Source organism: Nocardia sp. XZ_19_369, from assembly GCF_015355715.1.
Lineage (GTDB): Bacteria > Actinomycetota > Actinomycetes > Mycobacteriales > Mycobacteriaceae > Nocardia.
Genome location: NZ_JACVED010000009.1, coordinates 57672 through 171324 on the forward strand (window position 1 = coordinate 57672; position 113653 = coordinate 171324).

General features: G+C 67.3%; 109 protein-coding genes (2 of these 109 only partly in view). 46 read left to right on the top strand and 63 right to left on the bottom strand.

The genetic code is table 11. From position 1 onward, the window contains the following. Window positions 1-349, top strand: the final stretch of a protein-coding gene (locus IBX18_RS30895) for a 1-aminocyclopropane-1-carboxylate deaminase/D-cysteine desulfhydrase (protein WP_194837038.1). It extends 644 nt beyond the left edge of the window; only the last 349 of its 993 coding nucleotides appear in the window; its start codon lies beyond the left edge, outside the window; the stop codon is at window positions 347-349. 51 nt (window positions 350-400) lie between these two features. Here the strand turns inward: IBX18_RS30895 and IBX18_RS30900 are convergent, their stop codons facing one another. After that, window positions 401-985, bottom strand: a complete 585-nt coding sequence (locus IBX18_RS30900; protein ID WP_194837039.1) for an NAD(P)-dependent oxidoreductase — start codon at window positions 983-985, stop codon at window positions 401-403. A gap of 68 nt (window positions 986-1053) precedes the next feature. Here IBX18_RS30900 and IBX18_RS30905 point away from each other — a divergent pair, with 68 nt between their 5' ends. The 3 genes from IBX18_RS30905 (at window position 1054) to IBX18_RS30915 (ending at window position 4132) form a co-directional block, all read left to right on the top strand. Further along, complete coding sequence (locus IBX18_RS30905) at window positions 1054-2520, top strand: carboxylesterase/lipase family protein (protein WP_194837040.1); 1467 nt, start codon at window positions 1054-1056, stop codon at window positions 2518-2520. Window positions 2521-2590: 70 nt separating this feature from the next. After that, on the top strand, window positions 2591-3622 hold the full coding sequence (locus tag IBX18_RS30910; RefSeq protein WP_194837041.1) for a fused (3R)-hydroxyacyl-ACP dehydratase subunits HadA/HadB: 1032 nt from the start codon (window positions 2591-2593) through the stop codon (window positions 3620-3622). Between the two features lie 27 nt (window positions 3623-3649). Continuing rightward, window positions 3650-4132: a diadenosine tetraphosphate hydrolase gene (locus IBX18_RS30915; protein WP_194837042.1), complete on the top strand. Its 483-nt coding sequence runs from the start codon at window positions 3650-3652 to the stop codon at window positions 4130-4132. A gap of 84 nt (window positions 4133-4216) precedes the next feature. On the opposite strand, the gene IBX18_RS30920 is transcribed toward IBX18_RS30915, so the two are convergent. Next, on the bottom strand, window positions 4217-4930 hold the full coding sequence (locus IBX18_RS30920; RefSeq protein WP_194837043.1) for a helix-turn-helix transcriptional regulator: 714 nt from the start codon (window positions 4928-4930) through the stop codon (window positions 4217-4219). A gap of 161 nt (window positions 4931-5091) precedes the next feature. Here IBX18_RS30920 and IBX18_RS30925 point away from each other — a divergent pair, with 161 nt between their 5' ends. Further along, window positions 5092-5754 carry a molybdopterin-dependent oxidoreductase gene (locus IBX18_RS30925; protein WP_194837044.1) on the top strand — a complete coding sequence of 221 codons (663 nt, stop codon included), beginning with the start codon at window positions 5092-5094 and terminating at the stop codon, window positions 5752-5754. Here IBX18_RS30925 and IBX18_RS30930 read toward each other — a convergent pair whose 3' ends face one another. The 5 genes from IBX18_RS30930 to IBX18_RS30950 all read right to left on the bottom strand — a co-directional run bounded on the left by IBX18_RS30930 (window position 5755) and on the right by IBX18_RS30950 (window position 11078). Continuing rightward, window positions 5755-6666, bottom strand: a complete 912-nt coding sequence (locus tag IBX18_RS30930; protein WP_228542085.1) for a DMT family transporter — start codon at window positions 6664-6666, stop codon at window positions 5755-5757. It abuts the gene before it with no gap. After that, window positions 6663-7775 (bottom strand): fatty acid desaturase family protein, encoded by a 1113-nt coding sequence (locus IBX18_RS30935; protein ID WP_194837046.1) that lies wholly within the window; start codon window positions 7773-7775, stop codon window positions 6663-6665. Before IBX18_RS30935 ends, IBX18_RS30930 begins: the two co-directional genes overlap by 4 nt. Before the next feature lie 303 nt (window positions 7776-8078). Beyond that, complete coding sequence (locus tag IBX18_RS30940) at window positions 8079-10472, bottom strand: excinuclease ABC subunit UvrA (protein ID WP_194837047.1); 2394 nt, start codon at window positions 10470-10472, stop codon at window positions 8079-8081. Between the two features lie 26 nt (window positions 10473-10498). Beyond that, window positions 10499-10729: a hypothetical protein gene (locus IBX18_RS30945; protein ID WP_194837048.1), complete on the bottom strand. Its 231-nt coding sequence runs from the start codon at window positions 10727-10729 to the stop codon at window positions 10499-10501. 58 nt (window positions 10730-10787) lie between these two features. After that, on the bottom strand, window positions 10788-11078 hold the full coding sequence (locus IBX18_RS30950; protein ID WP_194837049.1) for a hypothetical protein: 291 nt from the start codon (window positions 11076-11078) through the stop codon (window positions 10788-10790). A gap of 131 nt (window positions 11079-11209) precedes the next feature. Between IBX18_RS30950 and IBX18_RS30955 the strand changes: the two genes are divergently transcribed. Further along, window positions 11210-12139 (top strand): LysR family transcriptional regulator, encoded by a 930-nt coding sequence (locus tag IBX18_RS30955; RefSeq protein WP_306796497.1) that lies wholly within the window; start codon window positions 11210-11212, stop codon window positions 12137-12139. A 5-nt stretch (window positions 12140-12144) separates the two neighbouring features. On the opposite strand, the gene IBX18_RS30960 is transcribed toward IBX18_RS30955, so the two are convergent. Then, a complete protein-coding gene (locus IBX18_RS30960; RefSeq protein ID WP_194837050.1) occupies window positions 12145-12555 on the bottom strand; it encodes a VOC family protein in 411 nt (136 codons plus the stop codon). 5 nt (window positions 12556-12560) lie between these two features. Continuing rightward, window positions 12561-13010: a helix-turn-helix transcriptional regulator gene (locus tag IBX18_RS30965; RefSeq protein ID WP_107656263.1), complete on the bottom strand. Its 450-nt coding sequence runs from the start codon at window positions 13008-13010 to the stop codon at window positions 12561-12563. A gap of 128 nt (window positions 13011-13138) precedes the next feature. Here IBX18_RS30965 and IBX18_RS30970 point away from each other — a divergent pair, with 128 nt between their 5' ends. The 3 genes from IBX18_RS30970 to IBX18_RS30980 all read left to right on the top strand — a co-directional run bounded on the left by IBX18_RS30970 (window position 13139) and on the right by IBX18_RS30980 (window position 15887). Next, complete coding sequence (locus tag IBX18_RS30970) at window positions 13139-13888, top strand: DUF6882 domain-containing protein (protein ID WP_194837051.1); 750 nt, start codon at window positions 13139-13141, stop codon at window positions 13886-13888. A 197-nt stretch (window positions 13889-14085) separates the two neighbouring features. Next, complete coding sequence (gene aspS, locus IBX18_RS30975) at window positions 14086-15378, top strand: aspartate--tRNA(Asn) ligase (RefSeq protein WP_194837052.1); 1293 nt, start codon at window positions 14086-14088, stop codon at window positions 15376-15378. Window positions 15379-15542: 164 nt separating this feature from the next. Beyond that, entirely contained in the window at window positions 15543-15887 is a 345-nt protein-coding gene (locus IBX18_RS30980) for a hypothetical protein (RefSeq protein WP_194837053.1), read from the top strand. A gap of 5 nt (window positions 15888-15892) precedes the next feature. Here the strand turns inward: IBX18_RS30980 and IBX18_RS30985 are convergent, their stop codons facing one another. Both IBX18_RS30985 and IBX18_RS30990 read right to left on the bottom strand, forming a co-directional pair. Continuing rightward, complete coding sequence (locus IBX18_RS30985) at window positions 15893-16246, bottom strand: hypothetical protein (protein ID WP_194837054.1); 354 nt, start codon at window positions 16244-16246, stop codon at window positions 15893-15895. 27 nt (window positions 16247-16273) lie between these two features. Then, window positions 16274-16540: a hypothetical protein gene (locus IBX18_RS30990; protein WP_194837055.1), complete on the bottom strand. Its 267-nt coding sequence runs from the start codon at window positions 16538-16540 to the stop codon at window positions 16274-16276. 55 nt (window positions 16541-16595) lie between these two features. Here IBX18_RS30990 and IBX18_RS30995 point away from each other — a divergent pair, with 55 nt between their 5' ends. After that, window positions 16596-17090, top strand: coding sequence for a phosphoribosyltransferase (locus tag IBX18_RS30995; RefSeq protein WP_107656260.1), 495 nt, complete (start codon window positions 16596-16598; stop codon window positions 17088-17090). Window positions 17091-17099: 9 nt separating this feature from the next. Here IBX18_RS30995 and IBX18_RS31000 read toward each other — a convergent pair whose 3' ends face one another. Further along, complete coding sequence (locus IBX18_RS31000; RefSeq protein ID WP_194837056.1) at window positions 17100-17636, bottom strand: MarR family winged helix-turn-helix transcriptional regulator; 537 nt, start codon at window positions 17634-17636, stop codon at window positions 17100-17102. Between the two features lie 245 nt (window positions 17637-17881). Here IBX18_RS31000 and IBX18_RS31005 point away from each other — a divergent pair, with 245 nt between their 5' ends. Continuing rightward, on the top strand, window positions 17882-18931 hold the full coding sequence (locus tag IBX18_RS31005) for a hypothetical protein (RefSeq protein WP_194837057.1): 1050 nt from the start codon (window positions 17882-17884) through the stop codon (window positions 18929-18931). On the opposite strand, the gene IBX18_RS31010 is transcribed toward IBX18_RS31005, so the two are convergent. After that, entirely contained in the window at window positions 18924-19199 is a 276-nt protein-coding gene (locus tag IBX18_RS31010; protein ID WP_107660396.1) for a hypothetical protein, read from the bottom strand. The genes IBX18_RS31005 and IBX18_RS31010 overlap by 8 nt on opposite strands. 509 nt (window positions 19200-19708) lie before the next feature. Between IBX18_RS31010 and IBX18_RS31015 the strand changes: the two genes are divergently transcribed. Both IBX18_RS31015 and IBX18_RS31020 read left to right on the top strand, forming a co-directional pair. Then, window positions 19709-20536: an SAM-dependent methyltransferase gene (locus IBX18_RS31015; RefSeq protein ID WP_194837058.1), complete on the top strand. Its 828-nt coding sequence runs from the start codon at window positions 19709-19711 to the stop codon at window positions 20534-20536. A gap of 97 nt (window positions 20537-20633) precedes the next feature. After that, window positions 20634-20990, top strand: a complete 357-nt coding sequence (locus IBX18_RS31020) for a hypothetical protein (RefSeq protein ID WP_194837059.1) — start codon at window positions 20634-20636, stop codon at window positions 20988-20990. Here the strand turns inward: IBX18_RS31020 and IBX18_RS31025 are convergent. Further along, window positions 20987-22006 carry an NADP-dependent oxidoreductase gene (locus IBX18_RS31025; protein ID WP_194837060.1) on the bottom strand — a complete coding sequence of 340 codons (1020 nt, stop codon included), beginning with the start codon at window positions 22004-22006 and terminating at the stop codon, window positions 20987-20989. The genes IBX18_RS31020 and IBX18_RS31025 overlap by 4 nt on opposite strands. A 122-nt stretch (window positions 22007-22128) precedes the next feature. On the opposite strand from IBX18_RS31025, the gene IBX18_RS31030 reads away from it, so the two are divergent. The 5 genes from IBX18_RS31030 (at window position 22129) to IBX18_RS31050 (ending at window position 25245) form a co-directional block, all read left to right on the top strand. Next, window positions 22129-22464: a hypothetical protein gene (locus IBX18_RS31030; RefSeq protein WP_107656256.1), complete on the top strand. Its 336-nt coding sequence runs from the start codon at window positions 22129-22131 to the stop codon at window positions 22462-22464. 47 nt (window positions 22465-22511) lie between these two features. Next, window positions 22512-23240: an LGFP repeat-containing protein gene (locus IBX18_RS31035; protein ID WP_228542086.1), complete on the top strand. Its 729-nt coding sequence runs from the start codon at window positions 22512-22514 to the stop codon at window positions 23238-23240. A gap of 110 nt (window positions 23241-23350) precedes the next feature. After that, window positions 23351-24088 (top strand): LGFP repeat-containing protein, encoded by a 738-nt coding sequence (locus IBX18_RS31040; RefSeq protein WP_228542087.1) that lies wholly within the window; start codon window positions 23351-23353, stop codon window positions 24086-24088. Window positions 24089-24226: 138 nt separating this feature from the next. Then, on the top strand, window positions 24227-24547 hold the full coding sequence (locus tag IBX18_RS31045) for a metalloregulator ArsR/SmtB family transcription factor (RefSeq protein ID WP_228542119.1): 321 nt from the start codon (window positions 24227-24229) through the stop codon (window positions 24545-24547). Then, window positions 24547-25245, top strand: a complete 699-nt coding sequence (locus tag IBX18_RS31050; protein WP_194837062.1) for a cation transporter — start codon at window positions 24547-24549, stop codon at window positions 25243-25245. Before IBX18_RS31045 ends, IBX18_RS31050 begins: the two co-directional genes overlap by 1 nt. Before the next feature lie 16 nt (window positions 25246-25261). On the opposite strand, the gene IBX18_RS31055 is transcribed toward IBX18_RS31050, so the two are convergent. Next, window positions 25262-26275 carry a hypothetical protein gene (locus IBX18_RS31055; RefSeq protein ID WP_194837063.1) on the bottom strand — a complete coding sequence of 338 codons (1014 nt, stop codon included), beginning with the start codon at window positions 26273-26275 and terminating at the stop codon, window positions 25262-25264. 46 nt (window positions 26276-26321) lie between these two features. Between IBX18_RS31055 and IBX18_RS43230 the strand changes: the two genes are divergently transcribed. Then, entirely contained in the window at window positions 26322-26969 is a 648-nt protein-coding gene (locus tag IBX18_RS43230) for a TetR/AcrR family transcriptional regulator (protein WP_194837064.1), read from the top strand. A gap of 142 nt (window positions 26970-27111) precedes the next feature. Beyond that, window positions 27112-28440: a cation:proton antiporter gene (locus tag IBX18_RS31065; protein ID WP_194837065.1), complete on the top strand. Its 1329-nt coding sequence runs from the start codon at window positions 27112-27114 to the stop codon at window positions 28438-28440. A gap of 84 nt (window positions 28441-28524) precedes the next feature. Here IBX18_RS31065 and IBX18_RS31070 read toward each other — a convergent pair whose 3' ends face one another. Genes IBX18_RS31070 through IBX18_RS31095 form a run of 6 tightly spaced genes read right to left on the bottom strand, consistent with a single transcriptional unit; the run spans window position 28525 to window position 35382 of the window. After that, on the bottom strand, window positions 28525-29577 hold the full coding sequence (locus IBX18_RS31070; protein WP_194837066.1) for an N-acetylglucosamine kinase: 1053 nt from the start codon (window positions 29575-29577) through the stop codon (window positions 28525-28527). A 44-nt stretch (window positions 29578-29621) separates the two neighbouring features. Next, window positions 29622-30908 (bottom strand): 6-phospho-beta-glucosidase, encoded by a 1287-nt coding sequence (locus IBX18_RS31075; protein WP_228542088.1) that lies wholly within the window; start codon window positions 30906-30908, stop codon window positions 29622-29624. Further along, on the bottom strand, window positions 30908-31795 hold the full coding sequence (locus IBX18_RS31080; protein WP_194837067.1) for a carbohydrate ABC transporter permease: 888 nt from the start codon (window positions 31793-31795) through the stop codon (window positions 30908-30910). Before IBX18_RS31080 ends, IBX18_RS31075 begins: the two co-directional genes overlap by 1 nt. Window positions 31796-31798: 3 nt before the next feature. Beyond that, a complete protein-coding gene (locus IBX18_RS31085) occupies window positions 31799-32815 on the bottom strand; it encodes a carbohydrate ABC transporter permease (RefSeq protein WP_194837068.1) in 1017 nt (338 codons plus the stop codon). A 7-nt stretch (window positions 32816-32822) separates the two neighbouring features. Then, window positions 32823-34163, bottom strand: a complete 1341-nt coding sequence (locus tag IBX18_RS31090) for an ABC transporter substrate-binding protein (protein ID WP_194837069.1) — start codon at window positions 34161-34163, stop codon at window positions 32823-32825. Window positions 34164-34200: 37 nt separating this feature from the next. Further along, window positions 34201-35382: an ROK family transcriptional regulator gene (locus IBX18_RS31095; protein WP_194837070.1), complete on the bottom strand. Its 1182-nt coding sequence runs from the start codon at window positions 35380-35382 to the stop codon at window positions 34201-34203. A 208-nt stretch (window positions 35383-35590) separates the two neighbouring features. Between IBX18_RS31095 and IBX18_RS31100 the strand changes: the two genes are divergently transcribed. Beyond that, window positions 35591-35842, top strand: coding sequence for a VOC family protein (locus IBX18_RS31100; RefSeq protein WP_194837071.1), 252 nt, complete (start codon window positions 35591-35593; stop codon window positions 35840-35842). On the opposite strand, the gene IBX18_RS31105 is transcribed toward IBX18_RS31100, so the two are convergent. Continuing rightward, on the bottom strand, window positions 35843-36859 hold the full coding sequence (locus tag IBX18_RS31105) for an RDD family protein (protein ID WP_194837072.1): 1017 nt from the start codon (window positions 36857-36859) through the stop codon (window positions 35843-35845). Window positions 36860-37258: 399 nt separating this feature from the next. Between IBX18_RS31105 and IBX18_RS31110 the strand changes: the two genes are divergently transcribed. Continuing rightward, entirely contained in the window at window positions 37259-37573 is a 315-nt protein-coding gene (locus IBX18_RS31110) for an NIPSNAP family protein (RefSeq protein ID WP_194837073.1), read from the top strand. Here IBX18_RS31110 and IBX18_RS31115 read toward each other — a convergent pair. From IBX18_RS31115 to IBX18_RS31125, 3 genes are all read right to left on the bottom strand, one after another. Beyond that, a complete protein-coding gene (locus tag IBX18_RS31115) occupies window positions 37570-38472 on the bottom strand; it encodes an aromatic prenyltransferase (RefSeq protein WP_194837074.1) in 903 nt (300 codons plus the stop codon). The two genes, IBX18_RS31110 and IBX18_RS31115, sit on opposite strands and share 4 nt — an antisense overlap. Window positions 38473-38623: 151 nt before the next feature. Continuing rightward, entirely contained in the window at window positions 38624-40354 is a 1731-nt protein-coding gene (locus IBX18_RS31120) for a DUF3556 domain-containing protein (RefSeq protein ID WP_194837075.1), read from the bottom strand. 91 nt (window positions 40355-40445) lie between these two features. Beyond that, window positions 40446-42080 carry an alkaline phosphatase D family protein gene (locus IBX18_RS31125; protein ID WP_194837076.1) on the bottom strand — a complete coding sequence of 545 codons (1635 nt, stop codon included), beginning with the start codon at window positions 42078-42080 and terminating at the stop codon, window positions 40446-40448. 152 nt (window positions 42081-42232) lie between these two features. On the opposite strand from IBX18_RS31125, the gene IBX18_RS31130 reads away from it, so the two are divergent. Continuing rightward, a complete protein-coding gene (locus IBX18_RS31130) occupies window positions 42233-43312 on the top strand; it encodes an ADP-ribosylglycohydrolase family protein (protein ID WP_194837077.1) in 1080 nt (359 codons plus the stop codon). Between the two features lie 58 nt (window positions 43313-43370). On the opposite strand, the gene IBX18_RS31135 is transcribed toward IBX18_RS31130, so the two are convergent. Beyond that, window positions 43371-43769, bottom strand: a complete 399-nt coding sequence (locus IBX18_RS31135; RefSeq protein WP_246181326.1) for an NUDIX domain-containing protein — start codon at window positions 43767-43769, stop codon at window positions 43371-43373. Window positions 43770-43892: 123 nt separating this feature from the next. Between IBX18_RS31135 and IBX18_RS31140 the strand changes: the two genes are divergently transcribed. The 5 genes from IBX18_RS31140 to msrA all read left to right on the top strand — a co-directional run bounded on the left by IBX18_RS31140 (window position 43893) and on the right by msrA (window position 47325). Continuing rightward, window positions 43893-44660, top strand: a complete 768-nt coding sequence (locus IBX18_RS31140) for a thioredoxin domain-containing protein (RefSeq protein WP_306796498.1) — start codon at window positions 43893-43895, stop codon at window positions 44658-44660. Window positions 44661-44737: 77 nt separating this feature from the next. Further along, entirely contained in the window at window positions 44738-45400 is a 663-nt protein-coding gene (locus IBX18_RS31145) for a peptidylprolyl isomerase (protein ID WP_194837078.1), read from the top strand. Between the two features lie 88 nt (window positions 45401-45488). After that, window positions 45489-46277 carry a 2-phosphosulfolactate phosphatase gene (locus tag IBX18_RS31150; RefSeq protein WP_194837079.1) on the top strand — a complete coding sequence of 263 codons (789 nt, stop codon included), beginning with the start codon at window positions 45489-45491 and terminating at the stop codon, window positions 46275-46277. An 80-nt stretch (window positions 46278-46357) separates the two neighbouring features. Next, on the top strand, window positions 46358-46813 hold the full coding sequence (gene msrB, locus IBX18_RS31155) for a peptide-methionine (R)-S-oxide reductase MsrB (protein ID WP_107656227.1): 456 nt from the start codon (window positions 46358-46360) through the stop codon (window positions 46811-46813). Further along, entirely contained in the window at window positions 46810-47325 is a 516-nt protein-coding gene (gene msrA, locus IBX18_RS31160) for a peptide-methionine (S)-S-oxide reductase MsrA (RefSeq protein WP_194837080.1), read from the top strand. The genes msrB and msrA overlap by 4 nt, the downstream gene beginning before the upstream one ends. Window positions 47326-47433: 108 nt before the next feature. Here the strand turns inward: msrA and IBX18_RS31165 are convergent, their stop codons facing one another. After that, on the bottom strand, window positions 47434-48684 hold the full coding sequence (locus IBX18_RS31165; protein ID WP_194837081.1) for an ROK family transcriptional regulator: 1251 nt from the start codon (window positions 48682-48684) through the stop codon (window positions 47434-47436). A 100-nt stretch (window positions 48685-48784) separates the two neighbouring features. Between IBX18_RS31165 and IBX18_RS31170 the strand changes: the two genes are divergently transcribed. Continuing rightward, complete coding sequence (locus IBX18_RS31170) at window positions 48785-50308, top strand: carboxylesterase/lipase family protein (protein WP_194837082.1); 1524 nt, start codon at window positions 48785-48787, stop codon at window positions 50306-50308. A 170-nt stretch (window positions 50309-50478) separates the two neighbouring features. On the opposite strand, the gene IBX18_RS31175 is transcribed toward IBX18_RS31170, so the two are convergent. Together IBX18_RS31175 and IBX18_RS31180 are read right to left on the bottom strand one after the other, a co-directional pair. After that, complete coding sequence (locus IBX18_RS31175; protein WP_194837083.1) at window positions 50479-51045, bottom strand: hemerythrin domain-containing protein; 567 nt, start codon at window positions 51043-51045, stop codon at window positions 50479-50481. A 123-nt stretch (window positions 51046-51168) separates the two neighbouring features. Beyond that, window positions 51169-52443 (bottom strand): sodium:proton antiporter, encoded by a 1275-nt coding sequence (locus tag IBX18_RS31180; RefSeq protein ID WP_194837084.1) that lies wholly within the window; start codon window positions 52441-52443, stop codon window positions 51169-51171. Between the two features lie 313 nt (window positions 52444-52756). On the opposite strand from IBX18_RS31180, the gene IBX18_RS31185 reads away from it, so the two are divergent. After that, a complete protein-coding gene (locus tag IBX18_RS31185; RefSeq protein WP_194837085.1) occupies window positions 52757-53224 on the top strand; it encodes a thioesterase family protein in 468 nt (155 codons plus the stop codon). Window positions 53225-53432: 208 nt separating this feature from the next. Next, window positions 53433-53861 carry an SRPBCC family protein gene (locus IBX18_RS31190; RefSeq protein ID WP_194837086.1) on the top strand — a complete coding sequence of 143 codons (429 nt, stop codon included), beginning with the start codon at window positions 53433-53435 and terminating at the stop codon, window positions 53859-53861. Between the two features lie 72 nt (window positions 53862-53933). On the opposite strand, the gene IBX18_RS31195 is transcribed toward IBX18_RS31190, so the two are convergent. Beyond that, complete coding sequence (locus IBX18_RS31195; RefSeq protein WP_194837087.1) at window positions 53934-55043, bottom strand: NADH:flavin oxidoreductase; 1110 nt, start codon at window positions 55041-55043, stop codon at window positions 53934-53936. Window positions 55044-55268: 225 nt separating this feature from the next. On the opposite strand from IBX18_RS31195, the gene IBX18_RS31200 reads away from it, so the two are divergent. Beyond that, a complete protein-coding gene (locus IBX18_RS31200; protein ID WP_194837088.1) occupies window positions 55269-55715 on the top strand; it encodes a MarR family winged helix-turn-helix transcriptional regulator in 447 nt (148 codons plus the stop codon). Window positions 55716-55933: 218 nt separating this feature from the next. Here the strand turns inward: IBX18_RS31200 and IBX18_RS31205 are convergent, their stop codons facing one another. Continuing rightward, a complete protein-coding gene (locus IBX18_RS31205; protein WP_194837089.1) occupies window positions 55934-56335 on the bottom strand; it encodes a DUF3291 domain-containing protein in 402 nt (133 codons plus the stop codon). A 214-nt stretch (window positions 56336-56549) separates the two neighbouring features. On the opposite strand from IBX18_RS31205, the gene IBX18_RS31210 reads away from it, so the two are divergent. The 4 genes from IBX18_RS31210 to IBX18_RS31225 all read left to right on the top strand — a co-directional run bounded on the left by IBX18_RS31210 (window position 56550) and on the right by IBX18_RS31225 (window position 59652). Then, window positions 56550-56918, top strand: coding sequence for a hypothetical protein (locus IBX18_RS31210; protein WP_228542089.1), 369 nt, complete (start codon window positions 56550-56552; stop codon window positions 56916-56918). 106 nt (window positions 56919-57024) lie between these two features. After that, window positions 57025-58506, top strand: coding sequence for a phospholipase D-like domain-containing protein (locus IBX18_RS31215; protein ID WP_194837090.1), 1482 nt, complete (start codon window positions 57025-57027; stop codon window positions 58504-58506). A 68-nt stretch (window positions 58507-58574) separates the two neighbouring features. Next, window positions 58575-58973, top strand: a complete 399-nt coding sequence (locus IBX18_RS31220; RefSeq protein ID WP_194837091.1) for a GerW family sporulation protein — start codon at window positions 58575-58577, stop codon at window positions 58971-58973. Window positions 58974-59055: 82 nt separating this feature from the next. Further along, on the top strand, window positions 59056-59652 hold the full coding sequence (locus IBX18_RS31225; RefSeq protein ID WP_194837092.1) for a hypothetical protein: 597 nt from the start codon (window positions 59056-59058) through the stop codon (window positions 59650-59652). Window positions 59653-60171: 519 nt separating this feature from the next. Here IBX18_RS31225 and IBX18_RS31230 read toward each other — a convergent pair. Beyond that, window positions 60172-61152 carry an aldo/keto reductase gene (locus IBX18_RS31230; protein WP_194837093.1) on the bottom strand — a complete coding sequence of 327 codons (981 nt, stop codon included), beginning with the start codon at window positions 61150-61152 and terminating at the stop codon, window positions 60172-60174. 2 nt (window positions 61153-61154) lie between these two features. Then, the gene (locus IBX18_RS31235; protein WP_194837094.1) at window positions 61155-62033 is read right to left on the bottom strand and encodes a DMT family transporter; all 879 of its coding nucleotides are present in this window, start codon (window positions 62031-62033) and stop codon (window positions 61155-61157) included. Between the two features lie 63 nt (window positions 62034-62096). Between IBX18_RS31235 and IBX18_RS31240 the strand changes: the two genes are divergently transcribed. After that, on the top strand, window positions 62097-62591 hold the full coding sequence (locus tag IBX18_RS31240; RefSeq protein ID WP_194837095.1) for an Lrp/AsnC family transcriptional regulator: 495 nt from the start codon (window positions 62097-62099) through the stop codon (window positions 62589-62591). A 69-nt stretch (window positions 62592-62660) separates the two neighbouring features. On the opposite strand, the gene IBX18_RS31245 is transcribed toward IBX18_RS31240, so the two are convergent. From IBX18_RS31245 to IBX18_RS31260, 4 genes are read right to left on the bottom strand one after another with little or no spacing between them, the layout of a single operon-like run. Then, a complete protein-coding gene (locus IBX18_RS31245; protein ID WP_228542090.1) occupies window positions 62661-63497 on the bottom strand; it encodes a hypothetical protein in 837 nt (278 codons plus the stop codon). A 6-nt stretch (window positions 63498-63503) separates the two neighbouring features. Next, window positions 63504-63713, bottom strand: coding sequence for a hypothetical protein (locus IBX18_RS31250; protein ID WP_194837096.1), 210 nt, complete (start codon window positions 63711-63713; stop codon window positions 63504-63506). A 59-nt stretch (window positions 63714-63772) separates the two neighbouring features. Then, window positions 63773-64729 (bottom strand): ADP-ribosylglycohydrolase family protein, encoded by a 957-nt coding sequence (locus IBX18_RS31255; RefSeq protein WP_228542091.1) that lies wholly within the window; start codon window positions 64727-64729, stop codon window positions 63773-63775. A 50-nt stretch (window positions 64730-64779) separates the two neighbouring features. Further along, the gene (locus tag IBX18_RS31260) at window positions 64780-65649 is read right to left on the bottom strand and encodes an LLM class flavin-dependent oxidoreductase (protein WP_194837097.1); all 870 of its coding nucleotides are present in this window, start codon (window positions 65647-65649) and stop codon (window positions 64780-64782) included. A gap of 193 nt (window positions 65650-65842) precedes the next feature. Between IBX18_RS31260 and IBX18_RS31265 the strand changes: the two genes are divergently transcribed. The 4 genes from IBX18_RS31265 (at window position 65843) to IBX18_RS31280 (ending at window position 69469) form a co-directional block, all read left to right on the top strand. Then, on the top strand, window positions 65843-66415 hold the full coding sequence (locus IBX18_RS31265) for a MepB family protein (RefSeq protein WP_194837371.1): 573 nt from the start codon (window positions 65843-65845) through the stop codon (window positions 66413-66415). A gap of 169 nt (window positions 66416-66584) precedes the next feature. Further along, on the top strand, window positions 66585-68303 hold the full coding sequence (locus tag IBX18_RS31270) for an FAD-dependent oxidoreductase (RefSeq protein ID WP_194837098.1): 1719 nt from the start codon (window positions 66585-66587) through the stop codon (window positions 68301-68303). Between the two features lie 30 nt (window positions 68304-68333). Next, complete coding sequence (locus tag IBX18_RS31275; RefSeq protein WP_194837099.1) at window positions 68334-68933, top strand: hypothetical protein; 600 nt, start codon at window positions 68334-68336, stop codon at window positions 68931-68933. A gap of 92 nt (window positions 68934-69025) precedes the next feature. Further along, complete coding sequence (locus tag IBX18_RS31280) at window positions 69026-69469, top strand: nuclear transport factor 2 family protein (protein WP_228542092.1); 444 nt, start codon at window positions 69026-69028, stop codon at window positions 69467-69469. 8 nt (window positions 69470-69477) lie between these two features. Here IBX18_RS31280 and IBX18_RS31285 read toward each other — a convergent pair whose 3' ends face one another. After that, on the bottom strand, window positions 69478-70014 hold the full coding sequence (locus tag IBX18_RS31285; RefSeq protein WP_194837101.1) for a DUF6886 family protein: 537 nt from the start codon (window positions 70012-70014) through the stop codon (window positions 69478-69480). A 126-nt stretch (window positions 70015-70140) separates the two neighbouring features. On the opposite strand from IBX18_RS31285, the gene IBX18_RS31290 reads away from it, so the two are divergent. Further along, window positions 70141-70338, top strand: coding sequence for a hypothetical protein (locus IBX18_RS31290; protein ID WP_194837102.1), 198 nt, complete (start codon window positions 70141-70143; stop codon window positions 70336-70338). A gap of 180 nt (window positions 70339-70518) precedes the next feature. Here the strand turns inward: IBX18_RS31290 and IBX18_RS31295 are convergent, their stop codons facing one another. Next, on the bottom strand, window positions 70519-70914 hold the full coding sequence (locus IBX18_RS31295; protein ID WP_194837103.1) for a nuclear transport factor 2 family protein: 396 nt from the start codon (window positions 70912-70914) through the stop codon (window positions 70519-70521). A 263-nt stretch (window positions 70915-71177) separates the two neighbouring features. On the opposite strand from IBX18_RS31295, the gene IBX18_RS31300 reads away from it, so the two are divergent. Next, window positions 71178-71660 carry a hypothetical protein gene (locus IBX18_RS31300; protein WP_194837104.1) on the top strand — a complete coding sequence of 161 codons (483 nt, stop codon included), beginning with the start codon at window positions 71178-71180 and terminating at the stop codon, window positions 71658-71660. A 5-nt stretch (window positions 71661-71665) separates the two neighbouring features. Here the strand turns inward: IBX18_RS31300 and IBX18_RS31305 are convergent, their stop codons facing one another. From IBX18_RS31305 to IBX18_RS31360, 12 genes are read right to left on the bottom strand one after another with little or no spacing between them, the layout of a single operon-like run. After that, complete coding sequence (locus tag IBX18_RS31305) at window positions 71666-72454, bottom strand: ABC transporter permease (protein WP_107656203.1); 789 nt, start codon at window positions 72452-72454, stop codon at window positions 71666-71668. Further along, window positions 72441-73400, bottom strand: coding sequence for an ABC transporter ATP-binding protein (locus IBX18_RS31310; protein WP_194837105.1), 960 nt, complete (start codon window positions 73398-73400; stop codon window positions 72441-72443). Before IBX18_RS31310 ends, IBX18_RS31305 begins: the two co-directional genes overlap by 14 nt. After that, window positions 73363-74910: an SDR family NAD(P)-dependent oxidoreductase gene (locus IBX18_RS31315; protein ID WP_107656201.1), complete on the bottom strand. Its 1548-nt coding sequence runs from the start codon at window positions 74908-74910 to the stop codon at window positions 73363-73365. Before IBX18_RS31315 ends, IBX18_RS31310 begins: the two co-directional genes overlap by 38 nt. Then, complete coding sequence (locus tag IBX18_RS31320) at window positions 74907-75155, bottom strand: acyl carrier protein (protein ID WP_159080353.1); 249 nt, start codon at window positions 75153-75155, stop codon at window positions 74907-74909. Before IBX18_RS31320 ends, IBX18_RS31315 begins: the two co-directional genes overlap by 4 nt. Continuing rightward, a complete protein-coding gene (locus tag IBX18_RS31325; protein WP_194837106.1) occupies window positions 75145-76887 on the bottom strand; it encodes an HAD family hydrolase in 1743 nt (580 codons plus the stop codon). The genes IBX18_RS31320 and IBX18_RS31325 overlap by 11 nt, the downstream gene beginning before the upstream one ends. A gap of 2 nt (window positions 76888-76889) precedes the next feature. Continuing rightward, a complete protein-coding gene (locus tag IBX18_RS31330) occupies window positions 76890-77849 on the bottom strand; it encodes a hypothetical protein (protein ID WP_194837107.1) in 960 nt (319 codons plus the stop codon). After that, the gene (locus tag IBX18_RS31335; RefSeq protein ID WP_194837108.1) at window positions 77846-79612 is read right to left on the bottom strand and encodes a fatty acyl-AMP ligase; all 1767 of its coding nucleotides are present in this window, start codon (window positions 79610-79612) and stop codon (window positions 77846-77848) included. The genes IBX18_RS31330 and IBX18_RS31335 overlap by 4 nt, the downstream gene beginning before the upstream one ends. After that, on the bottom strand, window positions 79609-85248 hold the full coding sequence (locus tag IBX18_RS31340; protein ID WP_194837109.1) for a non-ribosomal peptide synthetase: 5640 nt from the start codon (window positions 85246-85248) through the stop codon (window positions 79609-79611). Before IBX18_RS31340 ends, IBX18_RS31335 begins: the two co-directional genes overlap by 4 nt. Beyond that, window positions 85241-88210 (bottom strand): type I polyketide synthase, encoded by a 2970-nt coding sequence (locus IBX18_RS31345; protein ID WP_194837110.1) that lies wholly within the window; start codon window positions 88208-88210, stop codon window positions 85241-85243. The genes IBX18_RS31340 and IBX18_RS31345 overlap by 8 nt, the downstream gene beginning before the upstream one ends. After that, entirely contained in the window at window positions 88207-93219 is a 5013-nt protein-coding gene (locus tag IBX18_RS31350) for a condensation domain-containing protein (protein WP_194837111.1), read from the bottom strand. Before IBX18_RS31350 ends, IBX18_RS31345 begins: the two co-directional genes overlap by 4 nt. Next, window positions 93203-96505 (bottom strand): type I polyketide synthase, encoded by a 3303-nt coding sequence (locus tag IBX18_RS31355; protein ID WP_194837112.1) that lies wholly within the window; start codon window positions 96503-96505, stop codon window positions 93203-93205. The genes IBX18_RS31350 and IBX18_RS31355 overlap by 17 nt, the downstream gene beginning before the upstream one ends. A 16-nt stretch (window positions 96506-96521) precedes the next feature. Beyond that, entirely contained in the window at window positions 96522-97358 is an 837-nt protein-coding gene (locus IBX18_RS31360; protein ID WP_194837113.1) for a type II CAAX prenyl endopeptidase Rce1 family protein, read from the bottom strand. Window positions 97359-97995: 637 nt separating this feature from the next. Between IBX18_RS31360 and IBX18_RS31365 the strand changes: the two genes are divergently transcribed. Continuing rightward, window positions 97996-99408: an MDR family MFS transporter gene (locus IBX18_RS31365; protein ID WP_194837114.1), complete on the top strand. Its 1413-nt coding sequence runs from the start codon at window positions 97996-97998 to the stop codon at window positions 99406-99408. A gap of 48 nt (window positions 99409-99456) precedes the next feature. Here the strand turns inward: IBX18_RS31365 and IBX18_RS31370 are convergent, their stop codons facing one another. From IBX18_RS31370 to IBX18_RS31395, 6 genes are all read right to left on the bottom strand, one after another. Beyond that, the gene (locus IBX18_RS31370) at window positions 99457-100443 is read right to left on the bottom strand and encodes an endonuclease/exonuclease/phosphatase family protein (protein ID WP_194837115.1); all 987 of its coding nucleotides are present in this window, start codon (window positions 100441-100443) and stop codon (window positions 99457-99459) included. A 971-nt stretch (window positions 100444-101414) separates the two neighbouring features. After that, window positions 101415-102167, bottom strand: a complete 753-nt coding sequence (locus tag IBX18_RS31375; RefSeq protein WP_194837116.1) for a hypothetical protein — start codon at window positions 102165-102167, stop codon at window positions 101415-101417. Further along, window positions 102164-102373 (bottom strand): hypothetical protein, encoded by a 210-nt coding sequence (locus IBX18_RS31380; RefSeq protein WP_194837117.1) that lies wholly within the window; start codon window positions 102371-102373, stop codon window positions 102164-102166. Before IBX18_RS31380 ends, IBX18_RS31375 begins: the two co-directional genes overlap by 4 nt. An 876-nt stretch (window positions 102374-103249) precedes the next feature. Continuing rightward, entirely contained in the window at window positions 103250-103510 is a 261-nt protein-coding gene (locus IBX18_RS31385; protein ID WP_194837118.1) for a 2Fe-2S iron-sulfur cluster binding domain-containing protein, read from the bottom strand. Next, window positions 103507-104850 (bottom strand): oxygenase MpaB family protein, encoded by a 1344-nt coding sequence (locus IBX18_RS31390; protein WP_194837119.1) that lies wholly within the window; start codon window positions 104848-104850, stop codon window positions 103507-103509. The genes IBX18_RS31385 and IBX18_RS31390 overlap by 4 nt, the downstream gene beginning before the upstream one ends. Before the next feature lie 3 nt (window positions 104851-104853). After that, window positions 104854-105873: an oxygenase MpaB family protein gene (locus tag IBX18_RS31395; RefSeq protein WP_194837120.1), complete on the bottom strand. Its 1020-nt coding sequence runs from the start codon at window positions 105871-105873 to the stop codon at window positions 104854-104856. A gap of 47 nt (window positions 105874-105920) precedes the next feature. Between IBX18_RS31395 and IBX18_RS31400 the strand changes: the two genes are divergently transcribed. Beyond that, window positions 105921-106586 carry a TetR/AcrR family transcriptional regulator gene (locus IBX18_RS31400; protein WP_228542093.1) on the top strand — a complete coding sequence of 222 codons (666 nt, stop codon included), beginning with the start codon at window positions 105921-105923 and terminating at the stop codon, window positions 106584-106586. Between the two features lie 101 nt (window positions 106587-106687). Here the strand turns inward: IBX18_RS31400 and IBX18_RS31405 are convergent, their stop codons facing one another. Both IBX18_RS31405 and IBX18_RS31410 read right to left on the bottom strand, forming a co-directional pair. After that, window positions 106688-108133, bottom strand: coding sequence for an amino acid permease (locus IBX18_RS31405; protein WP_194837121.1), 1446 nt, complete (start codon window positions 108131-108133; stop codon window positions 106688-106690). 452 nt (window positions 108134-108585) lie between these two features. After that, complete coding sequence (locus IBX18_RS31410) at window positions 108586-109413, bottom strand: NADPH-dependent oxidoreductase (RefSeq protein ID WP_228542094.1); 828 nt, start codon at window positions 109411-109413, stop codon at window positions 108586-108588. Window positions 109414-109552: 139 nt separating this feature from the next. Between IBX18_RS31410 and IBX18_RS31415 the strand changes: the two genes are divergently transcribed. Then, complete coding sequence (locus tag IBX18_RS31415; RefSeq protein WP_194837123.1) at window positions 109553-110323, top strand: siderophore-interacting protein; 771 nt, start codon at window positions 109553-109555, stop codon at window positions 110321-110323. Between the two features lie 191 nt (window positions 110324-110514). On the opposite strand, the gene IBX18_RS31420 is transcribed toward IBX18_RS31415, so the two are convergent. The 4 genes in view from IBX18_RS31420 to IBX18_RS31435 are tightly spaced (at most 53 nt apart) and all read right to left on the bottom strand, a layout consistent with a single transcriptional unit that may run on beyond the window. Continuing rightward, complete coding sequence (locus IBX18_RS31420) at window positions 110515-111249, bottom strand: HD domain-containing protein (RefSeq protein ID WP_194837124.1); 735 nt, start codon at window positions 111247-111249, stop codon at window positions 110515-110517. A gap of 42 nt (window positions 111250-111291) precedes the next feature. Continuing rightward, window positions 111292-112236 carry a GlxA family transcriptional regulator gene (locus IBX18_RS31425; protein WP_194837125.1) on the bottom strand — a complete coding sequence of 315 codons (945 nt, stop codon included), beginning with the start codon at window positions 112234-112236 and terminating at the stop codon, window positions 111292-111294. A gap of 53 nt (window positions 112237-112289) precedes the next feature. Beyond that, entirely contained in the window at window positions 112290-112925 is a 636-nt protein-coding gene (locus tag IBX18_RS31430; protein WP_194837126.1) for a TetR/AcrR family transcriptional regulator, read from the bottom strand. Window positions 112926-112935: 10 nt separating this feature from the next. Beyond that, window positions 112936-113653, bottom strand: partial view of an aromatic ring-hydroxylating dioxygenase subunit alpha gene (locus IBX18_RS31435; RefSeq protein WP_194837127.1) — the 3' portion only. Its footprint extends 428 nt past the window's final position; only the last 718 of its 1146 coding nucleotides appear in the window; its start codon lies off the right edge, out of view; its stop codon occupies window positions 112936-112938.

Genomic DNA, 113653 nt, shown 5'->3' on the forward strand with positions numbered 1-113653 from the left:
CAGCACCCGGGTCGTCGGCGTCGTAGTGAACGACGCACTCCCCCTCGATGCCCCGCACATCGTCCGCCTGGCCGCGCGTGCGGAGCGGCTGTTGCGGTCGCGCGGTGCACGATTCGAGCCGACCGGCCTACGCCCCGACGACCTGACCATCACCACGGACTGGCTCGGCCCCGGCTACGGTCACCCCACCCCCGCCGCCCACGAGGCGCAGTCCCTCGCGGCGCAGGACGGGCTCCAGCTCGAAACCGTCTACACCGCCAAGGCATTGGCCGCGGCACTACACCTGGATACCGCTAACTTTTTCGGTGCCGGGCCGGTGCTGTTCCTCAACACGTACGGTCCCCGGTAACGCGCACTTCCACTCCGACTGGGCGCGGAGACCACTACATGCCCGATGCGCCTACGCCGCGTCGGCGACGATGATCACTCCTGTCGACGCCTCGAGCAGCGGAATCGTCCGTGCCGCAGCGTCATACACGTGCACGCGGGGGTGCGGTGGATGCTGGTCTTCGTAATAGGTGCCGGGGCCGTAGAACTGGCCGTACTTCACGACGACACCGTCGATGTCGAGGACAGCCGCCTCGTGGTCCTGGATGACCTGGCCGCGGCCGCCCGCCGGTTCCCAGGCGATGCTCTGCGCCAGGAATCGCTTGGCTCCGGCGGCGCGGGCGGCGGCGATGAGGTTGCGGGTGCCCTCGGTGCGGATGCGGGCGTTCGCCTCGGCCCGTTCCGGGAGCAGGGTGGCGTCGTCGGGGAGATCGGTCAGCTGGTGCATCACCAGGTCGGGGCGGAAGTCGACGACGGCCGCGGTCAACGCGTCCAGATCGTAGACGTCGCAGATCACCGGTACCGCTCCGGCGTCGCGTACCTGGCCGGCCTTGGCGGCCGATCGGGTCATGCCCGCGACCTCGTGCCCGGCCTCTACCAGCAGCGGGACCAACCGTGTTCCGATGACGCCGGTCGCGCCGGCCAGAAAGATCCGCATCATTCCACCCTAGTGACCCGGTCGGGTGTGAGACGTTCAAGGTGTCGTCGGCGAGGTGAGGAATCTTGATGCATGCGTCAGTAGTCGCGCTACCCCAGGGCAAAGTCCGCGGCAATGCCACCGGGTCGGTGCGTGCGTTCCTCGGAATACCCTATGCGGCAGCGCCATTGGGTGCGGCGCTGTTTCAGGCGCCAGGCCCGGCGCCCAGTTGGGATGGGGAACGGGATGCGACCAGCTTCGGGCCGACCGCTCCGCAAGTGGGTTATCCGGAGCACTTGCGCTCGATCTTGCACAACCCGATCATCGACGGGCCCGAATTTCTGAACCTCAATGTGTGGACCCCCGATCCGACGGCCACGGGCCTGCCGGTGATGGTGTGGATTCACGGCGGGGGGTTCCGGCTCGGTTCCAGCGCTGTCTCCGTATACGACGGGCACGCGTTCGCTCGTGATGGGGTCGTGCTGGTCAGCATCAACTATCGCCTCGGGGCCATCGGATTCGCGGCGATCGACGGGTGCCCGGCCAATCGTGGTCTACTCGACCAGATCGCCGCGCTCCAGTGGGTTCGCGACAACATCGCGTCGTTCGGCGGGGATCCAGAGCGAGTCACCATCTTCGGCGAATCCGCGGGTGCCATGAGCGTCGCCACCCTGATCGCCTCGCCCTTGGCCACGGGTTTGTTCCAGCGCGCGATCATTCAGAGCGGCCATGGAAACGTCGCCTCGACGCTCGAGGACGCGCGACTCGTAGGCGCCGATTTCGTCGGGCGTCTAGAGACCGCTCCCGAAGACGCCAGTATCCCCGTAGTGCTCGAAGCGGAGCGAAACCTGGTGCTCGATTTCATGGTCCAGCAGCTCCCTCGCCGCTGGGGCGAGTCCTCCATTGCCGCAGGGTTGGGGCAGATGGCTTTCGTGCCCACGATCGACGGCCACAGCCTCACGCAACTCCCCCTCGACGCCATCGCGGGAGGTGCTGCGGACGGCATTCCGCTCATGGTAGGCAGCACCGCCGACGAATTTCGCCTGTTCACGACGCCTGCGGGACTCAGCGCCACGCTGACCCCGGAACTACTCGCCAAAACGCTGACCTCCCGCGGACTCGACCCGGCCGTCGCCGACGTCTATGCGGCCAACCGACCCGGTGCGAGCCCGGGCGACCTGCTGGCCGCCATTTTCACCGACTGGGCGTTCCGGATCCCCGCAGTCCGGTTGGCCGAAGCAGCAGCCACCGCGCATGTCTACGAATTCGCCTGGCCCACTGCTCATCTGGATCTGCGCGCCTGTCATGCCCTCGAAATCGCCTTCGTCTTCGATACCTTGACCGCCGAGGGCACACCGATGCTGGTCGGCACCGACGTGCCGCCCCAAACCCTCGCCTCCGAAATGCACCACGTCTGGGTCGATTTCGCGCACGGACGTAATCCCTGCTGGGCCCCCTACGACGCGGGTACCCGGACCGTCATGACCTTCGACGCTCCACGCTCCCACGCCGTGTCCAATCCGCGTGCCGACGAACTCGCGATCTGGCTCGACTGACCGCCAGTGGGTTCCGTCCTGCGTGGGCCGTTTACGATGTGCGCGGGGATCTGCAGCGAGGAGCGGCTTGATGGAAGCGACGTTCGATGTGGCCGCACTGGTCGGCCATCACTATCGTGCGGACGACTATTACGAGGTCGGCCGGGAGAAGATCCGCGAATACGCGCGTGCGGTGCAGGATTTCCATCCCGCGCACTGGAGCGAGGACGCCGCCGACGAGCTCGGCTACGCCGGCTTGGTCGCGCCGACCACGTTCGTCTCGATCCCCGCGATGCTGGCCAACCGCAAGCTCTTCGAGTCCGTCATCACCGGTTACGACGTGTTCGTGCAGACCGACCAGGTCTTCGAGATGTACCAGCCGGTGGTCACCGGTGATCGGCTGATCAGCGATGTCGAACTCGCGTCGGTGCGCCGCATTGCGGGCAACGATCTGCTCACCATCAAGAACACCTTCACCGACCAGACCGGGCGGGTCGTGCAGGTCATGCACACCACTGTCGCGGGCATCACCGGCAATGACGTCGCCGCCGGGATCGGCGACGCGATCGAGCGGGTGATCATGCACGGCATCGAGCTCCCCTCCCGCGCCGCGCCCGCCTCGAGCACCCCCGGCGAATCGACCCGGACCGCCGCGCCGAGCACGAGCCTGTCCGAGGTCTCCCGAACCCGGCTCCCGCGCACCGCGATCCGCTTCGAGGACCTCACCGTCGGCGACGAACTCCCGCCGCGCACCAACCAACTCACCCGCGGCGACCTCGTGAACTACGCCGGTGTCGCGGGCGATGCCAACCCCATCCACTGGCACGACGCCATCGCCACCCTGACCGGCCTGCCCGACGTGATCGCCCACGGCATGCTCACCATGGGCCTCGGCGCCGGTTTCCTCACCGACTGGCTCGGCGACCCGGGCGCCATGACCCGCTACGGCGTCCGCCTCTCCAACTACACCGTCGTCGACGCCCGCTCCATCGGCACCGTCGAATTCACCGCCCGCGTCAAATCCCTCGACCCCGAAACCCGCTCCGCCGTCCTCGTCCTCGTAGCAAAATCCGCAGGCCGCAAAATCTTCGGCCTCGCCACCGCCGAAGTCCGCCTCGCGTAAGCCACCGAAAGGTTGGGTTCATCCGCGATGAGTGCAGACTTTCGCACTGACCGCATCGGCAGCGCCCTGCGCGGCGAAAACCCTACTGTGCTGCGGAGGTTGGACGCCGGGTTTGCCGTGATAGGCGACGTTCAGTTCCTGCCGGGATACTCGGTATTGCTCACCGACGATCCGGAGGCGCAACGGCTGTCCGATCTGCCGAGGGCCAAACGGATTGCCTTTCTGACCGACATGGACCGGCTGGGCGAGGCCGTCGAGCGGGCCTGCGCGAGTCTGGACCCGGCGTTCCGGCGAGTGAATCTGGAAATTCTAGGCAACGCCGATAGCTTCCTGCATGCGCACGTATGGCCACGATTCGATTGGGAACCAGTCGATTTAGTGCACCTGCCGGTGTGGCTGTACCCCCGCGAAAATTGGAGCGACGAGCGATACGCGCTCGGTCCGCGGCATTCCGCACTGCGGCAGGCCATTGCGGCTGAGCTGGACCAGACCGCGCGGCGGTCTTCCTGACCAGCTGGGCACGCACCTGGTTGCCGGAGACGGGAAACTCGACGGCATCGGCGCATCCCTGGCTCGGCGCGAGAGGTCGAACTGCTACGAATCGGCGCTGAAGGTCATTTCGCTGATCAGAATTGCTGGGGAGAGGCCGAAGGTTTTGGTGCAGACGCGGGTGAAGTGGGCGCCGTCGTAGAAACCTGCGGTGTGGGCGGCGTCGGTCAGGGTGTGGCCGAGGGCGATGTGGTCGATGGCTCGGGACATGCGGAGCCAACGGACGTAGGGGCGGAACGGGAGTCCGGTCTCCGCCGAGAACAGATGGCCGAGCCGGCTTTCGGATACACCGACCGCGGCGGCCACGTCCCGCAATCGGACCGGGCCTGCCGCGACGAGTTCGGGTAATCGGCGCACCGCCGCGGTGAGCGCGGGGTGACGCATGGCTGCGGCGGTCGGCTTGGCGTAGGGCAATCCGTCTGCCCACCAGCGGTTTTCGCCGAGCCCGGCCAGCAGCGTGGCTCCTGCGGCCGCCCATGCCTCGGCGGATTCGGGTTGCGCCACCGTCCGGCTCAATTCGATCCCGTCGGCGGATTCGGCGGCCAGCTGCACCATTTCACCGTCCACCACACCTTGGACCATTTCGTGGGCGGCATCGGCGGGAATCACCGCCGCCGGGCAGGTGACCATTGTCGCATCGGCATCGGCCACGATGAATTCACCGCGGCGGGCAATGAGCACCTGAACCGAATGGTGGGCATGCATCTTCGCCGGCGACAAACCGCCACGATAGGACAGCACACCGGGCCGGATAGTCATCTCTCCGAAACACGACAAAGCCTAGTCCCCCTTCGATGAATCCCTAACTGCTCCACCCACGTTAGGTTTCTCACAGCGCACCGATAGGTGCCTATCGCCCAGAATACTCATAACGCCCAACGCGTCCCGCATATACAACGTCGTATAGAACGAGGATCGACATGACACTTCCCCCGGGCCAACGCGCCGTCGACGGCTTCCCGCGCTTCGGCACCCATCTGCATCACCCACCGCCGCCGGTCCCCGCCGACCCCGCGATCGAGATCAGCGGACCCCTGACCGAGACCCTCACGCTGTCGATGGCCGAACTCGCGAACATGCCCCGGAAACAGCTCGATGCTGACTTCCACTGTGTCGCAGGATGGTCGGCCACCGGCCTGCGCTGGGAGGGAACCGCGTTCGAGCCCCTCTACCGCACACGGATCGAACCGCTGCTCCAGTCCGGCGCGACGATCAGCCACGCGGTCTTCGAAGGCCTCGACGGCCACCGGGCGATCGTGCTGCTCGAGGACGCCCTGGCCGCCGACGTGCTCATCGCCGACCGCCTCGACGGCCAGCCCTTGAACGGCGACCACGGCGCACCCATCCGACTGGTCAGCCCCCACCAGTACGGCTACGTCAACACGAAACACCTGTGCCGCATCGAATTCCACACCACCGCACCCGTGGATCCGGAACGCTGGTCCCCCCTCGCCGCCCACCGCAGAGCCCGCGTCTGGCAGGAGGAACGCCACCGCTACCTCCCCGGCCGCTTCGTCCGCCCCATCTACCGCACACTCATCGGCCCGATCCGCGCCCTGAGCGCGCGAGGCAGTCGCGAATGACTAGGGCGACCCCGCTGTGCTGACCTGCCGAGTCCCTCGGGCGGCGAGCACCACTCCGACGCCGACTATCCCGGCGCCGACGAAACGCAGGGGCGAGCTTTCCGAGACGCCCAGCAGTACGCCGGTCACCAACGCACACACGGGCACAACCCCCGCGAACGCACCGGCCGTTTCCACCGGGATTCGATCCAGCGCCGCGTACCACAGGAGGAAGGCACCGGCCGACGCCACTACGGCGAGATAGAGGATCGCCGCCGATTCCCCCATTGTGGGCAGGCGGGCGGTCGGCACATCGATCAGCACCGCGACGATTCCGCAGAGAACCGCGCCTGCGGTAGCGGCGTAGGTGGCCGTGGCCTTCGCGCCGATCTCCCGCACCAGCGGGATGGCCACGAGCGAGAACGCGCACTCGCCCGCGAGCGCACCCGCGGCGAGGAGCAGTCCGACCGGATCGGCCGCAGCACCGGACCACTGCACGACGACCGCACCCGTGGTCACGATGCCTGCGGCCACCACTGCCCGCATCGTCGGCGAGCGACGAGCCATCAGCGGACCTGCCAAAGCCAGCACCACCGGCACCGCACCGACAACCGCGCCGACCACACCCGCATCGACCCGTTGCAGCGCGAGCACCAGGCAGATATTGAAGCCGGCGAGTCCGGTCGTCCCCAGCACTCCGATCCTGGTGAGCTGCGCCGTGCTCACCCGAGGCAGCCGCCCCCAGAAGAGGGCGAACATCAGCGCGGCGGCGATCCCGTACCGCACGGCTTGCCCGGTCATGATCGGGAACTCGGTCAGCGCCGTCGTCGCGGCGATCGCGGAGCCGACCGCGACACTGGAGCCCAAGGCCAGTAGCGTCCCGAGCCAAGCACCGGATCGTTGCTCAGCGGCTCGGGACACACTGAGGCTCATACGATTTCGCTCGATTCCGCTGGACGCAGCGCCGTCACTGGGCAAGATTGCACGCGTCCCGCCATCATCTCGCGGCGATGTTCGCAGAGCTGCGGATGACGGGCCCGGAGCTCGGCCAGCCGTTCCGGCTGGAGCACGTCCTGCACGACTGCGGGTTGACACCGGTTGCGGGCGAACAGGAAACCGTCGCAGTGGTGAGCGTCCTGGTAGGACGGTGTCGCCTGCAAGGTCTCGTGCAGCTGGCGAATCCGGTAGTGCGGTACCGCTTGGTACAGGTGGTGGGCAAGATGCCAATTGGAATTATGCGGTGCGAGGAATTGCCGAACCAACCACGGCGCATCCCAACTGCGCGTCGCCTGCCACGGATTGTCCGACCGCAATCCGGCGTGATCGGCGATATCGCTCCAGTACCGCAGAATTTGATAGAAGGTCACGTATGGGACTACCCACAGGAGCAGGAATTCCAGACCGGCACCGGCCACCAGGAAGGCTGCGGACACCACACCCAGGAAAAGGAACCGAAGGCGCGTTTCCTTACGATCCTCGTCCCGTCCGATGAGATCCGCCGTCACCTGATACGGCACATGTGTCATCAGGAGCGGCTTCAACAGGTGCCGACGCACGAATTGCTTCATATCGCGCGGATTCACCAGTCCGAGCCGCATATAGCCGAGCAATTTCGGATCACGACGATCGTCCCAGAGGTGACGATGATGTTCGCAATGCGCACACGTGTACGCCGACAACCCGGAGAAGATCGGCCATGCGATGAACACCCGCCCGAGCCACTTGTTGGCAGGCCCGTGACGAGTGAGTTTCAGGTGGCTGGCCTCGTGCATCAGGCTGCGCAGCGCGCGCTGCCTGCCCGCGATGATGATCACCCCGGCCAGGTACACCAACGGTTGAAAATCGAAGTGCACGACGACTACCGCCGAACCGATAATTACCAGCCAGTCGGCTAACAATCCTAGCGGACCGTGCCAATTGTCCCTGCTGTTATGAATATCCTTGACGGCCTCTTTCGTCTCCGGAGAAAGTTCTCGTTTGAAGCCACCACTCGACGGTCGCGAAGCTCGACATCTTTGCTGAACTCTGTCTTCTTGCGGCATTGCCGTATATCCCCACTCGAATCACCACACGGCATCGACCCGGTCGACACCGCGGCCGGATAGTGCAGGTCCAGCGAATTCCAGGCAGCCACGATAACGATGTCCCCCGTGAATTGAACGCATTTCTCCCCGACTCCACCCGGCTGAATTACCAGGGCCCAGACTACGCCCGAGACATGTCATATGTCGAAGAAATAACGACAATTTCCCCAATACCGGCCGGTCGGCATTTACAAGCGACTCGGCGGCTAACGCAACGGACCGGCGGAGCCGATATCGGCTCCGCCGGTCCGCGGTTCTTACTCAGGCGCCGACGTACTCGGCGAGGTGCTCCCCGGTGAGGGTGGAGCGGGCGGCGACCAGATCGGCGGGAGTGCCCTCGAAGACGATCTTGCCGCCGTCGTGCCCGGCACCGGGCCCGAGGTCGATGATCCAGTCGGCGTGCGCCATCACGGCCTGATGGTGCTCGATCACGATGACCGACTTACCGGACTCGACCAGCCGGTCGAGCAGGGCGAGCAGATTCTCCACGTCGGCCAGGTGCAGGCCGGTGGTCGGCTCGTCGAGGACGTAGACGCCGCCCTTGTCGGCCATGTGCGTGGCCAGCTTCAGCCGCTGCCGTTCACCGCCGGACAGCGTGGTGAGCGGCTGGCCGATGGTGAGGTAGCCGAGCCCGACATCGACCAGGCGCTCGAGGATGGCGTGCGCGGCCGGAATACGCGATTCGCCTGCGGCGAAGAACTTTTCGGCGTCGGTCACCGACATGGCGAGCACCTCGCTGATGTCGCGGCCGCCGAGGTGGTACTCGAGCACCGAGGCGTCGAACCGCTTGCCCTCGCACACCTCGCAGGTGGTCTCCATGCTCGCCATGATGCCCAGGTCGGTGTAGATGACCCCGGCGCCGTTGCAGTTCGGGCACGCGCCTTCGGAGTTCGAGCTGAACAGCGCAGGCTTGACGCCGTTGGCCTTCGCGAACGCCTTGCGGATGGGTTCGAGCAGCCCGGTGTAGGTCGCCGGGTTACTACGCCGCGAACCACGAATCGGTGTCTGATCGACCGCCACCACACCCGCCGAGGTCGGAATCGACCCGTGCACGAGCGAGCTCTTCCCGGAGCCCGCGACGCCGGTGATCACACAGAGCACGCCGAGCGGGATGTCGACATCGACGTTCTGCAGGTTGTGCCGGTTGGCACCACGAATCTCCAACGCGCCGGTGGACTTTCGCACCGTCTCCTTCAGCGCGGCCCGGTCGTCGAAGTGCTTGCCCGTAATGGTGCCGCTGGACCGCAGCCCCTCGACCGTGCCCTCGAAACAGATGGTGCCGCCGCCCGAACCGGCGCCGGGGCCGAGATCGACCACATGGTCGGCGATGGCGATCGTCTCCGGTTTGTGCTCCACGACGAGCACCGTGTTGCCCTTGTCGCGCAGTTGCAGCAGTAGGTCGTTCATCCGCTGGATGTCGTGCGGGTGCAGCCCGATGGTCGGCTCGTCGAAAACGTAAGTGACATCGGTGAGTGCGGACCCGAGGTGACGAATCATCTTGACGCGCTGCGCTTCACCGCCCGACAGCGTGCCGGAAGGCCGTTCGAGCGAGAGGTAGCCGAGTCCGATGTCCACGAACGAGTCGAGGGTGTGCACCAGCGAGTCGAGCAACGGTTTCACCGAAGGCTCGTCGAGGGCACGGACCCATTCGGCGAGGTCGCTGATCTGCATCGCGCAGAGGTCGGCGATGTTCTTGCGCTTGATCTTCGACGAGCGGGCCTCCGCGCTGAGCCGGGTGCCGTCGCAGTCGGGGCAGGTGGTGAAGGTGACCGCCCGGTCGACGAAAGCCCGGATGTGCGGCTGCATCGCCTCGCGGTCCTTGGACAGGAACGATTTCTGGATCTTCGGGATCAGGCCCTCATAGGTGAGGTTGACGCCGTCGACCTTGACCTTGACCGGCTCCTTGTAGAGGAAGTCGTTGAGTTCCTTCTTGGTGTACTTGCGAATCGGCTTGTTCGGATCGACGAAGCCCGACTCGGCATAAACCCGCACCGTCCAGAAGCTGTCGGATTTCCACCCCGGAATGGTGAACGCGCCCTCGGCGAGCGATTTGGAATCGTCGTAGAGCTGGGTCAGGTCGATATCGGAGACCGAGCCCCGGCCTTCACACCGCGGGCACATGCCGCCGGTGATGCTGAAGCTGCGCCGCTCCTTCACGGTCCGCCCGGCCTTCTCGATGGTGACCGCGCCCGCGCCGCTGATCGAGGCGACGTTGAACGAAAACGCCTGGGGCGAACCGATATGCGGCTTACCGAGACGGCTGAACAGGATGCGCAGCATCGCGTTGGCGTCGGTCGCGGTACCGACCGTGGAGCGTGGGTCTGCACCCATCCGCTGCTGATCGACGGTGATCACCGTGGTCAGGCCTTCGAGCACGTCGACCTCGGGCCGGGCCAGCGTCGGCATGAAACCCTGCACGAAGGAGCTGTAGGTCTCGTTGATCAGCCGCTGCGACTCCGCCGCGATCGTGCTGAACACCAGCGAGCTCTTCCCCGAGCCGGAGACGCCGGTGAACACCGTCAGCCTGCGCTTGGGGATCTCGATGCTGACATCGCGCAGGTTGTTCACCCGTGCCCCGTGCACCCGGATCAGATCGTGGCTGTCGGCGGCCGGCAGCGCGGGCTTGGTGCTCTTCTTCTTCGTGGCGGTGGTCATGGTGTCTCCATCTAACCTGATCAGAACTACTGGGCGAGGTTCGGGCGCACGCCGCGCCGCTTTGCGCGGTAAGGCTGAGCAAACATGTACAAGCCGGTGCCCATGAGCAAGAAGAGCGGCGGCAACGGCAGGTAGAACAGCCACATCGCGGTTTCGGTGAGGCCGAGGGCGGCGCCGATGAAGGCGACGATGACGGTGGTGGTGAAGATGATGGACAGCTGGCGGTGCAGCTGACGGTTCCGCTTGTTCCAAGCCATGATGTTCTCCTTAGTTTCTGCGCACGATCCGCAGGTTGTGCGGTGAATGCTTCGGGTGTCAGCGCTCGTCGAGGACTTTGCCGTCGACCACGCTGTGGTGGGTGGTCAGTGCCGCGGCCGCCGTGGCGAGTGGGCAGTTCTGCGCGCCCGCTGTCGCGCCGTGCATGCCCTCGGCCGATTCCCAGCGCCAGATGTCGAGGTAGGACCCGTCTTCCTGGCGGATCAAGGTGGCGGCGGTGAAGGCCGCGTTCGCCGACCGAATGGCGCGCAGCACCAGCGTGCGCTGCTCGAGCAGCTGGGCCAGCTTGCCGGTCACGACGGTGTATCGGTGCGTGCGTACGACTGCCATGGTGTCGTGCCCCTCTCGTCTCGGATCGGTTTTCCTTGTGACTCATAGTTTTCCGCCGCGGCCACCTGCGAACAATGAGCAATCACGAAACGACAGTTGCGCTCGGGGTTAACGATCGCAACGATGACGGAGTGGAATTGCGTGACATCGAGATCTTCCTGACCCTCGCCGAAGAGTTGCACTTCGGCCGTACCGCGGAGCGGTTGCATATTTCGACGCCCCGGGTGAGTCAGACGATAGCCAAGCAGGAGCGGCGAATCGGTGCGCCACTGTTCGAACGAACCAGCCGCAAGGTGACCCTGACGCCGCTGGGCGAACAGCTCCGCGACGACCTGCAAGCCGGTTATCGCCGCATTCTCGACGGCGTCGAATCGGCGACGAACCTCGCGCGTGGCGGCCCGGACACGCTGACACTGGGTGTGCTCGGCCCGATGTGGCAGGACCTCGCGCCGATGACCGCGCTGTTCCGGAACCGTTTCCCGCACGTCGAGTTCCGCATGCGCGAAGTGCGCATCGATGACCCGTTCGCACTGATCCGCAGCGACGAGGTCGACGTGGCCCTGCTCGCGCTGCCCGTGCGCGAACCCGACCTGCGCGAAGGGCCCGTCGCGTTCAGCGAGCCCATCGTGCTGGTCGTCGGGCGAACGCACCCGCTGGCCGGGCGCGCCTCGGTGTCACTGGCCGAGCTGTCCGGCTACGACGTCCTGCCGTCCGGGCTGCCGATCCCGGAGTACTGGGAGGAGTCGTTCTCGCCGCTGGCGCCGGACGCCCGCCCGGCCGGTGCGCCCGCGCCGACCCGCGAGGAAGTGCTGTGGTCGGTGACTTCGGGCGGCGCGGTGGCCTTCGCGTGTGGGCAGGCGATCAAGTACTACGACCGTGGCGAGGCCGTGTACCTGCCGATCGACGAGAATCCCACGCTGAGCTGGGGTTTGATCCACCGCGCCGAGACCGTCAGCCGCTGGGGGACGGAGTTCGCGCGCATCGCGACCGAACTCGGGCCGATCGAACTGACCCTCGACCTCGATCCGTCCACCCTGCACCGGCTGCGTTCGGTGAGCTGACCTGCTCAGTTCACCTGCTGGATCCGGACCATGTTGCCCGCGGGATCACGGAAGGCACAGTCGCGGACGCCGTACGGCTGGTCGGTCGGCTCCTGGACCACCTCGGCGTCGCCGGCCTGCAGTCGCTCGAAGGTGCCGTCGACATCCTTGGTTGCCAGCAGGATGCTGCCGTAGGTGCCCTTGGCCATCATCTCCTCGATGGTGCGCCGCTCGTCGTCGGTGATGCCGGGGCTGGCGGCGGGCGGGTACAGGACGATCGAGGTGCCCGGCTGGCCGGCGGGGCCGACCGTGATCCAGCGCATCCCGTTGTATCCGACGTCGTTGCGCACCTCGAAGCCGAGGATGTCGCGGTAGAAGGCGATGGCGGCTTCCGGGTCGTTCTGCGGAAGGAAGCTCGATTGAATGGTGATTGTCATGCTGATCAGGCTAATTCCGGTGCACTCGCCGGCGCTTCTCGATTCCTGATCGGTCTGGTGACCTGTTTGGCCACGCAGGACGGCATCCCCGCGGTCGCCTCGGCCGCCTCGCGCCGGTAGGTGCTCGGCGGCACCCCCACCAGCTCGGTGAAGCGGGTGCTGAAGGTGCCCAACGATGAGCAGCCGACCGCGAAACACACCTCGGTGACGCTGAGGTCGCCGCGGCGCAGCAACGCCATGGCACGCTCGATCCGGCGCGTCATCAGGTAGCTGTACGGCGACTCGCCGTAGGCCAGCCGGAACTGGCGGCTCAGGTGGCCTGCCGACATGTGCGCGTCCCTGGCGAGGGCCTCGACGTCGAGCGGCTGGGCGTATTCGCGATCGATCCGGTCGCGAACACGGCGCAACCGCGCGAGATCGCGCAGGGTCTGCGCTGCGTCGGGTTTGCTGGTCACGCGAATGATCGTGCCATGCCGTATCGGAGTTGCCTAGCGCCCGCTTTCTTACCCAACCGGCCGGGACCTGAAGGACGTCATTTCTATGGGGGTGCACCGCACCCGCCGGTAAGACAGTATCGGGGGTCGTGACCGCTTATCTTCACCACGAATCACCCACGCTCGAACAGTTACTCGACGATGCCGCACTGATGTCTTTCGAACATCAAGAGCACAGTATCGAGGTGCTGGGTGAACATCGGTGGCAGGTGAGTTATGAACCGCCGCGGTTCGAGTTCTTCGGCGATAAGCCGTTGGTGTGCACGCGATTTCATGTGCTCGGCACGGCGGCACCCGGTCCGCGCAGCTGGCTGTGGAGTTGGGCGAACAACGACTGGTATCCGCCTGAGGTGACCGAACTGGCCCGCTCGGTGCGCGATTACGGACTGCGGCACGGCATTTCGGCGCTCTGCACCGACGAGGTGCCGTTCGCGGACCTGCCCGGCACCCCCACCGACCCCAATCGCGCCACCTGGCTGATGGGTGAACTCGCCAAAGCGGTATCCGGCAGTTGGACCTGGTACAGCTGCGATGTCGGCGGCGGAACCCGCCTCGCCGTGCTGATCGAACACCCCGACCTAGCCCTCCCCGCCCCCGACCTCATGCACACCATGCAGGCCCTCACCGGCGTATTCAAACTCGACCTACCCGACCACAAGCGCGCACTGCACAGCTACGCGATGCAACGCGGACTGACCGCCACCTTCGCCACCGACGGCTCGACTATGCGCATCGCCGGCTCGGGCATCGAAGTCGCCATCGCGTTCAACGAACGCGGTCTCGTCACAGCAATGTCGTCATCGACCAGCGCCGACCCCCTGGCCGTCCCGGCCGAATAATCACTGGCGCCGTCGCATCTGCCCGTTAAGCTCGCAGATGCGGCAATGACGAGCGTGACGAACTCCGAGCCGCGTCGGCCGGTCACCGAGAATTCGACCACTAGAGGCAGTGCGCATCGCGCTGCGAAGGTGTGGTGGCACCGCGACGGACCCGATCGCCCACACCTCCCGGGGATAGCAACCAGGAGGTGAAACTGATGTCACGCACGCTTTGTTCGGCACTGCCGGCCACGCCCGCAGGTACCGGATCGGTGACCGTCGAGGGATGGATACATCGGCGCAGGCAACTCGCGACCGTCACATTCGTTGTGCTGCGCGACAGATCCGGCGTTGCCCAGGCGGTGGTGACCGATCCGCAAGTCCGCGAACAGGTTTCGGCGCTGCCGGAGGAAACCGTGATCCGGGTGACCGGGACGCCGATCGCCAACGCCAAAGCACCCGGCGGCATCGAGATCGTCGAACCGGCGATTCTGCCGCTGAGCGCACCGGCCGAGCCACCGCCGATCGAGCTGTGGCGGCCCGGTCTCGGCGTCACCCTGCCGACCATGCTCGACCACGCCGCGATCAGCTGGCGCCACCCCACCCGGCAGGCGGTGTGGCGGATCGCGGCCGCCTCGCTGGCCGGGTTCCGCCGCCACCTGGACGAGGCGGGATTCACCGAGGTCACGACGCCCAAGATCGTCGACCAGTCCACCGAGTCCGGCGCGAATGTGTTCGCGCTGGACTACTTCGGGTCGACCGCCTACCTCACCCAGTCGCCGCAGCTGTACAAGCAGATGCTCACCGGCGTCTTCGAGCGGGTGTACGAGGTGGGGCCGGTCTTTCGCGCCGAACCGCACGACACCGCGCGGCACCTCGCCGAATACGTCTCGCTCGACGTCGAATTCGGCTTCATCCGCGACCATCGCGACGTACTCGACCAGCTGCGAACCACACTCGCCGCGATGATCAAGACCGTTCGCGAAAAGGCCGGTGCCGCAGTGGAAACCGTCGGTGCAGAGTTACCGGTGGTACCCGAGCGGATTCCGATCATCCACTTCCGCGAAGCCCTGGAACTGGTCGGCGCGGCGCCCACCGAACCAGACCTCGCGCCCGAGCACGAGCGTTTTCTCGGCACGTGGGCGAAGGAGCGATTCGACTCGGATTTCCTTGCGGTAGAGGGCTATCCGGCGATCAAACGACCCTTCTACACGCACCCGCAGCCGAGTGATCCGCGATGGACGAACTCCTTCGACCTGTTGTTCCGCGGACTCGAACTGGTGACCGGTGGCCAACGGCTGCACAACCACGCCGACTATCTGTCGGCACTTGCGGCCCGCGCCGGGGACCCCGCGGACTACGCCGCCTATCTCGCGGCCATGTGTCACGGCATGCCGCCACACGGTGGCTTCGCCATCGGCTTGGAACGGTGGGTCGCCCGCTTGATCGGAGCGGACAACATCCGCCACGCAACCCTGTTTCCCCGAGACATTCACCGCCTCCGCCCGTGAACCCGGCGGCAGCTGCCCGTGCCGGGCAGCTGCCGTCGAACGGACGGCGGTGGCGCGGCGCGTTTTTCGTCGCGAACCAGCCCCCTCTCCGCGAATCCGGCGGGTACGGTGGGGCCAGTGGGCCGGGCTTCGATGTCGCGTGGACTGCGGCGAAAGTGGGGAAGATGACGATCATCGGTAGGTCGGTGCGGCGGCTGGAGCCCAGCGGGAAAGGCGTACAGGTTTTCGGTGAGCCTTACGAGACCGCCGATGGGTCGACCGTCATCACGGTCACCAGGGTGGGTGGTGGGCCGTTCGCGGCGTCACCGCAGGGGATCTTCGTTATTCACAACGGCAAGGTGCACTGGGAAGCCGCGGTGGACGTGACCCGGGTGGCGTTGCTCGGTGAGTTCATCGGGTTGGTGGCGACGGTGATCACCACGCTGGCGATTCTGCGGCGACCGCCGTGGCCCGACGTGTCCGCCGCCGGCATGAATGCGATGAAGCGCATGAAGTCCGCCTGGAAGTAGAACTTTCAGCGCATTTCATAGACGTAGCAACCGAATCCATCGACTTTCGCAGGCAGCGCCGCTTCACCGAAGGCGCTTTGGGATTCACCCTCACAGACGGCAACCATCTCGGGTTTCGGTGGCACGCCGCGCTGGTGCAGTTTGAATTTCTGTTTGATCGGACCGGTCGCGGGTGCGCCGTGCTCCGCCTGGCAATTTCCGGTGCCCTCCGCGCCGACGTCTTCGGGCTCCTCGATCTCGTCACAGACGTAGATCCACGTCTCGTCCGCGCTGGCCACCGAGGCGAGGAAGGTCAGACCGGCGGCCGCCGCGACGAAGACGACTGCGAGAGCTGCGATCCGAATCGGACTGATGCGCATGACAATCCCCATTCTCTCTGGATTCGGTCATTCGGCCGCGGTTCGCACGAGCACCGGCATGGTGCGGATCGACGCGGCCAAAAGAACTCCGGGTAACACGCGATAGCGCGAACCGTAGCGGAATCGAGCGGCGGTTCGGCCGATTTGAAACCGGGGTGTCGCGGGCGAATAGTTATCCACCGAAAAGCCGGATAGAAAATTGCCACAAATACGCACCGGTAAAGCCCATAAATCGCCGTCACACACAAAACAATGTTTGCCGATACCGCGGATCGGGTACGTGCCGACGGCCACATCCTGGCTACTCGTATGCTCTGTGCGCAGTCGCATCGAGGGAGACGGAGCATCCATGGCGGATCGGGAAGTGCTGAGCTGGGAGTTGTTCGGTTCGGCGAGCCGGGAGTTGGCGACCATGATCGCGGACGACGGGTTCGAGCCCGACCTGATCCTGTCGATCGCGCGCGGCGGGTTGTTCGTGGCCGGCGCGCTCGGCTACGCGCTGGACGTGAAGAACCTGCACGTGATGAACGTGGAGTTCTACACCGGCATTGACCAGCGCCTCGATATGCCGGTGATGTTGCCGCCGGTACCGCAGGCCGTCGACCTGGCCGGGGCCACCGTGCTGGTGGCCGACGATGTGGCCGACACCGGCGCCACCCTCAAACTGGTGCGCGACTTCTGCGAGCACCACGTCGCGGAGGTCCGCTGCGCGGTGATCTACCAGAAGCCGCGCTCGGAGGTCGATTGCGAATACGTCTGGAAGCACACCGACCGCTGGATCAACTTCCCGTGGTCGACCGAGCCGCCGGTGGTGCAGCGCAAGGTCAAGGTGCTCGACGCGTAACCGGTGCGCTCAGGCTTCTTTTCGCGCCTCGGCGATCGCGTCCAACCGTTCGCCGAGCGCGTTCACCTGATCGCGGAGGGCGATGAGGTGCTCGATCGGGTAGCCGACCCCTTCCATCACCGACTCGATCATCTCCCTGGCCTGATGTTGCAGGGCGACACCCGCTTCGGTGGCGCGGAGCTCTACCGCGCGGCGATCGTGGGCTCTGCGCACGCTTTCCACGAACCCGTGCGCCTGTAGTCGCTGGATCAGCGGCGAGACGGTGCCATAGTCCAGGCTCAGCTGTTCGCCCAGTTCCTTCATCGTCATACCGGGCCGTTCCCACAGCGCGAGCAGCGCCAGGTACTGGGGATAAGTGATGTGCATCTGCTCGAGAAAGGGCCGGTAGGCGGCGGTCATCGAGCGCGACGTGGAATACAGGGCGAAGCACAGTTGATTCGCCAACGACAGCAGATCGGGATCGGAGTCCCTGGCGGTTGCGGTGGTGCCCGGCGCTGCGGCCGGTTCGACACGCACCGCGGAACTTGGATGCGCTACCTCGGGCATACCTGCACTGTACGCATTGCTACCGACGATTTTCGCATCGTCACGCCGGGACGACCGCTCCGTTACCGCGGTGTCGCCCATGGTGATCCGCTATCGGTCGGCATCACGCGATGTTCCGCCGAGGTGAGGGACAGCCACACATGTGGTGTGCACTATCGCGGCGGTGGTCGGTTTGTGACCATCGGCCTCGAAACAAGGGCTCGAAGACCGTGGTGCGGGCGGTGGCCGACGCAAAGACTCGGGTCATGGTCACAGACAGGGACTCCGGTACACCCGATCTCGGGACTATACGGCGGGCACTGACATTGGCTTGCCGAGCGCCGTCGGTGCACAACACTCAGCCGTGGCGATGGGAGTTCGACGGCAAGCAGTTACTGCTGTGCCGCGACCACCACCGGCAACTTCCGGTCGCTGATCCGGCAGGCAGGCAGCTGGCGATCAGTTGCGGTGCGGTGCTCGATCACGCCCGCTCGACCTTCATGTCCTTGGGATGGTTCACCTTCGCCAACCGGATACCCGACGCGGACCGACCGGAACTGCTGGCCGTGCTCGAATTCCGGCCGTGGCACGAGGCAATGAACCAGACCGCCGCCCGCGTCCGCGCCATCACAGTGCGGCATACCGACCGATTGCCGATGGCACCGCCCGACGACTGGCCCGCAGTGCTCGGTGCGCTGCGCGAGTTGGCCCGGCCGCACCACGTGGCAGTCGATGAAATCGGTGAGCAGCACCGCCGCAGACTGATTGCTGCCACCCGGCACGCCGCCGCGCTGGCCCGGCACGATCGGGCACACCAGCAGGAATTGCATTGGTGGAGTGAGGGTTCCGGCCCTTTCGACGGTATTCCCGTCGCCGCCAGAGTTTCCACGATCGAAGCCGACCGCGTCGGCGTCGGGCGGCACTTTCCGTCCCCTCCGTACTCGAACCGCCGCGCCGATCTCGACGACCGCTCACGGTTGGTGGTGCTCAGCACCGACGGCCACTCCCCTGGCGAATGGGTGGATACCGGCGAGGCCTTGTCGCAGGTGCTGCTCGAATGCACCCGCGGTGGCTTGGCCAGCTGCCCACTCACCCATCTCACCGAGTTCGAAGCGACCAGCACGGTGGTCGCCGAGTTACTCCCCCGACCCACAGTTCCGCAGGTGCTGATCCGGATCGGTACCGCCGCGCCGGAAAGTCGCCGCGCCCCGACCCCGAGGCGCGCGCTGTCCGACGTATTCACCCACAGCACAACCGAATCCGGCTCAACGAGAGTGATTCGCCGAGCCGGTGACAGTAGAACTCCGATCAGATGACGGCGTTCATGATGGTGCCCGCGCTGGTCGCTACCGCGCCGCCGGCCATCGCGCTGGCGATCATCTTCGGCGATTGCAAACCGCCGCCGTTCCACTTCTCCCAGGCGAAGCGGCCGCCGCCGTAGGTGATGGCGGTGATGCCGGACAGTTGGACCAACCAGGTGAAGTAGCGACCCATTTGCAGCAATTTGTCCGCCAGTGGCGGCGCCTCCGGTGTCGGATTTCCGACCTCCGCGAGAACGGTGTCGTGTAGCGCGGCCAGAATCATGCTCACGTGCGTGCTCCTTTTCGCAGGCTGGGATGGGTCCGGACACGAGAAATCGCGGTGGGCTCGCCAAGGCTCGGATATCGAAGAAATCGCGCCGCCGAAGAATTCGACGACACCACGGGAACGACGGCGCTAGCTGTCGCTGCGGACTCGTGCCATGTCGTCTCCTGCTTTCCGCTCGTCGCCGGAAAAACTCGTGACCTGCGCAATTCAACCTCATCAAGATCACGGATGCAGTGCGACACACCGGACGGCGACACACCGCACCGGGGAGTCGACCATCCGGATCACCACCGCCACGCAGGCAGCCGGTGAGCTATCTGCGGAAAAGTTCGCCGAAACCGGATGGTCCCCCGAAAACCCTCCCTCATCCGGCCGAAGCACCGCATGCCAGCCATTCGCTGGAATATCCTTAGCGGGCAAGATTCGCAGTAGCAGTCGCCGTCCCCGTCGGCGATCAGGTGGTCACCGGCCCGACTCTCCCGTGACCACCACAGGAGGGAATCCCCATGTCGGACAGTCGTGCACAGACCCCCACCGCATTACCCACCAAGATCGATACCAGCGTCGCGCACGAAGCGCGCGTCTACGATTATTGGCTGGGCGGAAAAGACAATTACCCGGCCGACCGCGCGCTCGGCGACGCCATTGCCGGCTACATCCCCGCCATTCAGACCATGGCGCGCGCCAATCGGGCGTTCCTCGGCCGCGCGGTGCAGTATCTGACCAGCGAGGCGGGCATCAACCAGTTCCTGGATATCGGCACCGGCATCCCGACGGCGGGCAACACCCACGAGGTGGCGCAGCGACTCGATCCGGCGGCCCGGGTGGTCTACGTGGACAACGATCCGATCGTGCTCGCGCACGCCCGCGCCCTGATGTCGAGCAAACCGCAGGGCAAGACGGCCTTCATCTACGCCGACCTGCACGACCCCGGCGCCATCCTGCGCGACGCGACCCTCGGCGCCACCCTCGACCTGGAGCAGCCGGTCGCCATCATGCTGGTGGCGATCATGATGTACTTCCGCGACAGCGACGATCCGCACGGCATCATCCGCAACCTTCTGGACGTGGTGCCGTCCGGCAGCTACCTCGTACTCACCCATCCCACCGCCGATTTCGACGAGCGCGCGATGGCCCGGGTGGCCGCCTCCGCGGAAGACGCGGGCATCACCTTCCACCCGCGCAGCCGCACCGAAACCGAGGCGCTGTTCGCGGGCACCGAACTGATCGAGCCGGGCGTCGTCCCCGTGGTCACCTGGCATCCCACGCCCGGCGAGGGACCGGTCGATCCGGAATCCGCCTGGTACTGGGCAGGCGTCGGCCGCAAGCCCTGACCAGTACGCCTGCCCTGAGCAGGCGATGTTTGGCCTGCGCCAGGTCGGCAATCTCGGGAACAGCCCTAGGCGGACCCGAGACCGGCGAGGTGCAGACATGGTCAACGACGTGCGGAAACGCCAACGCGACCCGAAGACCTATCGGCGTGCCGCGACCTACGTCCTGATAGTCAACGCGGCCGCCGCGCTGGCCTTCGCGCTGGCGGCGATCTGGACGGCGAACCGCAGCGCCTGCGCCGACGCGGACACCCTGCTCTGCGACACCGGCGCGAAAACCGCGATGCTGGTGGTGCCCACCGCGATCCTGCTACTCGGCGGCATCGGCGCGTTCGTCGAGACCTACCGCGAGTGGCGGCGCGGCCAGGCCTGGCCCATCTGGCAGGGCGCGGGCTGGTTCCTGTTCATGGTGATGGTGGTCTACCTGGCGATCGGCGGCAGCACCGTCGCGCGCTAGTCGGCGACCTTCACGACCACCTTGCCGAAATTACGACCCTCCAGCATGCCGATGAACGCCTCGGGAGCGTTCTCGAACCCCTCGGTGATGTCCTCGAGGTAGCGGACGCGACCGTCGCCGACCCATTCGCCCATCTCGCGCAGGAAGTCCGGGTAGAGCTCGCGGACGAACTCGGTCTGGATGAAACCGCGGACGGTGAGACTCTTGACCAGAATGCGGCTGTAGAAGGCGGGCAGGCGATCCGGGCCTTCCTCGTCGCCGGTCGTGTTGTAGTTGGCGATGAGACCGCACACCGGGACGCGCGCGTAGGTGTTCAGCAGCGGATATACCGCGTCGGCGACCGCGCCTGCCACGTTCTCGAAGTAGACATCGATGCCATCGGGCACCGCCGCCTTCAGTTGTTCGGCGAAGTCGGGCGCGCGGTGGTCGATCGCGGCGTCGAAACCCAGCTCGTCCAGCAGGGCCGCGCACTTGCGTGGTCCGCCCGCGATGCCGACCGCGCGGGCCCCCTTGATCTTGGCGATCTGCCCGACCGCCGAGCCGACCGGCCCGGTGGCGGCGGCGACCACGACGGTCTCCCCCGCCTTCGGCTGCCCGATCTTCAGCAGACCGGAGTACGCGGTGAAGCCGGGCATGCCCAGCACGCCGAGCGCCGTCGAGACGGGCGCCGTCTCGGGATCGAGCTTCCGCACGCTCGACGCGGCGGCCACATCGTGCGTCTGCCAGCCCGAATAGGCCAGCACCACATCGCCTTTCGCGAGCTCGGCGGCCCGGGAGTCGACCACCTCGGCCACGGTGCCGCCGACCATCACGCCACCGACCTCGACCGGTTTCGCATACGACTTCGCGGCGCTCATCCGGCCACGCATGTACGGATCCAGAGACAGATACAACGTGCGCAGCAGCACCTGCCCCTCCTCGAGCGGCGGCAGCTCGGCGGTTTCGGTACGGAAGTTCGCCGCGGTAGGCGCACCCTCCGGGCGGGCAGCAAGCACGATTCGCGTCGTCTCGACCATGGAATCGAGCTTAGCCCCGTGCCCCTCCGCACCCGGTCGGGCTAACGGCACTGCCGGTGCGACCGATAGAGCGATTGTCGGACACCACGACACCGGCTCTGCCACGTCGAAGGGAAAAATCCGTGAAATCAGCAATGAAACGCGCGTTCGTCGGTACCGCCGCTGCGAGTTTGCTCACGCTGGCACTCGCGCCCGCCGCCTCCGCCTACCCCGTCGGGCCGTGGGGCGTGGAAGGTCCGTGCAAGGGTCTGCAGCCGAACGAATGTCCGTGGAGCCACTCGGATGACGGCCTGACCTGGTCTTATAAGGGTCACTCTTCGAACTACGACAAGCAGGGGAACTTCGTCTGCGGCACCGGCGACACGCCGCTGGACAACCTGTACTGCGACCCGATCATGCTCGCGGTCCGCGCCCTGCCCTCGCTGCCGATCGGCAAATGGCTGCACCCTGGTAGCTGAGCTCCACCTCTGTCTCGGATCCGACCACCTTGCTCGAGGAGTTTCTTTTGGCACGCCTACGTCGCACCCGCGTCGCATTCACGATGACCACCGCCGCCCTCGCGGTCCTGCTCACCGCGGGCACCGCCGCCGGACGGCCGATCGGGCCCTTCGATGTCGGCGGGGCGATCGAGGTCGAGTACGACCACGCCGGTGGTGGCGCGGTCTTCGGCGATCCGGTCATCCCCGAATCCGATGCGGGCCGCGGCGGCAAGTACCAGGCCTTCGAACGCAACTCCTCCATCTACTGGCACCCGGCCACCGGGGCCCACCAGGTCGGCGGCGCCATTCGCGACAAATGGGGCAACCTCGGCTGGGAGAACGGCTTCCTCGGCTACCCCGTCACCCGGGAAGCGGCGACGCCTTCGAAACCGGGGCGCTACAACCACTTCCAGGGCGGCTCGATCTACTGGTCCGTCGGCACGGCCGCGCACCAGATCGGCGGTGCGATCCGCGACAAGTGGGGCTCCTACGGCTGGGAGAACAGCCCGCTCGGCTTCCCGATCACCGACGAGGCCCCCGCCAAGAACAACGGCCGCTACAACCTGTTCAACGACGGCGCCATCTACTGGTCCGGCGCCACCGGTGCGCACGTCGTCTGGGGCGCCATCCGCACCACCTGGGAAGCCAGGGCGGGCGTGAACGGCGGCTACGGCTACCCCACCAGCGACGAGTACGACTACCAGAACGGCAAAGCCCAGGACTTCCAGGGCGGCCGCATCACCTGGCAGCCCTGACCCACCGCCGAGCTGTTCGGACCGGGGCGCGTGCGCGGGGGACGAGTCGTCGTGCCATCATCGCCTACCGACGCTCCGCCCTGTCTCGGCACACCTGACTAGGAGTTCTCTTGGTTCGCCTTCGTGGTATCCACCGCACGTCCGCACCGCTGGCCGCCGCCACCGTCGCACTGGCGGTGCTCTTGACCGCGGGCACCGCGGCCGCGCGCCCGATCGGGCCCTTCGAGGTCGGTGGCGCGATCGAGGTCGAATACGACCAGGCCGGCGGTGGCAACGTCTTCGGCGACCCGACCTCGCCCGAGTCGGATGCCGCCAACGGCGGCAAGTTCCAGACCTTCGAACGCAACGCCGCCATCTACTGGCACAACGACACCGGCGCCCACCAGATCGGCGGACCGATCCTCGACAAGTGGCGCGCACTCGGTTCGGAGACCGGCGGGCTGCGCTATCCGGTGACCCGCGAAGAGTCGACACCGGTGAAGCCCGGGCGTTTCAGCCACTTCCAGGGCGGCTCGATCTACTGGTCGGTGGGCACCGCGGCGCACCAGGTCAGCGGGGTGATCCGGGACAAGTGGTACGCGCTCGGCGCGGAAAACAGCCCGCTCGGGTTCCCGATCACCGACGAAGCCCCCGCCAAGAACAACGGCCGCTACAACCTCTTCAACGACGGCGCGATCTACTGGTCGCCGCGCACCGGTGCCCACGCCGTTTGGGGTGCGATCCGAACCAGCTGGGAGGCCAGGGCCGGCGCGGACGGCGTCTACGGCTACCCCACCGGTGACGAGTACGACTTCGAGGGTGGTAAAGCCCAGGAGTTCCAGGGCGGCCGAATCACCTGGAAGCCCTGAGTAATTCGATCACTGCCAGGCAGCTGGCTGAGCCACCCGGAGCCGTACGCCGGGTGGCTCAGTTGTTCGAGCACCCCCCTCTGTCGATACATCCTTTTCTGAATACAGCATTTTCTGTATAGTCAGCGCGTGGACACGATGCAGCACAGTGACGCGCTCTCCCGGTTCGGGTACGCGCTGTCGGATACGACTCGAACGCGGATTCTGTTGAGCCTGCGGGCCGCGCCCGGGTATCCATCCGAGCTGGCCGACCAGATCGGGGTGTCGCGGCAGATCCTGTCCAATCATCTGGCCTGCCTGCGCGGCTGCGGGCTGGTGGTCGCGGTGCCGGACGGTCGGCGGAGCCGGTACGAGTTGGCGGATCCGCGCATCGGACGAGCACTCGACGACCTCGTCGGTTTGGTGCTCGCGGTCGATCCCACCTGCTGCCCTGCCGCTGAAACCGAGGACTGCTGCTGATGTCGGAGCTCGGTACTCCCCTGCTCGCACTCGGCCCGAACCCCGCACGGCGGCAAGTATTGTCGCGACGCATCCGATGGTTCGTCGCCGTGACGATCAGCTACAACGTGATCGAGGCGATCATCGCGCTCACCGAAGGCACGCGGGTGTCCTCGACGGCGCTGATCGGGTTCGGCCTCGACTCGGTGATCGAGGTGTCCTCCGCGGCCGCAGTGGCGTGGCAGTTCAGTGGCCGGGATCCCGAAGCGCGCGAGAAGATCACGCTGCGCATCATCGCCTTCTCGTTCTTCGCCCTCGCCGCCTACGTCACAGTCGACGCCGTCCAGTCGCTGCTCGGCGTCGGCGAGTCCGAGCATTCACCGATCGGAATCGGCTTGGCGGCAGCGAGTTTGGCGATCATGCCGGTGTTGTCGTGGGCGCAGCGCCGGGCGGGACGCGAACTCGGATCCGCTTCGGCTGTCGCCGATTCCAAGCAGACACTGCTGTGCACCTACCTCTCGGCAGTGCTACTGATCGGGCTGGTCCTCAACAGCCTCTTCGGGTGGTCCTGGGCCGACCCGATCGCCGCACTCGTCATCGCGGCCATCGCGGTCAAAGAAGGTCGTAACGCCTGGAAAGGTGACACCTGCTGCCCGGCACCATCATTCGCAGACCCCGTGCAAGACCGAACCCAGGCCTGCCACTGCTGCGACGACTAGCGGTGACACCGACCGATCAACCTTCTGCCGTGGCAGGTGAACTCAGTCGTCGCCCCATCCAGATGTACGCCGCGATAAGCGCGATAAGCACGGCGCACTGGAAGGCAATGTTCGCGCGATGTCCGTCCAAGGCAACCAGGAGCAGCCCGAACAGCGTTGCTGACAAGCCCGTACCGAAGCAGACGGCGAGCTGGTGTCGCGGCGACCAGTCGCGCCGGGTCCACCGCCGCAATACCAGCGCCACCGCAGCGGCGAAGGTCAGCGCGCCAATGGTCCACCACACGAACGAGATCGGCCCGCCGATGAAAGCGGCCAGGAACAACACGAACCACACCGTGCCTGCCACCACCCCGAACAGCGCTACCCCTTTAGGTTTCGGCACGCGCCCGGCAACCGCAACACGTCCGTTGCCTCGGCACCGCTTACTCGCCCAGACGAGACCAGCCGCCACGACAATCGTGACAGCGGCATGCCCCAGCGGGAGCCTGAAGTCGGAGCGCAGCAGCGAGATGGCTAGGAACAGGGCGGTGCCGCAGGCAAAGACAACGGCGAGTACACCGGCCGACCGTCGAGACAACCACGGCGAGCGACTGCTGTGCGGAAAGACCAGATGGACCACCGCAATCGGCAGCAGCACACTCCACACGACGTGGTAGCCGCACACGACCACCGCCCAGAACCAGTTGACCCCCAACGCGTTTCCATGAACCGGCTCGCCGTCCATCCCGATGGGGTTGAAGATCGTCTGTAAGGCCAGCCCCTCCTCGATGAGGGCAAAGGCACAGCCGAGCAACACAATTCCCCAGCCGGACAGCCGCCACCGTTGCGCGACCTCGCGGATCAACAACACCCCGGCACCGTAGAAGCAGACGATGGCCACCACCCGCAGCGGCTGCACGAAATAGCTCAACCGCAAGGAAGCGCCGAGCACCTCCCCCAGCACGGGCGCGAGGACGAAGAGAGCAAGCACGGCGTGCCGGCGCTCCCGTGCACTACTGGCGGTGGCAGGAGGACGCGAGGACGAACGCATGCCCCGACATTAACAGAGTAACCACTCTATTAACTATGCTGAACATGTGCCCCGTCCCATCGATCCGCAGCGACACCAGGCCCGACGACTCGAAATCATCGACGCGGGCCTGACCGCCTTCGCCGAGCACGGCTACGCCGGAGCCACGACCGCGATCATCTGCCGCATCGCCGGGATCGGCTCGGGCACCTTCTTCCACTACTTCCCCACCAAGGACGCGCTGCTGGTCGCGATTCTCGAACACAGCACCGTGGAGACCCGCGAGTTCTTCGAGCAGCAGGCCGACGCGGACGATCCCCGTCGGCTGATCCTCGGCTATGTCGAGCACGCCGCCGCCGGGCTGCTGGACTCCCGGGCCGCCGGATTCATCTCCGTCGTCGGCGGCCTCACCCACCGGCCGGAAATCGCCCTGGCCCTGCGCACGGACGACGAAACCGCCCGTACCGCACTGCAAGCCGCCGTGCGCGCCGCTCAGCGGCTTCAGCGCGTCCGCGGCGACGTGCCGGCCGAACGGCTCGCGGAATGGATTCTGCTGCTGCTCGACGGATTCGCCGCCAGGGTCGTCACCAGCGACGGCTTCGTCGCCGAACGCGAGATCGACATGTTGAACGAACAAGTGACGCTCCTGCTCGACGGTCCGCCCGCCTCCGATGAACGTCGCAGTGCCACAGCCGGCCGCGGTGCCGTGCGCTGACCGCCGGATCGGCCGAACAGCTTGTAGGCCATAGCAATCCACCGCTGCGTTCGGTGCCCGGTGCGGGTGATCCGGTCGTGCGCGGCGGGATGCTTTGGGAGACTTCGCTTATCCGATACCGCACGGTCGGCAAGGAGAGCGTATGTCCACGGATACTGTGGGATCACTGACTTTGGCGTTGTTGCTGCTGATCGCCGGCGCCAATCTGTTCGGCCAACTCGCCGCGCTGCTGCGGCAACCCAAGGTCGTCGGCGAGATCGCGGCGGGCATTCTGCTCGGCCCGTCGCTGTTCGGTCTGCTGGCGCCCGATACGGCGGCGCGGATCTTCGGCAACGGCGGCGACGACCCCGCCACGGTGGTGATCGGCTTCCTCTACCACCTGGGTTTGCTGTTGCTGATGTTCGTCTCCGGCGCGAGCGCCCGGAACGTGCTCGGCAAGGAGAACTGGAAGCCGACCGCCTGGATACTGGGCCTCGGTACGCCGCTGCCGTTCTTCCTCGCCCTCGCGGTGGCACCGCTACTGCCGCTGGAGGATTTCATGGGCGACGCGGGCAGCGAGCCCGCCGTGATCCTGGTGTTCGCGGTCGCGACAGCGGTCACCTCGATCCCGGTGATCACCAAGATCTTCTACGACCTGGGCATCCTGCACACCCGGTTCGCCAGCCTCATTCTCGGCGCCGCGGTCGTGGAGGACATCGTGCTCTGGGGCGTGCTGGCGCTGGCCACCGCGATCGCCTCGGCCACGGTCGCGGCGGGCGGCGACGCGCTGGCCGAAACGGTGTCGGTGCATGTGGTGGCCAACGGTTTGTATGTGCTGGTCGCGATGACCATACTGCCGCCGTTGCTGCGCAGGCTCAGCCGCGCCCGGTGGAACGTCCTCGCCGCGCACACCCCGATCGCCTGGATCATGGTGGTCGTCCTCGGTTATGTCAGCGTCGCGGCGGCGCTGGACGTCACGCTGGCCTTCGCCGCGTTCCTCGCCGGCTTCGGCATCGTCGGCGGCATCAAAAGTACCGAGCACCAACGCTTCCGCGCGCCGCTGGCGGCGATCGACCACGTCTCCGCGGCGGTGTTCATCCCCATCTATTTCGCGGTCGTCGGCTACCGGCTCGACTTCACCAAGGGCTTCTCGCCGGTCATGCTGATCGCGTTCCTGCTCGGCTCCTCGGCGGTGGTACTGCTGTCGACCGGGCTGGCCGCCCGGCTGGCAGGCTTTCGCCGCCTCGACATCGTCAACCTCGCCGTGACGTGCAATGCCCGCGGTGGGCCCGGGATCGTCTTGGCCAGTGTCGCGTTCGACGCGGGCATCATCAACGCCCCGTTCTTCACCACGCTCGTCCTCACCGCCGTGCTGACCTCCCAAGCCTGCGGTGCGTGGCTGGATTTCGTGCTGCGCAAAGGCTGGCCGCTGCTGTCCAGCGAAGGGGCCGAGGAGCAACGCAAACCGCCACACCAGTTCGTGCCTGAGTGAGGCAAACCGACTTATGCTGCCGCACAGGGCATTACACCGAACGTATGCTGGGCCACCCGATACACCTGCCTGGCGGCCCAGCACTCAAGCAGGCTGGCCCATTTCGCTGGGGAACTCCGGCCGCCCATCGGACGCGGACAGTGTCGGATAAGCGGAGCGGAGCCGCTGGCGGGCAGCCGCGGACGCACCGAGGTGATCTAGCCCGAGCAGCGCGGCCCCGAGAACTGGTGGGGCAACGACAATTCGAGGCTCGGCCAGCGGTGCGACCTCGGCAAGCCGGGCCTTCACGTTCTCGACCAGTAGCGGCTGGCGCGCCGCGAGCACACCACCACCGAGGATCACCGGGGTCGGCGTATCGAGCAGGTCGAGCTTGCGCAAGGCGACCACAGCGAGCCGGGTGATCTCATCGGCCTGCCGATCGATGAGCCGCAGCGCGGTCGGATCCCCGGCCTCGGCGGTGGCGAACAGCACGCGGACCAGCTCGTGCAGCCGCTGCTCCGCCAACTGGCCGAGATGGATCGCCTCGGCCACCGCATTGGCTCCGGCGAGGCCGAAATACGCACCGATGGCGGCGGATAGCGCGGTCGGTTCACCGCGTCCGTCCTCGGCCCTGGCCGCGTGCCACATCGCCTCGGCCGCCATGCCGCCGCCGCCACCCCAGTCGCCGGTGAGCACACCGAGCGCCGGGAAGCGGGCGGTGCGCCCGTCCGGCAGCAGGCCGGCACAGTTGATGCCGGCACCGCAGACCACCGCGACGCCGCACGGCCCGTCGGTACCCGCGCGGAGCAGACCGAAGGTGTCGTTGACGACGCCCACCGTCAAACCCCAAGGGCGCGCGGCGATCGCGGCATGCAACCGCTGTTCCTCGATGGGCAGATCGACATTGGCCATGCACGCGCTCACCCGGGTGGTGAGAATCCCGCCGCGGGTCAATCCGGCCTGCCTGGCCACCGATTCGACCAGCGGCGTCAGCCCCTCGATCGCCTGGCGTGCTCCGGTGCGGTGCGGTTGGTAGCCGCCGCCACGCGCGGCGCCGAGCACCGACCCGTCGATCCCGACCAGCGCCACATCGGTCTTGCTGTTGCCCGCATCGATGGCGAGGACGCCCGGAATCTGCTCGTTCTGTGGGATTTTCATCAGACGCTTCCCCCGCCAACAGTTCACGGTGTTTTTCGGCATGATCACGCCCAGCCCAGGTAGGCGCGGTTATGCGCGATCAGCCGATCGGTCAGCTGGTCGGCCAGCTCGTTCTGGCCGACCAGCGGGTGCGCTAGTAGTGCGCGGAAAACACGGTCGCGACTGCCTTCCAGCGCGGCCTGCACTGCGAGTTGCTCGTAGGCGGTGACGTGCGCGATCAGGCCCGCGAAGAGCGGTTCGATCGGGCGCTGCGGCAGTAAGCGCACCCCTGCGGCGTCCACCGCCGCAGGCACCTCGATCACGGCATCGTCGGGCAGGAACGGCAGGATGCCGTCGTTGCGGGTGTTGACCACCTGGACACTGCCGCCGCCGGTGCCGAGCAGCGCGGCGAGCAGTTGCACCGCGGCCTCGGAATAGAAAGCGCCGCCGCGCTTTCCGAGCAGTTCGGGCTTGGTGTCGAGGGTGGGATCGGCATACATGTCCAGCAACTCTCGCTCGATCGCCGCCACTTCGGCGGCCCGTGAACCGGTGGTCGCGGACTCCTCGACCACCACGTCGTGCTGATAGAAGTAGCGCAGGTAGTACGACGGGACGACGCCCAGCCGCTCGATCAGCGCCAACGGCAGCCGCACGTCGGCCGCGATGTCCGCGCCGAAGTCGGCGAGCAGCTTGGGCAGCGCCTCGTGCCCCGTGCCCGCGCCGGGGTGGTCGAGCACGGTGACGCCGCGCACCCAGGTGAGGTGATTGAGGCCGACGTGGTCGAGCCGGATCAGCTCCGGGTCGACGCCCAAGTGCGCGGCGAACTTTCGCTGGAATCCGATCGCGACATTGCACAGGCCGACGGCCTTGTGTCCTGCCGATTGCAGTGCGCGGGTGACGATCCCGACCGGATTGGTGAAGTCGATGATCCAGGCCTCCGGGTTGGCCCGGCGCACCTGCTCGGCGATGTCGAGCACCGCCGGGACGGTGCGCAACGCTTTCGCCAGACCACCGGCGCCGGTCGTTTCCTGTCCGACGCAACCACATTCGAGTGGCCAGCGCTCGTCCTCGTTGCGGGCGGCCTGCCCGCCGATGCGCAGCTGCAGCAGCACGGCATCGGCATTGTCCACCCCGTCGGCGACCGAGGTGGCCGTGCTGACCGTGGCCTGGTGTCCCTGTTTGGCGAAGATCCGGCGGGCCAGCCCGGCGATCAGCTCCAGCCGGTCCACGGCGGGATCGATGAGGACGATCTCCCCGATCGGGAGAGTGTCACGGAGCCGGGCGAATCCGTCGATCAACTCCGGCGTGTAGGTGGAACCACCACCGACTATGCAAAGTTTCAGTGCGCGCATCAGCCTTTGACCCCTGTCAGTGTCACGCCTTCGATGAAGGCCTTCTGTGCGAAGAAGAAAAGGAGGATCACCGGCGCCATCACCAGCAGGGTGGCGGCCATGGTGAGGTTCCAGTTGACGTGGTGGGCGCTCTTGAACGACTCCAGGCCGTAGCTCAGCGTCCAGGCGGCCGGGTTCTCGCTGGCATAGATCTGCGGCCCGAAATAGTCGTTCCAGCAATAGAAGAACTGGAACAGCGCGACCGCGGCGACGGCGGGCTTGGCCATCGGCAACACGATCCGCAGCAGGATGCGCACCTCACCGCAGCCGTCGATGCGGGCCGCCTCCAGGTAGTCGTCGGGGATGGTCAGCAGGAACTGCCGCAGCAGGAAGATGGAGAAGGCGTCCCCGAAGGCCAGCGGAATGATCAACGGCCACAGCGAACCGGTGAGATGGAACTGCTTGGACCAGATCATGTACATCGGGATGACCGTCACCTGCGGCGGCAGCATCATCATCGAAACAACGGCCATCAGCGCGAGATTGCGGCCGCGGAAGCGAAACTTGGCCAGCGCGTAGGCCACCGGGATGCTGGAGAGCAGCGTCAGCGCGGTACCGGCCGCCGCGTACAGCAGGGTGTTGCGCCACCAGGTGAGGAATCCTGGCGTCTCCCAGACCTTTACGTAGTTTCCCCAGTGCCACTCGGCGGGCCAGAGGTCGGCGGTGAGCGCCTGCCGGTCCGACATCACCGACGTGAGCAGGACGAAGGCGAACGGCATCAGGAACAGCAGCGCGGCGGCGATGGCGAGCGAGTGCACGGCCACCCAGTGCAGCGCGTCCTTGCGACGGGCGCCCCTGGCTTCGACGGTCGGCATGGTGGGCACCGGGCGGGCGGGAGTCATGGTCATCGCTCAGTCCTCCTGCAGGAAGCCGGATTTGCGCCGCAGCAGCAACGCGGTGAACGCCATCGAGATGGCGAACAGGATCACGGCGACCACGCACGCGGAGCCGATATCGAAGCGCTGGAAACCGAGGTTGTAGACCATCTGCGGCAGCGTCCAGGTGGAACCGTGCGGGTAGCCCGGCACGAACGGCTCACCGGAATTGCCCGCCTTGCCGCTGGCGACCTTGCCCGCCACGATCGCCTGCGTGTAGTACTGCATCGTCTGGATCACGCCGGTGACCACCGCGAACAGCACGATGGGCGTGATGTTCGGCAGCGTGACGTACCGGAACCGCTGCCACGGACCGGCACCGTCGAGCTCGGCCGCCTCGTACTGCTCCTTGGACACATCCAGCAGTGCCGCCGTGAAGATGACCATCAGGTCGCCGATGCCCCACAGCGCGAGCATCGTCAACGCGGGCTTGGACCACTCGGGGTCGGTGAACCAACCCGGCTGCGGCAGACCAATGGTGCCGAGCAGGTGGTTCACCGGGCCGGTTCCCGGGTTCAGCAGGAAGGCGAAGGCCATCGTGGCCGCCACCGGCGGGGCGAGGAAGGGCAGATAGAACACGGTGCGGAAGAAGCCGAGCCCAGTCTTGATCTTGGTGACCAACAGCCCGATACCGAGCCCGAAGATCGCCCGCAGCGTCACCATCACCAACACCAGCCACAGAGTGTTGCCCAGCCCCCGCCAGAAGAACGGGTACTTGTCGAGGACGTAGTCCCAGTTCTTCAGGCCGGTGAAGGTCGGCGCGGCGAACCCGTCGTACTTCATGAAGGAGAAGTAGACGGTGGACAGCAACGGGTAGGCGAAGAAGAAGCCGAATCCGAGCAGCCACGGCGCGAGAAAAGCCAAGGTGCGCAGGGTTCTACGGCGGCGCTTGTGTTTCAGTGCCGCCGGAGCGGGCCGTTTCGGTGCCGCCGGGGTGGGGCGTTCGAGCGTCGGCTCGAGTGCCGCCGGGACGGACGTGCTCGACAGTGCCATCGCTACATCACTTCGCCTGGTCGATCGCCTCGTCGATTTCCTTCGCGGTCGCGGCCAGCCCCGCGGCGAGGTCGACCTTGCCCGCCTCGTATTCGTAGCCGAAGTTGTTCAGCGAAAGCTGGTACGCGCCACCGTTGATGCTGGCCGGCGTGGTCGAGGAGTTGGGGTTCTTCGCGATGTCGATGAAGGTCTTGAAGTTCGGATCGGCGGTCAGCTTCGGCGAATTCAAGGCCTCGTTGGTGCTCGGCACGTTGTGGATGGCGTTGGCGAAGCTGACCAGGGCGTCGGTGTTCGTGGCCAGGTACTTCACCAATTCCCAAGCGGCGGTCTGCTTTTGGCTGGACTTGGCGACGCCGATGATGGTGCCGGTCTGGTAGCCGCGGCCGTAGGTCTCGGCTTGGTCGTCGGGCACGGGGAAGGGCGCGGTGGCCCACTCGAAGCCCACCGGGAACTCGGCCAGCGACGCGGTGCGCCATTCGCCGTCGAGGGACATGGCCACCTGGCCGGTGTGGAAGGGGTTCTTGGCGCTGAACTCCTCGCCGAAGGTGGTGCGGTGCCGCTCCAGCTTGTCGTACCCGCCGAGCTTGCCGATCAGCTCTTTCTGCCAGGAGAACATCGCGGCGATCTTGGGATCGGTGCCGACATTCGACTTCCCGTTCGCGTCGAAGTAGGTCGCGCCGTACTGACCCAGGTAGTGCGTGGGACTGGTCTCGTAGCCGTGGTAGTTCGGCATGAAGCCGAGCTGTTTGTAGCCGTCGCCCTCGGCGATGGTCAGCTTCAGTGCCGCAGCTTCGAACTCGCTAAATGTCTTTGGCGGCGAGGTGATTCCGGCAGCGGCGAAGGCGGTCTTGTTGTAGTACAAGCCATAAGAGTCGCTGAGCAGCGGCAGCGCGCACTGGTTGCCCTGGAACCGGCTGTACTCCAGCATCGCGCGCGGGAAGGTCGCGGCGGGGTCGATGCCCGACTTCTTCAGGAAGGGATCGAGATCGGCCCAGACGTTGGCGGAGCAGAACTTGCCGACCGAGTCGGTGGTGAAGGAGGAGACCGCGTCCGGCGCGTCCCGGCCGCCGGCCCGCAGCGCCTGCTCGAGCTTGTCGTCGGCGATGTTGGCGACCGCCTTGACGTGGATGTTGGGGTGCAGTTTCTCGAAGGCGGCGATGTTGTCGTTGATCGCCTTGACCTCGTGGTCCTGACTCCAGCCGTGCCAGAACGTGATGCTGACTTCTTTGCCTTGGTCGGAGCCGTCGCCGCCGCCGTCGGAGCTCTGCCCGGTACAGGCGGTGACGAACAGCGCGGCGGACGCGCATGCGGTGAGGGCGGCGAGGATGCGGCGTGTCGTTCTGCGCATGTGCGGTTCTCCTGGGTACTGCTCGAGGTGCGGTGGATCAGTGAGTCGAGAACACGGTGTCCCTCGTGGTGGCCAAGGCGCGTTCCAGCGCTCCGTGTAGGACGGGCGACCCGGGTACGGTGCTGGCGCGCACCGCGGGCCGGGCGAAGGTCAGTTCGGTCAGGGCGTCCTCGACCAGCGCGGCCAGCCGTTCGCCGCCGGCCCGTGGCACGTCACCGCCCAGGATCAGCAGCTCCGGGTCCACCACCGAGACGATCGAGGCGATCCCGAGGGCCAGCCTGCTGGCGAACTCGACCAGGAACGCGTCACCGGACCCCGGCGTCTCCAATGCCTCGGCGACCACTCGCGCGGCCGTCGGCGCGGACAGGCCGTGCTTCTTCGCCAACGCCAGAACCGCTGGGGCACCGGCCAATTCCTGGAAGCCGCCGGAATTCTTGCGGCGGACGTCGTGCACGATCGGCGCGCCCGGCAGTGGCATGTAGCCGACTTCGCCTGCGCCGCTGTGGAAACCGCGATGCAGGCGACCGGCGATCACGATCGCGGCGCCGACACCGACGCCGGTCCACAGCAGCACGAAGTCCTCGCTGCCCTGCGCCGCGCCGTGCGCCTGCTCGGCGATGGCGGCGAGGTTGACGTCGTTCTCGACCGATACCGAGCAGCCGATGGCCGCTTCGAGTTCGGCGACCAGTCGCGGGGAATGCCAGCCGGGAAGGTGTGTGGCGTAACGCAATTTGCCGGTGGCCGGGTCGAGCGCGCCGCCGATGCCGATGACCACCTCGCAGCAGACCCCGTCGCCGATCTCGGCGAGGGTGACCGTCTCGGCGACCGCCTCGCCCACCCTGGTGATGGTCTGGGCGGCGGGCCAGCCCTTGGTGGCGACCTCGTGTTCGGCGAGCACCCGGCCGGTGATGTCCGCGACGGCGATGCGAATCCGGAAGGCGGTCACATCGAGCCCGGCCACATAACCTGCCGTCGGATTCACTTGATACAGCTGGGCATTCGGGCCGGGCCCGCCCGGCATGGTGCCGACCGGGACCACCAGTCCGGCCGCCTCCAAGCGTCCGAGCAGCTGGGAGGCGGTCGGCTTGGAAAGGCCGGTGAGCGTGCCGATTTGGGTGCGGGACAGCGGGCCGTTGGCGAGCAGCAGCTCCAGCGCGGCGCGGTCGTTGATCGCGCGCAGCAGGCTGGGCGTGCCTGCGAGGGTTTGGCGCGTGGTCACGTGACGCCCCTTCCCTCACCGCGGCCGGTGAACTATTAGGAAAGTTTCCAATTACTGTGAGGAGGGACACTATGTCCGGTTCGTCCGGCTGTCAATCGCTGTCCGCGTGGCGGATACCCACACGTCATGTGTCGGACGTCGCCGTTGACCTCAACCATCGTCGAGGATCCGGGGTCGTTTCCGAACGAACGACACCGAAGGGACTGCCATGAAAATTCGCGAAGTAGCCATCGACACAACGGATCTCGATGAGGCGGCCGAGTTCTACCGGGACGTGCTACGCCTCCCGGTCGCGGCGGAGCCCGAGCGGGTGACCGTGCAGGTCGGCCTCAGCAAGCTCGTGCTGACCCGCGGCGCGCCCTTCGCCGGGGTGCATCATCTGGCGTTCGGAATTTCCCCAGATGATTTCGAGCTCGCGCAGAACTGGGTACGCGGGCAAGTGGATACCATCGAAGGCTGATCAGCGGCGTCGCCGCGCGTACACCGCCCGCAGACTCGTGCCGACCTTGTTGGCTGTGGCCTGAGCTTGTTGTCCACGTTCGGAATCGAGCAGCTGCCGGGCGGTCTCGCCGGTGTGCCTACCCGCACTCTCACCCAGGCGACGCAGCTGTGTCGCCTGGGTCGACGCGCGCAGCTCGCGGAGGCGTTCGTCCTCGGAAAGGTGTTGGGCATGTTGCTTCATGGCCTGTGAAACGGCTTGCACGCGTTCGAGGCCGATATGCGCGCCCCGTGTGCCGCGTTCGACGATCGCCGCGTCCCTGGCGGCCTGCCATGACTTCTGGTACAGGCCCGCGCGGACGACCGTGGTGCCCGCGATACGGTCGATCACGGTTCGACGGCTCGCGCTCGCCACCGGTGCCGCGTTGACCACGAGCGCGAGGACGGCGATGTGCCAGAGTGCAAGGGACAGTACAAACTTGCCTGCGAGCAGGGCTATGCAGGCGGCGGAGTACAGGCCGACATCCACCACGGTGCTCGCCAGCGCTCTACGGGCCGACTGCCACTTCCCCAGCCTGCCTCGGGGATCGGCGAGTGCGTGAACTCGGATGTCCAGCAAGAACTTTCCGAGCGTGCGGCCCTTCCAAAGCAGGGATGCTAAGTGATACACGAACACGATCAGCACGAGCGCGAGGCACGCCTCGGTGATCAGCAGCAGGACTTCACCGAAGACGTCCCAGCCGAACGCCTTACCCGCTCCGCCCCAATCTCCGTTGGCGCGGAACAGATTCCAGCCGCCCGACTGGGCAAGGCCGGGCCAGCCGGACAGGTAGTCGGCGATCCGGTAGTGCGTGACCGAGCCGAGCAGGACGGCCGCCGCCACGATCACGGCGAAGTCGACCGCCCACGCGACTATTCGCCTGTTCACGGGTGCCGGTTCGGGCGTGGGGATGGGCTCGGCCATGATGTGCACCTCTTCGCAATACCGGCTGCGCGAGTCCGGGAACCCGAGCACCGGCGCGTTCTTCTTGCGTCTCACAGATTCCTCGGGCGAGGCAGGTCGCACAATCGGCCGAACAGCGGACAGGACAGCTGGGCCGAGACCCGGCGCGTGCTTACCCGGACTAGGCGGAGACTCGTGCCGAGGGCACGGCGCGGGCGTCCACGGCAACCCGGCGGCGCGGCGCAGCCCGGCGCTGCGCCAGATGCGCGGCCACCACCATGGCATGCGCTGCGATCACGACGGCTGACGCAGTACCGATTCCCACCAGCAGCAGAACCACGACAGATACCGATCCTTCCGAAGCACTGTTTCGACGGCGCGCACTGTGCGACGCCCGACGGGCTGTATGCCCTGGGTTCGGTAGGCCAAACAACGTGTGACCCACGACACAGTAGTCCGGCAGTTTCGTGGCAGACGCCGTCGTAGCCTGGGGCCATGATCACCTGTGTTGTGGAGTATGTGGTCGATCCCGCGAAGATCGACGCGTTCGAACGCTTCGGCCGCCGGTGGATGGAGTTGGTCGAGCGGCACGGCGGCACGCACCACGGCTATTTCCTGCCCGCGGAAGGCGCCAGCGACAAGGCGATGGCCTTGTTCAGCTTCGCCGGCCTCGGGGCCTATGAGCAGTATCGGGCGCTGTTCGGTGTCGATCCGGACTTCATCGCGGCCGATCGCATCCGCGACGAGAGCGGCTGTGTGCTCCGGTACGAGCGCACCTTCATGCGGCCGTTGCTTCCCGAGGGAACCTAGTCCCGAGTGACCTGCGGTTCGGTGCCGCCGGGGAACGTCGGACGTTGGGCGGCGAGATATTCGGCCTGGATCTTGTAGTAGCGGGAAGTGGCGCCGTACGCGGTGTAGAACACGAAGCCGCGGGTTTCCGGGTCGGCGAAGGGCGCTTCGTCGACGAAGCGGGCCAGTACCGGGTCGAGGCGGGTCGGGAAGGTCGAGGCCGTGCAGCGCAGGGGGAAGCAGATGCGTTCCATGCGCGGCGAAGTCCAGGAGAAGGTGCGGTACAGGTTGAAGGTGCGGCCGAGCAGCGCCAGTTCCTCGTCGGTGGCGGCCACGAAGTCGAGGTCGGCCAGGATGGTGGTGATGTCGGCGGCGGTGAGCTGGCCCGCTTCGAACACCTGGGAGTACAGGTTCATGGTGCGGGCGGCGAAATCCACTCCGAGGATGCCGATTCGGCCGCCGTAGCGCGACAGGTGCGCGGCGTGCGCGCGGGCCGATTCGGGCATGCCGGGGAAAGCGAGCATCCGCTCCACGCTGACGAGTTCAGGGAAGATCAGCCAGATTTTCTCCACGCCGCCGGCGAGCGCGACATCGACGCCCGCGCGCACGGGCATGACCGCGCAGATCTCGGCCAGCAGCTGTTCCATCGGATGGCCGGTGTAGGTGAGCAGCCCGGCGTCACGCAGGGTCTGGATGAGCTCGGTCGGTTCGCCGGGGTACATCACCCGCGCGTTGACCTGACGTTCGGGGATCGGGTGCGTGGTGGTGCGCACGGCGACGACGGAGCCGGTCCACAGTTCGGACAAGGTGTCCAGTACCGGATCCATTACCGACGGGTCGTAGCGCGCCTCGGCAATGCGCGCGTATGCCCGCAGGTCTTGCCGGAAGCGGTCGAGAGTCGGAACGGCGGATGTGCGCATGAGTCACCTCGAATATCCAACCGCCACGGGCGGTTCGCAGCCGCCGATGGCTCAGGTACAAGAATGTCGAACACAATGCCTTGGGCTCAGGATAGTCGGGTGGTGGCGCTGGGTCCGAGTTTCCTGCGGTATTGCCGGGGCCGGTCTCCGGTCAGGCAGGAGCGCTGTGGCGGACGTGGACGGGCACGTCGTCGGCCCACGGCTGGCGGGTCACCATGTCGGCGACGTAGACGACCCCGCGCTCGAATTCGCCGGTGGCGGCATCGACGAGCCGATACTCCTGCGTCCCTTGGTGAATCGGCTGGGCGTCGAGCAGCACGACCCGCACTTCGCCGGGCTCGAACCGGCATCGCTCCTGCATGGCGGCGATGAGTTGCTCGTTGTGCAGGTGGCCGTCGCCGAAGTTCCAGCCGAGCGCGGTGCTGCAGATGCGCTCACCGTCGGTGATGGTGTACTCGTCCTCGCGTCCGGGTGGCATGGCTCGATGCACGAGGGTGAACAGCGCGCGGCCGTGGGTGTTCATGGCGCGGAAGGCATATCCCATGAACATCGGGATCTGCGCCCGGTCCTTGCCGTAGAACCGCTCCAGCTGTGCCTGCGGCATGCCGGCGATCGCGACGATGCCGCGGCTGATCTTCGCGGCGGCCGACGGTGTGATGCACCACAACGTCGTGTCCCAGTTGCCTGCGTAGTAGCGCATGCCGGGCAGGAACGAGATCTTGCGCGGGAACAGGTTTCCGGCGATGACGATGCCGGCGATCACGATGAACAACACCGCCACCGGGATGGGATTGTGCAGGCCGGCGAGGCCGAGATCGGCGTGCGCGACGAACAGCACCAGCACGCCGAAGATCATGAAGACGTTCCACTCCAGTGGCACGCCCATCGGGATGGCGGTCAGGATCGTCAGGTGGAAGCCGATCATTACGATCGCGGCGATCGTGGTCGGCAGACCGCCGTGCGAGAAGAACAGCACCAGCGGGACACACATTTCGACGGCGGTGCCACCGTGGGCGAAGATCCGGGACAAACGCCCTGGCCGTAGGTCGTCGGGGAAGTTCTCGAAGAACTTGCGCTTCAGCGACTTTCGGCGAAAGACCGGACTGTTGGACATCATGGTGGACACCACGAACGGGAAGTGCTTGTTCAGCTTCGAAGTCGCCGCGCCCATCCAGATCACCACGAATACCACCTTCGCGGCGACGATCATGTCGGCGCCGGTGAACAGGAAAGTGACCGCCAGCGTGGCATACACCTCGCCCCGCGCCGCCAGGAAGATCACCTTGTCGCGCAAACCGATGACCGCGAGCAGCCCGAGCACCGCCGCGATCTGCCAGACCGGCAACAGTCCCACCGTCGTACCCAACTCCGGTACCGGACCGGTCCCGTTTGACAGCAACGCGATCGACGTCAGCACCAGCAACGCCGCATACAACGCGACATCCACCGGCGTGCGCGTGGTGCCCCTGGTCAACGGAACCCGCTCAGGCCATGGCGGCAATCGAATCGTTTTGGGCCGCAACCAATACAGGATCGAACCGAGCGGCGGAAAGAACCTGTTGTTCAGCGGCCCGAACCCACACCCGAGCCCGACCACCTCGAACAGCAACGTATACAGCACGACCTTCTGGAAAACAATCGGCTCCGACCACCAGTCCCCCACGCTCGTGAACCCGTCGATGCCCTTGGTGGACAACACGATCAGCCAGCCACCCAGCACATACAGGCCCACCTTGCCCGCATAGAACAGATGCAGCGCGACCGGCGTCCCGAACCCCACCTCGGCCCAATGCCGGGCCATCGGCCGAATCCGCTCGCTCCGAGTCCCTTTGCTCCACTCCGCCATATCGACCACCGGCAGGTCAGGCTCCAGAAACCCCATCGAGCACTCTCCGATTCGACGACACCGAGGCACCCACCCGAATCAGGGACCTCACGGTCCTTCGATACGTTGACAGGTCAGCAATACGGTGTCAACGGCCCGTCCCAAGATCAGCCCTGGCGGCGTGGTTGCCGAGGGGGAGGTCGAGTTCGGCGGCTTTGACGAGGGTGTGGTCGGGGCGGGCGGATTCGAGGGTGAATTTGGCGGAGCGGCCGGTGATGGCGAGGGAGGCGATGGAGTTGCCGAAGTGGGGGCCGGTGACTTTTTGCCAGCGGACCGGGTCGGGTGAGATGCCGCGGCGGGTGGCGTGGCGGCGCAGTGCGGCTGCGACCGGGGTTGCCCAGGAAAGAGTGAAGGCGGGGCGGAAGATTTTGGGTGGGTCGTTGTGGACCGGTGAGCAGACCAGTTGCAGCACTTCGGATTTCGTCGGTTCGGCGTAAGTGGCGCGGGCGGCGTAGCTGTGGTGGACGTCGCCGGACAGCACGCAGATGGTGCTCGGTGCGTCGGGTGCGGTGCCGAGCCGGTGGATCAGCCGCGCCAGCCGTTCGAAGGAGGCGCGGAAGGCGGGCCAGTGCTCCAGATCGGCTGCCTGCCTGACCTTCTCACCGAGGCGGCCGCGCCAACCCGGCTGGCTCGCCGCGCGTTCGTTGAGCGATTGCAGGTAGCTCAGCGCGTGCGGCATCAGCCAGGGCAGTGACGAACCGATGAGCAGGTGGTCGTAGTCGCCCGCGGCGTTCTCCTCGATCCAATCGAACTCGTCGGAGCCGACCATGAGCCGCTGACCGTCGAGGATGCGGCCGCTGCGGGTGTCGATCACCAGCAACCGGATCCGGCCGAAGTCGCGACGGTAGCTCCAGCGGGTCGGTTTGCGGCCGTCGACCTCTTTGTCGGCCTCCTCCGCGAAGTCCTCCAGCAGATCCTGCACGTCGACGCCCGCTTCGGACACCTTGCTGTACAGCAGGTTTCGCGCGAGCTCGTCCGGGCCCAGGTTGCCGATGTGCTGATACACCCAGTACGACGCGAGCCCGGCGCGAATACGCTTGCGCCACCACGGTTTTTGCGCCATCCCTTCCCGCCAGGTCCGCGAGGTGTTCCAGTCGTCGCGCACGTCGTGGTCGTCGAAGATCATCGAGGTCGGCACATTCGACATCAGCCAGCGAATCTCCGGGTCCGACCACGATTCGTGGTACAGCTCGGCGTACTCGCGGAACGACACCACCTCGCCCGCGGGCTCCTGCCCGCCGCGCCGCTGCGCCAGCCAGTCCTTCATCCGAGGTGTCGGCTCGTCGGCGTACACCTGATCCCCGAGCAGCAGTAGCGCATCCGGCCACTCCAGTTCGGGCAGGCTCTGCATCCGCATGGCATACGCGTCCAATGCGTCAGGTCCGAGCTTGTCCGGTGTCAGCTCCTCGGGCGTCGCCTTGGCCGCGCGGCACGAACCGAAGATGATCTTCTCGACTCTGTGCGTGCGAATCCGGCACGGCGGCAACGGGGATTCCGGCTCCGGCCAGGCGACCACGCCGTCCAGCACAACCTGGTAGGGAATGGACGAGTCAGGTTCCAGCCCGTCGACGACGATCAGCGCGAAATGCTGCTCCCCCACCTGAAATGTCCGCGCCCGCCGCCCGAGCACGTCCACTTCGCACGCGCCGTCCGTCTCTACCCAGACCGTCGCCGAGGTCGCATCCACGTGCCGCAAAACCGGGCCCAAAACCAACTCAGCCATACCAGTCGACGTTACTTCGTTCAGCGCCACCGAGGTTGGCAAGTGAGTTCAGCGGATACCAATGCGCTACCGCGTAAGCGTCCCGTGACCGACGCGCCCACTTCTGTGACAGCGCGACACAAACCCGGCTCGGTCGGTAATGATGTTGTCTCATGGTGGATTACGCGATGATTTTCGACCGGGTTCGGGGATCGCTGCTGGGTGGGGCGGTCGGGGACGCGTTGGGGTGGCCCATCGAATTCCAGACGCTGACGCAAATTCGCGACCGATACGGCGCGGACGGAGTGACGGGATTTCTGCCGCAGCACGATGACGGTGCGCCGCAGCAGATTACCGACGACACACAAATGACCTTGTTCACGGCGGAGGGTTTGTTGCGGTCGGTGCCGGGCGCCGACCCCATGCGTGCGCTGCGCCGGGCGTATCTGCGCTGGTTAGAGACTCAGCAGGCGGAGGGTCCGGCAGCAGACAGTGATGGCTGGCTGGTGAGTCTGCCATTTCTGCACGCGGTGCGGGCGCCGGGGAACGCGTGTATGTCCGGACTTCGCAGACAGGCGCTGAGTTATCTTGCGCCGGAACCGTTCGGCGTGCACGGGCCGGTGAATTCGCACTCGAAAGGCTGCGGCACCGTCATGCGGTCCGCGCCGTTCGGGTTGGCCGGGATGGGGCCTGAGCACGCGTTTACTAGCGCGGCGCGGGCTGCGCAATTGACCCACGGACACCCCACGGGTTACCTCGCCGCAGGTGCGTTCGCAGCACTGGTCGACCGGGTGGTGCGCGGGATCGAGTTGCCGTCAGCGGTGCGGGAGACCATTGCTCAACTCACCGACATTCCGGAGAGTGCGGAGACAATCGACGCGTTGACGCGAGCGGTCACGTTGGCCGAGGACGCGCCCGCCGCCGACCAGGTCGAGCAGATAGGCGGCGGGTGGATCGCCGAGGAGTGCCTGGCCATCGCCGTGTACTGCGCCATGCAGGCAGCCCGGACCGGCGACGTGCGCGCGGCACTTCTGCTGTCGGTGAACCACTCCGGTGACTCCGACTCCACCGGCGCGGTGGCCGGGAACCTGATCGGCGCCATGCACGGTGTCTCCGCACTGCCGATGGACTGGGTGTCCACGGTGGAGGGGCGCGACGTGCTGATTCAGGTGGCCGACGACCTCGTCATGAACTTCGGCGTCGGCGATCGGTCCGCGCTCGCCGCGCGATACCCGGTCGACGAGGGGCTGTAACAAGGCCCGCGTACATCAGAGCGGTAAGCGCGACGCCGTCGCGAGCCGAGCTGCCGCACTACCAGTCGACAGCACCGAGCTCGTGCAACTTCCGGAACACCAGCATCGACCCGGGCGCCACATGCTCCATCGCGGCGTACTCACTCACCGTGAAGTACCGCAGCTCCGCAATCTCACTGGTCGGCTGCGGATCACCGTCGAGTTCCGCGGTGAAGCACGTCATGTGCAGCTGCGTGCCGGACGCATGCCCGTACGCCTCGGCCAGAAACACACCGAGCTCGTCACAGGACACGACGCCGACGCCGAGCTCCTCCCTGACCTCACGATGCAATGCCAGTTCGGGCGTCTCGCCGGGATCGATCTTCCCGCCCGCCATGTAGAAGACTTCCTTGCCGATCGATCGCGCCTGCAGCAGACGACGATCCCTGACGTGGGCCAACGCGGCTGTGCGAATCACCGGCCCCACCCTACTTTTCCGGCTCGGGAACGGGTCGACCGGTCGGCGCCCCAAACCCGGTCGGCAACCATTAGGGTGGCGGAGCGAAACTGTTCGAGCGGCGAGAAGCACGGGGGCACATAGGTGAACACCACGCAGGACGACTGGTCGAGTCTCCCGTCGGAGTCGCAGCGCGCCGCGCACAATCGCAAGGTTCTCGTCGGATTGGTGACGGGCGGTGTGCTTTTCACCCTCGTCTCGGCGCTGTGCGTGGGGATCGTGGCGCAAGATCTGACCAAGGATGTCGTCGGTACGCCGAAGCCGGTGCAGAACTCCGTGCAACTGCCGGGCGCTCCCGCGGGCGTCACCGACACCGGCGCGGTCCGGATCGGCGATCCCGGCGCGCAGGTCGTGGTCCGCGTCGTCGCCGACTTGCAGTGTCCCGCATGCCAAATGTTCGACCGCGCCAACGCCAGAGTGCTCCAGGAGGCCGCGGCCAGCGGTTCGGCCGTCATCGAATACAACGTCATCTCGTTCCTGGACCGAGCCTCGACCAATCAGTACTCGTCCCGCGCGGGCAACGCGTCGTTCTGTGCCGCCGAGGCGGACCCGTCGAAGTACCAGGGCTGGCTGGTCGCGATGTTCGACAACCAGCCCGCCGAAGGCGGTGACGGCCTCGCCGACGACCGGCTGATCGAGATCGCCAGGGAGTCCGGGTACGCCGATGCCGCTGTGGCCCAATGCATTACCGAGCGCAAGTACGACTCGTACCTGCGGGTGAAGACCAAAGAGGTCCTCGCGGGCGGGGTCAACTCCACTCCGTCGGTGTTCGTGAACGGTCAGCAGGTCGCCGACGCGGAGCATCTGTTCGCCCCCGATGGTCTCGGCCCGCTGATCGGCGCCACGCGGTAGTAGCCGGTCGAACGAGAACGTGCCCGAATTGCGGCTTTGCCGAACTTGTTTCGGTGAGATCCGCTAGCTTGCTCGCTATGAACTCACGCTGGGGCGCCGCGCTCGCCATCTCCGTCCTATCGTTGTCCGGCCTGGTTGCCGGCGCTGCCCCGGCCTCGGCAGGCCCGCCCGTGGTGACGTGCGCCTTCACGCCGACCCCGGAGAACCCGGCGGCCCGCCAGGTGCTGCCACCGCCGCCGGTCGCGCTGGCCGTGGGCACCATGGATGTGACGTTCCAGTTCAACTACGGCCCGGTGACCGTGCGACTCGACCGCGCGGGCGCCGCCCCGTGTGGCGCGCAGAACATGGCGAGCCTGGTGCTGCAACGCTTCTACGATCAGAGCCAATGCTGGCGGCTGACCGACAGTGCCCGCCTCGGCGTCCTGCAATGCGGTGACATCTACGAGGTGGAAAAGGGCGGTCCCGGTTACCAATTCCCCGACGAGGTCGACGGCACCGAGACCTACCCGCGCGGCACCGTGGCGATGGGTAACCAGGGGCCGGGTACCAACGGCAGCGAATTCTTCATCGTGCACTCCTTCGCCAACATTCCGGCGAACTACTCGGTGCTCGGGCAGGTCGTGCGCGGCATGGACGTGCTGGACCGGATGGTTGCCGCCGGCATCACGCCCACCGAGCGCGGTCCGCGCGACGGGCTGCCAGCCGAGCCGGTGGTGATCACCAGCGCCCACCTGGGCTAACCGGTTCGCGTTGCCCCGCTGCCGAACTGATCAGTTGGTACACGCAGGTTGCGTAAGCCACACTGGTCAGCTGGCAGAGGGGGCGTGAATGTCGGATATTCCGGAGTGGGCGAAGCAACTTCCCTGGGGAGTGCGGATCGAATGGGGTTCGGCAGGCGCGCGAGCGCTCGGGCCCGATAGCGCGGCGCTCGTCGTGATCGATGTGCTGTCGTTCACGACGTCGGTGTCGGTGGCGGTCGAGGCTGGGACGCGGGTGTTTCCCTATCCGTGGCGCGACGAGACGGCTGCGGCGTTCGCGGCGAGCCGGGACGCGCGGCTGGCGGTCGGGCGTAAGAAGGCGTCCGCTCAGCAGCCGTGGTCGCTGTCTCCCGCGGCGTTGCAGCGGGCACCCGCCCCGGCCCGGCTGGTGTTGCCGTCGCCGAACGGGTCGGCTATCTCGGCGTCCGTCAGTGGCGTGCCGGTGATCGCGGCCTGCCTGCGGAACGCATCCTCGGTCGCCAGGTGGATCGTCGATCAAGGTTGGGGCAGCACGGAGCGGCCGATCGCGGTGATCGCCGCGGGCGAGCACTGGCCGGGACAGGACGTGCTGCGGCCGGCGATCGAGGACTGGTTCGGCGCTGCCGCGGTCATCTCGGCCCTCGCCGCGCACGGCGCCGGGCTGCTGTCACCGGAGGCTGCGGCGGCCAAGACTTGCTACGACGCGACCGCCGACGTGCCCCGGCTGATCGCCGAGTGCGCCTCCGGGCGTGAATTGGCGGCGATCGGGTTCGCCGATGATGTCGCCGTCGCCACCGAAATCGACGTGAGCACGACGGTTCCGGTGCTGGTCGACGGCTCATTCGTCGACGCGGCGGCCGTCGGCGCGGCACACTGGTGACGCAAGTGTGACGTCCCGCTGGGCGGGGACTTTCCGAACCGGGTCGCGGGTTATACGTGGGGCCGATATGAGGAGGTCATGTGGCACAGGAATACAACAGGAATCCCGCGGCCGTCGCCGCCCTGTCACCTGAGCAGTACCACGTCACCCAGGAGAACGGGACAGAACGGGCGTTCACCGGCGAGTACTGGGACAATCATGAACCCGGTATCTACGTCGATGTGGTGTCCGGTGAGCCGTTGTTCGCGTCGGTCGACAAGTTCGACAGCGGATCGGGATGGCCGAGTTTCACCAAGCCGATCGACGCCGGGAACGTGGTCGAGAAGCGGGACTTCAGCCATCTGATGATTCGCACCGAGGCGCGTTCGGCGCACGGCGGCAGCCATCTCGGGCACGTGTTCACCGACGGGCCGCGCGAGGCAGGCGGCCTGCGGTATTGCATCAATTCCGCGGCACTGCGTTTCATCCACCTCGATAACCTCGAGGCGGAAGGTTACGGACAGTACCGGACCCTGTTCACGAAGGAGGACGCGTGACCGACACACGCAAGGCGATTCTGGCCGGCGGATGCTTCTGGGGCATGGAGGACCTGATCCGCAAGCAGCCGGGGGTGGTGTCGACTCGGGTCGGCTACACCGGTGGGAAGAACGACAACCCCACCTATCGCAACCACCCGGGTCATGCGGAAGCCGTGGAGATCATCTACGACCCGGCCCAGACCGACTACCGGGCGCTGCTGGAGTTCCTGTTCCAGATCCACGATCCGACCACGAAGGACCGCCAGGGCAACGACATCGGTACCAGCTACCGATCCGCGATCTTCTACCTCGACGAGGACCAGAAGCGGATCGCGCTGGACACCATCGCCGATGTGGACGCCTCAGGTCTGTGGCCCGGCAAGGTGGTCACCGAGGTGACCCCGGCGAGCACGTTCTGGGAGGCCGAGCCGGAACACCAGGACTACCTGGAGCGCTACCCGGACGGATACACCTGCCACTTCCCCCGTCCCGGATGGAAGTTGCCGAAGCGAGAGACCGCCGCCCAGTAGATCGCGGACGGAAGGCCTTCGGGCACAAGATAACTGACTGACGAATTACCGACTGCGCCACCTCGTCGAGGTGGCGCAGTCGCCGTATGACGGGCTCTCGCGGGGCTTCTAGCTCGCCGGGAGCGCCGAGCGGTTCGGTATCGGAACGCTGCGGGGGACGGTGGCGGGGTCGGCGAGGGCTGCGCGGCGGGCGAATTCGATGACGCCGAGGAGGGTGGCGTCGGTGCCGAGGCGGGCGGGGGTGACGGCTGGTTCGATGTCGGGGACCAGGGCTTGGCGGCCGGCGAGCTGGTGTCGGATCGATGGCTCCAACCATGGAAACCATTGCGCGAGTGTGCCGCCGAGGATCACTTCGTCGATGTCGAGCAGGGCGGTGATGGACAGGATCGCGGTGCCCAGGGCTCGGCCGGCGAGATCGGCTGCCGCGCGGGCGCGTTCGTCGCCGCGGTCGAGTGCCCGGGTCAGCTGGTCGGCGGCGGGGCCGAGTCCGTTGCGGCGCAACAGATCACCGAGACCGGCGGCAGTGAGCAGCGCTTCGGGGCCCGCGTAGCCGACCAGGCAGCCGTGCGCACCGCAGGCGCAGGGCGGTCCGTCGATGGCGACGGGCATGTGGCCCGGCTCGCCGGCGATGCCGTGGCTGCCGGTGTGGATGCGCCCGTCCAGCACCACGCCACCGCCGATGCCGGTGCCTGCCGCGATGTAGACGACGCCGCGTGAGCGCCGTGGCTGCGCGTGATATTCGGCCAGTGCGGCGGCGTTCGCATCGTTGATCACGTCGATCGGGCAGGTCCGGCCGGGCAGCCGGGCGGCGATCAGCGCGCGCAGCCGGACGGGGCGCAGCCAGCCGAAATCCGGTGCGACGAGCACGGTTTGCGCGTCGTCGTCAGCGACCGGCCCCGCCATCGCAACCGCGACGCGCACCAGTTCCGCGCCGGGTGGCGCCGCCGCTTCGGCCCGCCGGACCGCGGTGGCGACCGCGTCCGCCATGGTGGCGGGCACGCCGGCGGCACTGTGGTGCGGCACGGCGTCCTGCCACACGATCGTGCCCGCGAGATCGGCGACGGCCACGCGGAGCTGTTCGGCGCTGATCTGCACCGCGACCGTCACCGCGCGACGCGGGACCATGCGCAGCAGGCGGCGCGGCCGCCCGCGCCCACCGCTGTTCAGCACGCCGTCTTCGCGCAGCAGCCCGCGGGCCGTGAGGTCGGCCACCAGGGTGGTGACCGACGCATGCGACAGCCCGGTGGCCACGGCGATCTCGGTGCGCGCGCAGGGCCCGTGCTCGGCGACGTAGCGCAGCACCAAGCCCAGGTTGCGGCGGCGGACGGCCACCGAATCGTGTGCCGGACTTGTCTCCACAATCCAACAATAGGCTGGTGGAGAATTTTTTCAACCGTTGACTTATTTCCAGGGGAACCGCGAACATGCCTTGGTCAACCACACACGAATCGAGGTCGCAATGCCCCACCTGACCCGCCGGACGGTGCTGCTCGGAGCCGGCGCGCTGGCACTGGCCGCCGCGTGCTCGGCCGAGCGCACACCGTCGGACGTCGTCCAGACGACATACGGTCCGGTCCGGGGTAGCCGACGCGACACCGGCATCGCGTTCCTCGGCGTGCCGTTCGCGAAGCCGCCGGTCAATGAGTTGCGGTTCGCGGCTCCGGTACCGCCCGCGCCGTGGACCGAAACGCTGGAGTGCACCGCTTATGGCCCCACCGCCCAGCGCCGATCGCTGGGTTCGGTGACCACCATCCCGGAGCCGAGCATTCCGGGCGCGGCCATCCTCAACCTCAATGTCTTCACCCCCGACCCGGCGGCGCGCGGGCTGCCGGTGCTGGTATGGATCCACGGCGGCGGCTTCGTCGCGGGCAGTCCCGCCAGCCCCTGGTACGACGGCACTGCGTTCAATCGTGATGGGGTGGTGGTGGTTTCGGTCGGTTATCGGCTGGGCATCGATGGCTTCCTGAGCCTCGACGGCGCTCCGGACAATCGAGCGGTGCTGGACTGGATCGCGGGTCTCCAGTGGGTTCGCGACAACATCGCGTCGTTCGGTGGCGATCCGGCTCAGGTCACCATCGCCGGTCAGTCCGCAGGCGGCGGGGCGGTCTGGGCGTTGATGGCCACGCCGTCCGCACGCGGCCTGTTCCGGGCCGGCATCTGCGCGTCCGGGGCGGTGACCCAACCGAACGATCTCGCCGCGGGGCGCGCCGTCGCCGAGCTGTTCACCCGGCGCACCGGGGTGCCCGCGACGGCGGCCGCGCTACGCGCCCTGCCCGAGGACAAGGTGCTCGATCTGCAAGATGTGCTCCAGGCGCCGGGGCCGGGTAGCGAGAGCGTGCCGATGCTGGGTCTGGCACCGTTCGCCGACGGCCAGCTGATCCCCGAAGCCACACCGGCGATGTTGAACAATGGTGCGGGCGGCGACATTCCCCTGCTGCTCGGCTTCACCAGGCACGAATTCAATATGGCGGCAACCATGCTCGCACAGAATCCGGAAGCTGCGGCCGCCAGTCCGCTTGCGCTCGCCGGTCGAGGCGCCGACATGGACGCGTACCGTGCCGCCTATCCCGGCGCGGACCCGACCCAGCTGGCCGGTCAAGCCATCAGCGACAGCATCATTCGCGGACCGTCGTATCGGGTCGCCGAAGCACGGGCCGGGCTGAATCTCCCGACCTGGCTGTACGAATTCGACTGGACGTCAACGGCTCCGAGCTATCGCGGGCTGGCAGCGCATTGTCTGGACCTGCCATTCGAGTTCGACCTGCTGAAAGCTCCTGGCGTCACCGACGTCGAGGGCGGCGCACCGCCGCAAGCACTGGCCGACGCCATGCACATGTCGTGGGTCGCTTTCATCAAACACCTTGACCCGGGCTCGAATTGGCCCCGCTACACGCTGGACAAGCGGCAGACGATGATCTGGTCCGATCAGAGCCGTGTCGAACCCGATCCGTTCGCTGCTCAACGCGGGATCTGGACGTCCTGATACCCGAGCCCGGAGTTCATCGAACAGACAGACGTCTTCGCCTGAGCAGTGACACGGCAACCATCCGCACCGAATCCTGCAGTGGCCGTTGCCTGCCGAACAGCATGAGCGGCGGTCGGGCTTCAGTGCCCGCGACCGCCGCTCGTGTTACCTCGTAGCGAAAGGCGTTACTACTGACGCGGTTTCGAGATCGCGTCGCGCACCCGGTCGAGCACTGCGGCGAACGGACCCGCGAACATGTTCACCGGTGCGGACTCCACACCCGGGTGCGGCCGGGTCGGCGCGGTCTTCTCGGCGAATTCGACAACGCCGCGCATCCGTTCGAGGTCGTTCTGGTCGAGCTGGGTCCGCAGCTGCTTGAACTCCTCGCTTTCCTCATGCCCGGCGTGGTTGAGTACCGCGTCGCGCAGGGCGGCGAGTTTCACGCCGAATTCCGGCGAGTTCACATTCATCTTGTCGAGTTCGGCCAGCGCCTGCTTGGCCTTGTTCTCCTCCTGCAACCGGGCGTCCACGATGGCGTCGCCGTTGTCGATCGCACGGCGAGCCCGCGGGTGGACGATCTCCTCCTCGGCGGTCTCGTGGACCGCGAGCAGCCGGCGCAGCTCGAAGAACTTCTGCTCGCGTTCCTCCGGGGTCACCGCCGCGGCGGTTTCGGTGAACAGCTGCCGAATCCGATTGTGTTGTTCCACTAGGAAGTCGATGACATCCGCAGTGCTGTCGATGCGTTGTGTTGCCATGGTTGACACCTCCTGGTCGGCCTGGGTGGCCGGGCTGATCGCCACCCATCGACGCCCTACCCGGCTCGTCGGCGCACAAACGACAACGAACAAGGTCGTTCAGCTCGCGCGATTCCGACCGCGTCAGGCACTCTCCTTCCCGCGAACGTTCTCCAGGTGTTTCATCACCCAGCCCGCGCTGGCGCCGTGGACGAGCACGGACAGGACGATCGTGAATGCCGTGATCGCCCACAGAGTCTCAGCTTCCGAGGAAAGGTTTGCCTGGGTCAGGCCATAGGAGACGTAGTAGATCGAGCCGATACCGCGGACGCCGAAGAACGCCGTGACGGCGCGCTCTTTCGGCGCCATCTCGTCACAGCGCTGCAATGCCAGCCACCCGGCGAACGGACGGAAGACGAAAACGAGCAGGACACCGACCGCGGCTCCTTGCCAGGACAGCGCGTTCAACAGGCCAGTGGTCAATGCCGCTCCGAGTAGCAGCAGCACTACAAGCGTCAGGACATGTTCCAACTGTTCGACCAGGCTGTGCATCTGCTCGTGGTATCCGCTGTCGCGCTCGATCCGTCGCATCGCGATCGCGCACGCGAACACCGCGAGAAAGCCGTAGCCGCCGACGAGTTCGGTGAGCCCGTAAACCGCGAACACCGCGGCCAAGGCGGCGATCGGTTCGCCCTGGTCGGCGAGTCGTGCGTTCTCGATGGGGAATCGAAACAAGCCGCGTCCGAGCAGGTCCCCCACGATCGCACCGAGGAGGGCTCCGACGACGATCTTGCCCAGGAGTTCCCACGCGAACCAACCGGCGAACCAGTTCTGCACCGACCCCTGGGTCGCGAGGAAGATCGCCAGGTAAACGAAGGGGAAGGCAAGAGCATCATTGAGGCCCGCCTCCGAAGTGAGCGCGAAACGCACCTCGTCGTCCTCCTCGGCGGAGCTCGCGCCGCCGGGCGTCGGCCCCTCCACCTGCACATCCGAGGCCAGCACCGGGTCGGTGGGTGCCAGCACCGCGGCAAGAAGAACCGCGGCGGCAGGCGACAACGCCGCCGCCCACCACCCGAATACCGCCACCGCCGCGATGCACAGCGGCATCGTGATCAGCAGCAACCGCCAGGTGGAACCCCAGGTACGCCAGTGCAGCGGACGGTCGATGGCCAGCCCGACACCCATCAGGGCCACGATCACACACACCTCCGCGAGGTGTTCGATCACGGTCGGATGGGACAACGGGGACACGGCTTGCAAGCCGGTCGGCCCGATCACCAGTCCCCCGACCGCTCCGACCCCCAACATGAGCATCGGCGCCGTGATCGCCCGATCCTTGAAGAGCCGAGGCAGCGTCGCCGCCAACAGCAATGCGATACCGGCGATCAGGTACGCGCGTTCGATATCGAGATTTGTCATCGTCGTTGCCACGCCACTAAGCACGTCACCTGTCGATCGGAGCAGAAAATCAAGATCTACCCGGGCGGTGCCATCCGAAACTCGGGCAGACTCGTTCGCGAGCGACTCCGTCAGTCCTGCGCGCTGTTCGGCGGTCGCGTGATTCGACAGCAAAAGCTGATGTGGCGTGACTTGGCGCTCATGCGCAAGCGCCGCAAAAGCCCTCCGTAAGAACCGAATTCAGATATAGCCGGCAAGACATCAGTTGAACCAAGCAACTGCTTGGTTGTAGCCTGAGCCTCGTAACTGCTGACAGCGTGGGGAAGGTGGCGGTTTGCGAACCCTCGAATGTGACGTCGATGCGACGTGGATCGACATCAACAACCATATGAACGCCCAGTACTACGGGATCGTGGTCTACCGCGCCCATGCCGCGTTCACCGACGCCCTCGGCCTCGGCGACGAGTACGTCCGCACAACCGGGTTCGGGAAAGTCGTCGTGCAGACCGCCATGACTTACGAACGAGAGGTGCTGCACGGGTCACGGCTGGCCGTCGATTCCTGGTTGCTGGGCGTGGATGCCAAGCGGCTGCACTTCTTTCACGAGGTACGCGATCTCGGCGACCGGACACGGGTGGCCGTTTCCGAACAGCTGGACCTGCACGTCGACCTCGGGACGAGAAGAACTGCGGCGATGCCGGACGACGTCCGCGCCCGACTCACACAGTTCGCTACCGAACAGCGTGCGGCAGGCGGCCATCCCGATGGGGTGGGGCGCAGGATCAGATTCCCACGGAGCTGACGATTGATTCGATCGACGTCGAGGGCCTCCCGCAGCCGAGCGCTAGGCCGCCCAACACCGGATCCGGGCATGCCGATACGCGGACCGTCGATGCTGCGCAACGCGAATCATGATGTTGCCGTGAGGCAGACCACATCGCGCGATGTCACGATCAAGGTCCGGGCGGTGTCGAAGAGGCATGTCCGGAACAACACCAAGGGGGATCGATATGGAAACCATCGTTGTCGAGCGCACCATCGCCGCACCGCTCGAGAAAGTCTTCGAATGGTGTGCCACTACAACGAATTACGAGCGCACGGCCTGGGTTTTGCGTGACAAGCTCACCCGGCCAAGCGAAGGCGCGGCGTACGGGGTCGGCGCGATCCGGCGGCACACTTGGCTGATCGGTCACTTCTATGAGCGCATCACCAGCTATGAGCCGCCGCATTCGTTCGGCTACGCCGTCGACCGTAGTTTTCCGCCGATACCGCACAAAGGCGCATCGATGACGTTCACGACGGTGCCGGGCGGAACCCGAGTGGTCTGGACTACCGCCATCGATGCGGGCTCCTTTGTGGGCAGCATCGCCAGAACCGTGGTCGGCCATGTGTTCGGCCGAATCCTCAACGCCTGCGCCAAGGAACTTGCCAGCAAGTAGTCGTCGGCGAACGGCGTCACTGCCGAGGATCCATCGAGTTCGCTCAGCGAGCGGGTTGAGTAACGGCTGGGATCAGTTGAGGGACTTCAACACTGCGCGGTCGAAGGCGATCGTCTCATCGAGGCGGCCTTGCAGCGCCTTGGTGGCCCAGTCGGGGTTGGCCAGCAGCGCTCGGCCGACGGCGACGAGGTCGAACTCGTCGCGTTCGAGGCGACCGAGCAACTGATCGATGCCCGCGACGGCGGCCTGCTTCTGCCAGCCGCCGGAACCGACGAACTCCTGGTCCAGTCCGATCGAGCCTACGGTCACCGTTGGCTTGCCGGTGAGCTTCTTGACCCAGCCGGCCAGGTTGAGGTCGCTACCGTCGAATTCGGGGAGCCAGTATCGGCGGGTCGAGGCGTGGAAGGCGTCCACACCCGCGTCGACCAGTGGCGCCAGGAGCTGGTCCAGCTCGCCCGCGCTCTCGGCGATCTTGGCCTCGTAGTTCCCGGACTTCCATTGGGAGAGCCGGAAGAAGAGGGGGAAACCGGGCGAGACGGCGGCACGCACGGCCTCGACGATCTCGACGGCGAACCGGGCCCTGGACGCGGGGTCACCGCCGTAGCCATCGGTGCGCTGGTTGGTGCCGCTCCACAGGAAGCTGTCGATCAAATAGCCGTGCGCGCCATGCAGTTCGGCGCCGTCGAAGCCGAGGCGCTCCGCTGCGGCCGCCGCGTCGGCGAATGCGGTGACCGTATCGTCGATATCGCGCTGCGTCATGGCTTTTCCGGTCGCATCACCGGACAGCCCTACCCCGGACGGGCTTTCGGCGGGCGGCTCGGTCGCGGTGCGCGCCACTCCCGTGTGCCACAGCTGCGGAATGATCTTTCCGCCCGCGAGGTGCACCTGCTCGGCCACGTGCGCCCAGCCGGCGAGCGACTGCTCACCGTAGAAGTGCGGCACGTTGTCGTAAGCGCCGGCCGCGGCCCGGTTGATGTAGGTGCCCTCGGTGACGATGAGACCCACATTGTTGGCCGCCCGGCGGGCGTAGTACTCGGCGACGTCGGGCCCTGGAACGCCGTCCGGCGACATATTGCGGGTCATCGGGGCCATCGCGATCCGGTTCGCAACGGTCAGGTCTCCGACAGTGAATGGGCGATCCAGCAACCGCCGGATCCGAGTGGTGTCTACTACCGAGGTCATATCGTCTCCGAAATCGGCGCCGAGCCGGTGACAGCACCGTGGTCGGCCGCGGTATGGGGAAGAGCAGGGGGCGCTCGAGCCCTTCAGATAGTTGAGCAACTCAAGCAACTCATCGACAGTACAGCCGAGAGTGTTTGATTTTGTCAAGCATTCCGTCGAGCGGCGCAGGCGCGGGGACCCGCCGAGAAACTTGAGTTCGTCAAGTATTCGGCATACCTTTGCACTGTGCCACACTCCTCGCCACCGGCCGCGCCGACCGCACTCGATGTCATGGCGACCCTCTCGGAGTTCTGCCGCGTCTACCAACAGGACTTTCTCGCTGCGGCGCAGGGCCTGGATCTGACCTACAGCCAAGCCAAGCTCGTCTGCCTGCTGGCCGAACCGCGAGCAATGCGCGAACTGGCCGGAGACCTGTCCTGTGACGCATCGAACATCACCTTGCTCATCGATCGACTGGAGCAGCGCGGACTGGTCGAGCGGCACATCGACCAAGCCGATCGCCGCGTGAAGAAAGTCGTCGCCACCGCCGAGGGCGCCGCGATCGCCATGCAGCTCCGCGAGGGGATGCACGGCGTCCGCGCGGCGCTGGAAACCCTGACCCCGGCGCGCCGGCGCAGCCTGCAAAGCATCCTCGACCAGCTGCATTTCCACATGACAACCAGCCCGGACTGACCCCGACCCGCTGCCGACGGCGCCTCCGCATCCAAACACGTTGCAGTGCAACCCATCAGATAGATTGCCGAGTTGAGTCGGCACCAGCGTCTGATCTGTCAGTCGACTTTGATCCGCTCACATGTGATGCCGCGAGCCAAGTCGATCATTGCCGTTTTCGGTGGATCGACCAGGACGTCGGTGACCGTCGCCGCGGCCCGCGGGTACGTCGAAACCGGTCATTGCGCAGGCTTGTGACCCGATTGTGTCGAGTCGCGTTGCTCGGCGATGCGGAGGCGGATCGCGCCCCACGACAGGGGCAACTCGTCCACCGGTGCGGTGAAGAACACGAAGGTCGCGTCCCGCATGACTTTTCGCTTGCGCTCGACGGTTGACTTATGCGGCTCGGATCCCGCGTAGGCGTAGATGGCCGCCCTGTCGTCCCAAGCCGAATAGGTCCGGAATGTGCCCTTCAGCATCTCTGCCTTCAAGGCCACACCCAGCACTCCCGGCGAGCGGCGGGCCTGCCACCACAGCGCCAGTGAAGCGATGAGGAACCCGGGTGCACTGAGCAGAGACGTGACCTCGAGGCGGGAGGCCATGCACTGGGCCTCGGACGTGCTGGGCACCCCGACTGTCATCCACGGAAGCGTGGGCATAGACGCTCTTTCGATCAGGAGGGAGACGGCGGACCGCCGACTGACTCCACTATATTCCACAGTGGAATGTAACTTGTCAACGGCAAGATATGCTCGACCAAACGCCAGATGTCGACGGATGCGCCGGTGTCGTTGACACAGGACCACGAGCACTGTTCCTCTCGTTGTGCAGGATCTTCCGATGAAAGGGATTCGAATGAGAAGTCCGACAGTCGCCACCGCACGAGTCGCGGCCGCTGCGGTGTTGGGTCTGGGCGTTACCGCAGTGATCGGCGTCGGCACGGCTGGAGCCGCGCCACAGGACTGCGTGATCACGCGGGATCTGATCAGTGCGACGGCCACATGCCATGATGCCGACGCCCCCGCAGGCAGGGAGTACGCCTTGATCGTCGAGTGCTTCGGCTTGCACGGCGTGCCGAATGCGTTCCCGTTGATGACCGTCGGCCCTTATAACGGCTCGTGGAGCGGTTCGTTCAGTCCGTCGGGCGGTGGCACGGCCTCGTGCATCGGGCCCTTCAGCGTCGGGACCGCTACCAACGCTCACGTCGCGATCTACCGCGACTGACCACGGTCGTCCTCGCCGCGGCCCTGAGTTATCGCGTGTTACCAGTACTCTGAATCGTTCACCTGCGGGAACGGGTGTCCGGCCGGACGGGAGAACTGACCACAGCATGAGCGATGAGCAGCAAATCCTCACCCCCGGCGAAACCTGCTGGCAGATCGCCCGGGCCGACCGGCTGGCGTGCATTGTCGATGCGGCCGACTATTTCCGCTATGCCAAGTCCGCGATGCTGCAGGCCCGCAAGCGCATTGTGCTGATCGGCTGGGACTTCGATACCCGGATCAAGTTCGAACCGCAGGGCAAGACCCTCGAAGGACCTGATCGGCTGGGCAGATTCTTGTCCTGGCTGCCGAAAGTGCGACCGGACCTCGACATCTACCTGCTGAAATGGAATGTCGGCGCGTTCGCCGCGATCAGCCGCGGGATGACGCCGATCTTCGTGGTTAATTGGATCACCGATCGACGGTTGCACTTCGAGATGGACGGCGCGCACCCGCTGGGTTCGGCGCACCATCAGAAGATCGTGGTGATCGACGACGCGCTCGCGTTCTGCGGTGGCATCGACATGACCGTCGACCGCTGGGACACCGGCGACCACCGCGACGACAACCACTACCGCACCAAGCCGAACGGCAACCGGTACGGACCATGGCACGACGCGACCACCGCCGTCGACGGCGCCGCAGCGAAGGCGATCGGCGAATTGGCCCGAGCCCGCTGGCAGGCGGCGACGGGACAGCAGTTGGCCGCGATCGACGAAATCGCCGGGGACACACCGTGGCCGGACGGGCTGGAGCCGACGATGCGGTCCGTGGAAGTCGGTATCGCGCGAACCTTCCCCGAGCTCGCCGAGCGCGCCGAGGTCAGGGAGATCGAGGCGCTGTATCTGGCGGCGATCGCGGGCGCCTCCCGGTCGCTGTACATCGAAAGCCAGTACCTGGCCTCGCGCACCCTCGCCGAGGCGATCGCCGCGCGGCTGCGCGAGCCGAACGGTCCGGAGATCGTGCTGGTGCTGCCGCGGCACGCCGACGGCTGGCTCGAGCAACAGGCGATGGATGGTGCTCGCCGCCGCTTACTGCATCTGCTGTGGAAGGCCGACACCGAGAACCGGCTCGGCGTCTACTACCCCGTCACCGACGCCGGTAACCCGATCTATGTCCACGCCAAGGTGCTGGTGATGGACGATCGACTGCTGCGGGTGGGATCGTCGAACCTCAACAACCGTTCGATGGGATTCGACACCGAATGCGATCTGGCCGTGGAGGTTACCCCCGCCACCGCCAACGGGGACCAGCTGCGCGAAACCATCCTCGGCATCCGGCGCCAGCTGATCTGCGAGCATCTCGGTGCCGAACCCGCGAAGTTCGATGCCACCCTCACCGAGACGTCGTCGCTGCTCCGCACGGTCGAGGCGTTGCGCGGCGACGGCCGGACCCTGGTGCGATTCGAGCCGGCGACCGTCGAGGACGAGGACAGTCCGCTGGCGGAGAACGAACTGCTGGATCCCGAACACACGCCACCGAGCCTGTGGGACAAGCCATTACTGAGCCGGGGTATCCGCAGATTGAAGGCAACAGGGGCGGCGCGCTGACGACTTCCGCTATCGACTGCGGTTACTGTTCAGTGGAAGGCGGCGACGGTTAGAGAGGGTTCACGGCAATGGAGGCAGCGCAGGAGCCTGACCCCTCGCTCAATGCGATCGACAGGGTGGACGTCGCAGCGATCTCTGCGGAACTGCGGCAGCAAGACGCGGGCGTTCTCAATGAACAGGCCCGTGCGGCAACAGTATTCGGTGAACCCGTCACTGCCGAGGGCATCACAGTCATCCCCGTCGCCCGCGCACGCTTCGGATACAGTCGCACCGGATCCAGCGACGGAGCCGAAGGTGGCGGCGCGGACGTACGCGCCGTGGGCTACATCGAAATCCGCGACGGCACAGCCCGTTACCGCCCGATCGGCAACCGAGGGAGCCGAGCCATCACAGCACTGATCGCCCTCGCCTCAGGACTCGCCGCTTCGAGAATCATTCGCGTCCTGCGCAAGGATTCCCGCCCATAGCTCTGATCAAGTCTGCCGGCGTACCCTGCACCGGCTGAGCAGCCCACCCGCGCCGCCCACGATTCCGTGCGATGCTGCCGATGTGGAGATCTGGGAGCACGACGGCAATCTGTACGAGGTCAGCTCGTACTACTGCCTGCCCGACGACGCCTGGACCTATGCGCTGCAAGGGATTACCGGCCCGCCCGGCACCGGACCGCACCTCGATGTCCGCGTTGCGGACAAGACTCCTGACGAGGGCCCGTTCGCCCCGAAATCCCAGCACTACGTTGTGGTCAGCTTCGGGCCGGGGTCGATCCCTTGGCTGGTCCTGCGCCGGTTCCGCGACCATGTGCAAGCCTCCGGAGACATCGTCACGAACAGCCAACCGGCTGAGGTGGTCGGCGATATCCGGCGGACCAACAACACCTGGCACTACGGGGATCAGCGATTCGAGGTAAACTCGTTCTACTTCAGCGACCGCGACGCGTGGTGCTACGAACTCTGTGTCCTGGACCCGGATCCCAACGCCAACAACTACCTCGAAGTGCTCATCCCAGACCTAACACCGAACGGCCCGTTCACTCCGGCCACAGTTGACCGAATGGTGCTAACCCCGCACGGCGAGGTGAACCTTCCCTGGCCCATGTTCACCCACTTCATGACGGCGCTGGAGTTGGCCGAGGACATCGCGACTTAGGCCCCCCCTTCAGAACTGAGATCGCGGACCACTGCTCGGACGAGATCGGCGGTCTCCTGAGTCACGCCTCGTGTTCGGTTACGCCTCGACAAGCGCCTGCAGTTCGGCATGTTCCCGCTCCGGAGGCCGGCCACAGCTGTAATCGCGCTACGCCGCCGCCACGTCCCGTCCGGCGGGCCGCTGATCACTGAACGGGACATGAGGGCACGACCACTCGCGTTTCGCCGCCGTCATTTCCCGTTCGGCGGGCTGCTGATCACCGAGGGGGACGTCAGGGCGTGCCTGCTCTTGTTTGGCGCTGTCACGTGCCGCCTGTCCGCCGATGCCGGAGAGCGCGCCAGGGGCGAGCGGCTGCTGACTCGCATCGTTTCATGGGACGGGTGTGGGTCCGGCAGAGTCTTTCGGGCGCGGGCGCGGGCGCGGGCGCGGGCACGGGCGCGGGCACGGGCACGGGCACGGGCACGGGCGTCGGCGAAGCGAAGACGCGAGCCTCAGTGCGAACGTCGTTACACTCCAACGCTATTGGTGGCCGAGTACGGGGTGCGGGCGGTAGGGCGCTTGCAGTGTCGCAATTTCCTTCTCGCTCAACTGGATCGGGACCGCGGCGACCGCATCCGCGAGGTGCTTCGTCTTCGTCGCTCCGATGATCGGCGCGGTTACCCCGGGGCGGCCGAGTAGCCAGGCGAGGGCGATCTGGGCGGGTGGGAGGTCGCGTTCGGCGGCGACCTTGCGTACCGCGTCGACTACGTCGAAATCGTCGTCGGTGTACATGGTGTCCGCGATGGGGTCGGTGCCGGAGCGCACGGTGGTCTGGCCGCCGCCGCGTTCGCGGGAGCCGGCGAGCAGTCCTCGGGCCAGGGGGCTCCACGGGATGATGCCGACGCCCTGGTCTCGGCAGAGTGGGATCATTTCGCGCTCTTCCTCGCGGTAGGCGAGGTTGTAGTGGTTCTGCATCGAGATGAATTTTGTCCAGCCGTGGGTCTCGGCGACGTGCTGCGCCTTGGCGAACTGCCAGGCGAACATGCTGGATGCGCCGATGTATCTGGCTTTGCCGGCGGCGACCACGTCGTGCAGGGCGTTCATGGTCTCTTCGATCGGAGTCTCGTTGTCCCAGCGGTGGATCTGATACACGTCGACATAGTCGACGCCGAGCCGGTCGAGCGAGGCGTCGATGGCGGACATGATGTGCTTGCGGGACAAGCCTTTATCGTTCGGGCCGGACCCCATCGGGAAGTAGACCTTGGTGGCCAGCACGTAGTCGTCGCGGCGGGGAAACAGCTGGGCGAGCAGCCGACCGGTGATCAGCTCGCTGATCCCGTCGGAGTACATGTCGGCGGTGTCGAAGAACGTCACGCCCGACTCGACGGCCTGCCGGACGATCGGTGCCGCGGCATCCTCGTCGAGCATCCAGGCCCACGAGTCGGGGCTGCCGTAGCTCATCATGCCGAGGCAGATCCGGGACACGGTGAGACCGGAGGTGCCCAATCGGAGGTATTTCATCGCTACTCCTTGCTTTCTTGGTGGATCAGGACACCGACGGCGATCAACGCGATGCCGGTCAACTCCTGGAGGGTGGGTATCTGGGTGAGCACCACGATCCCGATCACCGTCGCGACGGCGGGCAGGATGCTCAGCATCAATGCGAAGGTGTGGCGGCGTAATCGGGCCATGGCGAGTTGGTCGGTGACGTAGGGAATGACCGACGAGCAGACGCCGACGCCCACACCGGCCAGCAGCGCCGCCGGGCTGGTGAGGGCGGGGATGGCCGCGCCGAGGCAGAACGGCGTCGCGACGACTGCCGCGATCAGCATCGCGGCGGCGAGCTGGTCGACGCCGGACAGTCCCCCGCCGGTGTTCGCGATCCGGTGGCCGAGAAGCACATAGAGCATGAACAGCGCGCAGTTCACGAAGGCGAAGACGAAACCCCATGGCGCACCGGCCAACTGGATGTCGACCAACGCGACCGCCCCGGCTATGGCGAGCACCAGGGCGATCCCGTTGCGGCCGTTGCGTATACCGATCGCGGCGAGCACGATCGTGCCGAGGAATTCGATCGCCCCGACGGTGGCCAGCGGTAGCCGTTCGATGGCCAGGTAGAACGTCACGTTCATGGTCGCGAGCACCACACCGAGCCCGAGCAGTACCCACCGCTGCTCCGGTGTGAGCCGCCGTACCAGCCGCCACGGCTTACGCCATACCGCGAAAACCACTGCGGCGGCAGCGATCCGCAGCCAGGCCACGCCGAGCACGTCCGCGCGGGCGAACAGCAGCACGGCGAAAGCGGGCCCCAGGTAGTGGAAGATCGCGCTGATGCCGAAGTAGGCCGACGCGGGCACCCGCGGTGCGGTTCGCCGCGTAGCGAGCCCGGACGGTGTTGTCATGCGGAGTATCTTGCTAAGAAATACCCACTGCCGGAATGGCACTATCCAGGAAGATGGCCTGAGTTGGCTGGAAAATCAAAGCAGAACGGCCGAGATTCCTTTACCGAGCGATCGCGGCTGCTGGATGCGGTGAATGTGCGGCTGCTCAACGAGCTGCACGCGGATCCACGGCTGTCCATGTCCGAGCTCGCCCGCCGGGTCGGGATGTCGGCGCCCGCGGTCACCGAGCGGGTGCAGCGGCTGGAACGCGACGGCGTGATCACCGGCTTCCGGATGGAGGTGGACCCAGCCGCCCTGGGCATGCCGGTGACCGCGCTGGTACGCATCCGCCCCGGCCCCGGCCAGCTGCCGAAAATCGTTGCGGCGGCCCGAGATACACCACAGGTGGTGCAGTGCTTCCGCATCACCGGCGAGGACTGCTTCCTGCTCCAGGTGCACGGGCCGTCGATCGGTCAGCTCGAGGAGATACTCGACGGGTTCCTCATGTTCGGGCAGACGACCACGTCGATCGTCGTCGCCGAGCCGGTGCCGCGGCGACCGCTGCCCATCCCGTCCTGAACCCGTAGTTCCGGTCAGTGCGGAATGCGGCTGTGCGGACTCGGGCGTGCCGACGGCGCTAGTGGTGCTTCACCAGCTGCCCTCGAAGAAGGCCAGGAGGGCGGGGGCCGAGTCTGCGGCGGTGGATGTGTTCACCACGGCGATGACGAGCGCGGCCAGCGACACCACCGTGAAGAGGGCGCCGAAGGAACCCCATACACGCCGGGATCGGCTGTCCGACGGGTTCGTTCGCGCGAACGCTGTCCAGGACGCGATGCTCATGGCAATGAGGATCAGGGCCGCGACTGCGGTGATCACGGCCATCGCCACGTGGTAACGGGCGAAGTCGCTGATCATCACGTCGAGGGCAGGCGGGGTTCGGCCACCTGCGCTCAGGGAGTCGGCGAGTTGCAGGCGGATCTGGTCGAGCGTGTCGGCGAGCGGCCCGTCGGGTGCACCGGTCGTCAGCATCGGCAGCAGTGCGGAGAAGGGGGCTACCGCGCCTTGGATGTTGACCATTACCAGCACTGATGAGGCGAGTGCGAGCAGCGTGACAAGTCCGCCTGCTGACGCGAGAGCCGGGCTGTTTCGGGTACCCCGCAGGAATGCCCGCCAGAGCAGCACGGCGAGTGCGACGAGAACGATCAGCAAAACGGCCGCTATCAGGGCTTTGACCACGTGGTAGCGGAACCAATAATCGACGACGTCCGATAAGGCAGGCGGGAAGTCCCGGTCGCCGGAGCTCCAATATTCGACGAACGCCACGCGGAGGGCCGCGCGAAGGCTGCTTTCATCGCCGAAGCTTTCGCTCGAGCCGTTCGCCGCCAGCTTGCCCGGAGCGGCGACGAAAGCAATCACCAGACCCACGGCGAGCGTGACGAGCAGGGCGACCGAACGACCGGTGGACCGCGCAGCGTTTGCGGACACGCGTGCCTAGACCAATTCGATCTCGTCGAATCCAACGGTCAGACTGTGCCGTCGCTCCCGCAGCACATTCCCTTCCCGGTGGACCGCGCCCTCGCCGAAGTCGATGCGCAACTTCGCACTACCGGTGTCGACCGCCCGGACAACCGCGCAGACACCGCTGAACGGCCCTTCCGGGAAGTAGACGACGTCACCTGGCGCATATTCGGTAATCCCCACGTCGTCAGAGTAATCGAACTGCGGACCCAGCAGGGGGACCCGCAGCTCGGCCGAGCACCTCAGGACGCGCCGGTCAACCAGCTCCGCACGCGACCGATGCCGGAGTGTTTGCGCCGCCGTGGTCGGCGCGGTGGATCGAACCAGTCGGGCAACGGTTCGCGCGCGGCGAGCCAGTACTGCGGCACTCCGGCGGTACCCGTGTAGGCGGCGACGATTCCGCCGACGATGGCGCTCGTTGTGTCGATATCTCCGTCTGCCGCAATGCATGCGGTGATCGCGGTCCGATAGTCGTGCAGATGCGTTGCGGCGACCCACATCGTGAACGGCACGGTGTTCTGCGCGGTGACCCGAGACCCGTTGCCCAGTTCGGCCGCGGCCTCGGCAGCGGAGGCGCCGAGCAGGGCGCGGGCGCGGTGAATCAGCCGGGTCGTCTCACCGTCGTCGAGGCGGTCGAGCACGGCGGTGATGAATTCCGCTGGTGTGGGCCGGATTCCGTTCAGGCGGGCGTGCCCGGCTTGCCCGGCCGCGAGCGCCACCGCGACCGTGCCGAGGACACCTTCACGATGCATATGTGTCACCTGTGCCGACCGGACCGCTTCGGCGACAATCTTTTTCGGGTCCCCGGCATAGAAGGCGCCCAGCGGGGCGACCCGCATGGCGCCACCGTTGCCGCAGGAACCCTGGTTGTCGTATGCGGCGCCGGACACTTCCCGCCAGTGCGTGCCCTCCCGAATGCGACGCAACGTGCTGACGGCGATGAAGCCGTACTCACGGCGCGGGTCGAACCGTCGTGCGAACGCAGCGGCCAGCCGATCCTGCTCGATGCCGCCGTGGCGGCTGAGCTCGGCGACCACGGAACAGGCCATTTCGGTGTCGTCGGTCCACCCCCACGGGCCCGCCGGGAGGTTGTCGGTGCCGAGATCCGGAATCGACCGTCGCATGACGGGAAATTCCGCACCCAACGCGTCCCCCACGGACAGCCCGTCCAGTGAATCGAGCATCAAGTCGATATGCATCGCGACCGATGGTAACCGTGGCGGCGAAGGTCACCTCGGCTGGTAGTGCGTCAGAGGGTGGGTGGGCCCTGGTTGATGCGCCGCATGATCGGTGCGAGTCGGTGCAGGGCATCGGTGGTCATCAGCTGGCGTTCGTCCCACCAGGTCGCGCCCGCGTCGGCGAGTGGGGCGATCAGGTCTCGCGCCTTGTCGGGATCGCCCGGACTGACGCCGCCGACTACGACCTCGAATGGCCTGTCCTGGTGCTCTTTTCGGTGTTCGTGCACATAGCTGACGACATCACGCAGCTCATCGACGGGTGGTACATGCCCGTGGCTCGCGCCGGTGAACAGGGGCACGACGCCGTCCCAGCGCGCGGCTCGGCGGAACGGGCGCCGACGGGGCCAGAACCCGCCGATCCAGACCGGCGGGCGGGGCTGCTGAGTCGAGGCGGGCAGCAACGTGACGTCCCGGACCTCGTAATGCTTGCCGAGATGGTCGACTCGCTCACCGGACCAGTAACGCTGCAACAATTCCAGACCTTCGTCCAGACGCTCAGCCAGCACGACGGGATCGGTCGGCTCCCCGAAGCTGCCGAATTCATCCGCAACCGGGCCGCCGAGGCCCGCGCTGAAAATAACCCGGCCGCCGCTGAGCGAGTCCAGAGTCGCCACCTGGCGGGCAAGTTGCTCTGGCCGCCGCCGCGCCACCGGAGTAACCAGCGCACCCAGCCTGATCCGGGACGTCGCCAACGCCGCCGCGGTGAGCAGCATCCACGGATCACCGAACGGCTGCCCTCGCCGTTCCTCCTTGTCGTGCACCACGTGGTCCCAGATGAACAGCGCGTCCCAGCCCGCCTGTTCCGCCGCCACAGCCGCCATCGCCACCGTCCTGGCGTCGGCGAAGTCCCCGAAGTTCGGAATGTTGATCGAGAAACGCATACCGGAATAGTGCTGGCCCGCACCCATACCCCGCAATGGAATTGAATCTTGCGACAACGCTCGCCCGGAATGGGAGCACTCCCCGCACTGGCGAAGCAGGGCGCGACCGCTGTACCAGGCTTCGAGATGTCCGGCTCGGCCATGGCGGCCGCCGAGTTCTGTCGGTGACCCATGCCAAGGTGAGCGCGTGATCATGAACGGCGAGCACGCCACCGACCTACCGCCCGCCGACCTGACGCCATGGTCGACGACCGTCGTCGACGGCGACCTGCACACCGCGAAAGTACTCGTGTACGACCCCTGCGGGTTCGCCTGCTCACAACCGATCCCCGAAGCCGAGAGCGCCGCGTACGCCGCCCACTCGTTCACCGTCGACGGCCGTTCGATCCGGTTTCGCGTGGCCAAGACGACCCCCACCAAAGTCGGGCAATTCGTCACCGTGTGGAAGCGGTCCCCGGGTGGTCCGATCCAACCCTTCGACCGCACCGATCCCATCGACCTCTTCGTCATCAGCACTCGGGAGCAGGACCAGTTGGGCCAGTTCGTATTTCCCACGCACGTGCTGCGCGAACGCGGGGTCCTCGCGTCGGCGGGAAACGGCGGGAAACGGGCCTTCCGCGTCTATCCGCCGTGGGCACACACGACCAACCGGCAGGCGGCCGGCGCGCAGGCCTGGCAGCTGGAGTACTTCCTGCGGCTGCACCGCGACGGACCGCTCGATGCGGCGCGCGCCCGGATACTCTATCACCGATCGGCGAAAAGTTGACTGGCAGTGCGCATCTGCGGCCACGAATCGCCCTTGCCACCGGCCGGGGAGCCGAGTTCGCCGGTGGGACCTACGGATTCGGGTACCGTCTGCGGCCGTCATGGCGGAGCGGCTCCACGGTTCGGGAGGTTCGGGATTGGCAGAGAGTGGAGTTTCGCGGCGCCGTCTGATGCGCGGGACCTTGGGGGTCGTCGCTTCCGGCGCTATTGCGGCGACAGCGTGCGCGCCGGCCGCTTCCGAGAACGCGGGGCGTGACCGCAGTGCGGCGCTTGCCCGGCAGCTGCTCGGGGTCGATGAGCACGGAAACGACCGCACGCTGGACTATCTGAAGATCCTCATCGATAACGGTCTGCCCGCGACGGATCGCCGCAAGAAGATCATTGTCGTCGGGGCCGGGCCTGCGGGGCTGAGCGCGGCGAATCTGCTGGCTGAGGCCGGGCATCAGGTCACGGTGTTGGAGGCCAACGGGAATCGAACGGGCGGGCGGGTCAAGACATTTCGTGGCGTCTTCACCGATCCTGCCCTGCACGCCGAGGCGGGCGCGATGCGGTTGTCCAGTGCGCATCCGATGGTGTTGGCGCTCGCGGACAAGCTCGGGGTGCGGCGCAGGCCGTTCTACAACTCCGACGTGCTCGTGGAAACGCCCACTCCCCCGACTCCCCCGGTCTTCTATCGATCTCGCACCGGCGAGGAGTGGTCCAATGGGCCGAGACAGCGTTACGACCCGCCGCCCTCGGCTGGGCGCGGTCTGCTCAGGGTCAACGGAATGTCCACTACCCGAGGCGAATACGCCGCGAACCCGGGCGCGGTGCACGCCGGCTTCGGCTGCGGATTGACGACCGCCAGCCGTCAAGTCCTCGGTGCCGCGTTGCGTCAGGTCGCGCTGCTGGCCGACCAGCCGATCGAGCGGCAGGTCGAGGGGTGGACCGAGTTGCTGCACACCTACGAAAACCATTCCCTGCGGCGCTATCTCAAGGAGCAGGGCTGGCCGAAGGAGCGTATCGAGGCGGTCGGCACGCTGGAGAATTTGACCGCCCGGCTGCGGCACAGCGTCGTCTTCCCGCTCGTCGATCACACTTTGATCCCATCCGATGCCACCTACTGGGAACTGGCGGGCGGCATGGCCGCGCTCACCGATGCCCTGACCGCGCGACTCGGGCCCGCCATCCTGATGGGCAAGCGAATGACCCGGCTGGAACAGACCGAGCACGGCGTGCGGGTCTGGACCACCGGCGAGACCGGCGACGAAAGCTCCGATGGCCAGCCGACCGGTCCGGTCGAATCGTTCGAGGCCGACTACGCGATCGTGGCCATCCCGCTCACCGCCGCCCGGTTCTGCACCTTCGACCCGCCGCTGTCCTATGGCAAGCGCCGCGCCATCATCGAACTGCACCACGACGCGGCAACAAAAGTGTTGCTGGAGTTCAAGACTCGCTTCTGGGAGCAGGGACCGGCCGGGTTCCGCGGCGGCCGCTGCATCACGGATTCGCCGAGCCGGAACCTCTACTTCCCGTCGCACGTCGAGGATTCCGAGGGCGGCGTGGTGCTGGCGTCCTACACCTTCGCCGACGATGCGATGCGCTGGGATTCGCTCACCGAGGGTGAGCGCATCCACTTCGCGATGGCCGGGCTACGCGAACTGTTCGGCCCGCGCGTGGACACCGAATTCACCGGCGTCGGCCTGACCCAGAGCTGGGTGCGCGCCCGCTACGCACTCGGCGAGGCCGCCATCCCCACCCCCGGCCAACTGCACGACCACCACGGCGCCACCCGAACGGTCGAAGGCAGAACACATTTCGCCGGCGACCACACCAGCCTCGACACCGCATGGATCGAAGGAGCCCTGGAAAGTGGCGTGCGCGCCGCAGTGGAGGTCCATCGACGTTGAGTAAATGGCCGCTGTCGTATTGTCGGCAGCGTGAGTCCGGAGACGCCCGATGTCCTCGAACAGAGCCGAGAACGGGTTCGGCAAGCGCACGAGATCCTCGGCCGGTTACGGCTTTTCGAGCGCTGGCAAGAGTTCGGGTCGCCCGTCCTGGTGGGCGCGGTGGCCTGCGAGCTGGCGCTGGCGCCGGATATCGACGTCGAGATCTATTGCGACACACCACGGGTCGAAGACGGCTTCACCGTGTTGCGGGACTGCACGATGCTCGACGAGGTGCGCAAGGCGCGGTTCGGTAACCACTTGAACGACGCCGACGAAGGGCTGTACTGGCGGCTCGACTACCGCGCCGCCGACGGCACCGACTGGAAGATCGACATGTGGGCGCTGGCCCGCGATCATCCCGGGCCCTGCGCCGCGCAACTGGTGCGTCCCTTGCGCGATGCGCTGACCCCGGAAACCCGGCGCACGATTCTGGAGCTGAAGTCGCTGATGCAGCGCGGAACAATCCCGCGGTGTCCATCCATCGACATCTACCGCGCCGTCATCGATGGTGGGCTCCGTTCCGGCAGCGACCTTTCCGAGTGGGTGGCGGCGCACCCGCGCAGCGATCTCACGTTCTGGCAGCCCGGTTAAGGGCCGGCCGAATCTGTCGGTGGGCTCTGGCAGGGTGGGGTTCGACCAAAGGTGCCTGCTAATAGATTCGACGGGAAAGCTGGAGGGGAATGATGACCGACATCGCGAACGGGACGGACGAGGCGCAGATCCGGGGCGTGATCGATAAGTGGGTGGCGGCGTTCCGAGACCGCGATGTGGACGCGGCCATGGCGATCCATTCCGCGGACACGGTGTCGTTCGATATCGTGCCGCCGCTGCGCTTCGTCGGAACCGACGCCTACCGCAAGCCCTGGGAGGAGACGTTCCAGAACTTCGCCGGCCCGATCAACTTCGAGATCCGCGACCTGGACATCACCATCGGCGGCGACCTCGCCTTCAGCCGCAGCCTCAACCGGATGATGGGCACCATGGCCGACGGTCGGCAGACCGACCTCTGGTTCCGCTGGACCGCCTGTTTCCAGAAGCGCGACGGGCAGTGGCTCATCGTGCACGACCACACCTCGGCACCAACGGACTTCGCCACCGGCGCCGCAGTCCTCGACCTCACCCCGTAGCGACGGGCTCAGACGCGAGGTCGCGCCGCACGCAACCGGATGCCGCTGAATCCCAGTGAACTAGCTGTAGCGGCATCCCAGAAGTCCCACAGATTCGGCAGGACACGCAGCTGAATCCCGGCTTGTTCGTGCAACTTCAGCAGATCGCCGACCTGGTGCGGCGGTGCCAACGGCTCGACCGGCACCGTCGCCACGTGAGCGTGCGGTACCTGGGCGCCGAAGGGACGAAAGGGTGCCGCGGGCAGACGGTAGGCGAAAAGTGTTACCTCGCGCAGCGCATCGATCCAGCCGTATTCGATGGCATGCACCCGCTCTCCCCCACCGGGCCCGAGGATGGCGGTGCGATCGGCGTCGGTCGTGCCGGGCGTAACCCACGCCATGGCGCGCGGGCATGCCCGGGGAAACCAATAGTCGGGAGAACGGGCCCGATCCACGGCCCAGACATAGGCTTCCGGCTGACGCGCGGACTGCGCGACATGCGGCACGAAGCGTTCGATGGTCGGGTCCTCGGAAAAGTGCAGGACTTCGCCCGGCTCGGGATACATGAGACTTCGCTACCACAATCCGGAACGGTGCGGCAGGCAATCGAACTGGTGTAGCAACTCGGCGGCGGCGGTTGCGCACGGCGTGGCGGCCGAAACGGTGGGGCGGTGTGGCGCGATGGGGACTGTATGCGTACCGACCTCACTTGCGGTGAGCGGCGGCAAGCCGTACGACGGCTGGTCGCCGTGTGCCATCTGATGAATCAGCTGGTCGATTTGGCGGAAGGGGGGTCGTCGGAGGCGTTGATCGCGCAGGCGCATGCGACGCGCCGACTAATACAGGATCTCGTCCTCGACATGGTGGCGACGGCCGGCCCCGAACGCTGAGGTGACCAGGTCGCCGATATTGCTTCGGCGTGCCGTCAATCCAGACGGGGGTCCGAACCGAACGTAGATGTGTAGGCATCGTTGTTTCGGAATGAGGTCACCATGGCACACCCGAGGTTCGGTCCAGCCCGGCCCCGGCACGCAGCGACGTCCGCGTCCGAAGATCCGTCGCGGCACACCTCACTCGGCCAAGGCTGTGCGCCAGCACCAGGTGTCGGTGTACTGGTGCAACGCACTGATTTTCCCGTCCGAAACGTGCCAGACGTGCGCGAACTCGGCATCCACCGCCTTGCCGGTCGCGCGCGCCGTGCCGCGGTAATGCCCGGTGACGATCACGGCATCGTCCTGCGCCTCGTACCAGTTCTCGGCAAACGGCGCGATCTCGAAGTCACCGAACACCGGTCCCCACACCCCGGTCAGTGCGGCCATCGGACCTTCCGGCGCGGTGTCGGTGACGCTGGGCAGGCCGGGTGCGATGCGGGCCGTGAACCGCGGGTGCAGCGCGTCCAGAATCGCGGCCGCGTCGTCGGATTGTGTTGCCAGATAGAACTTTTCTACTACTTCCCGATTGCTCATAAACCCATATTAGAGGGATCGTTCTATATCGGCCAGGGGGGTGGCGGTGATTCAAGGCACAACCAGGTGTGCCGCGAGATCGGTTGCGCAGCAGGCTATGACCGGCGACGCGACCGCAGCATTCGCGCGGCGTTTGCGGTGCCGCGCTGACACTGTGCGGCTATCATTTAGTTAATCGTTCGGTATACCGGGGGTCGGGTGGTAGCCGAGAGCAGCTCGGCGAGTCATGACAAGGCAGGGGTTGAGTGGCCACGATCGCGCAATTGAGGGCAATTCTCGCGGTGCTGCATATCGACCCCGGCGAGATGGATGTGCCCGCGCACAACGACACCGCGGTCGAACGCGCCAAACTGGCGGCGCTGCTGCAACGGGTCTTCAGCAGTGAACTGCGCAGCGCGGTCACCAACGCGCCGGACCAGAACGAGCTGGCCAGGCGCTGGACCGCGGCGAGCACCCAGCCCGCGCTGGACGGCGAAAACGCCACCGAACAGGCCCATTTCGACGCGCACTGGCTGCACAACCGGATCGACGCGCTGGCCCCGCGCGACACCTCCGACCAGGCCCCGGTGCTGCTCGACGCCGCGGCAAGGGCCGCCGAGGCCGCGCAGGTGCTGCTCTCACTGAGCAGCGGCAACCCGCACGGCGACGGCACCGAACCGCTCTGGCAGACCGCGCTCGACGATCTGGCGTCCGCGTTTCACCTGATCAACGACGAACACAACGCGATCACCCAGCCGATCGAATAGCGACGTCAGCTCCGGCCGACCTTGCTGTGGTTGAGCCGGAACTTGAACAGGGCGACCAGTCCGCCCGCCACGCCGACGGCGAGCAGGATCAGGCACGGCTTGACGATGTCGCCGAACCCGGCGCCGTGCAGGATGACGTCCTGATATCCCTTCAGCGCCCAGTACTGCGGCGTGTACGGCGACAACGCGCGGGCCCAGGCGGGCAGGGTGTCGCGCGGGGTGATCGTGCCGGCGAGACCACCGATGGCCAGCGAACCGACCTGCGCCATGATCGCGAGCTGATCGATGGTCCGGCACAGCGAGACCAGTGCGATGCCGAACCCCCAGGTCGCGACGGCGAGCGACGCGGTGAGCGGAACGAGCAGCCAGGTCGAACCCTTGCTGTGCAGGTCCCACAGCGTGAAGGCGACCAGCCACAGGAAGGTCAGCTGGAACACCGAGAACAGCACGGACGGGAACGACTTCCCGAGGATCACCTCCACGGCGCGCACCGGCGCGGCCCGCAACCGATCCCAAGTCCCCCACTCGTGTTCGCGGAAGAACGACGCGCCGAGCAGGGTCGTGATGAAGAACGCGAACAGCACGATCGTGCCCGGTCCCGACTGCTCGATGCCGGTGGCATCGAAGTACCCGGTCAACCGCAACTGCGCGCGGTTCGCGGGTGTCAGGAACGCCATCATGCCGATGGGCAGCACCATCATCACGATCAGCTGGGCCGGGTCGGAACGGATGCGGCGCAGATCCGCCCAGGACAACGCGCGTACCCGATCGACGGCAGAGTCATGCAACAGCATCTCGGATTCCTTCCACGGGCTGGTCGACCGCGTCCTGCGCCGCGCGCATGATCGCCAAGTACGCGTTTTCCAGATTCGGGTGATGGATCTCCGCGGCCAGCAGCTGGTCGGTGTCGGTGTCCAAGGTGGCGAACAACTGCGCGAGCAGCTGTCCCGGGGAGTTGGTCGGGATGTTCAATCGCTTCGACTCCAGCACCGCGGCGCCGGGCGCGGCGAGGAACCCGCCGAGGCTCGCGGGGATGGCCGCCGAGAACTCGAGGCTCACCGCCGCCTGCGCGTACTCCTCCACCAGATCCGAGGCACTGCCCTGCGCCAGGATCCGGCCTTCGTGCAGCACGACCACTCGCGCGTCGAGCACCTCGAGTTCGGGCAGATAGTGCGTCGCGTACACCACGGCGGCACCCTGGTCGGCCAAGTTGCGCACCTCGGCCAGGAGATCCTGGCGCGCCGAAACATCGGCGCCGACGGTCGGTTCGTCGAGCCACAGCACATCCGGCTCGTGCAGCAACGCCATCGCCGTGTGCAGTCGCCGCTGCTGGCCGCCGGAGAGCTGATGCGCCCGCGTCTGCAGGAAGGGCGTGACGCCGAGCCGCTCGCCGACCTCGGCGATGCGCGCGGTCAGGTCCTTGCGACCGACGCCCATCAGCCTGCCGAAGAAGACGAGGTTCTCCTCGGCGGTCAGGGTCGGGTACACGCCGAGTTCCTGCGGCGCGAGGCCGAGCTTGCGCCGCGCCTGGCGTGGCTTGCTGCGGATGTCGATGCCGTCGATGCGCACCGTGCCGGAATCGGCGGCGGTCAGACCGGAGACGATCGAGGCCGTCGTGGTCTTGCCCGCGCCGTTGGGGCCGAGCAGTCCGACGATCTCGCCGGGCCGCACGGTCAGATCGATACCGGTGAGGACCTGTTTCTTACCGTACGACTTGTTCAGGTCGGCGATCTCCAGCATCCCGCACCTCCTCACTCAGAATTGGCCATGGTGCGCCCCAACCGGCGGCGCCGAGCACCGAAACTTCCCCGGCGACAACGTCTTGCGCGGAGAACGCGTTGACGATGTCGGCGGCGACCGGTGCGATGGGATTGCTCACGGCGCGTCCGCCCGGCGTGTTCGTCAGGTCGGTCCACAGTCGCGGTGGCCGCACCACCACGACGTTCCAGGGATGGTGTCGCGCAACGTATTCCGCGAGACCCTCGACGGCCGCTTTGGCCGCCGCGTAGTGCGGCCACCAGCGCGGTGGCGCGAGTACCGCCTCCGAGGAGATCATCACCACCGTCGCTCCTTTGCGGAGGCGGGGAACGCACACCGACAGCGGGGCGAAGACCAGCCGGGTGCTCGCCGCCATGAACTGTGCGGCGGTCTCGACCGCGTCCGGTGCCAGCGGCAGCGTCGGAATGGCCGGTGCGGCAAGCAGAACCACGCCGTCCAGCGGACCTTCCGGCAGCGCGGCGCCCAGCGCGTAGCCGTCGCTGGCGTCGGCGAGCACCGGCCACAAGCGATCCCGGTAGGCGTGCGAGGCCGCCGCCAGCACCTCGGGCGCCCTGGTGCAGCTCACCAGCACGCGCGCGCCCTGACTCGCCAAACCCAGTGAGACCGCCGCACCGAGCCCGCGACTGCCGCCGACGACCAGGATGGTTCGCCCGGCCAGTGCGTCCGACGGCGGCAGCACCGCGGCGAGTTCGGCCGGGTCCGGGCCGGGCACCGACTCCCTGATCAGGCTCTGCACCGTGACGTCGGCGCTGGCGCCGCAGCGCATGCCCGCACGCAAGGTGACCAGCCCGGATCGCCGGTCCACCTCGGGCTCGGCGGTCTCGAAGGCGACCGCGCCGGAACCGGATCCGTGCAACACCACGGTGCACGCGACGAGCAGGGCATCCCGGCCCGGCGTGCACATGCCGGTCCAGTAGCTGGCCCAACCGAGCACCGCCGCAACATGTTCGGGAACGCGACCCCCGATGACCCGCGATACCAAACCCGCGATGAGCGGATAGTCCACGGAGTACGACCCGCGCTCCTGGCCGGGTGACTGCGCGGAATCGCCTGCTACATCGGCCAATCCGAGTACCCGAGGGGCATCGCGACGAGGCTCGTCCTCGGCGGCGGGACCGCACCATGGCAGCACCGAGCCGAGCCTGCACCGGATGCCGACCACCTCGATGCCACCGAAACTGACCCGGCCGCGGGCCTCGCTCTCCGACACCGTCCAGTCGACCTCGTAGCGACGACCGGGAATCGTGGGCTGCCGGAACGTCGCCCGGATATCGCGCACCGCCATCGGATCGGTGGTCTCGGCCAGCGCGGCCAGTGCCAGAGTGACCACCAGTGCGCCGTGCGCGACCGGCCTGCCGTACGGCGAGCGGTGGCCGAAATCGTTGTCCACGTGCAGCGGGTTCCGATCGCCGACCGCAGCGGCGTAAGTCGCCACATCGGTGTCGGTAACCCGGAACACCCGGCTGTTCATGACACCCGCTCCTGCCGTGCGGCCGCCACGATGGCGGCGATCTCGGCCAGCGACGGCTCCGAGGTGAGCGTGCGCTCCGGAAGTTCCACGCCGAAGGCGCGTTCCACCGCGTAGACCAGCCGCACCTGGGCGAGCGAGTCCCAGGTGTCCATGTCCGCGCGGACCGTGTCGGGGCCGTGCGCGGCCGGCTCGCCGACCACCTCGGCGAACAGCTCGAGCAACTGTTCCATCAGATCAGTAGCCATGTTGAATCTGCGCCTCTCGCACATGCGGGCTGCGTGCGGGCACGCCGCCCGAAAGGTCGTAACCGAACACCGACCCCTGCTCGGACTCCGCGTCCAGCGCGAAGCCGTGCCCGGGGTACAGATCGCGCACCAGCGCGTTGCGGGCGGTCGGGAGATACCGGCCCACCAGTCGCGAACTGCCCTGTGCCAGCGCCCATTCGGCGGCGGCGGCCAGCAGATTGTTCTCCACGTTCCGCCCGATGACCCGGCAGCTGAGCAGCAGCGTGTCTATCTCGACGGTGCCGCCGAGGTCTTCCGCGAGCAGCACACCGACGATGCCGTGGTCGGCGAAGCGGTCCCGCAGGCGCAGCGTGGCAGCGAACCACTGTGGGTCCTCGGCGATCTTGCGGACCTGGGTCTGGGTGTGCCTGCGGGTGGTCAGGTTGAACTGGTTGGTCTTGGCGATCAGCTGCGCGGCCCGGTCGAGGGTGGTGCTGTTGATCGGCTCGATCGTGGCCACCATCTCCAGGCCGGCCAGGAACTCGTCGAGGTCGTCCGTCGCGGTCCGCTCGGCGGCGGCGAGGGCCTGGTAGGAGCGCTGCCTGGTGAAGTCCTCGCTGGACAGCGAGCCCGGGTGCAGCCACGGCAAGGCCGCCAGTTCGGGGGCGAACTTCGCGGCGGCGGCGGGCAGGCACAGAGCGCGCACCTCCGGGTGTGCCGCGGCCACCTGGGCGCATTCGGCCGGGTTGTCGTCCACGAAGACGAAGCTCGACAGGCCGAGCCGGATCTTGTCCGAGATTTCTTGCAGCTGTTCGGATTTGGGCCGCCAGTCGGCGACGATGTGGGTGAAGTCCTCGACCCGGAGCACCATGCCCGGGGCTTCCGCGATGGCGCGCAGTGCGAGGTCACGATCGTTCTTGCTGGCCACCGCGAGCAGCACGCCGCGCTCGGTCAGTGCGCGCAGGTAGCGCTGGAAGTCGGCGAAGGCCTCGCCGTCCGCACCGGTGCCGACGCGAATGCCCTCGATGCCGTCGTCGCCGAGGATGCCGCCCCACAGGGTGCCGTCCAGGTCGACGACCACGCAGCGCGCCGAACGGCCACGGTCGGCGGCGATGGTGTCGGCGATGGCCGCGGCGAGCCACGGCAGGCTGTCCGGTGCGTACGGCTGGCGGACCCGGTACCAGCTGCGCGGGTCTTCCCACTGCCGCAAGCCGACCTGGGCGGCGAGCTGCTCGACGTCGACGAAAAGCACTCGGCCCGCAGCGTGTTCGGCAAGCCGCGCGTTGATCTCCCGCACTCGATGGGACAGCGATTGCGGCGCGCGCCAGGCTGCCGGGCCGTAAGCGTCCACAGCGGGCGGCGCGAAACCGAGCTGGACGACCCGGACACCGGAACGCGCGGCCGCGTCCCAGAGACCGACCCAGCGGTTGACGGTCTCGTCCACGGTGCCGGTGATGTCGTGGTGCGTCCCGGCCAGCACCACGTAATCGCCCTCGTGGAACGGTGTTTGGGGCGCGAGCAGCACCTGCTCGACCTGGCCGAACGGGAAGGACAGCAGCTCCGGCGTCAACCCGGCCCTGGCGCCTGCCACCGGCAACAGTTCGGCGAGGAAGTCCGTGGTGTAGGTGGCCAGCAGTGCCATCCGCACCGCGACGCCGGGCGTACCGGGCTCGCGCGCAAGCGCTTTCGCCCGCTGCGTCCACGTCACGTAGCCGTCGGCGGGTGAAAGCTCTACTGCCACATCGGTTGCCATGGCTACTCCCCCTCCGTGCGGGGACGGTGCTCGAAGGCCAGGTGCTTGCCCTCGAATTCGGCCAGTGACAGCAACGTTTCGGCGATGTGCGCGGTGTGCACGGTGCGGCCCCCGGCGGCGCGCATCCTGGCGTGCATCAGCAGCGGCGGCAGTTTGCGCCATTGGGTGACCGCGCGTTCCCAGTGGTCGCGACCATCGGCATCGAGCAGCTCGGGATCGAGGTCGGCCGCCCACAGCAGCAGTTCGCGCTGGCGAAGGGCCTGCCACAGATCGTCCAGCTGCGTGAAATCGTCCGGTGTCGCGGCGAACTGGTAGCGGCTGGCCAGAGCCACCAGTGCGTCGCCGCCGACGAGACGGTCCTCGCGCGGCGACAGTGGCGCGACCGGATGGGATTCGAGCCACCGGTAGGTCCGGCCGGCATGAATCGCATTGGAACCGGCCATTGCTCGTTCCCGCAGCAGTGCGACGGTGTCGTCCGCGCCGAGTCCCACCGACCAGTCGCGCAGTTCCGCGGCCGAGAGCACCGGAACCCGTTGCCCGGCTTGCTTGCCGAGTTCGGTGGTCATCGTGAGCGGGTCTTCCACCACCCAGCCGTCGAGGGTCTCGACGATGGCCAGCCAGTGCGGGGCGTGCCAGCGCTGGTAGCCGTGCTGCCACGGCAGGTGGAAGATGTCGGCGAGCAGCACCGCCGAACCGTGCTCGGCCACTTGCTCTTCGAGCGCGTGGTAAGCCGTCGCCCAGTCGCCCGTGCCGTTCACCCGCAGGCCGAGCGCGGGCAGTGGCGGGGTGGCGTCGTGCTCGAACAGCAGCAGGTCGTCCTCGGCGGGGCTCACCGCGAGCGTCGGACCGCCCGCGAGCAGCGGCCGCCACCACCGGGTTTCGCCGCGGGCCACGAGCGCGCTGGCCAACGCCGCGGTGAAGCAGGTCAGCTTGTCGCCGTGCGGGGCGAGGGCGGTGGTCACTTGGCACCCGGCAGGCGGAGCGTGCCGTCGAGGTAGGCGGTGCGCGAGGCCGAACGCTGGATCTTGCCGCTCGACGTGCGCGGGATCGCGCCGGGGCCGAGCAGCACCACCTCGTGCACGCCGATGTCGTGAATGGTGAAGATGGCCTGGCGCACCGCGTTTCGCAGTTCCTGCGCGGTGGTTTCGTCGTCGGCGGGGATCCTGGCTTCGATGAGCACCACGATCTTCTCCTGCACACCGACCTCGACGGAGAACGCCGAGCAGCGACCGGGCAGCACCAGCGGATGTGCCTGCTCGGCGGCGTCCTCCAGGTCCGGTGGGTAGTAGTTGCGGCCGTCGATGATGATCAAGTCCTTGAGCCGGGTGGTCGGATAGACCTCGCCCTCGTGCAGGAAGCCGATGTCGCCGGTGCGCAGGTAGTACTTGCCGTCGCGCGGTGAGAGTTCGCCGCGGAAGGTGTGTTCGGTCTCCTCCGGCCGGTTGTAATACCCGGTGCAGACGGCCGGGCCCGCGACCCAGATCTCGCCGAGCCGGTCCTCGGGCAGCGGCTCCCTGGTCTCCGGATCCACGATCTGGATGGTGGTGCCCGGTGCCGCGGTACCGCCGCTGACGATGTCCGCGCCGTTCTGCGCGACCACCACCCGGCCCGAGGCGAGCGCGTCGCGGTCCACCGTCAGGGTCTGGACGCCGGACAGGGTTCGCCAGTTCACCGACACGATCAGGGTCGACTCGGCCAGCCCGTACCCGGCGATCAGGCTCGAGCGCGCCAGGCCGTGGTCGGCGAAGGCCGCATGGAACTTCTCGATGGTGCTCACCCGCACCGGCTCCGCGCCGGACAGGGCATACCGCCACCGGCTCAGGTCGATGCCTTCGAGCTCCTTCGGGCCGATACGTTCGGCGCACAGCTCGTAGCCGACGTTCGGCGAGGCCGCGAAGACCTGCGCGGGGTGGTCGCTGATCGCCTGCAGCCAGCGCTGCGGCCTGCGCAGGAACGACGTCGGCGACATCTGCACCACGCCATGGCCGTTGATGACCGGCATGATCACGCCGACCATCAGGCCCATGTCGTGGAACAACGGCAGCCAGCTGACGAAACCGACCTCCTCGTCGGCGGAAATGCCGACGTGGTACATCATTTCGTAGACCTGCCTGGCGTTGTCCAGCAGTCCGCGATGCGGCACCATCACGCCGGCGGGCGTGCGAGTGGAGCCGGACGTGTACTGCAGCAGGGCGATCTGCTCGCGGTCCACGAGGACGGGCTCCCAGTCGATCGCGAGCTTCTCGTCCACCTCGCCGGTGGTCACGATGAGGCGGGTGGTGTCGGTCGGCGAGTTGTCCAGCCAGGCAGTCACATTGGCCAGGGCACCGTCGGTGGTGACGAGGCAGGCCGGGTCGGCGTCGACACAGACCGCGTCGATGCGCCCGTTGGAATTGTGCGCGCTCGGCGGATACAGCGGCACCGCGATGATCCCGGCGTAGAGGCAGCCGAAGAACGCCTTCACGTACTCCAGGCCGGGCGGTAGCAGCAGCACCGCACGGTCGCCGGGGCGCGCGACCTGGAGCAGCGTGGCCGCGTATGACCGTGCCGCACGGTCGATCTCGGCGTAGGTGAGCGACTCGGTCTCGCCGTGCTGGGACGACGAATCCGGGTAGTGCAGGAAGCTGTACGCGACCCGGTCCGGTCGCCGCGCGGCCTGGTTCGTCAGCGCGCGCACCAACGTGTCGTACTCGAGCGCGCCCCCGGTGAGCAGTGTTGTGGTCATACTCCGACCTCCTGTGGTGACGGCGCGGCGAGGAAGCCGACCTTGCGGAAGTAATCCAGGTAGCGGATGAACAGGTCGCGGGAGACCGGCGGGCACTGCACGCCGACCCGATCCAGTGCGGTGACGGCCTGGTCTACGTCGAACTGGATCAGCGGGGTGAGCCCGCCGTTTGCACTCAGCAGGCTGAGCACGCTGAAGGCCGCCGATCCCGGGCCCGCGCTCGCGGCGTGCGCGGCGATCGCGTCACGCCACTGGTCGAGGGCGACCAGGCGCACCGGCCAGCCGCTTTCGCGCAGCCAGCCGATCGCGTCGGTGAAGCTGCACGGCTGCGGGTTGCGCAGGTGATAGATGCGCGTGCCCGGTTCGGGGTTTCGGGCCAGTTCCACCATGGCCGCGCCGGTGAAGTCGGCGGGTGCCAGGTCGACGGCGAAGTCCACCTCGGGCGCGAGACCCACCTCCTGGCTGGCCTTGACCAGCAGCCAGAAGAAGTCGCTGGTCTGGCAGGCGCCGGTGCGGCTGTCGCCGCCGATGCGGCCGAGCCGGAACACGCTCACCGGCAGACCGCGCTCGCCCGCCTCGGTCACCAGCCGTTCGGCCACCCACTTGCTCTGCAGATAACCGAGCGACAGCTGGGTGGGATCCTGGGCGGGCAGCGGTGCCGCGACCCGGCCGTCGACCGCGTCGCCGGGGCCGAGCACATACAGCGAGGACACGAAATGCAGTGGGGCGACACTGGTTCGGGCCAGCGTGATGAGCTCCTGGGTGCCCTGGATGTTGGCCGCCGCCAGCACCCGGTACGGCAGCGCGAAGTTGACCTGCGCGCCGTTGTGGTAGATCGCGTCGATGGTGCGGCCCAGCAGCAGGAACTGCTTCTCGGACAGCCCGAGTCGTGGCTCGGCCAGGTCGCCGAGGACCGGGATCACCCGGTCGAACGCCGCGCGGGGCAGCTCGTAGCTGTCGAAGGTGGCGGCCAGCCGCGCCAGCCCCTCTTCTTTACTGTCCGCCCGAACCAGGCAGTGCACGCGGGAGTCGGTGCGCGCCAGGAGTTCATGGAGCAGGAAGGCGCCGACGAAGCCGGTCGCGCCGGTGAGCAGCACCTCGCCCGTGCTGGGCGGCGTGGCGGTCCACGGTGCGGCGGGCCATGATTCGATCGCCGTGGCCACCTCGGCCTCGAGATCGATCGCTTCCGCCGCCGCGGCCTCCCCGGCGAGCAGAGCGACCACACCGGCCACGGTCGGCCGGGCGAACAGTGAGCCGAGCGGAATGTCTTCGCCGAAGGTTTGTTTCAGCCGCAGGATCAGCTGCGCCGCCAGCAGCGAGTGGCCGCCGAGGTCGAAGAAATTGTCTTCGCGGCCCACCCGCGGGATGCCGAGGACGTGGGCGAAGACGCCAGCGACCCGCTGTTCGAGCGGGGTGCGCGGCGGCTCGTACTCCAAGGTGTTGCGGCGCAAAACCGGGGCGGGCAGTGCGCGACGGTCCAGTTTTCCGTTGGTGGTCAACGGGAATTCGTCCAGCACGAGCACCGCGGCGGGCACCATGTGCTGCGGCAGTCGCCGTGCCAGGTGCGCCCGCACATCGACGACCAGGTCGTCACGTGCCTTGACGCGCAAGGGATCCGAGATGACCAGATCGTCCGGCCATTCGGCGTCCCGGGCCGCCGGGATGGACGGCAAGGCGACGTCCCAGCCGGTCACCACGACGTCGTAGCGGCCGCCGGGGCGGCGCAGTGCCTCGAAGCGGTACGGCAGCCGATCGGCGAGAGCCAGATAGTCCTCCGGGCTCACGCCACCGGAATCGGCGAGAGCGGCACGGATCTGGGCCGCACCGGCCCGGCCGCGCGGCAACTCGGCGACCACCGCCAATGGGCCGGCCACCCGTGCGTCGAGCACGTCGGCGATCAGCACCGCTGCGGGACGGTCGCGCTCGAGCAGGTCCGCCAGCTGCTGCGGCGTTGTCGTGGCGTCGAGCAGTTTCGGCCGCACCGGTAGTCCACGCTCGCCCGCGTACAGCACCGCGTCGTAGCGGAATCGGGACATCTCGTTGAGGTACTCGCCGCGCTTGAGCCGGATCCTGGAGCCGGTCAGCGTCGCATGCGCGGCCACGTAGTCCTCGAAATACTTTGGCGCGATCACCAATTCGGCATCCCGGTCGAGGGCGGCACGCACGGCGGGCGCGAGCTCGGCGGCACCGGCGGACGGCGCGTTGGTCGCCTCGACGGTCGCGTGGAACGACTCGCTGAGCGTGAGGTCGCGGACGTCGCCGACGAACAGCACGCCGTCGGGGGCGAGCAGGCCGGCCACCGAGTCCAGCACGCGGGTCAGATAGTCGGCGCTCGGGAAGTACTGCACCACCGAGTTGATCAGGATGACGTCGTAGGGGCCCGCGACGTCGTAGGGCAGTTCGTCGGCGGCACACTGGTCGAGCCGGACATGCTCGAGGTCCCGGTTGCCCGCGACGATCTTGGTCCGCACGTTCTCGACGGCCGAGGCGGAGACGTCGGTGGCGTCGTAGACCGCGCACTGCGGTGCGAGCCGAGACAGCAACAGGCCGGTGCCGCAGCCGATTTCGAGGACGCGCTGCGGTGCGAGCGTGCGCACCGCGGCGACGGTGGCCTCGACCCATTCCCGCATGTGCTCCTCGGGGATGGCGGCGTTGGTGTAGGAGTCGTTCCAGCCGGAGATATCGAAATCGGCGGCGCCGTCGTGGCCTTGGCGGTAGGTGCTGTTGAAGACGATCTGCCAGTTGGCGACCTGATCCTGTTCCGCGTCGGCCGCGTCGGCGGTCGCGTCGCCGGGGGTGAAATAGGCCACCAGGGAGAGGTTTCCGCCGGTGTCCTTGCGCGCCAGCACCACCGACTGGTCGACGCCGGAGTGCGCGGTGATCGCGGCCTCGATCTCGCCGAGTTCGATGCGGAAGCCACGCACCTTGACCTGCTGATCGATCCGGCCGAGGTATTCGAGATCGCCGTCGGCCCTGCGGCGGGCGAGATCACCGGTCCGGTAGACCCGGCGGCCGCCGAGCACCGGGCTTTCCACGAAACGTTCGGCGGTGAGGTCGTCGCGGTTCAGGTAGCCGCGCCCGACGCCGGGACCGGAGACGAGCATCTCCCCCGCCACACCGTCGGGCACCGGACGGCCCGCCGGATCGACGATCAGCACGCCCAGATCGGGCAGCGGGACACCGATCAGGCTGCCCGCCGCCGACACCACATCCGCGCGGGTGAGCTCGCGATAGGTGACGTGCACGGTCGTTTCGGTGATGCCGTACATGTTCACCAGTCGCGCGGACTCGCCGTAGCGGTCGAACCACGGTGTGAGCGTGGACAGATCGAGCGCTTCGCCACCGAAGATCACCCAGCGCACCGACAGTTCCGTGCTCGGTGCGTTCTCCAGCGCACGCAGCAGTTGGGTGAACGCCGACGGGGTCTGGTTGAGCACCGTGACCTGTTCGCGCGCAAGCAGTTCGGCGAACTCCGCGGTGGACCGGCTGACCGAGCCCGGCACCACGACCAGCCGGCCGCCGTAGAGCAGTGCGCCCCACATCTCCCAGACGGCGAAGTCGAAGGAGTACGAGTGGAACATCGTCCACACGTCCCGCGGGCCGAAGTCGTACCAGCGCCTGGTCGTGGCGAACAGGCGAACCACGTTGGCGTGCTCGATGACCACGCCCTTGGGGACGCCGGTCGAGCCCGACGTGTAGATCACGTAGCAGGGGTCGTGCGGTTCGGCCGTCGCCAACGGCAGATCGGGCACGATCTCGTCCGGTGACTGGTCGATGAGCAGCAGCTCGGGGTCCGATGCCGCCGCCGAGACCAGCGAGCTGTGGCTGATCACCAGTCGCGCACCGGAATCCGCGATCATGAACTCGATCCGGTCGGCCGGATACATCGGGTCCAGCGGCACATAGGCGGCACCGGCCCGCAGCACGGCGAGGATCGCGACGACCATCTCGGCGGACCGCTCGAGGTGGATGCCGACGAACGAGCCGCGGCCGACGCCACGGGCGCGCAGGCGCTGGGCCAGCCGATCGGCGGCGGCCGCCAGCTCGGCGTAGCTCAGTGCGCTGTCGCCGAAGGTGAGCGCGACCGCGTCGGGGGTCTGGTTCGCCTGCGCCGCGAAGAGTTCGTGCAGCGTCCGGGCGGGTTCGGTGGCGGGCTCGCTGGGCAGTGCCGCGGCCAGCGCGCGTTCCCGCTCGTCCGGCTCGAGGAAGTCCAGTTCCGGCAGTGCGGTGTCGGGCTCGGTGACCACGGCCGTCAGCAGGGTGACGAAGTGCCGGGCGATGGCGGCGACGGTGGGCTCGTCGTACAGGTCGACGTCGTATTCGAAGGCGCCGACGAGTTCCGCGCCGACCTGACGCAGCGTCACCAGCACGTCGAATTTGGTGGTGCCCGAATGGACTTCGACGTATTCGGCGCTGAGGCCGGGGATCGCGAGTTCCGGAAGCGCGGTGTTCTGGAGCACGACCGCCGTGCGGAACAGCGGCGAGTGGCTGAGTTCCCGATCGGGCCGCACATGCTCGACGACGAGGTCGAACGGCGCCTCCTGGTGGTCGAACGCGTCGAAGACGACGCGCTGTTCCCTGGCGAGCAGCTCACGGAACGTCGGCGCACCGGACAGATCCGTCCGCAGGGCGAGCGCGTTGACGAAGAACCCGATGAGCGGCTCGATCTCGGGCCGGTTGCGGCCCGCGATCGGTGTGCCGACGGTGATGTCCTCCGCGCCGGTGTAGTAGCGGAGCAGCGCTTTGAATCCCGCCATCAGCGCGATGAACAGGGTGGCGGGGCGATCGTTCACCCTGACCTCGTCGGCGAGGTGCCGCAGCCCGGACAGCACCGGCGCCGGGATGGTGAACAGCACTCTGGCGCCGCGGTTTTCCGGCTCGAGCGCGCGCGGGCGGTCGGGGTGGAAGGTGACCAGCGGCGGTTCGTCGCCGAGCACGCCGCGCCAGTAGTCGAGGTCGGCGCCGAACTTGTCCTGCTGCGCGAGATCCTGGAGCCACGTCGCGTAGTCCGGGTATTGCAGTGGCAGGGCGGGCAATTCGGGTTGGTGCCTGCCTGCGGTCAGATCGGCGTAGGCGGACATCAGTTCGGTGGCGAACACCCCGAGCGACCAGCCGTCGGAGATGATGTGGTGCATCGCGACCGCGAAGATCGAATCGTCCTCGCTCAACCGCACCAGCAGCACCTCGACCAGCTGACCGGACAGGTCGAACACCGTGCGGCTGAACTGCTCCACCTGCGCGATCGCATCGGCGAGCGGTCGTTCCGCATCGAGCTGCGCCGGGGACACCATGGTCATCGGCAGCGGCGCCACCGACCCGACCACCTGCACCGGAACGCCGTCGCGCACTTCGATGCTGGTGCGCAGCGACTCGTGCCGGGCCACCACCAGCGACAGCGCGCCCTGCAGGGCCGCGACGTCGAGGTGGCCGCGCAGGCGCAGCGCCAGTGGCATGGTGTAGGTCGCCCGATCCGGGAACAGCTGCTCCAGGAACCAGATTCGTTGCTGCGCGGCCGAAAGCGGCGCGGCGGCAGTGGGATCGGGACGGCGCGGGATACCGGCCCGCGGCGTGCCACCGGCGGCCCAGCGGCGCAGCAACGCGCGGCGCGACGCTCCCGAATCGACGAGTTCAGGCATTGTTGCTCCGTTCTTCGGCCGCCCCCGGCTGCTCGAGCAGTTGCTCGACCTCGCTGTCGGACAGTTCGTCCAACCGCTGCATCAGATGTGCGGCGATGGTGTCGGCCATCCCCGCGGCGGTCGGCGCGGCGAACAGCTCGCCGAGGGCGAGTTCCAACGGGAAGACGGCACGCAACTGGGTCGCCACGTGCACCGCCAGCAGCGAATCGCCGCCCGCCTCGAAGAAATTCGCGTCGTCGGCGATCTGCTCGACACCGAGCGCCGCGCACCAGACCGAGACGACCCGATTGCGCACCGAGACCACGAAGTCGTCCTCGTCGTCTGTCGCGGGGTCATCGCTTGTCACCGGCGCCGCCGGGGCGGGTCGCTCGGTGTCGAAGCGCCGGGTGGGTACTGCTTCCGGCGGGTCGACCCAATAGCGTTTCAGGGCAAACGGATACGTCGGCAAGCTGACGGTGGCCGGTGTCTCGCCGCCGTAGACGGCGTCGAAATCGACCGTGACACCGGACAACCAGAGTCGTGCCGCCGCGTCCACGATCGCGGTCTCGGCCGAGCCCGTGCCGAGGCTGCCGACCGCCGCCGCTGCTCGATCGGCCGTGCGCAGGAACGAGACCAGCGACTTACCCGGGCCGACCTCCAGCGCGACCGTCCCCTGGTTCCGGCCGACCAGGCCGACGGCGGCTTCCCGGAAGCGCACCGTGCTGGTCATCTGCCGGGCCCAGTAGGCGGGGTCCACCGCCTGTTCGGCGGTGATCGGCGCACCGGTGACGTTGGACCAGAACGGGACCTGCGGGGCCTGACGCGGCACGCCACGCACGAGCTCCGCGAAGCGGGCGGCGGCCTCGTCCATGAGCGGCGTGTGGAACGCGTGCCCGACGGGCAGCAGCGAGTTCGGCACACCCTCCTCCGACAGCTCACCGGCCAAACGGAACAGCGGCGCGGGTGCACCGGCCACGACGCAGCGCGTGGCGGAGTTGTCGGCGGCGAGCCACACGTCCTCCGGCAGGCGGGCGGCGATGACGTCCACGCCCTTGGAGACGGCGAGCATGCCGCCGGGCGGTGCCGCCGCCATGATCCGGCCCCGCTCGACCACCAGGGCCAGCGCGTCGGACAGCTCGAAGACGCCCGCGAGGGTGGCGCAGACCAGCTCGCCGAGGCTATGACCCAGCAGTTCCCGTGGTTCGGCGCCGAACTCGCGCCACATCCCGGCCAGCGCGTACTCGACCGCGAACAACGCGACCTGGGTCTGTTCGGTGCCGTCGCCGGTGCGTACCGCGGCCGCCAGGTCGAAGCCGGTGCGGTCGCGCAGGATGTCCGCGCATTCGCGGAATCGGTCGCCGAATTGCCGGACGGTCGCGGCGAGTTCGAGGACGGCGGTGCCGAGCGCGACGCCTTGGCCGGGGAACAGCCAGGCGAGTGTGGGAGACGGTATGGCCTCCCCCGCTGCGGGTTTGCCTAGTGCAGCTGCGGCCTCTGCGGTTGTGCTCGCCACGACTATGCGGCGATGTGGGAAGGTGCGGCGGCCGTGCGCCAAAGTGTGTGCGACGGAAGTGAGTTCCGCGTCGGTGCCGCGCAGGTGCTCGGCGAGCCGGGCAGCGGCGCGGTCGGCATCTCGGGCAGTGCGGCCCGAGATCAGCAGTGCGCGCGGTCCGAGTTGCACGGTGGCGGGCTTTGGCGTCGGTGGCTGTTCCACGATCACATGGGCGTTGGTGCCGCCGATGCCGAAGGCGCTGACGCCTGCCCGGCGCACGTCGTCGGACCAGGTCCGCAGTTCGGTGTTGACGAAGAACGGGCTTGCCGCGAAGTCTATTTCGGGATTCGGCCGGGTGTAGTGCAGGCTGGCCGGGATACGGCCCTCGCGCACGGCGAGCACCGCCTTGATGAACCCCGCCACGCCGCCCGCCGAATTGAGGTGGCCGACATTGGCTTTCACCGAGCCGAGCGCGCAGTACTGGGTCGCGTCGGTGTGCTCGCGATACGCCGCGCTCAACGCCGACACCTCGATGGGGTCGCCGAGTTTGGTTCCGGTGCCGTGCGCCTCGACGTAGCCGATGGTGTCGGCGCCGATTCCTGCCGCCGACAACGCCTCTCGGATGACCGCACGCTGGCCCGCGATGCCGGGCGCGGTGTAGCCGATCTTGTTGGCGCCGTCGTTGTTCACCGCGGAGCCCAGGATGACGGCGTGGATGTGGTCGCCGTCGGCGATCGCGTCGGCGAGCCGCTTGAGCACGACAACGCCCACGCCCGAACCGAAGACGGTGCCGCCCGCGTCGGCGTCGAACGCCCGGCAGTGACCGTCCGGGGAGAGGATCGACCCCTCCTCGTAGATGTACCCGGCCTCCTGCGGCACCTGCACGCTGGCGCCGCCCGCCAGCGCCACGTCGCACTGGAAGTCGAGCAGCGCCTGCGCGGCCTGGTGCACGGCGACCAGCGAGGTGGAACACGCCGTCTGCACGGCGACGCTCGGACCGGTCAGGTTCAGCTTGTAGGACACCTTGGTGGCCATGTAGTCGGAGGCGTTGCCGTGCAACGCGTGCAGCTGCGAGCTGGGGCTCTGGAACACGCTCGCGTGCCCGACCAGGTTGCGCAGCAGATAGGTGCTGATGCTCGCGCCCGCGAACACGCCGACCGGCGTGGGGTTTTCGGCCGCGATGTGCCCGGCGTCCTCCAGCGCCTCCCAGGCGCACAGCGTGAACAGGCGATGCTGCGGGTCGGTGAGTTGTGCTTCGCGCGGGGTCATTTCGAAGAACTCCGCGTCGAACTTGTCGGCGTCGGCGAGCAGCGCGCCCGCGTGCACGTAACCGGCGGGTGGGTCGGCGGGCATGGCCTCCGGCGCGAGCGGGCGCACCGATTCGCGGCCCTCGCACAGGTTGCGCCAATACTCGGTGACGGTGTCGGCGTCCGGGAATCGGCATGCCATGCCGATCACCGCGACCCGGAACTCGCTGTCGTCGTGGGTCATCGCTGGCTCCCAACGCTGTCGGGCCGGGTCTCGGTGGCCTGGCGGTGTGCCCGGCGGCGAGCGGCGGCCGCGCGCCGGTCCTGTCCCCGGTCCGTGTCGTCCTGCGGGGCCGTCCGGCCGGCCAGCGACTTCGCCAGCCCGTCGACGGTCGGTGCGGCGAACAGGTCGGTCATCGCCAGTTCCACGCCGAGGCGGCGCTCGAGCAGGCCACGCACCCTGGCCAGCGCCAGCGAATGACCGCCGAGGTCGAAGAAGTTCTGCCCGAGGCCGACCTCGCGGTCGAGCACCTGCGCCCACACCTCGGCGACGATCCGCTCCAGCTCGGTCCCCGGCGGAGTGAACACCGGTGCCGCGGCGGGGGCGATCTTCGGCAGTTTCGCGCGATCGAGCTTGCCGGTGAGGCCGCGCGGCAGGTTGTCGAGGACCATGTAGGCCGACGGAATCATGTAGTCCGGCAACCGAGTACGCAGGAACGCCGACAGCTCGAGGTAGTCGGGCTCCAGCGGGCCGTCCTGGGTGAGGTAGGCGACCAGCCGCGGCACGTCGGCCGCGGTGTCCAGCACCACCGCCGCCTCGCCGACCGTCGAGTGCGACCGCAGGAACGTCTCGGCTTCGCCCGGCTCCACCCGGTGGCCGCGAATCTTGACCTGCCGGTCCTTGCGGCCGACGAACACCAGCGTGCCGTCGGGCAGCCGCCGCGCCAGGTCGCCGGTCCGGTAGTACGGAATGCCGCTAGGGCCGGTGCCGAACACCTTCTCGGTGAGTTCCGGCCGGTGCCAGTAGCCGATGGCCACGTGTGAGCTGCGCAGCGCGATCTCGCCGTAAACCTCGGTGGGGCGGCCACTTCCGTCGACCAGCTCCACCTCGACGCCCTCGACCGGGTGCCCGATCGGCACCCCGGCGCGGTCCGCGTCCTCGGGAGTGATGATGTGCTGCAACGCGACCGAGCATTCGGACGGCCCGTACAGGCTCACCAGTCGGCAGGCCGGTGCGAAGTGCTTGCCGAAGTCGACGACGTCGCCGCGGACCACCTCCTCGCCACCGAGCGCTACCAATCGGAGCTGGGCGGGTACCCACGGCCCGTCGGTGTCGCTGAGCAGGTAGCGGAAAAGTGTTGGGGTGCAGTGCAGCACGGTGACCTCGGCGCGTTCGATCTCCTCGCGCAGGCCCGCGGGGCTGAACAGATGCGGGTCGATCACGTACAGCTCGGCCCCCGCCACCGCGGCCCCGAACGAGTTCAGCACGCCCGCGTCGAAGGTGTAGCGGGCAGGCGCGGCCACGACGTCGTCGGGTCCGATGCGTAGTCGCCGCGCGTAGGTGACCGCGTGGGCCAGCGCGTTGCCGCGGCTCTGCGCCACACCTTTCGGGCGGCCGGTCGAGCCGGACGTGTGCAGGATGTAGGCGAGGTCGTCGGTACTGATGTGGGATTTCGCCCAGGTCGACAGGTCGTTGGTGAGGATTGCGCTGACGGCCGGGTCCGGTTCGGCACGCCCGGAGACCGGGAAGACGTGCGCCCCACCGGCGATCGAACGGCCCAGCTCCGCCAGCGACGGATCGCACAGCAGCGCGGAGACGTCGGCCTCCTCCATGATCTCGATCAGCCGGGCCTGCGGCGCGCGCGGGTCGAGGGGGACGTAGGCGACGCCTGCGCGCAAGGCCGCCCAGACCGCGACGAAACTCTCCGGCGTGTGGTCGTAGAGCAGCGCGACGCGGCTGCCGTCGAGGCCTGCGCCGATGAGTTTCTTGGCGATGACCGCGGTGATCGCGTCGAGCTCGGCGAAACTCGTGCTGCGCTCCCCCGCACGCAAGGCCGGTGCGCTGCCGCGCAGGTCGATCACGGTGTCCAGCCGGTCGATCAACAGCTCGTCCGGCACCGCCTCGGGCACCATCGCGGTACCCGGCAGTGCCCAGACCGCCTCGGCGGCAACCTCGTCCGGGTCCTCGAGGCCGATCTCACCGACGCGCTGATCGGGTTCCGCCACGATGCTGGCGAGGGCCGTCGCGTAATGCCGCAGTGCCCGAACGGCAGTCGGTGCGTCGTAGAGGTCGGCGCTGTATTCCAGGGTCAGCTTGGTCGGGCCGTCGGTCTCGTCGACGGTGAGGTCGAAGTCCATCTTGGCCGTCGTGCGGGGCGCGTCGACGAGTTCGACGTCGAGGTCGGCCATATCGAGGGATGGTGGCGGCGTGTTCAAGTAGTTGAACATGACCTGGGCCAGCGGGGTGCGGCTCATGTCCCTGGTCGGCACCATCGCCTCGATGACCTTCTCGAACGGCAAGTCCTGGTTGGCATGTGCGGACAGGACCGTCTTGCCGACGCGCGCCACCAGCACGGTGAAGGTCTCCTCCGGGTCGATCTCAGTCCGCAGGGCCAGGGTGTTGAGGAAGCAGCCGACCAATGGTTCGACGGCCGACCGGGTGCGCCCGGCGATCGGCGAGGCCACGATCAGATCCTGTTGGCGGGTATACCGATTCAGCATCGTGTAGAAGGCGGCGAGCAGCACGGCGAAGGTGGTGACGCCGCTGCGGGCCGCGAGCGCCCGGACCTCGGCCATCACCTGCGGGTCGACGGGGAGCCGCTCGACCGCGCCGCGGGAGGTGCGGCGGGCCGGACGTGGCCGGTCGCCGGGGATCTCGGTGACGGTCGGATCGGCCAGTTCGGTCCGCCAGAACTCCAGTTGCCCGTCGAGCCGGTCGGCATTGCCGCGCTGCCAGGCCGCGTAGTCCGCGTACTGCACCACCAAGGGCGGCAGCGGTGCGGCCACGCCGGCGACCTCTGCGCGGTAATGTGCCGAAACTTCTTGGCTCAGTACGGCAACGGACCAGCCGTCACACACGATGTGATGCAGCGCGATGGCCAGCAGGTATTCGTTCGGGGCCGACCTGATCAGGTGGTAGCGCCAGACCGGGCCTTCGGCCAGATCGAACGGGGCACGGTAGATGCTCGCCGCGAGCTCGGTCTCGGCGTCGCCGCGCTGCTCGGGTGGCAAGGTGCTGAGATCCGTGAACTCCAGCGGCCGTGGCGAATACGGGCGGATCGCCTGACGCAGCTGACCGTCCTCGGTGGTCCGGTACACGCTGCGCAGCACCTCGTGCCGCTGCTCCACCAGCGCCAGCGCCTTCTCCACCGCGGCGACATCGAGCTCGCCGCGCAGCCGCAGGCCGCCCGGCATGATGTAGGTGGCGTTGCCGGGGTCCAGGGTCTCCAGGAACCACAGGCGCTCCTGGGCGTAGGACACCGCGAGCAGTTCGCCGTCGATGCGCGGCGCGGCTTGCAGCGGGGGCAGCGAATCCTGTTCCGCGGACGCCGATTCGATCAGCCGGGCGGCCGTCACGATCGTCGGGCTCTCGAAGAGCTCGCGTAGCGAGACACTTACGCCGAACTCGTCGAGGATCTGCGAGATCACCCGGGTTGCCGCGAGGGACGTGCCGCCGAGCAGGAAGAAGTCGTCGTGGCGGCCGATGTCGGTGCGCTCCAACGCCTGTGCCCAGAGGGCAGCGAGACGAGTCTCCCGCTCGCCGATGGGGGCCTCGTAGGCGATTTCTGTGGAGTCGGCCGAATCCGGTTCGGCCGCTTCGTCGTTCATCGTGTACTCGCGCACCGGCAGTGCGGCAAGGAGGTCATCGACCGGCGTCTCCGGTGCGGTGGCGGCCGCGGCGGCGAGGGTCAGGAAGTCCTGGGCCAGGTCGGCTGCCGCGTTCGCATTGAGCAGCTTCGCGTTATAGGTGAGGTGACAGACCAGCTCCGAGCCGGTCTCGGCGACGTGCATGACCAGGTCGTAGAGGGTGGCGCCGGTGTCGATGGTGTGCCATTCGACGGTCAGGCCCCACTCGCTCAGGTCGGGGCGCTCCAACACCTGCTGCACGAACAGCGTCTGAAAGACCGGGCTGTAGGCGGGATCCCACGGTCCGCCGACGGCCTCGACGATTTGCTCGAACGGGACGGTCTCGTCGTCATAGGCCGCCATCGCGGTGTCGCGGGTGCGGTGCAGCAGGTCGCGGAAGGTCTGTCCGGTCGCGAAGTCGGCGCGGATCGGGACGGTATTGACGAAGTGCCCGATGGTTTTCGCGAGCTCGGCGTACGGGCGGGCGGCCATCGGGATGCCGACGCAGAAGTCACGCTGGCCGGTGCGCTGCGCCAAAGCCAGTTCGTAGCAGGCCAACAGGAACACGAACGGCGGCACGCCGTTGGCCGCCGCACAGGCGCGGACCGCCTCGGTCACCTCGCGGGGGAACGAAGTCTCTACCCGCGCACCGGTGTTCCCTACGCGCCGCGGACGGCGACCGAGGGACAGATCCAGCGGCGGGGCGCCACGCAACAGCGCGGCCCGGCGTTCGACCGCCGCCGCTTGCGTTGCGGGCGCGGCATGTTCGGCGCTCCACACGGCGTAGTCGGCGTACTGACGCGGCGGGACCGGCAGGATGCTCGCCGCGTCGTGCCGGGCGGCGCCGTAGGCCGCCCACAGCTGATCGATCAGCAGCGCGATCGACAATCCGTCCAGCACAAGGTGGTGCGCGACGACCGCGAGGATCCACTCCTGCTCGGCCAGCCGGATCAGCGCCCACCGCACCGGCGGCCGGGCCGCCAGGTCGAACGGGGCGACTGCGAGGGATTCGAGCAGCTGATCGACCGCCGCCGCGCGCGCCTTCGCGGGTACCAAGCGCAAGTCGGGCGTCTGCCAGTCGGCGCCCGTGGCCTCGACGACCTCGGCCCGCAAGCCCTCCGGCGTCTCCTTGAAGACCGTGCGGAAGGCATGCTGCTGGTGGGTCACCGCGTCGGCGGCCGCGTGCAGTGCCGCGACATCGAGCGGTCCGGTGATCCGAATGCCCAGCGGCACATGGTAGATCGCGGCGTGACCGGCCAGCTGCTCGTGCAGCCAGATGCCACGCTGTGCGGGCGTCACCGGGAACGGCCCCGCGCCTTCGCGCAGCGGGACGGTGGTGGTCGAGATGCCCGCGGCGCGGCGTTCCCGCAGGCGCGCCAGCGCCAGGCTGCTAGCCGGTGAGTTCATGATCGCTCTCCAAAAGGGCGGCATCGGCCTGTTCGACCATCAGCTCCTCCAGCGCCGCGGCCACCTGGGCCACGGTCGGCTCCTGCAACATGCGCCGGAGCGCGAACTCGATCTCGAAGAGTTCGCGGAGTCTGCGGACGAACTGGGTGGCGGCCAGCGAATGCCCGCCGATGCGGAAGAAGTTCTCGAACACGCCGACCTGCTCCAGGCCGAGCAGCTCGGCCCACATCTCGGCGACCACCTGCTCGTATTCGGTACGCGGCGCGACATAGTCGACGTCGGCGGTGAACAGATCCGTCGTCGCACGCGACACCGGGGCGGCTTCGACACTCGGCACGCCGCCGACGATCCGGTACGACTTGCGCTCGAACGGATACAACGGCAACCGGGCCTGCGGTCGCTTCGCCGCGTCCACGCCGGCCCAGCGCACCTCGTGCCCGCGGACATGCAGTTCGCCGAGGGCGGCCAGCATTACCGAGAGGTCGTCTACGTCGCGGACCAGCGACGGCACTGCGACCCCGGCCCGGTCATGATGGCGGAGCAGGCTTTTCAGCATGCCGTTGAGCGCCGGATGCGGGCCGATCTCGATAAACGAGCCGACGTTGGCGTCGATCATCGCGCCCACCGCCTCCGCGAACTGCACCGGGCGCACCACCTGGTCGGTCCAGTAGAGGCCGTTCAGTTGCGCGCCGTCGACCCGGCCGCCGGTGACGGTCGAGAAGAACGGGATGCTGCCCGCACGGGGCTGGATGCACGGCATGTCGGCCGCGAATTCCGGCAGGCAGTCGCGCATCAGCGGCGAATGGAAGGCGTAGCGGCCGGGCAGGCGGCGGGTCATCACCTGCTCGCCGTCCAGGCGGGCCAGGAAGCCGTCGACGGCACTGGTGTTGCCCGAGATCAGCGTCCACTTCGGTCCGTTGGTGCCGGCGAGGTAGACCCGTTGCGGCAGTTCGAGTTCCGCGGCGGGCAGGTTCACCACGGCCATGCAGCCGTTGTCGCGCAGGCGCGCAGTAGCTTTGGCACGAGCCGCGATGATCTGTGCTGCGGTACGCAGATCGATCGCGCCGCTGACGTGTGCGGCGGCGACCTCACCGACGCTGTGTCCCACCACGGCGGCGGGGGTGATGCCCCACGACTGCCACAGCGCCGCAAGGGCGACCTGGAGGGCGAACAGCACCGGCTGCGCCGTACCGGTGTCGGCGAGGACCTCCTCGTCCCGGCCCCGGTCCAGCACGGCGAAGGTGGACCAGCCGAGCTCGACGCGCAACTCGCGATCGACCGCGAGCAGGGCGTCACGGAATACCGGCTGGTGCCTGATCAGCTTGCGGCCCATACCGACCCACTGGTTGCCCTGGCCGGTGAAGACGAAGCCCACCTTGCCCGGCCCACTGCGCGGCACCCGGCCCGCGGCGGCGCCGAGCGGCAGCGAACCGCCGGAGATGGCGGTGAGCTGCTCGGCCAGGTCCGCGTGGTCGCGCGCGGCAACGGCCACCCGGAACGGATGCTGGGCCCGGCGCGCGGTCGAGGTCTGTGCGAGTTCGGCGATCGGCGCTGCCGTGCCGTCGCGCAGCATGTCGATCCAGCTGTCGACCAGGTCGAGCGTCGACTGCTCGCTGCGGCCGGAAATGCTGACCAGGTATGGCTTTTCGGTTGCCGCGGGGCGTGCCGCCGGTGCGGGTGGGCCGGTCAGGACGGCGTGCGCGTTGGTGCCGCCGAAGCCGAAGGAGCTCACGCCGGCCAGCGCGCGGCCGCTGCGGTGCGGCCAATCCTGGTTCGCCGCAGGCACGTCGAACGGCAGATCGTCGAAAGCGATGTGCTTGCTCGGCGATTCGAAGTTCAGGTTCGCGGGCACCTGCCCGTGGTGCAACGCCAGGGCGGTCTTCACCAGCCCGGTGATGCCCGCGGCGGCCTCCAGGTGGCCGACCACCGTCTTGGCCGAGCCGACGAGGAATTTGTCTTCGCTCCTGCGGTTTTCGGCGAAGACGGCGCCCAGTGCGCGGGCTTCGATGGCGTCGCCGAGGATCGTGCCGGTGCCGTGCGCCTCGATGTACTGCACGTCGCCGGGGTGCACACCGGCCCGCCGATAGGCGCGGCGCAGCACGTCGACCTGGGACTGGTAGCTGGGGGCGGTCAGCCCGTTGGTACGGCCGTCCTGGTTTATCGCCGAGCCGAGCAGCACCGCGTATACGCGATCGCCGTCCTGCTCGGCTTGCGCCAGTGGCTTCAGTACGACCGCGGCGCTGCCCTCGCCGCGGACGTATCCGTCGGCGCGCTCGTCGAAGGTCTTGCATCGCCCGTCGGCGGCCATCATGCCCGCGTCGGCCAGCGACTCGGTGACCCGCGGGTCGAGGGTCATGTTCACGCCGCCGACCACGGCGACCTCGCAGTCGCCGTCGTGCAGGCTGCGCAGCGCCATGTGCAGGGCGACCAGCGACGACGAGCAGGCAGTGTCCACGCTGACGCTCGGTCCGCGCAGGTCGTAGAGGTAGGACAGGCGGTTTGCCGCGATGCTGCTGGCATTGCCGGTGACGGCGGCGATCGGCATCCCGGACTCGGCTGCCTCGCCCATGCCCCGGGCATAGTCGCCCGCGGTGATGCCCACGAAGGTGCCGGTCGAGGTGCCGGCCAGCCGTTCTACCGGCACGCCCGCGTCCTCGAAGGCGTCGGCCACGGTCTCGGCCAGCAGGCGATGCTGCGGATCCATCGCAGCGGCCTCGGCGTCACCGATGCCGAAGTAGTTGGCGTCGAACGCGTACGGGTCCGCCAGGAACGCGCCGAACCAGGCGCGGCGGCGCTCGCCACGCGCGCCGCCGGACGGCGGCCAGTCATGCCTGGCGTCCGGCGCCTCGCCCACCAATTCCCGGCCGTGCCAGAGGGTTTCCCACAACTGCTCAGGGCCGCGCAGTCCGGGGAACGAGCAACCGATGCCGATGATGGCCACCGGCTCCTGCGCCGTGTTGTCCCGCACCGGGCGCCCCCCGACTTCGGGCTCCCGATCCCGGGCATCCGGCACTACCGGTTCGGTGCTGTCCTGCGCCGCCGCGAGCCCCTCGGCCAGGGCGTGCACGGTCGGATACTCCCAGGGCAGATCCGGCGGGAGTGGTTTACCCATCCAGGTGGAAATCTTGCCCACGAATACCAACGCCACCGCCGAGGTGAGCCCGAAACTCGCGAAAGGCTCACTCAGCGCGACGTCATCGGTGGCAATATCGAGCAGATCGCCTAGCGTTTCGGTAAGAAATAAACTGATCTCGTCGGCCGTCCGACGGGCCATTTCTGCAGACATCTAAGCACTATCCCTACTACGTAGAAACAGAAGTACGTGGCTCGACTGAATTTTCAGTATTGTCCGCGACGGCGGGGACATTGTGGTCACTCAGGGTTTTCCCGGGAATTTCGGACAATCCACGCGCGGCCAGATTCCGGCGAGCCTGGGCCAGCGGGAATGCCAGCACGCGCAGGTCGTGGAAGAGCTTCACCGCGATGGTCGGCCAGATCGCGCCGGTCAATTTGTAGGTGAGCGCCAGCGCGACACCACCGAATATCACCTGGGCGGAGACGGCCGGACGGAATCCGTGCCGCAGACCATCGATGACGCCACCGGCAACGATGATCAGGATCCAGAACGGCAGGTCCGGCCAGAGCAGCGCGACCGCGTAGATGGTGAAGCCGCGGTAGACGACCTCCTCGGCGGGCGTGCTGAAGGAGTTCGCCAGCCACCAGAACCGCTCGATGGAGGTCTCCGGCGTGATGAAGACGACGTACTCGATCTTGCTCGCGATCCAGTCCTTGCCGCGCTGCCCGCCGAGCAGCGGAATCAGCACGGGGCCAAACAGATACGACACGTAGATGGTGACGATCGCGAGGCTGATGATCTTCTCCGCGAGCGAGAAGCCGCGGAACACGCTGAAGTCGAAGTGGGTCAGCCCGAGCTCGTGCACCGAGGTGCCGCTCACCGCGAACGCCACCAGGATGACCGCCAGCGTGGCCCAGGTGCGGAAGACGCCGCCCTGATACAGGCGCACGCGCGCGTCGGATCGCACACCGAATTCGCGCGTGAAGACGCGGACCGAGAATATCTCGAAGAATGGCTCCGCGAAGACGAGATAGACAAGCAGAATTATGCAGAAGATTTCCATCGGGAGGCCCCGTTCACTATCCGGTCGGGTCGGTATCTAGATTGAATGGATTGGGGTCGTCCGCGCCCTCACGCTTAGGACAACGATTCATTTCGACGCTGAGGAAACATCAGTGAAATGCTCAACTGCCCGAGCCTTAACACCACCTACCTACAGCGTCGTCCTGAACACATCGGCAGACAGTACAACCGTACTGAGATGACTGTCTACAGCTTCCACCTGGAAGCGCATGTGAGCTGAGACACCGGATTTATACGGAGTAAGGACCTCCGCATGCGGCGGGGGCGGAACGTCCTATTCGCGCCGTTTTTTCGCCCGATTTCACCTGGTCGGACAAACGTCGTTAACCATTTACCGCAGTGCATTCAACTACCGGCAACATTCGGCGCGGTTCAGCGGAACGTCGGGTAACGTCAATTTGATTGCTAATTGTTTGCCGGAGATGTGCGGTAGTCCAACTCCCTATGTACGGCAGTCCAACATCGCCGGTCTCGGCCGCACGGTGTTCACTGTCGGCTTCCTCCGCCTTCCCGTCGCGCGCCGGTCCCGAGGGGTGGGAAAATTCCAGGCGGGAATAGCTGACATCGCGATACGTTCGTGATGATGGTTAGTCGAACAAACGAAAGGGGCCGCGCGCGTGGCGACCGAGACCGTGGCATCGTCCGTCGGCTTCCGATCGGAGCGGGGTGCCATCCTCGGCGCGCTGATGCTGTCGACCGGGCTGGTGGCGTTGGATTCCACCATCATCGCCACCGCGGTGCTGACCATCACCAGCACGCTCGGCGGCTTCGCCCAGTTCCCGTGGCTCTTCTCCATCTATCTGCTGGCGCAGGCGGTCACCGTGCCGATCTACGGCAAGCTCGCCGACACGGTCGGGCGTAAGCCGGTCCTGATGTTCGGAATCGCGGTGTTCGCGCTCGGCTCACTGCTGTGCGGGCTGGCGACCAGCATGCTCGGGTTGATCATCTTCCGGGCGGTGCAGGGCATCGGCGCCGGTGCGATCCAGCCGATGACGATGACCATCGCGAGTGACCTCTACACGCTGACCGAGCGGGCGAAGGTGCAGGGTTACCTGGCGAGCGTGTGGGCCATGTCGTCGGTGGCCGGGCCGCTGCTCGGCGGCGTTTTCGCGGATTACCTCAGCTGGCGCTGGATCTTCCTGATCAACCTGCCGCTCTCGGCGGTGGCCGCGTGGATGCTGCTGCGCAAGTTCACCGAGAGCGCGCCGCGCCGCAAGCAACAGGTGGACTATCTCGGTGCCGCGCTGTTGACGATCGGCGCGGGTGCGCTGATCCTCGGGTTGCTCGAGGGTGGACAGGCCTGGGCTTGGGACTCCCCCGCGAGCATCGGCATCTTCGCCGGCGGGGCGGTGCTGCTCGTACTGTTCGGTCTGGTCGAGCGGCGGGCGGCCAATCCCATTCTGCCGCTGTGGGTGTTCACCCGGCGGGTGGTCATCGCGAGCAGCCTGGTCTCGGTGCTGGTCGGGGCCATCCTGGTCGGATTGACCACGTACGTACCGACTTTCACGCAGGGCGTGCTCGGCACCGGTGCGCTGGTCGCCGGACTCACCGTCGGTGCGCTCACCCTCGGCTGGCCGATCGCCGCGTCCCAGGCGGGAAAGGTGTACCTGCGCATCGGATTCCGGTCGACCGCGCTGATCGGCAGTGGACTCGCGACCATCGGTGCCGCGACCACGCTGCTGATCACCGAGGATTCGACGCTGTGGCAGGTTGCCGGGTCGTGTTTCGTGATCGGCGTCGGGATGGGTCTGGTCGCAACGCCCACCCTCATCGCGGCGCAGACGAGCGCGGACTGGACCGAGCGCGGTGTGGTGACCTCGGCCAATATGTTCGCGCGGTCGATCGGTAGTGCGGTGGGTGTCGCGGTCTTCGGGGCGATCGTGAACGCGCGGGTCGGCGACACCGATCATCCGGTGCCCGCGATCCTGTCGTCGGCGGTGCATCTGGTCTTCATCACGGTGGCGGTGATGGCGGGGGTGATGGTGCTGGCTGCGGCGTGTATGCCGGGCCGGAAGACCGTCGTCAGCTAGACCCGGTGTCGAAGTCCGGCCGGATAGGACTTCGACGCAAGGCCTTCGTCAGGCGAACTCGAAGGTCGCGACGATCGGTGCGTGGTCGGATTCGGGGAACTTCTTGTCCGTCGCGAAGTCGGCGGACTCGTCGTGCAGCAGTTCGTTGTGGATCTCCGTGCCGCGGTAGTGGGCGAGCAGATTGCGGGTGACCAGCAGATGGTCCAGCATGTAGCCGGTGCCGTGGTGGAACAGCGAGTAGCGCGCGGATTCGGGGATGGTGTTCTCCAGCGGTACCAGCACGCGGCCGGCCAGCGCGCCGTTGCCGGTGTCCTCGACATTGCCGAGGATCGCGACCAGCGGCACCTCGTCGGTGGTGGAGTTGAAGTCACCGGCCACCACGATGCGGGCGTCCGGGTCCTGGTCGAGGATCTGGTCGACCAAGCGCCGGACCTCTACGGCCTGGCTCATTCGTTTCATGTCGGACAGGAACGACCCCTCGGCCGCCGCGCCCGCGTCGCGCCAGGTGAAGCGGTCGAGCTTCTGGCCTGCGATATCGGTGGGCAGTTTCGACTTCAGGTGGACCACGATCACGTGCAGCGGAGCGCCGAGCAGGTCGAGTTGCACGTGCAGGATCGGGCGTTCGATGCCGATCGACTGTGGTTGCAGCGCAGGGGGATTCGCGGTCAGCACCTGGTAGACCGGCGCGGCGACGAGATCGTTGAGCAGTTGGGCGCGGGCGGTGACCGGCAGGGAGGTGACCACCGCGAGGTTGCGTTCGTCGAACACCTCGCCGTTCGCCTTCTCCGTCGAGACGACATTGCGGCCGGCCAGTGCGGTGCCCTGGAGCAGTTCGGCCAGGGCCAGCAGCGATCGAGGTTGTCCGGGGCGCTCCTGGCCGTTCACCTCCTGCAAGCACAGGACGTCGGCGCGGAGGCGGTCGATCTGCGGGCGCATCACAGCGATGCGGTCGGCGAGGGTCGGCTCGAACGGGGTGGGGTTCGGCGTCTCGTCGAAGTTCTCCAGATTGAACGTCGCTATACGAACGGTGACCATGGCACACATCCTCATCAGGCCCCGACGATTCCAACAGCTCTATTCTCGTACTGCTTGGCGGGCGGAGCGTACGTAGTCGACTACCTGAAAATCCGCGCTCTCAGTGGGTTCATGATCAACGGTACCTAGTGGTGGCGGAATGCGAGTGGTGCCGCCCTGACCCGCACCGCTTCGCGCGACAGCCGCACCGTTTCGCGGGATCCGCACCATTTCGCGCGACAGCCGAACCATTTTTCGGGGCCCGCACCATTTTTCGGGGCCCGCACTGTCTCTCGGGACTTGCACCGGCTCTGGGGGCCCGCAATCGGTGCGGATCCCGAGAGTCAGTGCGGATCCCGAGAAGGGGCGCGGACTCCGGCGGTGTGGTTGGGGATGGGCCGGGTTACGTGGGGCGGCGGTCGGCGATTTCCGCTGGGTCCGCCCTGACCCGCACCGCTTCGCCCGTCAGCCGCACCGTTTCCCCGGGTCCGCACCGACTCTCGGGACCTGCGCCGACTCTGGTTCCCGGACGTAGTCGCGGAGAACTACGAGTGAGTCCGCCGTCATGTCCCGCACGAAGCAGGGTTGGGCGGCCTGCGGGACATAGTGGTGGACAAGTGCGAGTGGAGCCGCCGTCATGTCCCGCTCGGTGCGGTGCCGGGTCGCTCGTGGGACGTGGCGGCGGCGTGCGGGTGGGGTGCTGTCATGGCCGGTCGGTGCAGATCTCGAGAAGGGGTGCTGATCCGAGAAGGGTGCGCCAGTTTGGGGGTTTGGGGTATGTGGGGCGGCGGTCGGCGATTTCCGCTGGGGTCGCCCTGTCTCGCACCGCTTCGCCCAACAGCCGCACCGTTTCTCCGGGTCCGCACTGACTCTCGGGACTTGCACCGACTCTGGGGGCCCGCAACCGGTGCGGATCCCGAGAGTCAGTGCGGATCCCGAGAAGGGGTGCGGACTCCGGCGGCCGCCGGGGGTGTGGTTGGGGATGGGCCGGGTTACGTGGGGCGGGCGTCGGCGATTTCGGTGAGGGCACGGTCGCGGAGGTCGGGTGGGAGTTGGTCGGCTGCGGCGCGGACCGTGGCGAGGGCTGGGTCGGGCAGGCCGTCGAGGGTGCTGCGGTATTCGTCCCATAAATCGTGTTCGGCGGCGGCGCGGAGCATTTCGGCCAGCTTTGTTTCGGAGACCAAGGCGACCAGGCGTGCCAGGTGTTCGGCGTCGTCGACGAGGTAAGCGGCGTGCAGCAGGGCGGTGCCGTCGAGGGCGGCTTGGGCGGCGCGGGCGGCGTCGTCGGAGATGACAGCCATCAGGTCGCCGAGGGTGATCCAATCTTGGCGGCGGGCAAGGAGTTTGCCGACGGCGACGATGGTGTCCGTCGGTAGGTCGGCGATGAGGTAGGCGGAGCGGCGCGCGTCGAGCAGTGGTGCGACCTCGGCGAGGAAGTCGACCGGCAGACGCTTGGCCACGTCGACCGCGTGCGACGGCTCCAGTACTGCCGCCATGCGCGCCGCGAGCAGCGCGTTGCGGTTGCGAGCGACCAGCTTGGCGATGATCTGGGCGGGGATCACCTTGGCCGCGGCAGCAACCTTGCGCAGCCCGCCGGATTGGCTTTCGAACAGCAGGTCGGCGATCTGGAAACGGAAGTCTCTGAGATCCGTCGCGGGGACGTCGGCGAGATAATCGAGCCGGTCGACGGGCACGCCGAGCGTCCGGGCAAGCTTGGTCAGCTGAGCGCCCGCCACATCGGTCACAGCCCCGCCGCCTTCTTGACCGCACCACGCAGAAACCGCGGCACGAAATCCAGCAGCGAGTACGCGGCGGTTTCCAAGTCGGTCGCCTGCTTACGCCTGGCCTCCACCACCACCGTGGCAAGTGCGGCCTGCACCTCCGGCGCCAGCCCAGCGATCCCCGCGGGCAGTTCGCCCGGCACCAACTCCGCCAACGTCTTAGTTGTCATGCTTCTACCTCCGCCGCTCGACCCAGCACCGAATCGCCCCCGACCACCCTTCCTGGCGCCCGGCCTCGTTGCACGCAACGCTACTGTGCCGACAGCCTGCCCGCCGCGCGCAAAGCCATGATCACAACCGCCGCGCACCCGTGCAACCCACCACCACGCACCCGTGCAACCTCGGCACCGCACACCTGTGCAACCCACCACCACGCACCCGTGCAACCTCGGCACCGCACACCCGTGCAACCTCGGCACAATCTGTCGGTGCGCGCCGACGCAAACCTTGCCAACGCGCGCCGGTACAACCTCGGTGTGCAAGCACTGACCTCGCAGACGGGCACGAACAGGGCAGCTCGGCGAGTCGCGAGTCTCCAGCCGCCGCCCGCCGAGCCCTCCTCGCCGCAGCCGCCGCGATTCGATGCGCACCGCAGCTCGCCGCCATCAGTTTCGCGCTCTGCAGGCGGCCGAGGTCTGCTGGGCTCGCGCTCGGCACGCTCGTGACCGCGCCCGGCACTGCGTGCACCTTCCAGGCGGTGCTCGCGATGTGCCGCATGACGAAGGTGACCAGGTCGTCGTCGGGCAGGGCGCGGGCGGCGAAGCGGCGGCTGCCCGGGCCACTTTCGCTGCCATGGGCCTGCTGCTTCCTGACGATTCGCCGTTCGCGACTGCAGAGCGGAAGCGCACTGCCAATGAGCCGAAGCCGGATTGGCTGTGCCGCAGCGGCCTTGACATGCCAACGTCGCGGGCCGACACAACCCAGCGGGCGCGCTCACTCGAACCTGGCCGACGTGACGCCTCAGTGCGCCAGAACGCACCCCTTCTGGGCGCACCGGGCGCGGCTTGGCGAGTCTGTCGCCGCCCGCTGAAGCCTCCCTGCTCCGGTCAGAGGTCGAGGACTAGGTGGGTGAGGGTGCCGGGCGCAGTAGTGCAGAGGCGGAGTGGGCGCGGGTAGCGGGCGGGTCGGGTGCCGGTTCCGGACAGGGCGACGGTTTCGCAGGTGCCGCAGATGCCTGCCCGGCACATCGAGTCGATGGCGACGCCCTCGTTCTCCAATGCTTCGAGCACGGTCAGCGCGGGTGGGACGAGTAGCGTGCGGCCGGATCGGTGCAGCTCGACTACGAGCGGTGGGGGTTGGTGGGTCATCGGATCGGGCAGCGGGCCAGTCCGGTGGCCGAGTTGTCGTGTTGGTCGTAGGGGGTGCCGTAGATGCCGACGCGGGCGGCAAGCAGCGCGGCGACCTTGGTGTTGCGGCGCCAGACCGGGTCGTCGGCGGCCGCGCGGCGCTGCATTCGGCTGTGTGCGCCTGGGAGTGCGTCGTCGAGTGCTCGGAGGCGGACGTCGAGTGCTGCGGCGACGCCCGTCAGCGTGGCCCAAGGTTGGACCGGCACGTCGCGTAATGGTGTGCTACGGAGCAACTCTCGGACGAGCGGCTCGCTACTGAAGTAGGTCAGCAGGCCGAGCAGCGGTGCCGTGGCTTGGACTTTCAACCGGTCGACGAGGCCTGTGTCACCGGCGAGGCGATGGGTGGCCGCGCCGGCCATGTTCGCCGTCCACTCCGGTGCGACACCGGCGGTCGCGACCATATAGTCCGACATCTCCATGCCTTCGCGGGCCGTGCGCGGGATCAGTTCGTCCGCGACACCGAACACGTAGGCGATGTAGGCCCAGTAATGCATCACCGCATTCAGTTGCCGCTCAGTGCATTTGCGGCCGTGGGCGTGGTCGAAGCACATCGGCGAAAGCCCGAAGGTGACCGCTGCGCCCATCATGGTGCTGTTGGAGATGGGGTTGCCGTGCTCGGCGAAATGATCCGCGCCCCAGGCTCGGCGCAGCCCGGCGCGCACCTGGGCGTGCATGAGTCGCACGCGCACAGTGTCTTTGAAGACCGGGGACCAGCGGTCCATGCCGCCGCGCACCGTCACATTGCGGAACCAGGTGGAGGTCTCCAGGTTTCGCCGATACGGGTCGTTGACGAATCGGCCGGTGGCCCCGGTCGCGGAGGCGACTTCCGCGCCGACGAAGGTGCCCATGAAGTCCTGCACGCCCATGGCGAGTTTGCCGGAGGTGGAGACGTTGATCCACAGTTGGCGGCCGTATTCCCAGAGGTCGGGGTCGTACCAATCGGGCGGGTTGTCGAGCGTGACGAACAGAGCGACCAGTTCCGGGGGCGGATCGTCCAGGGTGTCGATGCCATGGTCGAGCGCGTGCTCGAGTAGGCGACGGCCCTCCGCCGTGCCGATCCGGCCGAACGCGGCGACGAGCCGGTCCATCGGTTCGTCGCCCTGCCAGAGGTGGTCGGCCATCAGCCGGGTGCGTGGCGTTTCGGCCGGGACCGGGCGCACCTCGATCCACGGCGACAGTATCGACTTCCTTGGCTCGTACCATAATTCGGTGGCAACGGCGCGCGGCGGCGGTGGTCGCAGCGGCATGCCGGGGCGGTAGTAGTAGTCGTTGGGGTGCGCGGCGGTGTTCACGTCCAGCATCGGTCAAAATCCTGTCAGTTGCCGGAATTTCGTGGCGGGGGTCGACCCGTGATCGGCGTGTACCGGGCAATAGTGTTTGGGGTCGGCGCGGTGCTCGGTTGCGGGCCAGAACAATTCGGGGGCCTCCGGCGGCGGCAGTGTGGCAGGTCGCAGGCCGCGTTCGCGGCGGCGCCCGGCCCGGATACGCGGGAAGAAGTAGCGGATCTCGTCCGGTGTCACCCGGTTCATCGCCGTGAACAGCGCACACCAGCGGTCGAACCAGAACTGGTCGCGGCGGGTCCAGGTGAAGCCCATGGTGCGCCGGATCGCCGGGTCGCACAGGCCGATGGTGACGAACTGATAGAACCTGGCGCCGAACGGGCGAACCATCTTCTCCCACAGTGGTTTCGGCAGCATGTCCAGCACCGGGAACGGCGGTACGGGAGCGCTCTCGGCCAGGCGGTAGACATCCCAGGCAGCCTGGGTCGGCTCCAAGACGTTGTCGCACATGTCTTTCCAGTAGTCCTGGAACTCCGGCCAGCTCTTCGGGACCACCCGCATGCTCATCCCGTACATCTCGTACCACTGGTACTGCTCGCGCCACAGCTGTTCGCGTTGCGCGGTCGAGAGTCCGCCCATGAACAGCTCACCGGCGCGCAGCGTCTGCACGAAGAACACCGCGTGCGCCCAATAGAAGGTGCCTGGATCGAGAGCGTGATACCGGCGTCCCTGCGCGTCGGTGCCCTTGATCGTGCGGTGGTAGTTCACGATCTCGCGTGCGGTCTGCTCGGCCCGCGGCCCGTCGAAGACCACGCCGACGATCGGGTACGCCGACCGCAGCACCCGTTGATAGAACTCGTCCTGGATCTCGGAGTGGTACTCCACGCCCGCGCCGAGGCCGGGATGCATGTTCTGCACCATGCCGAGGAACAGTCCGCTGGGCGCGAAGTAGAGGGAACCGAAGATTCGCCAGGTCAACGAGTCCGGACCGAGTGGCACGGGCGCACTGGGGCTCTCGTGCACGACGTCATTGTGTGCAACCATGAAATGATGCTGACACGAATAAATACTCGCGTTCAATTCGTCTTCTGATGCCACCGAAGACGCGGAAAACGCCGCAGCAGCAGCGCTCTCGCGCCATGGTGCAGCGCATCATCGATGCCGGGCAGACCGTGCTCATCGAACACGGTTACGACGGCGCGTCCACCAACCGGATCGCCGACGCCGCGGGCATCAGTCCCGGCTCGCTGTACCAATACTTTCCGGGCAAGGACGCCATCGTCACCGCGGTGATCGACCGCTACAACAGCGAAGTGGCGTCCCGGGTGCACAGCAGCGTGCTCGCGCAGTTGCACGAGCCGCCCGAAACCGCCGTTCCGGCAACGATTTCCGCGCTGCTCGACGCGCTGGGCAGCCATCCGGCGCTGCTGCGCGCGGTCATCGAGCAGACACCGCGGCTCAGCGGCGACAACACCGTCTTCGCCTTCGAGCAGCAGATCGGCGATCTGGCCCGGGTCGCGCTGACCATGCACCGGGACTCGCTGCCCGACGATGTGGACTTCGCGGCGGCGTCCTGGATGCTGGTCCGCACGGTCGAGCACCTGGCCATCCGGTACATCCTGGATCAGCCGCCGGTCTCCCGCGAACGCTTCCTCGCCGACATCACCCGACTGGTGCTGAACTTCTTCCTTCCCGCGCCGAGCTCGCTACCTGCACAAACCTCGAAGCAGCGGCTATCACGAGCAGAACGCGAGTAACCCAGACAGTTGGGCCGAGCCGCACACATCCTGATTTCCCGCATACGGAATCGGAGGCGATTCGGTATGCGGGAAATCGAAAGGTGTGCGGCTGTCGCGAACTAGCGGGCGGCGGACTCGCGAGCGGGATCCGTTGTGTCGCCGGTCTTTCCGAGGCGGGTCAGGGCGAGGTAGCCGACGGAGACCAGCGCTGCCCAGACGACGCCGACGGCAACGGCGGTGCGGCCGCTCTCGGTGAAGAAGAGCAGGACGACCACCAGCGCGAGGAACGCCAGCGCCAGCACCGTCGTGTACGGCGCGGCGGGCAGGCGATAGTCCGCCGCGGGAAGCTCGCCGCGGGCCACCCTGGCGCGGTAGATCAGGTGACAGACCAGGATCATGCCCCACACGAAGATGATGCCGATGGTGCTCACCGAGGTGATGTAGGCGAACGCCTTGTCCGGGGAGATGATGTTGACGATCACGCCGATGACCATCATCGCCGCCGACGCCGAGATACCGACGTAGGGCACGTGGCGCGAGCTCAGCTTGCTGAGCGCGGACGGGGCTTCGCCGTGCAGCGAAAGGGTGCGCAGCATGCGGCCGGTCGAGTAGATACCGGAGTTGCACGACGACAGCGCGGCCGTCAGCAGCACGAAGTTGATGATGCCCGCCGCGCCGGGGATGCCGATCTGCTGGAACACCTCGACGAACGGGCTCTTACCCTCCCGGAACGTCCGCCAGCTGGACACCGACATGATCACCAGCAGCGCGCCGACGTAGAACAGGCCGATCCGGAACGGCAGTGTGTTGATCGCCTTGCGCAGGGTCTTGCGCGGTTCGCGCGCCTCACCGGCGGTGACGCCGACCAGCTCGACGCCGACGTAGGCGAACAGCACGATCTGCAACACCAGCAGCGACTGCCCGAAGCCGTTCGGGAACACGCCGCCGTCGGCCCACAGGTTGGTGACGGTCGGGTTCGCGGCGTGGCCGAAACCGATGGTCAGCACGCCGATACCGAGCAGGATCATGCCGATGATCGCGGTGACCTTGATGGCGGAGAACCAGAACTCGCCCTCGCCGAACAGCCGCACCGAGATCAGGTTCGCCGCGAACATCAGCGCGAGCACCCCCAGCGCCGTGATCCACGGCGCGATGTCGAACCAGTACTGCACGTACTTGCCCGCCACGGTGATCTCGGCCATGCAGGTCGCCACCCACACCGCCCAGTACGACCAGCCGGTGACGAAACCCGCGTAGCGGCCGAGGAATTCGTGCGCGTACTCGGCGAAACTGCCGGAGACCGGGCGATAGGTGAGCAGCTCCCCCAGCGCCCGCATGATCACGAAGATCGCCAGGCCCGCGGCCAGGTAGGCGAGGATCAGGGCCGGTCCGGCCTGCTCGATCGCGCCACCCGCGCCGTAGAACAGGCCGGTGCCGATGGCGCCGCCGATGGCGATCATCTGAATGGTGCGCGGGCTCAGGCCGCGCGAATAGCCCTCCGAGTCCCCGGTGCCGGTCGAATCGTGCGTTCCAGCGTCCGATAAATGACTGTCGGCGGCTGTCATAGTGCGGTCCTTCTCTCGTGCGGCAACGACGCGACGCCCGGGATCGTCGGTCGGTGACCCCGGACACATGACATGGGATCATCGCATGTTCTGGGATCGATCAGCACGTCACGCTACCGGTCCCGGTGGGCGCGGGCGTAGTTCACGGCGGTCGATGAGGGGAACACCGCAGGTCAGGTGCCTCGCTACGCGCCGAGCAGCCTACGGGTTCGCGGTGCTGGGGATCGGCGCACGGCCGGCCTTTGGGGGTCCGGCGTTGGAATAGACCTCTCGCACTGCGGGGCGCGCACAGCCACCGGGCCGGGATGCCATGTGATCGACCCTGCCAAGGCCATCAGGAGTCACCCTCCGCAGCGGCCATCATGTGACAGACGCTGGGCGATTCCGTTCTGGCGGTGCAACCGCCGCAGACCACATTCGCTGCTTCGATACGGCTCACGCGAGCCCGACGGTCACTTCAGGTGGAAGCCGTGATTCTCCAGCGACTTGCGCAACCGGTCACGACCACCGAGTCCCGCCACGGAGCCGAGGCGAGCCAGTACACGTTCGGTCCAGGAGTGTGAGAGTTGTTGCTCGGCATAGAATTCGGCGATTCTGCCTTCGTAGTCGGCGACGTGTTCGCGCTGCCCGGCGAGGTCGTAGGTCTCGCGATGCAGTACCGCTGCCTGGGGTAGCCGCGGTTTGACCCTGGCATCCTCGGTCGGATCGGGGTGGCCGACGACGAGCCCGAAGACCGCGAACACCTGCGGGGGCAGCTTCAGTTCCGCCGCAACGTCTTCCGGGTTGTTGCGCAGCGCCCCCAGATACACGGTGCCGAGGCCGAGGGATTCCGCGGCGACGACCGCGTTCTGCGCGGCCAGGGCCGCATCGATGAACCCGACGTAGCTGGATTCGAGGTAGTCGGCGCCGTCCAGCGAGGCGTTCCGGTCGTCCGCGAGCTGACGTACGCGCGCGAAATCGGCTGTCCAGACCAGCAATACGGGCGCTTGCAGGATGTGCGCCTGATTGCCGGACAGTGCCGCGAGCCGCGCTTTGCGTTCCGGGTCGCGCACCGCGATGACACTCCACACCTGCAGGTTCGACGAGGTCGGCGCGGACTGGGCGGCCGAAATCAGCAGGCGCAGTGTGTCGTCGGACACCGGGTCGGCCAGATAGCGCCGCACCGAACGATGCTCGTGCAGCACCTGCAATACCTCGTTCCACCGGGCGGGTTCGGTAGGCTCGGGGTCTCGGTAACGCTGCTGCACCAGGTGGGTCGGCGTCGGCACGGTCTGGGTCATGTTCGTCATCCTGGACGGCCGCGGCGGGTTCGTCAGCGGTTGCTCGCACGATGAGCCGAACAACGCGTGATTTCGTTCGAGATCAACTCGGAGTAGGGTAAGTAAGGTAACCCTAATTGTGATAGTGGGAGGACTACCTATGGCCAGACCCCGCACCACCCTCACCGTGCAGCACACCGAGTGGCTCAGCCCGCACCTCATCCGGGTGCACCTCGGCGGCCCCGGCTTCGCCGCGTTCCAGACCAGCGAGTTCACCGATGCCTACGTCAAGTTCATCTTCGAGCGCGACGGGATCGAGGTGCTGCGCACCTACACCGTCCGCTCGGTCGATCGGGACGCGGGCCAGATCGCGGCCGATTTCGTGTACCACGGCGCCGAGGGCATCGCGGGACCGTGGGCCGCGGCGGCCCAGCCCGGCGAGACCATCGATATGTACGGCCCCGGCGGTGCCTACTCCCCTCGCGCCGACGCCGACTGGCACCTGCTGGCCGGTGACGAGGCGGCACTGCCCGCCGTCGCCGCCGCATTGGAGGCGATGGACCCGGCCGCCGTCGGCTACGCGTTCGTCGAGGTCGCCGGCCCCGACGACGAGCTCCCCTTGCAGAAGCCCGAGGGTATCGAACTGACCTGGCTGCACCGCGGCACCCAGTCGCCGGGTGAAGTCCTGGCGGAAAGCGTCCGCAAGGCGCCCTGGCGCGACGGCCAGGTCCAGGTCTTCATTCACGGCGAAGCCCAGGCCGTCATGCACGACATGCGCCGGTACGTGCGCCGCGAACGCGGCGTCACCGCCGAATGGGCCGCCTCGATCTCCGGCTACTGGCGCCGTGGACGCACCGAAGAGGGCTTCCGCGAATGGAAGGCCGAGCTCAAGGCGAAGGACACCGTCGACGCCGCACCGGCGAGCAGCTGACGACTGCAACGACCTGAGTGGGGCGCCCAACCGGGCGCCCCCGTTCACGTCGAGCGACGGTGGGTCACCGAATCGCTGCGACGTCGGGGCAGAAGACGTCGGGGCAGTAAGGAGCGCGACTGCGATTTGCCCGTGGACGCCTACCGCTGCAAGCCAGTCGAGTAGCACCTTCCCGGGCTATCGCGCTCCGATCAGTCGTGCCAGCCACTGGTGGCCACGATGTCGTCCCAACTCAACTGGGCTATTTCCGGGTGACGCAGCCGCAGGATTTCCCCGGCGAGACTGGCCGGGGGTGCCTTGCGGGGGTTGGCCAGGGCTTGGGCTTCGATGGTTTCGGTGAGGACTCGGGTGCCGCCGAGGCGGGGGTAGGTGGCGTGGACCTGGTCGGCGTAGCCGGGGGGTAGGTCGGTGGGGGCGCCGGCTACGTCGATGCCGATGCCTTCTACGGCCAGCCAGGATTCCGCTGGGCGGCGACGGCGGTAGACGGGGGAATCGGTGAAGCCGGTGGTGTGGGTGGCGATGGCGTCCCAGATGGTGTCGACTCGGGTGTCGGTGACACCGTTGGCTTCGAGGAACAGCGCGGCTTGGTCGGCGCCGTCTATCTCGAATCGTTGGTCGCTGCTCGGGGTTTCGGCAAGGCCGACGTCGTGCAGGACACAGATGAGGTACATGGTTTCTTCGTCGTAGTCGGTGCCGGGGCGTAGGCCGTGCCGGTCGGCTACCGCGCGGGCGAAGAAGAATCCGCGCACGCTGTGGTTGCGTAAGGCTGGGGTCAACGTCCGGTCGATCAACGCAATTGCCTTGTCCGCCAACGGGGTCGACGGTAGCGGGAGCGGGTTCGGTTGGGCTGCTGCGGATGTCTGCGACAACGCGGCGGCGGTCCCGGCGATTCCCACACCGATGGCGGCGCGACGAGATAAGGACATGGCTGAACTCCTTGGTACGGATTGGATTTCGAAGGTGTGAAGTCAGGGAGCGGTGGTGCGGAATCGACTCCGGTAGTCGCTCGGCGTCGTGCCGAGCACCTCGACGAAGGTGCGGCGCATGGTCTCTTCGGATCCGAAACCGCTGCGCCTAGCGATAGCGGCGACTAGTTCGTCGCTCGTCTCCAGCAGTACTTGCGCGGCTTCCACGCGGACCTGCTTGACGTACTGCGCGGGCGTCATACCGGTTTCCTGCCGAAACAGCCTGCTCAGGTGGCGTTCGCTGAGCGCGGCACGGCCGGCCATGGCGGCCAGACCGTGGTCGGCCGACAGGTCCGCGACGACGGCATCGACGACCTTGCGCAGCCCACTGCTGCGGGGCATCCCGATGCTGGCCCGCACACTGAATTGCGCTTGCCCACCGGGACGGCGCAGGAACACCACCAGATGTTTGGCGAGCGAGCGTGCCACCTCGACGCCGTGGTCCTCTTCCACCAGTGCGAGCGCCAGATCGATACCCGCGGTGACGCCCGCCGAGGTGATCACCGATCCGTCCCGGACGAAGATGGCATCCGGGTCGACCTCGACGGCCGGAAACTGTTGCGCCAATTGATCGCAGGCCAACCAGTGCGTCGTCGCCCGCCGCCCGTCCAGCAGTCCGGCTTCGGCAAGGACCAGCGCTCCGGTGCAGACCGAGGCGATCCGCCGCGCGCCCGCACCGGCCGCCCGCACCGATCGAACCAGGTCGGCCGGAACCGGCTCCTCCGGTGCGTATCCGGGAACGAGCAGCGTATCGATGGAACCTGTCGAATTCTCGATGGCACACGAAACACTCAGCGGCACACCGACGTCGGTGCACACGTCCCGCCCATCCGGCGACGCGAACCGCACCCGATGGCCGGCCCAGTGCAACACCTGAATCGGTCCGGCAACGTCGAGCAGCAACACACCCTCGGATACCGCGACCACTACGTCACCACTGGACTCCATGCACCCAGTCTCGATCAGCGGGGAGATGTCCACAAGGACACGTACCCCACAGATCAGGCCATCGAGACCGGTTCGGTCGCCACCAGCTCGTCCGCAGCGCGTTGTATCTCGGCTAGTCGACCGGGCTCGGCGAGCAGCCCGATCAGCGCGAACTCGACGATCTCCGCGGGGCTGACCGCGATCTCCGGCAGCGCCAGCGCGTCGAACAAGGCCTGAACCAATCGGGCTCCGGAGACCGGATTCATCGCCCGCACATCACCTTCACGCTGCCCCGTCTCGACCATGGCGATGATCACCCGGTCGAGCCGCGAGACGAGCTCCAGCTCGTCGACGAACCGTTCTCGCTGGAGTTCCGGCGAGGTGAGGATGGAGGCGAGGACGTACGGCGAGTCCTGCAGGTGCTGCAGCGTTTCCCGTAGCCAGCGGTGCAGCTTGACCACGGCGGGCGCAGACACGGCGGTTAGTTCGTCGGCCAGCGCCAGTGGCCGTTCCAACCCGAGCCGGACCAGCGCGGCGAGGATGTCGTCCTTGGCGGAGAAGTGCTTGTAGATGGCGGGCTGCTGCACCCCGACCGCGGCCGCGATGTCGCGGGTGGAGGTAGCGGAGAAGCCGCGCGCCGCGATGAGCTCGGCGGCGGTGCGCAGGATGCGTTCGGCCGCCGGGCTCGATCGGGTAGTTTCCGCGGGCATACGGTTCAGGTTAACGGCCGTTCGCTTCGTCGCCGAGCATTGCGTGCGCCAGGTTCCGATAAAACGCGAGCACACCCGGCTGTTCCTTCGGGCTGAGGTGCCCGCGTTCGGCGAACCGCGAGGAGACGCCGCGCTGGACGGCTTCCAGCCCGAGCCGATCCTCGTTGTTGATCATCGCGGTGGCCGCCTGCTGGGTTCTGGTCACCGCCTCGGACACGCCGACCAGCTCGGGCATGGTGAGCACGCCGCCGACCACGTGCACCCGATCGATGGCCGTCGGCAGGAAGCTGAACCAGACGATCTGGTCACCGGTCCCGACGAAGGCGCTGGACGGGAAGGTCAGCAGCACCATGCCGTTGGCCTGCTGAACCTCGTTGAGCGTCAACACCTCCGGCGCCACCGACGCGGCGAACGGGATCCTGGCGTGCAGCACCCACGGCGAGTACTGCTCGACGAACATGTCACTGCCGCCGGGCATGAACGGCTCGAGCGTCTCCCGGTGCAACCCGATGACGTGATAGTTCTCGTGGCCGTTCTCCATCACGCTCTTCCAGTTCGTCTGCCACTCGTAGGACCAGGTGTCGACCTGCACCATCTCGGTCAACCGGTAGTCGGCGAACTGGTGTGCGGCCAGGTCCAGGTGGGCGCCGATCGGGTCGGCGTTCGCGTCGAGGTTGACGAAGACCAAGCCGTTCCATTCCGCGACCGCGAACTGCGGCAACCGGCAG

Coding starts and splice junctions, on each gene's coding strand:
- IBX18_RS31055 (WP_194837063.1), bottom strand. CDS start 26,275: ATGCGTTCGTCCTCGCGTCCTCCTGCCACCGCCAGTAGTGCACGGGAG.
- aspS (WP_194837052.1), top strand. CDS start 14,086: ATGTCACGCACGCTTTGTTCGGCACTGCCGGCCACGCCCGCAGGTACC.
- IBX18_RS31390 (WP_194837119.1), bottom strand. CDS start 104,850: ATGCTGGACGTGAACACCGCCGCGCACCCCAACGACTACTACTACCGC.
- IBX18_RS31050 (WP_194837062.1), top strand. CDS start 24,547: ATGTCGGAGCTCGGTACTCCCCTGCTCGCACTCGGCCCGAACCCCGCA.
- IBX18_RS30995 (WP_107656260.1), top strand. CDS start 16,596: ATGGCGGATCGGGAAGTGCTGAGCTGGGAGTTGTTCGGTTCGGCGAGC.
- IBX18_RS31395 (WP_194837120.1), bottom strand. CDS start 105,873: ATGGTTGCACACAATGACGTCGTGCACGAGAGCCCCAGTGCGCCCGTG.
- IBX18_RS30920 (WP_194837043.1), bottom strand. CDS start 4,930: ATGACTATCCGGCCCGGTGTGCTGTCCTATCGTGGCGGTTTGTCGCCG.
- IBX18_RS30940 (WP_194837047.1), bottom strand. CDS start 10,472: ATGACCACCGCCACGAAGAAGAAGAGCACCAAGCCCGCGCTGCCGGCC.
- IBX18_RS31340 (WP_194837109.1), bottom strand. CDS start 85,248: ATGCCTGAACTCGTCGATTCGGGAGCGTCGCGCCGCGCGTTGCTGCGC.
- IBX18_RS30980 (WP_194837053.1), top strand. CDS start 15,543: ATGACGATCATCGGTAGGTCGGTGCGGCGGCTGGAGCCCAGCGGGAAA.
- IBX18_RS31015 (WP_194837058.1), top strand. CDS start 19,709: ATGTCGGACAGTCGTGCACAGACCCCCACCGCATTACCCACCAAGATC.
- IBX18_RS31005 (WP_194837057.1), top strand. CDS start 17,882: ATGGTCACAGACAGGGACTCCGGTACACCCGATCTCGGGACTATACGG.
- IBX18_RS30950 (WP_194837049.1), bottom strand. CDS start 11,078: ATGGCAGTCGTACGCACGCACCGATACACCGTCGTGACCGGCAAGCTG.
- IBX18_RS31230 (WP_194837093.1), bottom strand. CDS start 61,152: ATGAAATACCTCCGATTGGGCACCTCCGGTCTCACCGTGTCCCGGATC.
- IBX18_RS31125 (WP_194837076.1), bottom strand. CDS start 42,080: ATGGCTGAGTTGGTTTTGGGCCCGGTTTTGCGGCACGTGGATGCGACC.
- IBX18_RS31370 (WP_194837115.1), bottom strand. CDS start 100,443: ATGGTCACCGTTCGTATAGCGACGTTCAATCTGGAGAACTTCGACGAG.
- IBX18_RS30910 (WP_194837041.1), top strand. CDS start 2,591: ATGGAAGCGACGTTCGATGTGGCCGCACTGGTCGGCCATCACTATCGT.
- IBX18_RS31115 (WP_194837074.1), bottom strand. CDS start 38,472: ATGCGCACATCCGCCGTTCCGACTCTCGACCGCTTCCGGCAAGACCTG.
- IBX18_RS31385 (WP_194837118.1), bottom strand. CDS start 103,510: ATGACCCACCAACCCCCACCGCTCGTAGTCGAGCTGCACCGATCCGGC.
- IBX18_RS31010 (WP_107660396.1), bottom strand. CDS start 19,199: ATGATTCTGGCCGCGCTACACGACACCGTTCTCGCGGAGGTCGGAAAT.
- IBX18_RS31205 (WP_194837089.1), bottom strand. CDS start 56,335: ATGACAGTCGGGGTGCCCAGCACGTCCGAGGCCCAGTGCATGGCCTCC.
- IBX18_RS31345 (WP_194837110.1), bottom strand. CDS start 88,210: ATGACCCACGACGACAGCGAGTTCCGGGTCGCGGTGATCGGCATGGCA.
- IBX18_RS31090 (WP_194837069.1), bottom strand. CDS start 34,163: ATGCGCAGAACGACACGCCGCATCCTCGCCGCCCTCACCGCATGCGCG.
- IBX18_RS31195 (WP_194837087.1), bottom strand. CDS start 55,043: ATGACCTCGGTAGTAGACACCACTCGGATCCGGCGGTTGCTGGATCGC.
- IBX18_RS31175 (WP_194837083.1), bottom strand. CDS start 51,045: ATGGCAACACAACGCATCGACAGCACTGCGGATGTCATCGACTTCCTA.
- IBX18_RS31255 (WP_228542091.1), bottom strand. CDS start 64,729: ATGCATATCGACTTGATGCTCGATTCACTGGACGGGCTGTCCGTGGGG.
- IBX18_RS31270 (WP_194837098.1), top strand. CDS start 66,585: ATGCGCGGGACCTTGGGGGTCGTCGCTTCCGGCGCTATTGCGGCGACA.
- IBX18_RS31025 (WP_194837060.1), bottom strand. CDS start 22,006: ATGGTCGAGACGACGCGAATCGTGCTTGCTGCCCGCCCGGAGGGTGCG.
- IBX18_RS31210 (WP_228542089.1), top strand. CDS start 56,550: ATGAGAAGTCCGACAGTCGCCACCGCACGAGTCGCGGCCGCTGCGGTG.
- IBX18_RS31110 (WP_194837073.1), top strand. CDS start 37,259: ATGATCACCTGTGTTGTGGAGTATGTGGTCGATCCCGCGAAGATCGAC.
- IBX18_RS31320 (WP_159080353.1), bottom strand. CDS start 75,155: ATGGCTACTGATCTGATGGAACAGTTGCTCGAGCTGTTCGCCGAGGTG.
- IBX18_RS31285 (WP_194837101.1), bottom strand. CDS start 70,014: ATGTATCCCGAGCCGGGCGAAGTCCTGCACTTTTCCGAGGACCCGACC.
- IBX18_RS31315 (WP_107656201.1), bottom strand. CDS start 74,910: ATGAACAGCCGGGTGTTCCGGGTTACCGACACCGATGTGGCGACTTAC.
- IBX18_RS31215 (WP_194837090.1), top strand. CDS start 57,025: ATGAGCGATGAGCAGCAAATCCTCACCCCCGGCGAAACCTGCTGGCAG.
- IBX18_RS31065 (WP_194837065.1), top strand. CDS start 27,112: ATGTCCACGGATACTGTGGGATCACTGACTTTGGCGTTGTTGCTGCTG.
- IBX18_RS30935 (WP_194837046.1), bottom strand. CDS start 7,775: ATGCCGCAAGAAGACAGAGTTCAGCAAAGATGTCGAGCTTCGCGACCG.
- IBX18_RS31265 (WP_194837371.1), top strand. CDS start 65,843: ATGAACGGCGAGCACGCCACCGACCTACCGCCCGCCGACCTGACGCCA.
- IBX18_RS31130 (WP_194837077.1), top strand. CDS start 42,233: ATGGTGGATTACGCGATGATTTTCGACCGGGTTCGGGGATCGCTGCTG.
- IBX18_RS30925 (WP_194837044.1), top strand. CDS start 5,092: ATGACACTTCCCCCGGGCCAACGCGCCGTCGACGGCTTCCCGCGCTTC.
- IBX18_RS31120 (WP_194837075.1), bottom strand. CDS start 40,354: ATGGGGTTTCTGGAGCCTGACCTGCCGGTGGTCGATATGGCGGAGTGG.
- IBX18_RS31260 (WP_194837097.1), bottom strand. CDS start 65,649: ATGCGTTTCTCGATCAACATTCCGAACTTCGGGGACTTCGCCGACGCC.
- IBX18_RS31075 (WP_228542088.1), bottom strand. CDS start 30,908: ATGCGCGCACTGAAACTTTGCATAGTCGGTGGTGGTTCCACCTACACG.
- IBX18_RS31400 (WP_228542093.1), top strand. CDS start 105,921: ATGCCACCGAAGACGCGGAAAACGCCGCAGCAGCAGCGCTCTCGCGCC.
- IBX18_RS31150 (WP_194837079.1), top strand. CDS start 45,489: ATGTCGGATATTCCGGAGTGGGCGAAGCAACTTCCCTGGGGAGTGCGG.
- IBX18_RS31100 (WP_194837071.1), top strand. CDS start 35,591: ATGAAAATTCGCGAAGTAGCCATCGACACAACGGATCTCGATGAGGCG.
- IBX18_RS31235 (WP_194837094.1), bottom strand. CDS start 62,033: ATGACAACACCGTCCGGGCTCGCTACGCGGCGAACCGCACCGCGGGTG.
- IBX18_RS31220 (WP_194837091.1), top strand. CDS start 58,575: ATGGAGGCAGCGCAGGAGCCTGACCCCTCGCTCAATGCGATCGACAGG.
- IBX18_RS31410 (WP_228542094.1), bottom strand. CDS start 109,413: ATGACCCAGACCGTGCCGACGCCGACCCACCTGGTGCAGCAGCGTTAC.
- IBX18_RS31420 (WP_194837124.1), bottom strand. CDS start 111,249: ATGTCCTTATCTCGTCGCGCCGCCATCGGTGTGGGAATCGCCGGGACC.
- IBX18_RS31405 (WP_194837121.1), bottom strand. CDS start 108,133: ATGACAGCCGCCGACAGTCATTTATCGGACGCTGGAACGCACGATTCG.
- IBX18_RS30900 (WP_194837039.1), bottom strand. CDS start 985: ATGCGGATCTTTCTGGCCGGCGCGACCGGCGTCATCGGAACACGGTTG.
- IBX18_RS30945 (WP_194837048.1), bottom strand. CDS start 10,729: ATGGCTTGGAACAAGCGGAACCGTCAGCTGCACCGCCAGCTGTCCATC.
- IBX18_RS31085 (WP_194837068.1), bottom strand. CDS start 32,815: ATGGCACTGTCGAGCACGTCCGTCCCGGCGGCACTCGAGCCGACGCTC.
- IBX18_RS31080 (WP_194837067.1), bottom strand. CDS start 31,795: ATGACCATGACTCCCGCCCGCCCGGTGCCCACCATGCCGACCGTCGAA.
- IBX18_RS31190 (WP_194837086.1), top strand. CDS start 53,433: ATGGAAACCATCGTTGTCGAGCGCACCATCGCCGCACCGCTCGAGAAA.
- IBX18_RS31305 (WP_107656203.1), bottom strand. CDS start 72,454: ATGCTGTTGCATGACTCTGCCGTCGATCGGGTACGCGCGTTGTCCTGG.
- IBX18_RS31350 (WP_194837111.1), bottom strand. CDS start 93,219: ATGAACTCACCGGCTAGCAGCCTGGCGCTGGCGCGCCTGCGGGAACGC.
- IBX18_RS31000 (WP_194837056.1), bottom strand. CDS start 17,636: ATGCCCGAGGTAGCGCATCCAAGTTCCGCGGTGCGTGTCGAACCGGCC.
- IBX18_RS31020 (WP_194837059.1), top strand. CDS start 20,634: ATGGTCAACGACGTGCGGAAACGCCAACGCGACCCGAAGACCTATCGG.
- IBX18_RS31415 (WP_194837123.1), top strand. CDS start 109,553: ATGGCCAGACCCCGCACCACCCTCACCGTGCAGCACACCGAGTGGCTC.
- IBX18_RS30905 (WP_194837040.1), top strand. CDS start 1,054: ATGCATGCGTCAGTAGTCGCGCTACCCCAGGGCAAAGTCCGCGGCAAT.
- IBX18_RS31335 (WP_194837108.1), bottom strand. CDS start 79,612: ATGACCACAACACTGCTCACCGGGGGCGCGCTCGAGTACGACACGTTG.
- IBX18_RS31360 (WP_194837113.1), bottom strand. CDS start 97,358: ATGGAAATCTTCTGCATAATTCTGCTTGTCTATCTCGTCTTCGCGGAG.
- IBX18_RS31325 (WP_194837106.1), bottom strand. CDS start 76,887: ATGGCAACCGATGTGGCAGTAGAGCTTTCACCCGCCGACGGCTACGTG.
- IBX18_RS31280 (WP_228542092.1), top strand. CDS start 69,026: ATGACCGACATCGCGAACGGGACGGACGAGGCGCAGATCCGGGGCGTG.
- IBX18_RS31430 (WP_194837126.1), bottom strand. CDS start 112,925: ATGCCCGCGGAAACTACCCGATCGAGCCCGGCGGCCGAACGCATCCTG.
- IBX18_RS31070 (WP_194837066.1), bottom strand. CDS start 29,577: ATGAAAATCCCACAGAACGAGCAGATTCCGGGCGTCCTCGCCATCGAT.
- IBX18_RS31145 (WP_194837078.1), top strand. CDS start 44,738: ATGAACTCACGCTGGGGCGCCGCGCTCGCCATCTCCGTCCTATCGTTG.
- IBX18_RS31310 (WP_194837105.1), bottom strand. CDS start 73,400: ATGCTGGAGATCGCCGACCTGAACAAGTCGTACGGTAAGAAACAGGTC.
- IBX18_RS31425 (WP_194837125.1), bottom strand. CDS start 112,236: ATGGAGTCCAGTGGTGACGTAGTGGTCGCGGTATCCGAGGGTGTGTTG.
- IBX18_RS30985 (WP_194837054.1), bottom strand. CDS start 16,246: ATGCGCATCAGTCCGATTCGGATCGCAGCTCTCGCAGTCGTCTTCGTC.
- IBX18_RS31295 (WP_194837103.1), bottom strand. CDS start 70,914: ATGAGCAATCGGGAAGTAGTAGAAAAGTTCTATCTGGCAACACAATCC.
- IBX18_RS30930 (WP_228542085.1), bottom strand. CDS start 6,666: ATGAGCCTCAGTGTGTCCCGAGCCGCTGAGCAACGATCCGGTGCTTGG.
- IBX18_RS31355 (WP_194837112.1), bottom strand. CDS start 96,505: ATGTCTGCAGAAATGGCCCGTCGGACGGCCGACGAGATCAGTTTATTT.
- IBX18_RS31170 (WP_194837082.1), top strand. CDS start 48,785: ATGCCCCACCTGACCCGCCGGACGGTGCTGCTCGGAGCCGGCGCGCTG.
- IBX18_RS31045 (WP_228542119.1), top strand. CDS start 24,227: ATGCAGCACAGTGACGCGCTCTCCCGGTTCGGGTACGCGCTGTCGGAT.
- IBX18_RS30915 (WP_194837042.1), top strand. CDS start 3,650: ATGAGTGCAGACTTTCGCACTGACCGCATCGGCAGCGCCCTGCGCGGC.
- IBX18_RS31380 (WP_194837117.1), bottom strand. CDS start 102,373: ATGACAACTAAGACGTTGGCGGAGTTGGTGCCGGGCGAACTGCCCGCG.
- IBX18_RS31180 (WP_194837084.1), bottom strand. CDS start 52,443: ATGACAAATCTCGATATCGAACGCGCGTACCTGATCGCCGGTATCGCA.
- IBX18_RS30960 (WP_194837050.1), bottom strand. CDS start 12,555: ATGACAATCACCATTCAATCGAGCTTCCTTCCGCAGAACGACCCGGAA.
- IBX18_RS31290 (WP_194837102.1), top strand. CDS start 70,141: ATGCGTACCGACCTCACTTGCGGTGAGCGGCGGCAAGCCGTACGACGG.